Consider the following 115343-nt stretch of genomic DNA (forward strand, 5'->3'; position numbering starts at 1 on the left):
CTGAGCCTTGCGGGATCTTTGTGGATCTTCCCGCATTTGTTTTGGGAGCGGGTGTCATAGCAATAGCCTTCAAGTGAAGGCTGGCAATAATGAGCTTGCAGCATGTAACAAGGAATGGATTCAGGCACGGACCTATTGCGCTAATCTAATGGGCGAGCCGGGAAGGAAAGGGCCCGCGCGAAACGTTTGGGGTGGAGATTTCAATAGATGTGTCCGAGGACAGGTTTCACAAAAGTGCGGAGGAAACAGTGTCAATTGAGAGGTGCCAGTGACCCATGAATTAAAGAGCTCTATCGCAGTAGCGCAGGCAATGGCCAGTGCTGATAACACGGAGGGAGCTATGACTCTCACCGAAACACTGATGAAGCGATACCCTGAAGATATGGAAGTCTGGCTTCTTCGGAGCTACCTTCATGAGCTAAATGTAAACTACAGCGAGGCCAAGGGTGACCTTAGCCGCGCTATCGAACTTAACGGATTCGAACCTCACTTGTTTTACAGCCGTGGGAGGTGTTCATATCACTTAGGCGAACTAAAAGAGGCAATTCAGGACTTCAGTAAAGCACTCGAATTGTGTGACTTCTACAAGAATGACTATTACCGACAAGAGTTGCATTTCTGGCGTGCCGAGACACTTGTGAAGCTTGGGAGCAAGGATGAAGCTCTACGGGACTTGAGCCAAGTTGAGGCAGACTTTAGTTCTTGGAAGTTCTTGGACAGATCATCTTCAAACTAAACAAGAGCTGCTCGGAGCTTGCGAGTGATCTGTGGCGTTTACCGCATCATTTCTGGATCTTTCCGCCTGTCATTGTCGATAAATGCTCTTTAAGCGCTATGGTATTTCCGAAATGATAAAAATCATTAAGGTGCAGTCGTGAAGAAGGCAGAAGAATGCTTCATGTAGCGCTCAGTTTGTGGGACGTGGCCTTAGTGAATCGCCCGTTCTGAGTAGAGCTTGCGTACGAATACAGATGACAGCCCAGGGGTGTTTCAACTACTGATGATCGCAAATAAAGAACTCGCAAAAGAGTTGACTTGTTCTTCAGGGAGTTTTCCTCGCCCTGGATCAATCGGCGGTCCTTGTCAGGGAACAATCCGAAGCGGAGGCATATGCGACCGCCGTGGGGACCATTTTCATGTGCATCTATTAGTCCCAGATTCCACAGCTACGTCAGCGCTCATAGATTCAAGATGTCCCGGACACACAAGCTGCCCAACTCTTGGAGATCCGCGAGCCTGATTCTTACGGCGAACTTCCCTGGGCGAGGATGGCCGTATTTTGCGGCAAGGATGGATGCAAACCGGTTTCAGAGGGCTACACGTGCGCGTTGAGAAAGCCTCGCCGATGGTCTAAAAAATATGAAATGGTTACAGTGACGAAAAAGAAGGCCAGCCGGTGAGGGCTGGCCTTCTTGTAAGTGCTTGATTCTTTAGATTGGTGCGGAGGAGGGGACTTGAACCCCTATGCCTTGCGGCGCTAGCACCTCAAGCTAGTGCGTCTGCCAATTTCGCCACCTCCGCATATCTGCATCGCACACTGTGCTTTGCAGGGTGACATAAAACCTTCAATCCGTAGAGAAGTATAGCATTGCCAACGCCATCTTCCTTAGTCGCGATCCACAGCATCCTAGATGCGTTGCAATACCGCAGACCTCACCGCAGCCTCGACCTCGTCTAGATTCCCGTCGCCAATCGTGACCACTCGCGCTTTCTCGCGATACCCGATCGCGGTATAAACGGCGTGAATCCTTCCATAAAAACCGTCTCCCTCTGTCTCGAAGCGGTTCTCATCCGTGCCGACCGCAGCGATGTGCCTGTCGTTCCGGCGTCGCGCACGTTTCAGGGAAGCCTGCAGATCCGGAAGCAACAGGATCGTAAGAGCGGGCCAAAGGTCGCCGCAGACGGCATGGTGCATCTCCAGCACCTTTTCGGCGCCAAGACCGCGTCCGCCACCCTGGTAGGCCTCGGTGGAGTCCGTCCACCGGTCGCAGAGTACAATCTTGCCCGCTTCCAGGGCAGGAAGGATGACCTCAGCGATCGCCTGTGCCCGATCCGCGAACATCAGCGCCATTTCTGTCATGGGAGCGATTTTGCCTACTGCTGCCTCGGTCTTTGAATCCAGCACAACGGCACGAATCCGGTCGCCCAACGCCGTGCCTCCTGGCTGCCTCAAGCTCACCACCTCGCGCCCCCGTCCGATAAGGAAGGTTTCCAGCCTGCGAAGCTGCGTTGTCTTTCCGCTCCCGTCCAAGCCCTCAAAGCTAATAAAAAATCCCGCCATCCCGTTCAATCCTTAGGGCCGCACACTGGTTTTGAACTGCGCCACGCCTGCACTCTTGAACACCACCTCAAGCTGCCCTTGCTGGCCCTCCAGCATTTCGGGCCCTACCTGTGCGTGTTCCGCCCGCGCGGCATCCACCCAGCTCAGTTTCACCGGCCCACTTCCAAGGAGTTTGAAGCGATAGTGAAACGAAGCGCCGGGAAGCAACTGCTGCGTTCCAAAGCTCGCGCTCGGATACTCCACGGTAACGAGATGGAGCGTTTCGCCCGTCCGATTCTCCAGCGTCGCTTCAATGTACTTGGATCTGCACCCCACAGAACCAAGCGCGGCTACCAACATCAAACAAACGACCAATACTCTTCGCATGAGAAACAGCCTACCGCATCGTGGTCATGGAATAGTGTTTGCTTCCACTTACTGCCCGAAGATGCCCGGTTGCTCCAAAACTCTGGACGTCAAAACCACGCCGGTTCGCTGATCGTGAAGAGAGATCGGAAACGCCAGAACGCTCCAGGTCGATCCTCTCTCTGTTTCACGTGGAACGGCCATCAGACCGCGTCGCGTCCGGTCGATATAGGTCTCCCGCGTGGTCGCAACGGCATGCAGAACGTCGCGCCAGTCCCGCATCGCCGGAAACTCCTGGAAGAGATTGCGCCCGAAGAACCACTCCTTCGGCTGTTCTAGGTAATCCGCTGCCGCTTCGTTGACGTATTGCCAATTTGCATCGGCATCGACGATCTGCACCAGGACATCCGCCCCGATCGCCATGGCAATGCGCGAATAGAAGAACTCACGCGCATCGACCACCACAGGCTCGCCGCGCCGCTTTGCCTCCAGACCCCGCAAAGCGCTCAGAAGGTCCTCGACACTGCTGTACCCCTTCAGCAGGTGCATGTCCTCCACCCCACCAAAGCGCCGCTCCAGTGTCGCGGACAGAATAATGATTGGAACCTCTGGCCGTTTCTGCCGTAACTTTGCAGCTACCTCGGTCCCAAACTTCCCATGTCCCAAGTGATAGTCCAGAACGGCGACATCAATATTGTCCAGCTCCGCATTTGCCTCTTCGACGGTTCCGGCCATCACGCAGTCATATCCGTGCTGACGTAGGATCGCAGCCCGCAGGAAAACGTTCGCGGGATCATCATCCAGCAGTAACACTCGGACAACAGCCGGTTTCGGCGGTGCAGGCATCTCCATCAAATTTTCGTGTATTTCGTCAGCCATTGAGAGTTCAGATGCCGGGGACGGGAAGGCAGTCACCCTAAAAAGCTCATTCCCTGTAAATATCTGAAAAAAAGCGACTTAAAATTCTGAGGCAGACGGGCCAAATTGGACGACGCGGATCAGCCAGTAACAAAAAGACCAGGACTGATGGCAGTCCTGGTCTTGAAGAAGAAGATAGGTCTTTACTGAACGGCTGAGCCAATAAGGATGGGTAGGAATGCCGATGGAGGACCAACAGGGAGCAAATTGAAGTGCGTGGAATCGACGACATAACCCACGAACTGTACCTGTGTAGCCGATCCTCCATCCGGAGTGAAGTTGAACGTGAAAAGAAACCGGCCCGTCTGGTCCGGAGTTGTCAGGGTCGCTTGCAAGGCCACAGGCGGAATGACAAACGCTGTATCGTGGCCAGCATCACCAACGAAGAAACTGACGATTCCTTGCGCCAGGCCTTGGCTGATATCGACGGTCCCGCCTACCGCAACCGCATTCGGGGTTCCACTGGTCTCGAAAGTCTCACCGGTCAGACGAAAGTTAAAGCTGCCTTCCGGCCCCCCGGAAACTGTCTGCCTCACCAGCGATCCGCTGGCGCCAGCTTTACTATCGGATTCCAGCAGTGTCGCACTCTTCACCTTGCCTCCCTCTTGCGAGACAAAGAGTGTGAAGGTTTCAACATTGCTTGAAGTAATATTCAGTGTCACGGTGCCTGTACCATCTGCGTTCAGAGTGTACGAGCCTGTGACAGGAGTCTCGCCGGCCATGCCCGCACTATTTGAATCCAATACGCCAGAGGTGATATGGCCTCGTCCGTCAGCAACGATGCTTCCCACTGCCGTCGTCTCGCGAGATGGAGATGTCCCCCCGACAGAAGCTCCGCGCAGTGAGAGAGCATACTGCCCCTTCAACGCAGAGGCCTGGGATCCCGCTCCGGGCTTGGCGGAAGCAGCAAGGGCGACGACGCCTGGTTTAGCTTGTGGGAGATTAAAGGGAAGAGGTTTAGGGTTTTGAGCGGTTAATACCGGCGTTGCGGTAACAATCAATGCTGCAAGAGTCAGATATTTTGAAGAAGGTGTATGCATCTCGGAGTACTCCTCATAAGTATGTTGCTGCTGATAGGGGACTAAGTCGGCGCATTGGCTAATCCGCACGCCGGCCACGGTCGTACAACGTGCTCGTAGATCCACAATCCAGAATGAATTGGACTAGCAGAGGATCTGTTACAAGAAAAACAAATGATAAGAAGAATTATTCCCTGGGATAAATTGCTATAACTTCTTTCTCGGGATGCAACAGTCCGGAAAGTCCTTTTCTTTATGGCTTCCTAAAAAGTTTCCCATGAGTATGGGCTATAGATTTTATCGATATAAGTAAGTCAAATGATCATATGTTTGATAGAGATATCGATATCTACATGGACAGAATTTGTAAGTTTTGCGCAAGCCGATTTGGAAATCTAGCTGCCAGCAAATGAGCAAAAGATATAAGCGCAAAGAATACGTAAACTCACTTTTTTTCAACATTTGCGAATATTCAAAAATTTAATGCTGGCAACATAACCAAATTACTTCTTTAAATTTCCTGCGCTTTGTACTTCCGATAACTCGATGGGCGTCGCTTTCAGAAAGGTGACATGCTCGCGCCAAAGCATTCATTTCTGTGCCGCACTCCGCGTGAATTTGAGCGTGGACAGTCTCCGAGAGCGAAGTGCCCCGGAAGTGGCTCCGACACGTTAAAGATTTTTCCACATGAATTGAACTTTATGGACGGTCACGTCGTAGAGACCTGAGAAAGCCTTTGTCAGATTGTCGGAGGACATCTCATGCAGGACATCCGCGCCGCTTTGCGTCAGCTTCTAAAATCGCCCAGCTTCTCCATTACGGTCATCCTGACGATGGCCCTGGGAATCGGAGCCAATACCGCGATCTTCACGCTGGTGCACTCGGTCCTGCTGAAATCCTTGCCCGTAGCCGATCCGAAGACGCTTTACCGTGTCGGCGACCTGGACGATTGCTGCGTCAACGGTGGATTCATCAACGATAACGGTGACTTCGACCTCTTCTCCTACGACCTCTATAAACATCTTCAGGCGACGACGCCAGAGTTCCAAGAACTTGCGGCCATGCAGTCGGGCGGCAACAGCATGAATACGCGGTGGGGTACAGAACTCGCCAAGTCTGAACGCACACAGTACGTCTCCGGTAACTTCTTCAAGACATTCGGAATTGGACCGTTCGCGGGACGCGTCTTCACCAGCGACGACGACCACACGGGAGCGGCCCCTACAGCAGTCATGAGCTATCAGGCCTGGCAGTCGGACTATGGCAGCAATCCGAAGCTGATCGGAGCCACGCTCTATCTTCAGGGACAGCCGGTTACGCTCGTCGGCATCGCTCCGCCTGGATTTTTCGGAGACCGTATCCGAAGCAGCCCTCCCGCCCTTTGGATTCCGCTGTCTGTGGAACCGGCCATTGAAGGAAAGAACACCATCCTTCGTGTCGCCGAAAGCAACTGGCTCTATGTTCTGGGGCGAACCAAGCCTGGTTTGGCTGTCGCTCCATTGCAGGGAAAAATTTCCAACACCTTGCGGCAGTGGCTCGGAACGCAGCCCGGTTATCTGAGAAACGGCGGAGCAACGCTCATCCCCCGCCAGCATGTCGTGCTCGTTCCCGGTGGAGCGGGGATTCAGAACATGCAGCAGGAGCAGAGTAAGGGGCTTTATCTGCTCATGGCGATCTCAGGGCTTGTCCTTCTCGTCGCCTGCGCGAATGTGGCCAACCTTCTGCTGGCCCGCGGTATGACGCGCTCCGCAGAAACTTCTATCCGCATGGCACTCGGAGCAGCACGAAGCAGATTGATTCGACAGATGTTGACCGAGAGCGTCCTTCTGGGATGCATTGGCGGTCTGGCTGGACTCGCAGTCGCCTATGCAGGAACACGAATGATCCTCGCGCTGGCTTTTCCCGAGTCGCCAAGCCTACCGATTGCCGCTAGCCCTTCCATTCCCGTGCTGGCGTTTACTTTTTTGCTCTCGCTGATGACCGGTGTCGTCTTTGGCATCGTGCCAGCGTGGATTACCTCCCACTCCGATCCGGCCGAAGCCCTCCGAGGCGCGAATCGTTCCACACGCGATCGGGCATCGTTGCCACAGAAATCGCTCATCGTCTTCCAGGCCGCACTCTCGCTGGTACTTCTGGTGGGCGCAGGCCTGATGACCAAGAGCCTGCGCAACATGGAGCACCAGAACTTCGGCATCCAGACGGCGGATCGATACGTAGTTCATCTGTCTCCTGCGGGCGCGGGCTATACGCCCGAGAAGCTGAATCCCTTATATCTAGAGCTGGAGCGACAACTCGGAGCGCTCCCCGGTGTCCAGAGCGTAGGTCTGGCTCTTTACAGCACTCTGGAAGGGAACAACTGGGGGGAAGGTATCTTCGTGGATGGACGCCCTGCACCGGGGCCGAACGATCACAACGGATCCTCATGGGACCGAGTCAGCCCAAAGTTTTTTGACACCGTCGGTCAGCCAATCGTGCGCGGACGTGGATTTACGGACGGCGATACGGCCACATCGCAAAAGGTAGCCGTCGTCAATCAGGCTTTCGTAAAGAAGTTCTTCCCGAAGGAAGACCCCATTGGCCGACACTTCGGAGTCTTCGATCAGAAGTACTCCAAGAGCTTCGAGATCGTCGGTATCGTCGCGGATGCTAAGTACAGTAACCCGCGCAGCGAAGTGCGCACCATGTACTTTCGTCCCCTGACGCAGGAGTTGACGGGACTTACAGGCGCGAACGAGATCATGGCGGAAGGTCGGTCTCTCTACATCAACTCGGCCACGCTGCACTTTCAAAGCCCACCGCAAAATGTTGATGCGATGGTGCGCCGCGTCCTGGCCAATATCAACCCCAATCTCACTATCCAGGATCTTCATCCGCTGGATGCCCAGGTGGCCGATAACTTCACACAGGAACGGCTCATCGCCCGCTTGACCGCAGCCTTCGGCCTGCTGGCGTTAGTGCTGGCTTCCGTTGGCCTCTATGGCATTACGTCGTATCAGGTCGCACGCAGAACCAGCGAGATCGGCTTACGCATGGCGCTTGGCGCGAATCGTACGAACGTGGTGCAGATGGTTTTGCGTCAGGCTATCTTCCAGGCAGGTCTTGGGCTTGTCATCGGAGTTCCTATCGCAATCCTGGGAGCACGCGCTCTAGCCGATCAACTCTACCAGGTTCGCTCCTATGATCCCGCAAGCATGGGAATCGCAATCGTGGTCCTGATTGTCTCAGCAGCCGTCGCTGGATTCATTCCTGCGCGCCGTGCCGCAAAGATTGAACCCATGGTGGCATTACGTACCGAATAGTGAAAATTTATTCCCATTCCATCAAACGGTAGCAAGAAGATGACGGCGCGTTGACAACTGCGTGATAAGTCGTCCGTCTCCAACTCGTATGTTTAGCCAGTCGCGCACGTTCGGCAGAACTTACGAGGAGAGAGTCTTCCCAATGTTCTCGTTCAAGAACTTACCTATTCCTTAGACGAAGCGACTTTAGCTGGTAAAGGTAGTTGACTGCCCTGCGCCCGGGACTTCATCGTCCGGCCAGGAGTGGAAACTGCGCCTCAATTTCAGGAAAACAAATTTTTCACTGGGTCCATAGGAGGTTTGCGTGATTTCTATCTCGAAACTGTTCAGAGTGTGTTCCGGTCTGCTTCTTTGCCAGGTACTGATGTCGTGTAGTGGCAGCAGTTCCCCAGTCGTTGCGCCTCCCACTACTCCGACGCCGCCCTCTACTCCACTGACCGTCGCACCGGACGTCACGACTTACCACTTCGATCTTTCGCGAGATGGACTAAATGCGCAGGAAACTATTCTCACCCAGGCCAATGTAAACTCCGCCACCTTCGGTAAAATCGGCAACGATCCAGTCGACGGCAAAGTGGATGCAGAGCCTCTCTTTCTCGCTAACCTGACCGTCGGCGGACAGATGCGGAATGTGCTCTACGTCGCAACCGAGCACGGCAGCGTCTACGCCTTCGATTCCGACACGAACGCCCAGCTCTGGAAAAGCTCTGTGATCCCTACCGGCGAAACGACCAGTGACGACCGCGGTTGCTCGCAGATCACCACCGAAATCGGCATCACCTCGACTCCTACGATCGATCGCAAGTTGGGCACGAACGGCACGATCTTCATCGTCGGTATGAGCAAAGACGCAGCAGGGAAGTACCACCAACGGCTCCATGCGCTCGACATCACGACGGGTGCCGAAGTCACTGGCAGCCCATCCGAAATCGCAGCCACCTTCCCCGGAGTCGGTGATAACTCGCAGAACGGGAACGTGGTCTTCGATCCCTCTCAGTATGCGGAACGCTCCGCGCTCACGCTTCTCAATGGCAACGTCTACCTGGCCTTCACCTCCCATTGTGACATTGGCCTCTACACTGGTTGGCTTATGGCCTACAGCGAGACTACCCTCCAGCAGACCCAGGTTCTCAACCTCACACCGAATGGCAATCGTGGCTCTATCTGGATGAGCGGCAACGGAGCCGCTGTAGACAGTAATAACAATCTGTATCTGCTCGATGCCAACGGCACCTTTGACACAACCATGGACTCCAACGGTATGCCAAGCAAGGGTGACTTTGGCAACGCCATGCTCAAGATCACCGGCAGCGGTCAACTCGCCGTGACCGATTACTTTGAAACCTTCAACACCACGACCGAATCCACCAATGACGCCGACCTCGGATCGGGTGGCCCACTTCTTCTACCCGATATGACCGATGCAACCGGCAAGGTTCGTCATCTCATCGTCGGCGCAGGCAAGGACAAAAACATCTTCCTCGCCGACCGCGATAATCTCGGGAAGTACAACCCAGCCACAAGCCCCATGGACAGCAACATTTACCAGAAGATCACAGGTCAGCTTGCGGGTCTCAATTACACCACCCCCGCCTACTTCAACAACGTCCTCTACTTCGCCTCCGACGGAGACACCCTCAAGGCCTTTCCTCTAACGAACGCGCGGCTGGCGACCACACCTTCTAGCGTGTCGACCGCCACCTTCGCCCATCCCGGCTCTACACCCGCAGTCTCGGCTAACGGCACCCAGAACGGAATTGTCTGGGCTGTCCAGTCGGCACTGACCGCTCCGGGTGTTCTGCATGCCTACGATCCCACCAACCTTCAGCACGAGTTTTACAACAGCAATCAGGCCGCCAGTGGCCGAGATGCCTTTGGCAATGGAAACAAGTTCATCACTCCGCTCGTTGTAAATGGAAAGGTTTACATCGGTACGCAGAACAGCGTGGCGATCTTTGGCCTGCTCCCCCACTGATGGAATCGAAGAATCTTCGATTTTCCGTAAAAGGCGCTGCTTAGAGCAGCGCCTTTTACTTTGAACCTGAGCTCAATGCTTCTGACGCAACCCGAATCCTAGTTTTCGGTCGGCTTTTCTTCCACGTGGTCGATGACCAGCACAGGCACAGGACGTTTCTGCTTCTCCAGTTTCAGTCCAAGCTGTTTATTCACTGCGTCGAAGAACGACAGAGCTCCATTAGGGTCTGATGCTCCGCCACTCGCGCCCGGAGCGCCCGTACCCTTGACCAGATCCGCAGAACTGAAACTCAAGGTGAAGTCCCACGCGCCCTTGATCCCGGTCGCGTCCAAAACCGGGCTGTAGATGAATCCCGCGGCCACGCGTTGAAACTCCTCTCCGATCTGCGCCATGTTCATGTTCTGGCAGGTCACCAACCGATTGAGGATAGGGCTGGCGATTCGAGGGTCTTTTCCATCGGGTCCGGGCCCTTCGGTGCATCGTGTGCGGCTCGAAGGATCTGCCTTCTTCAGCTTAGGCGATACGGCGATAAGGGTATAGGCAGAGACAGGCCGATCTTCCTTGTGCACTTTCATCTGGAAGCGTTCGATCAGAAGTCCCTTCAACATATTGCGGAGGTCCTCGATGTCGATCGGAGGCCGGGTTGGACCCGCATTCGAGAGCGCATCGTTCGATACCTTCGCGAGGATGTCGAATTTATCTACGTCCAACCACTTCGCCGCACCAACGATCGCCTCGTCATCGTTGGGATTCAACTCCCACGCGATGTCGAGTAGGGTTTTCAAAGTGATGGACTGTAAATCGATCTGTCCTCCATTGATTCGTCCACTGGTATTGCCGCCAGCCTTACCCGGTTTGATCGTTGCAACATCGAACTGGGCGGGAGGTGGTGTAGGTAAAGCACTCTCGATTCCCGGTGGATTCGGCGTGGGCTTTTCGTTGACGCTATCGACGATCAACACTGCTCGCGGTGCTGTCTTGAGCTCCAGATTCAATCCCAATTGTTTCTGCAACGCGTCGAAGATCGAGATGCCATCGGCTCCCGCCTTTTGTAGCTGGCCCTTTCCCGTCCAGGTCAGGTCGAAGTCCCAGGAGCCCTTCAGACCGGTCGCGTCGACGACGGGATTCGCCAGATATCCGCCCGCCATCATATGCACCATCTCGGCAAACGTCTCCATCGTCATGTTGTGGCACGTCACCACGATGTTCGATACCACCCCGGGTGCCTCATTCTGTGGGGGAGGATGCGGAACACATCCCGTCTGGGCCGTTCCATCCGATTCCGTCATCTTTGGCTTGCCGCCCGGAATCACTCCGAGAGCATATGCCGGCATGGGGGCCGTTCCGTTGTGCGCTATGAGCGCAAATCTGTTTGCCAGCAGAGACTTGAGCATTAACTTCAGATCAGCTTGATTCGACTTTGCAGGTGCCTTCGCAACAATATCGAAGCGGTCCATCTCAAGCCACGAAGGTCCACCCTGCACATTGTTGGGATCCAGACCATAAGCGGTGGAAATCAGATTCAACATCGTTGCCTGCCGGTAGGCATAGCGATCGCCGTGAAGACTTCCGCCATCCGCGAAAGGAAATGCACGCGGTGGACTCGGATGCACATCTGCAATCTCGAAGGCAGGAGCGGCGGAAGATGTGTTTTCACCAGAACCGGAGGCGGTCTGAGCAAACACTGAGCTTACCAAAAGACAAAAAAAGACCCCGCCAGAAAGAAGTCGTAACGTCATCGTCACCTCGATTTAAGGCAGGGTAAATCAATTTATCGTTCCTTCGAACAAACTTAATTTCCGGTCCACGGTCAGAACTGCATAGCCCCATCGTGGTTTTCACTTTGAAGATGGTGGAAATTGCAACAGAATGTTCTTCAAATTTTCAACTGGCCGTAATCTTCAGCCGCATACTCGCCACTAATCTCTACCTGTCCACCTTAAAGCGATGTCATCTATATTTCGCAGCTTTATTAAAGTGCGACAAACCATTTCCTAGCCAGGAAATATTGGGGCCAGAGACAGAATTCGTCCCGCATCACAATCGATGCCTCAAAAACCTGAAAACGAAAAAAATTGTAGTGGAGAGACCGTGAGCCAAAGATTGATTTCCGCCTTCGTCGCGATGGGTATGCTCTATGGAGCAAGCATTCACGCACAACAAGACCAAACAGCAACACAGACTGCTCCGGGTTCGCAGGTTGCTCAGGCTACGCCTGATCCTCAGGCCATCCCTAAGCCAACCGCCAAAGACGAGGTCACTGTGACGGCGTCTGGTGAGATCCGTAGTGAGCAATCGATCGGTTCCAAGGCGCTGCTCGAAGCTGCACCCGGCACAAGCCCGATTGCCGTGCTCGCACGCCTGCCCAGCGTGAGCGTGACCTCCGCCGATCCGTACGGTGCCTATGAGTGGGCTCTGCGTATCTCGGTGCGTGGATTTAATCAGAACCAGTTAGGTTTCACTCTCGATGATGTGCCACTGGGAGATATGTCCTACGGGAATTTGAACGGCCTGCATATCAGCCGCGCGATCATCGACGAAAACATGGGACGCGTCACGCTTTCGCAGGGGACCGGTGCCCTGGATACAGCTTCGACCAGCAATCTCGGCGGTGCGATCCAGTTCTTTTCGACCGATCCTCTGGATCAGACGCACGTCTCCGCAACGCAAACCTTTGGCAGCTTCCGTGGCCATCGCACGTTTGCCCGGTATGACAGCGGTCTACTGCGTACCCATACGAAATTCTTTGTCGATGGTGTCTATCAGCTCTCCGATAAGTGGAAGGGTGCGGGACAGATCAATCAAAAATACTTCCAGATCAATACGAAGCTGGTGCAGTTCATCGGCAACAAAGGTGTCTTCACCTTCTATGCCGACTACTCCGATCGTCGCGAAGTCGACTATCAGGATCTCAACAAGATATGGACGCAGAAGCTGGGCTATAACTGGGACAACTTTGGCGACTGGGGTAAGTCCATCCAGGCAGCAAACGCCTGCAACGGTGTAGGGAACTATCCTTCGCCAGTCAATGTTCTTGCCGCGAGTGAAGACCCATGCGATGCCGGATATTACGGCGGCTCCGGTCTGCGTAAGGACTTCCTGACCTACATCAACTACAAGATGGCTTTGACCAGCAAGTTGACCTGGAAAACCACGGCCTATGGACATCACAACGACGGCCGCGGACTTTGGTTCACGCCGTATCAGCCGACCTTGGTCTCCCCCACTGTCTCCGTGTCTCCTATCTCACTCCGCACAACGGAGTATGGAATCCAACGAGGCGGCTTTCTGACTGCGCTTTCTTATGAGAGCGGTCGTCATACGTTGGAAGGTGGCGTCTGGTTCGAGAAGGAGAGCTTCGATATCGCGCGGCGCTTTTATGCGACCAGCCTAGCCGGTCCGGAGCATTCGCTCTATTCTTTCCCGTCGAATCCATTTGCGACCCAATGGGCTTATAACTTCCCGACCACCGTGTATCAGATCCACCTCCAGGATCTCTATAAAATTACGCCTTCCGTCAGCGTTTCGGCGGGATTCAAAACCTCTGAGACAAATGCAACAGGCAATCTGACGGCATTCAACACTGGCATCCCACTGAGTGCGACGATTCAGGCTTCCAACTATGCTCAGGGAAGTTTGCAATCCGGTAAGGCCTTTCTGCCGCAGTTTGGTGTGAATTGGAAGCTGAATAAGAGCAACGAAATCTTCGCAGATGTCGCGGAGAACGTACGCGCGTATCAGATGGGTGGCAACGGGATTGCTTCGTCGCCCTGGGGCACCTCGCAGGCTGGATTCGATGCTCTGAAAAATACGTTGAAGCCCGAAAGCTCCTGGAGCGAAGAGGTAGGTTATCGCTACACCGGCGCTAGAGTGACGGCGCAAGCCAACTACTTTCACGTGAACTTCTCCAACCGCCTGCTGGCGATTCAGCAAGGTCCTGCCATCGCTGGCGGAGCCTCGTTGCTCTCCAACGTAGGTGGCGTAACCACGAACGGTGTGGACGCCGCCGCTTCGGTCCGCATCGCATCGGACTGGACGTTCTACAACGCCATCACGCTAAACAAATCCACCTACGATTCGGATGTGACGACGGGCGCGGGCACGATTGCCACCAGCGGCAAAGTCACAGTCGATGCGCCTCAGTTCCTCTATAAAGACGAACTCTCCTACCACCGGAAGGGTTTCGACGCGCACATCGGTGCGGACTTCATGTCGAAGCGCTACTTCACGTACACCAATGACAGCAGCGTCGACGGTCGTTTCCTTTCGGACTTCGGCACCAGCTATCACGTCGACGAAGCGGGCCTCTTCAGTGAAGTCAAACTGCAGTTCAACATCTACAACCTCGCCAACGCAAAGTATTATTCCTCCATCGGAACGAATGGCTTTATCGCCGCCGATCCTTCGCAGGTAGCCAATAACACTCTCCAGGTGGGCGCTCCACGAGCATTTACCGGTACCTTATCGGTGAAGTTCTAAGCCACAGACCAGAACGTCAGACACAGGCCCCTTCGCAGATATAGCGCGTGGGGGCCTGTGCCTTGTGCGAGGTACAGCACCGGTTCTCCTGAGACAATCAAGGGACGGAGAACCTCATGACAGCGGACCAGAAGAAAGACACAAAGCCGCGTTGCAGATGGGCCGAGAATGACTCATTGATGCGCGAGTACCACGACCAGGAGTGGGGCGTCCCCGAGTACGACAGTCGCGCTCTCTGGGAGTTGCTCATGCTGGAGGGCTTTCAGGCAGGTCTTTCATGGCTCGTCGTGCTCAGAAAGCGTGAGGCCTTTCAGGCTTCCTTTCGCCAGTTCGATCCGGCCAAAGTTGCACGCTTCACCGAAGCTGACATCCAGAGACTTCTGGAAGAACCGCGCATCATCCGGTCTCGCGCCAAGATCGAAGCGACCATCAAGGGCGCTCAGATCTTTATCGACATGAAGAAATCCGGAGAGGACTTCGCGACCTTCGTCTGGGGTATGGCGGGAAACAAGCCGATACAAAACAGCGGTCCCGTGCTGGCGGAGACGGATCTCTCGGCTGAGATGTCCAAACAACTTAAAAAGCGTGGCTTCAAGTTCGTTGGTCCCGTCATCGTCTACGCCTTCATGCAGGCGGCCGGAATCGTGAATGATCACAGCGAGCTATGCTTTCGCCGTAAAGCAGTAACCCGTCTGAAGCACGGCAAACTGTAAAGCCTGACCATGAAGAATGCTTCATGGTCAAAGCCCGTTTTCGACCATCACCACCAAGCGTTCCGTGAGCGCCTGAATGTGCTTCGCAGGCACAACGCTCAGCGGTCCTTCAATGACCAGAAACGCAAAGCCATGTACTGCAGACCAGGCAAGATACTCTGCCCCCTGCCTGCGTTCCGAGGGAAATACACCCGCCTTCACCATCATGTCTAGCGCGGAGCTGAGTAACTGAAAGGGATTGAGGCCACTGCGGCCTGCCTTAGCTGCATCGACATCGCCCTCAACTTTTCCGGGAGCCGAAAATGCCGTGCGGAAAAGTCCTGGTTCCGCCAGGGCAAATTTGATGTATCCCGTTCCAACGGCCCGTAAGGTAGCTCGTGCGACCTCAGCCGCATGCTTAACCGGCTTGACCTTGGCAATCTCTTCCTCGATCGCGATGGCGAGAGAGGATAATGCAGAAGCCCGCACCGCCTGGAGAAGATCTTCGTGGCTTGCGAAGTGCCGATAGGCGGCATTCGGAGCGACTCCCGCCTGTCGCGTGGCTTCTCTTAGGACGATCGCCCTCGGGCCGCCCTCGCGGGCTAGTTCAATCCCTGCCTCAAGCAGAACTCGTCGTAAATCCCCATGACGAAAGGTCTTTCTCTGTGGTACCTGGCCCGCACTTGATTTTTTTATCACGGTTGTGGACAGTGTACATTTTCCTCTGATATGTTTCTGTGGACGCTGTACACATCTGTGTTAGAGGTGGTACTTAGCGTCAGAAATATCGCTGCCTTGCAAGAAAGGTTCAGTCCATGGGTGCTCTGACAAGCTTTCCTCGCATCACGCCTTTTCTATGGTTCGATAACAATGCGGAGGAGGCGGTAGAGTTTTATCTCTCCGTCTTCAAGAACTCCCGTCAGCTTACGGTGCTGCGGAATTCCGAAGGCGGTCCCGCTCCGGCGGGAACTGTGCTCACGATCGCGTTTGAACTGGACGGCCAGCCCTTCACGGCGCTCAATGGTGGTCCACACTTCAAGTTCACAGAAGCCGTTTCCTTCGTCGTGCGTTGTGACTCTCAGCAGGAGATCGACGAATATTGGGCGAAGCTCTCCGCTGGAGGAAGTGAAGTGCAGTGCGGCTGGCTCAAGGATAAGTTCGGCCTCTCCTGGCAGATTGTTCCCGCAAATCTATCCGATCTCGTCAAAAACCCAAAGGCCATGCAGGCCTTAATGAAGATGACGAAGCTCAACATCGACGAACTTGAACGCGCAGCACAATAGATCCGAACGGAGGGACTGTTCATGAGTCAGGTAAGACTTCTTGTAGGTACGCGAAAGGGCGCGTTCGTTCTCACAGCAGACGGCACAAGAAAGAACTGGTCGATCTCCGGCCCGCACTTTGCCGGATGGGAGATCTACCATCTCAAAGGTTCGCCGGTTGATCCTAACCGCATCTACGCCTCGCAGACGTCGGGTTGGTTCGGGCAGGTTGTGCAGCGTTCGGACGACGGCGGGCTTACGTGGAACGCAGTCGGCAACAAGTTCCTCTATGACGGGGTCGCCGGGACGCACCAGTGGTACGACGGTACGCCCCATCCCTGGGAGTTCAAGCGCATCTGGCATCTGGAGCCGTCGCTCACCTGTGCAGACACACTTTACGCCGGGGCAGAAGACGCCGCTTTGTTTCACTCCAGCGACGGCGGCAATACATGGAGCGAGTTCGCTGGTCTGCGCAACCACGGGACCGGCCCCGCCTGGCAACCGGGCGCGGGCGGCATGTGCCTCCACTCCATCCTGATCGACCCTGCGAACCCACAGCGTATCTTTATCGCTATCTCCGCCGCCGGGGCCTTTCGCACGGACGACGGAGGACAAACCTGGAAGCCGATCAACCGCGGCCTGCACTCAAAGTACATTCCGGATCCAACCGCGGAAGTCGGCCACTGCGTCCACCATATTGCCATGCACCCGTCACGTTCAGACACGCTCTTCATGCAGAAACACTGGGACGTAATGCGCTCCGACGATGCGGGCGAGTCATGGCGCGAGATCAGCGGAAACCTGCCCACCGATTTCGGCTTTGTCATCGACGTTCATGCGCATGAACCGGAAACTCTCTACGTCGTTCCGATCAAGAGCGACTCCGAACATTTTCCCATCGACGGAAAGCTACAGGTCCACCGAAGTCGCAGCGGCGGCAACGAATGGGAGCCACTTACCAAGGGGCTTCCACAAAATAACTGCTATGTGAACGTTCTGCGCGACGCCATGGCTGTCGACACGCTGGACTCCTGTGGCGTCTACTTCGGCACCACAGGCGGACAGGTCTATGTCTCACCCGACTCCGGCGACACATGGGAACCCATCGTGCACGATCTTCCTGGGGTGCTCTCCATCGAAGTGCAGACGCTCCCATGAAGTCCGTCGTCCACGTAGAGCTACCAGCGAATCTCTGCCTGCTCGCCAAAGTGAGCCATCTCGTAGAGGTCTCCATCGAAGGCTCCGTCACGCAACGAGCCATTCTCAACGCACTCGAGGCAGAGTACCCGATGCTGCAAGGCACCATGCGTGACCACACCAGCAAACTCCGTCGCCCCTTCATCCGCTTCTTCGCCTGCGATCAGGAGCTCTCCCACCTCTCTCCGGATGACCCGCTCCCCGAAGCCGTGGCACAGGGTTCCGAACCCTTTCTTGTCGTCGGTGCGATTGCTGGGGGCTAGGTCAATCATTCGCTACCGCATTTCGGAGAATTTCTCCTTGTAGCTTTTTGCGGATTCGCTTAGTCTTTCCCGATCCGCGCTTCATCTTTCCACGGCGTCACATGCCGATGTTGTTTTCCGGCATAACGAACGTGGCAGACCGTTCCGCAGAAGGGCCCAAATCCATGATTGGAGTCTTCTATGCGCCGAGCAAAGTTCTGCATCCAGTTATTTCTGCTATTTCTTGTCGTCTCGTTTTTCCCGGCGCAGTTTTCCGGCCAGGGAACGCAGACAGCGCCGTCGCCTCTGTGGAGCGCGAACCATCCCGTCGACTGGTGGTTTGCCTTCAAGTTCAACGCCGAAACCTTTCCTCGTCCCACCACTTCGGTTCCTGCCTGCATGTTTGGCGGCACCCCGGGTGGCACGAGAAAATACACCAGGATCGGGCAGAGCTACGTTGCGGCCAGCAGTGAACATGCGGCTCTTGCAAAGGGGCCGGGATACTTGGGCGATAGCCTCGCCGATCCCGTGGGCGCGACCTTCGACGAGGTTTACAACGGGGACCTCTCCTACATCGTCTGGAACGACCAGTTCTATCGCAGTCCTGTACTCGCCTGCGAAGGCTCCTCCGCCGTGGAGTGTGGCGCGAAGTGGGGTCATTCCAAAGGCATGCTCGCGTGGAATGACGATGGAAATGGCTTCATCCTGCAAGTCACGACGCCCTCCTGGCCGGGCGCAGGCAACAGCGCCAATCCCAGAGCCGGAGACGGCAATTCGCTTGGCTGCGTCAACGATGACGATGTCGATCTCAGCCAGGGTTTCTTCGCGCTTAAGCTGACCAAGGATGACCTGCTGAAAGTGCTCGCAGCCCTGCAGACCGAAGGGGCAGTGACCGATCCCAGTAATCCGCAAATTGCAAAAATTGGAGGACCGCAGGAGGCGAAGGACGCCGCCGCAAAGCTGGGCAGTCCCAATACGACCTCCACCTTCACGCAGGCGACTCTCTCCTCCGGTGTCCAGGTGATCGCCAAAGCGGGCGGTCTGGCCGCACCTCCGTGGCAGTTTGTGTCAGCGGTTCTTGGTAAAGTGCCGCTGCGTGTCGCCACGTTCTGGCAGGGAGCCCTGATCTACTCCACGCCCGGCCGCACGAAGCCCGACTGCTGGCCGACGGCGCTTCAATCCCTCAGCCCTGGAACGGTGCAGATCGTAAAGACGGGCATCTGGGATGGCACAACGATCGGCCTCACCGGCACGTCGCAGAAGGACGCATCCGGAAACTCGCTGGGAGCGAACCACGCCAAGATAGGGGTATCCACCGGCAGTGGTAGTCCGCTCACTATCTTCGCCGATATGAATCAGGACGGAGCTATCTCTCCGGTTGGAAAACTCACCTGCTCAAGCTCACAGAATGCCCGAGGTGGCCTTTTCTTCGTCGTGGAAAATGAAGATCTGCATAAGAGCGTGACCGCTCTCCTGACCGGAAAGTATGCTCCTTCCAAGGCTCCTGCCGCGACACGTACCGCTGGAACAACCAGCGCTGCCACGCATTAATAAGTCCTTTTTCATCCCTGGAGGGATCTTTCGATACGCGCTAGAAGCGCCCAAGAACGATTCTCACGGCCATAGGACCACGGCGCGCAGAGGCAGGCGGCACCGGATCTCCGGATGTAGCCTGATCTGCTGCGGCACTTGTACGAGCACTGGGATCAGGAAAGCGGATGCCGCGATCGGTTTCGTCGCCGTTGAGAATCCGGGTCATATGCCAAACCTCCGCGGCTCCGGGCGTCGTTCCTGGCGTGTAATAGCCCTCTTCGGCGGTGAGGATCTGCATGCGGATTCCGGTAAGCAGGCCGGGACGATGAAAGAAGACTGCGCCGCCGATTCCAGTGAGCAGGTACTCATCCGGTCCCAATTGAGCGACCATGATTCGTCCTTCCTTGTTCGAGGAGCCCGGTGCAGCTTCGCCGTCCTTCTGAGGGAAGCCGAAGCGTACCTCTGCTACCCACGCACCTGCAGCGTCTGCGATCTGCGTGGTCACTGTACCTGCCTGCTCTATAGGCACCATAGCGTTCGCCAGACGAACCTGGCCGATCAGAGCATTCTTGCTATTTGCGTCCGCTCCGCGCTTCGAAGCACCCTCGTTGGCCGCGAACAACTTCTCCTGATCGACGCCGCCTGCGGATTCAATAAACGTCTTCACCTTGCCTGCATAGTTCAGCTTGGCGACAGTCCGCTGCATCGGCCCCAGCAGGGCAAAGTTCTCCGCGTGAGCACGAGGAACGGAACCCGTTTGCAGGAAACCCGTCCAATCAACGCCAAACGGAGAAAACCCGAGCGCGCCCTGTCCCAGAGCGGCGAAGAAGAACGGAGCGTAGTTGTTTCCTTGCCCGACCTCCGGAATCCAGAGCGGGTTATCAGGCCGTGAATACGTGTTGAACATGTCCAGAACGAAGTCGACGTTGTTCGAGTAGATGTCCGGCCCGATCATATCGATTGAGGGCGCCGCAGCCTTCCAGAGCGAAAGCATCCCCTGGTTCGGGCCGCCCGACGGATAGCCGATACCCGCCGTGGGGATGTGGCGCTCCGGTAGCTCGCCGGGAGGATAGGCAAGCCAGACGTTGCAGTAGAAAGGAATATTCAACTCCCGCTTACCGGCTTCAGCAACGGCGTTGATGTACCGTGCCTGATGCCAGGCCTGAAAAGCCTCGTCCGCATTGCCGGCAAAGATCTCCGTCCAGGTTCCCGGCTTCTTGCCCAAGGCCTTCACCAGCTCCGTGGGAACCTGTCCAGCAAACTCCCGGTTCGATGACGGCGAAAAGTCCCGCGCTGAGCCGATTCCGCCGGATTCGTTCTCCACCTGCATCATGAGCACCGTGTGCTCGGTTCCGTCTTTTTCCGCGATGTGGTGCATCAGTGCTGCGAAGGCCTTGCGATCCGCCTCCATGTTTGCGGGAGCATTGGCTGAGAGGTCATCGATCGGTGCGCCTGCAAGGTTGATCATGCGAGGGAAGTGCTCCGGATCGCGCTTCACCCACTGCGGGACGTAGTGGTCGTTCCCGTTCTTCCACGTTCCGAACCAGAGCAGCACCAGATGCAGGTTATGCTCACGCGCACCGTCGATCAGGGCGTCGACGTTCGTCCAGTCGAAGCGCCCTGGCTGTGGCTCGATCTGTTCCCAGTAGACCGGAGCCTCGCCTGTGTTGACGTGCATGGCTTCAAGAGCAGGCCAGACCTTTGGAAGCATCTCCGGCCACGCACTGGAGTTACCAATCTGTGCACCGAGCACAAGGTACGGCGATCCATCCACCAGTAAGGCGTATCGCCCATTCTCGGTTACCAACTTTGGTGCGGAGTTCTGCGCCGACAGAAGTAAGGAAGATGCGCCCAACGAGATAGCTACAGCGAATCGTAAGAGAGTGTAAGGAAAAAGCATTGCGAGTTCTCCCGGTATGGCGTGGCGGACAGCCAACTGCATTATGCACATTTGAAGTCCGACCCCGCTACCCACAGAAGGAGACACCATTCACTCGCATCCATTCCAACGAGCTTCAATTCGTATGGGCATCTGGAAGACAAAAACGGCCGACTCACATTCCACAATCAGCACTACTCTTCGTTGCGCAATTCCTTGATCGCCGTGCGCAACTCCTTCACGATCTCCGGCAGCTTATTCACCACGACCACCTGTCGCAGCCACTGTTTGTTCTCGACGGCGGGGTAGCCACTTACTACGCTCCCGGCAGCTACATCGTTGGGAATCCCCGTTTGTGCCGTGGCGATTGCGCCATCACCCACGGTCAGATGTCCGGCAACGCCGACCTGTCCGGCAAGGATCACATCTTTTCCAATCACCGTGGAACCCGCCAGCCCTACCTGAGCGCAGAGCAGCGTTCGTTCGCCCACGGTAGAGCCGTGTCCCACCTGCACCAGGTTGTCGACCTTCGCCCCGTCCTTGACGACCGTCTCTCCAACGCTGGCACGGTCGACACACGCGTTCGCCTGTACCTCGACGTCGTTGCCCAGAACGGCTCTTCCGGCCTGCACGATCTTGCGCCAGTTCTTGCCATCCTTGGCGAAGCCGAAGCCATCGGCTCCAATGACAGCTCCGTTCTGCAGCACGACATCGTCTCCCAGAACGCAATGCTCCCGCACCACCGCATGCGCATGGGCAAAGAAGCGATCGCCGATGCGCGCGCCATCATAGATCACCACGTGTGGCAGCAGAACAGCGTCGCGGCCGATTGCCACGTCATCACCGATCACGACGTAGGCCCCGACATGAGCTCCTTCACCAATCGTCGTAGAGTTCGGCACGACCGCCGTCGGATGGATTCCCGGTTTGTGATGAGGTGCATTGTAAAACAACTCGATGGCACGGGCGAAGGCCAGATACGGGTTCTTAATCCGCAGCGTAGACGTTCGTTCCAAAGCAGGGAAGTCGGGCTCCACCAGAATTGCCCCTGCCGAAGTCGTCTTCGCCAGCGCGGCATATTTGGGATTGGCTACGAAGGTCAGGCGGTCGGCGCCAGCCTCTTCAATCCCCGCCACACCGGAGATCTCGATCTCGCCATCACCCACCAGTTCACAACCAAGCCGTTCCGCAATCTTGCGCAGTTTCATGGATGCGATTCTACGATTTTCGATCAATGTAAAGGTGAGTCCGGCCCCAGATCGGCAAAGAGATCGGGCTGGTCGTCAGCCGTTGCAGCGAGAGTGACGGTCTTCTTCCGCGATGGAGTCGTCACGACCGCAAGGATCTCCATCGACTTCATCGCCGCGCTTGGAACAAACAACCGTAGTACGTTGCCACGCACATCCGGCGGAGCCATCTGGATGCCCTTGTCCTCGGTAAACCCCTCGGCCAGAGAAAGGTCGAGCGGGGCAAGCCCCTCCAGCACTTCGTCGTCCTGCAAAACGCAACGTATCCAAAGTCCTTCTGCCCGTGGCCGGGCAGGAAAGGTCTTCCGAGCGAACCGCTCCGGGTTGACGCCGTCCGCCGTATTGAAGTCCCGGACGAAGCTCACCATTTTGACCTCGTTCAGGGGAATATGGACCACGCGTCCCCCAAGGTCGAGCAGCTCCAGTGTGTCGGCGCGCACGAAACCGCCAGTCGGTAGATACCCCATGAGCAAGCCTGGAGCGAACCGTCGAATGATGACCTTTTTCCTGCTCATGGCTTCCAGTTTCAGCCGCTTTACCTTCTCACTGCGCGGGCTAAATGCATTCTCGCTATCTCTCTGAAAGGACGCAACAAAAACCCTCCAAGCCGTAGCCGAATCGCTAACGGTATGCTACTCTTAGGTGTTGTACTTAGGTTCTGTAAGGCACATAAGTACTTGGTATTCAATCGTTTAGCACTACAGCGCAAGCGCGCTTGGAGTCCGACCGCCCACCATGGCTGATTACATCTACCTTCTCGAAAATCGCCTTTCACAGGCTCAGCAATACGCCCTCACGACACTCCGCGATCTCGTTCGCCCCAAAGGATTGACCCTCTTTCTTACAGGTGGAGCGGTACGCGACCTCACCGGCGGTGCACCTGTCCGTGATCTGGATGTAACAGTTCAGGGAAACGCTCTATCTCTAAGAAAAGAAATAGAAAAATTCGCTTCCATCGATGGCGAGTATGACCTTGCCCAGTCTCTCTACGTCACATTTCCCGGCGGCGTACGGGTAGAAGTGTCCTCTGCATCGACGCTCACGTTCCCCAAGCCAGGCAAGCCCGTTTATGCGCCGGCCTCCATTCTGGATGACTTGAGAAGGCGCGATTTCACTGCGAACTCCATGGCGATTTCGTTGAATGACGGCTCGTATGGCCTCCTGATGGATCCGTTGAACGGCGTCGCTGACATCGAGAACAGGGAATTGCGCCTGGTTTCGAACTACGGTTTCATTGAGGATCCCATCCGTCTTCTGCGCGCCATCCGTCTCGGTGCACGCCTCGGCTGGCACATGGAAGAGCGTACTCAGGCTCGCTATAACACTGCAAAAGAAGAGGGTTACATCTCCGCTCTTTCGCCTTGGGAACGCGGCTACGAGCTGGAAGAGATTGCCCACGAGGAAGATCCGATCCGCGCGATGCGTATGCTCGAGGCCGAAGGCTGGATGAAGGAACTCGCTCCGAACTGGGGTTCTGCAAAAGCGAATCAGGCCGCGCTCAGCGAGTTGCAGGCAAAGAACGGTGAACTTCAGCAGCAGGGCATCCTCGCCTATTCGGCAACCATTGCCTTCCCCCTAATCACTGCCAAGATGTCGCCCAAGGAAGTCGAAGCTCTGCAGAAGTTGTTTCCCCGTCAGGGCTTCGTAGCGCAGATCGCGGCAGTAGAAGGTCACGTCAAGGAGTTCCAGAACAAGCTGACTGGCAAGGAAGCGGCTGCACCTTCTGCTGCCTGGAAGCTGTTTCACTCCTCCGACCCCGAAACCGTTCTCGCCCTTTATTTCCTGGGTAAGAGCGCTGCTGTGCAGAACAAGTACAAGGCTTTTCTGACCGAATGGCCCACTGCAAAACAGCGTTTGCCTTATCAGGTCATGACGGAGATGCGCATCACTCCCGACTTGCCCGTGTATCACGAGCTTTTGGACGAGTTGTTCTTCGAACTGATGGACAACAAGCTGGGAACGATCGAAGAGTTGAAGGCCTATCTTGAGCCCTACTCTCCTCCGGCACCCCCACCTGTGGTCAATCTTCGACGCGCACGCGCCAAGAAGGAAGCCAAGGCGCCGCGTGGCAAATCGAAGAAAGCACTTGCCGCCGCAGAGGCAGCAGCAGCGGCAGAGGCTGCGGAGCCGATGAGCTTGCCCAACGAAGTCGGAGACGTCCCCGTAGGCAGTGCTCCGGAGCGCGATGGCGGTGAACCTGGCCCCGCGAAGAAGAGCATCGCGAAGGAGAAGGTCGCTCCGGTTAAGGTAGCGACGAAGGCTGCTGCTCCCGTGGTCGTGGCGGCGAAGAAGGCTGCACCGGCCAAGTCTGCTCCAGTCAAGGCCACCCCTGCAAAGCCAAAGCAAGCTGCTCCTGCGAAAAAAGCTGCACCGGCTAAGAAGGTTATTGTCGTCAAGGCGCCGCCGGTGAAGAAAGCAGTGGCTAAGAAGGTCGTTGCCAAGGCTCCGGCAAAAAAAGCCCCAGCGAAGAAGAGCACAAAGCGGTAGTTGTTCTTACTTACGAGAGACGCGTCCTTTGGGGCGCGTTTTCTTGCTTCTAAAGATGTTCAACGCTAAAGATGTTCAACGCTAAAGATGTTCAACGCTAAAGATGTTCAACGCCAAAGATGTTTTAGTCTGTGGGCATGCGACTTGCTCTCCGGCTCCTGATCCTTGCGGTGGTTCTGTGTCTGATCTACCCCGTGGTCCTTTTTGGACTGTACTTCGGTGCGTCGCATCAGAATGTCAAACTGGGTAAGGTGGACGCGATTATCGTGCTCGGCTGCCCCACCAAGCCGGATGGTTCGCCGACACCGGAGCAACGCGAGCGCGTTCTGGAAGGAGTTCGAGAGTTCAGGAAGGGTGTGAGCGACCACATCATCATGACGGGGGCCGCCGCGCACAACCAGTTCGTCGAAGCTCATTCCATGGCTCTGCTGGCCGAGGCCAACGGCGTGCCTGCGTCTGCCGTCATTGAAGAAGACCAGGCTCAGAACACCGTACAGAACATCTATTACTCCGAAAAAATCATGGAGAAGAGCGGCTGGCATACGACCGAGGTGATCAGTTCGCCTTCTCACCTCCCACGAACGGCGCTGATTCTGCACCACTGGCCGCAGCTGCAGTGGGAGACGCATCCGGCGCAGTGGCCCGTAGAGTACGGCCTCAAGAAGAAGTGGGAGCTCTATTGGGGTGAGGCGACGGGCTGTCTGCGGATTCGGCATGAGGGATTTCGGTCTACGAAGTTTTTGCCAAACTAGCCAGAGTCATATGGATTTCAGACGTGATTTCCTCGTCCCCCTGGAAGCATAAAATTGCTGCATGGCTGCTGAATTTACCCACCTCCATCTTCATACCGATTACTCTCTGCTCGACGGCGCTTGCGATGTAGATAAACTCGCGGCGCACCTAAAGAAGACGGGCCAAACCGCTGCGGCGATGACCGATCACGGCAACATTTACGGTGCTGTGCACTTCTTCGATGCGATGGAAAAGAAGGGGGTAAAGCCCATTCTCGGCTGTGAACTTTACCTTTCCAAGACGGCGGATCACCGCGAGATGGCGGATGGGTACAACCACTTTCTGGTGCTGGCCGAGAACGAGGAGGGCTATAAGAACCTTGTTCGCCTGACCAGCGAAGCTTCTCTGAATGGCTTCTACCGCAAACCGCGTGTGAGCAAGGAGTTCCTGTCGAAGCACACTGAGGGGCTGATTGGCTTTTCTGGCTGCCTGGCCGGTGAAGTGAATCAGCATCTGATGGGCGACCGATACGAAGAGGCGAAGAAGTCGGCGGGAATGTTCTCCGAGATGTTCGGGAAGAACAACTTCTTCCTGGAGATCCAGGATCACGGCCTGGAGCCGGACAAGAAGGTCTGCGATGCCCTCTTCAAAATGGAGAAGGAACTCGGCATCCCGCTCATTGCGACCAACGACTCGCACTATGTCGAGGCCGACGATTCCCGCGCCCACGAGATTCTGCTGTGCGTGCAGACGGCTGGATCGATGAACGATCCCAACCGCTTCCGCTTTGACACGCAGGAGTTCTACATCAAGACGGCGGAGGAGATGCACCGCACCTTTGCGCACGCTCCAGAGGTCTGCACGCGGACGATGCAGTTTATCGATCGCTGCAACCTGAAGATGCAGAAGGTGAAGGATCCGTTCCCGGCGTTCCCGGTGCCAGAGGGGATGACGCTTGAGAGCTACTTCGAGGAGATCTGCCGCAAAGGTCTAAAGAAGCGCCTCGAAACCTCCGTTGCCCATCTGCGGGAGCGCGGGCTTCTACGCAAGACGATCAGCGAGTATGAAGAGCGGCTGAACACTGAGCTTGCCTGCATCAAGCAGATGAAGTTCCCGGGCTACTTCATGATTGTGTGGGACTTCATTCGCTACGCTCGCGAGCAAAATATCCCAGTTGGTCCCGGTCGTGGATCTGCGGCGGGCTCGCTCGTTGCCTACGTGATGGAGATTACGGACATCGATCCTCTGCAGCATGAGTTGCTCTTCGAGCGCTTCCTGAATCCTGAGCGCGTGAGCATGCCCGATATCGATATCGATTTCTGCATGAACCGCCGCGAAGAGGTCATCGAGTACGTCAAGCGCAAGTACGGCAACGACCAGGTCGCCCAGATCATCACGTTCAACACCATGGCTGCGAAGGCGGCGATCAAGGACGTTGGACGCGCATTAGATATGCCGTATGGTGAAGTCGATCGCATCGCGAAGATGATTCCCGCGACCATCGGCATCTCGATCGAACAGGCGATGAAGGACTCAACCGCGCTAGGGCAGGCTTATGACTCCGATCCTCGAATCAAGGAACTGATTGACGCGGCGCAGAGGCTTGAAGGTCTCGTTCGCGGAGCGGGCGTACACGCCGCCGGTGTCGTGATTGCGCCGCAGCCTCTAACGGAGCTCGTTCCGGTGACGCGTGCCAAGGGCGAAGGCATCGTTACTGCGTATGACATGAAGGCCATCGACAAGATGGGCCTTCTAAAGATGGACTTCCTGGGCCTGACGACGCTGACCGTCATCGACGATTGCCTCAAACTGATCAAGCTCAATCGCGGCGTGGAAGTTGATATGGCCACGATTCCGCTGGACGATGCTGTCACCTTTGAGAAGGTCTTTCATCGGGCGCTGACTTCCGGTGTCTTCCAGTTTGAATCCGGCGGTATGCGCGACGTGCTGCGTCGCTACAAGCCCACCAGTATTGAAGACCTTACCGCTTTGAATGCGCTCTATCGGCCTGGCCCAATCCAGGGCGGCATGATCGATGATTTTATCGAACGCAAGTGGGGAAGGCGCGCTGTTGAATACATTCTGCCGGATCTCGAAGGCCTGCTCCGTGAAACGCTCGGCGTTATCGTGTATCAGGAACAGGTCATGCAGATCTCCAGTGTGATCGCGGGCTATTCACTCGGCGGGGCCGATCTTCTGCGCCGTGCGATGGGTAAAAAGAACGCCGAAGAGATGGCGAAGCAGCGCGATTTGTTCATGTCGGGCGCGGCCGCAAAGAAGCATCCCAAGGACAAGGCCGGGCAACTCTTCGATCTGATGGAGCAGTTCGCAGGGTACGGTTTCAATAAATCGCATTCCGCTGCATACGCCTTGCTGGCCTATCATACGGCCTACCTGAAGACGCACTATCCCGTGGAGTTCATGGCGGCGCTGCTGACGAGTGAAACCTCGAAGCCGGAAAACGTGGTGAAGTACATCAGCGAGTGCCGCGAGCTTGGCATTACGGTACAGCCACCCGACGTGCAGATCTCCGACGCCAACTTTACGCCTGCGGGGGACGTGATCCGCTTCGGCCTGACCGCGATCAAGAACGTCGGCGGAAACGCGATCGAGTGCATCATCAAGGCTCGCCGGGAACTGCAGGCGGAAGGGAAGACCGGGTTCACCTCGCTCTGGGACTTCTGTGAAAAGGTAGAGCTCAAACTTCTCAACAAGCGCGTCTTCGAATCTCTGATCAAGGCCGGAGCTATGGATTCGTTCGGGCCTCGCGCGCGTGTCTTTGTCGCCGTCGACGGAGCCATGGAGCGAGCGCAGAAATCGCAGCGGGATGCTGCGGCAGGACAGCATGGCCTCTTTGGCATCTTCGACTCCGGGCCAACGGACGTCTCTCCTCAGGACGATCTCCCGCAAGTGGCCGAGTGGGATGAACATACGCGCCTGCAGAACGAGAAAGAAGTACTTGGCTTCTTCGTCTCCGGACATCCGATGGATAAGTACCGCGAAAAGCTGCGGAATATGAAGGTGATCGCGGCGTCGGTGGCGTGTGAAATGAAGCCGGAGCCACAGATCTTCCGTCGCGGCGGACAGCAGGAACCGCAGAACGAGATCCAGATTGCCGGTGTCATTACTGGCCTGAAGGTAGCGAAGTCCAAGCGCTCCGGCGAGATGTACGCACAGGCATGCCTGGAAGACACGACAGGGAAGATCGATCTCATCGCATTTCCCCGTGATTACGAAAAGCTTGCCGAGAAGCTGAAGATCGACGTTCCTGTACTGGTGAAGGGTCAACTTCGTGGGGACGAAGACGCCGCTCCTAAGCTTTCCATCTCCAACATTACGGCGCTTGAGGATGTGAAGATCAAGACGCCGGACGCGCTCCGGATTCGCGTTCCTCTCCATCATCCGGACGCAGCCCTGCTGGAAAAGCTTCTGGAAATCTGCCTCTCCACGCCAGGTGATGGGAAGGTCCTTCTGGATCTGGAAGAGCCGGGCGAGTTCTGCGCTGTGTTGGAGCCAAGCGGAATGAAGGTCTGCGCCGATCGTCTGTTTATCGATCGGGTAGAGGATCTGGTGGGTGCCGGAGGGGTGAAGATCATCGACTAAGCCGGCAGCCTGCGCCCAGAACCATGGGGCTTGGATTCGCATACAATCGAACGTAGTATGGCAGAGATACAAGAACCCAAACAGGCGCAGCAGCCAGTGGTCGTACCTGAGGCCTGGCGGAAGACGGAGCTAGCGCGGCACCCGCAGCGCCCTTACCCCATGGATGTGATCGAAGCTCTCTTTACGGACTTCAGTGAGATTCATGGCGACCGTGCCTTTGCGGATGATCCTGCAATGGCGTGCGGCATGGCGGACTTTCACGGACAGCAGGTGATGGTGATCTGCAACCTGAAGGGCCGGACGACCAAAGAGCGTATGCTTCGAAAATTTGGAAGCCCTGACCCGGAAGGCTATCGCAAAGCACTTCGGGCGATGAAGATCGCCGAAAAGTTTGGCCGACCTATCTTCACTTTCCTCGATCTCGTCGGTGCCAATCCCGGTCTAGGAGCGGAAGAACGCGGACAGGGCGAGGCGATTGCCCGCAATCTTCTGGAGATGAGCCGCTTGCGCGTTCCGACCATCGCGACCATCACAGGCGAAGGTGGAAGCGGAGGCGCCTTGGCGTTGGCTGTTGCGGACCGAGTCTTGATTCTCGAAAACGCGATCTATTCCGTAATTTCACCTGAGGGTTGCGCTTCGATCATGTGGAAGGATTCGAACAAACGGCAAGAGGCTGCGGCCGCTTTGAAGTACACGGCTCAAGATGCGAAGACCTTGGGCTGCGTGGATGACATCATCCCTGAACCTGAGGGTGGAACTCAGGCCGATCCCGCGTGTGCCATGCAGATGATTAATGACAAGCTGCAGTGGCATCTGGATGAGCTGAAGTCGTTGTCGATGGACGAGATGCTGGAGCGCCGTTTCCAGAAGTTCCGCAACATGGCGCAGTTCTATACAACGTAAGCGGAGAGGCAAAGCAATGACGGACTCCGCATCTCGAACGGGAAAACCGGATACCAGATTTTCGTCGGCCTTACAGTTTGTCCTTGGCGCTGCATGGATGCTGGTGGCCTTCAACGTCGCCCCCGGCGTGGCCCAGAGATTTCCTGTCTCCTACGCCCCTCTGGTGCAGGAGGCGGTGGTTCTGCTTCTGCTCCTGGTGGGGTTTGGAATGTTGGCGAGCCGCTTTCGGGGCGGAACGCCTGCATCTCAGACGATGGGATTAGTTCGTCGCAAGACAGCGAAGCAGGAGTGGGCACTAGGTTTGGCGCTGGGCTGGGGTATGGTCGCGATGCTTGTCTTGCCGATGATGCTGGCTGACCGGCTGCACCCTGTCTTTGACTGGAGTCCAGCGGCCTGGAATTCGCTGGTCATGAGCGTTCTGGTGCTTGCCGTGGCCGCTCTGGCGGAAGAGATTGGGTTTCGTGGCTATCCTTTCCAGCGCTTGATTGAGGCAATCGGAGAAGCCTGGGCCACCGTGGCGATGGCACTCATCTTCGGTCTTGTCCATCTGCAGAATCCGCATGCGACGCTCGCATCTACACTCGGAACGGTTCTGGCGGGGATTCTGTTTGCAGTGGCCTACCTGCGGACGAGGGCACTTTGGCTCTCATGGGGGCTTCACCTGGGATGGAATGCCAGCATGGCCGTGCTCTTCGGTCTTCCGGTAAGTGGTGTGACCGAATTTAGCTCCGTAGTACAGACCGGACCAGATCTTCCGATCTGGCTGACCGGTGGTATTTATGGGCCAGAGGGTTCCTTACTGGCTTCGGTGGTGATCCTGATTGGGATGGCTGTCCTGGTACGAACGACGCGCGATTATGCGTGGGAGTACAACTACCAGCCAATCGTCGGGGCCGGATACGCGATGGACGTTGCGCCGCCTGCGGAACATAGCAAGATGGAGGCGGCCGCCGCAGCTCGGCCCGCGCCGTTAGTCCAGATTTTGTCATCCACTCCACAAGGTTTTACCAAGACGGACGATATCCCAAAATAGCGCACCTTCGGTGTATTGCCAGAATCCCGATTCAGGGGGTAGAGTGCAGACACCGAGGTCCGCTGCGATGAGACCCTTTCGCACACTTCTGAACGCCACACTTCTTGCGACCTGTCTTGCGGGTGCGTCCTGCATGGTGGGACAGCAGGGAAGCGCCTTTGTGGTCGGACGCGAGACGGCCACCGATGGCCTGATCCGTCCCTTTGAAAAGACACATCTGGAGCTTCCTAAAGATCCTCTCAACGAGATGGATCGTCGGCAGCTGGTTCGCATGATGTATGCGGAGCTGGGCTTTGCCCGACGCCCGCTGCCCGTCGGAGCGCCAGGCGTGATTCTGTTTGCTAACGGGTCTCTAAAGCCGGAAGCTTCCGAGATGCGCAAACGGCTCTACGAGAAAGGCATTTCCTCGAATCAGGGGGATCGTATTCAGATCACGGATGTGCAAGTGCGTCCGGACCACATCATCTTTGACATTAATGGCGGACCGTATGTGAAACATCGTTTCCTCCGTCACTTCGAGATCAACGGCGTGAGCATGGGGCTGGACCCTTACGAGAAAGCAACCGGGTCCCGTATCATCCTGCAATTTGAGGGTCCGGTGCCTGACCTGTCGGCTGCGGAGGTGAAACTCCTTCTGGAGCCGATCCTGGACTTTGGTGTGAAATCGAGTACGGAGGCCTTTGCGGAGACGCTGCCGCCCTTGATTCGTGCTGCGGTTGAGACGCATGAGGTACTGGTGGGAATGACACGGCGGATGGTGATCGCGTCGCTCGGACAGCCGGAGATCAAGATGCGCGAGCGTCCGGCCGGTGGAGTGGACGGGGAGGTTAGCGAGGAGTGGATCTACGGCAAGGTACCGCAGACTATGCGCTTTGTCCGTTTTGAAGGCGACCGCGTTGTCCTGCTGAAGATCGCAGCATTGGGGAAGCCGCTCGACATTCACGATAAGGATGAGATGGCAGGGTATCGACCGCCCAAGCAAGAGCACGTCGTTGCCTTAGGGGACACGCATCCAACGCTGGGCCAGGATACGGAAGCTCCTCGGGCTCCTTCCTTACAGACGGATGCGGAACAGAAATCCTCGAATGGAGTGGGTCTGGGAAAAGTGGATCTGCCTACGAACAAGTCTGGCGATGCAAAGGTACCTGCCTCAGCTCCTGAAGATGCCGCAAAGCACCTGATCATGTAAACTAGTGGAGCACCGCCTTGCAGCCGTGAGAGCCGTGCCTCGACCCCCCGCACATCCGTTGGATTGAACAGGGCATAAGGGCACTTCCGCGCAAAAGAGAGCGGCAGAGATTGTCCGCGAGAGCGGAGATACGAAGGAGATTTTCAGATGGCTAAGATTGCGAAAACAGGCGATCGCAAGAAGGTAATGGATACGTCCAAGAGCACAGACTGCCCGAAGTGCAGCAAGCCGACGCGCATTGTAAAGCGCGTCAAGGACCGCGAACGCGGAACCCCCGGCGGCGTGTACATTTCGTGCTCCGCATGCGATTTCTACGAACGCCTCTAAGAGAGTTTGTACGAGAAAAGCCCAGGCTTCGGCCTGGGCTTTTCTGTGTCATTTTCTGCAATGGAATTCCGTTGAATAAATCGCTGGATCGGGTGTTTCACCTATGAAGTGAAATCTAATATTGGGTGGAATCCGTGATTCCGAACTTATTGACGAAGTCTGAATTTGAACGGAAAATTGGCAATTACAACCCTTTTGCGCGACCATGGAAATCCGTAAGCGATATTGCTCACGCTCTCGGCCAAGCTCATGAGATTACAGGAAATCCGGGCCGGTTCATCGCCCTCTTGGGGGTACTTAAGCTGTGCTATGACTGGAAAGTTGAATACAAAGGTAAGAAAAGTCGTTCCTGGACTCTTTCACGCCGCGGGCCCGGCATTCGTCTCTTGGAAGCTAAAATTTCTGATTTATTTCATGGTGCGTTGAGTACCGAATATTCCTCCTTCAAGATGAGAAGCAATATAAGACGAAACCGCGCTGGTGCCAGATTTACCGCCCTTACTGGTATCGGAAGCCCAGATCGCCCCGCTCTTAGGCTTCCTAAAGCGATGCGAATGCTTTCAGAGACTCACTATATCCATGAATTTCTGGAGCCACGCCACCGGGCGTATGCATCGACATTAACATTATTCAATATGTGGCAGGCAGATACCATAGAAGGCGTAAGCTTTGCTGACTTCGTTGAGTCGTTAGATCGAGACTTCTTGAACCGTCTCGATTTTGAGAACAGTTCGGCTGAGGGCCAGATGTTGTGGGTCCGATATCTTTCTGATTCTGACCGAGATCTAGTGGAACTTAAGCAGGTTGAACCTGGTACGAATCGTTTCGCCCGCGATGCCGACGACGGTGATCCTTTTGACACAACTGAGCATTCTTTTCAGGAAGAAGGGTATGGCCGGGCAATCTTTGTTATGGATGAATTCAATCGCATCTATGCACATAGCAAAACGGTAGATCAGTTTCATCACTCAAGTTTTTTGGGCGGAAGACCCACCAAGTCAGCAGGCAATATAAGAGTCATCGACGGCACCATCATCGAGATCATGATGCATAGTGGGCATTACAAACCCGGCCCCGCGCAAGCGTTAGCGATTTGTCGGGCATTGCTGGTCAAGTTTTCAGGAAATTCAGGCACACGTTATGACACAGAGAGCTTCAAAGACAGCGCTCCGAATAGCGTTCGCGCACAGTCACTGCTATCTCAAATTCGAATTTCTGCTGAGTACGGCAGTGCTGTTTTCTACAATGCCCTCGAGTTCCTCAAAGCTGGTGGAGACACAAGCACACTGCAGCCAGCTCGAGACCGCTTGAGACGTCGATAAGAGACGCCAGTCCGGTACGCTTTATCTTACCAAGATTAAGTAAGTAAAGCTCTCATGGTCGAATCTTTTGCAGAATCTGGGCGGCAGCTTCGGCGGGATCGGCTGCGGTCGTAATGGGGCGGCCCACGACCAGCATGGAGGCCCCAGAGGCGATGGCTTCTGCTGGGGATGCTGTCCGGCTCTGATCTCCCTTGGCGTCCGTTGCGGACCGGATGCCTGGAACAACGAGGAGCGGCGATGTGCCAAGCGCGCCGCGAAGGGAAGCCGTCTCCAAAGGAGAGCAAACCAACCCTGCGACTCCAGCCTTCATCGCCATGGCTCCAAGCTGGAGCACGCGGTCGCCAGGTGAGGCGGAGATTCCTGTGGCCAGCAGTTCCTGCTCGTTCATGCTGGTGAGGACCGTCACGGCGAGCAGACGGGGTGCGTCCTGGATTGTTGAGGCGGCCTCAGCGGCTGCGGAGAGCATAGCAGGACCTCCAGAGGCGTGCAGCGTGAGGAGGGAAGCTCCGCTTGAGGCAACTGAACGGACTGCGCCTGCGACGGTATTGGGAATGTCATGGAGCTTCAGGTCAAGAAAGATGTCGAAACCGAGGTGTTTGAGGTCGTCCACGATCTTCTGGCCGGCAGCGAGATAGAGCTCCAGGCCGACTTTCATCCACGTGCAGGAGCCTTGCAGACGCGCGGCCATCGCCAATGCCTCTGTGCCGCTGGGGAAATCCAGTGCAACGATGAGACGTTGCTTCGCAGCTTCTTCGGCTGAGAGGCGCGGCCGGGTGGGTTCACCGGCCGCTGGATTTGGGAGTAGATTCTCGGTCGAGGTCATCTCGAAGAGTGTATCGGATGCTACTTCTTGAGGAACGGAAAAGCCGCCGCAGGATTGTTCTTTGCGATGAGGGTCTGCTGCGCGACCAAGTCACGAGCTTCCTGATGGTTTCTGAAGAAGACGCGCTCGATGCGGACGCGGGCTAGGCCACCGAGTCCGATACGCTGTGCTGCCGCGCGGGATAGATCCAGAAGACGATCCTCAGGAACGGGACCGCGGTCGTTGACACGAACCAGAACTGCTCTGTGATTGCGAAGGTTGGTCACGCGTAGCAGGCTACCCAGGGGAAGCGTGCGGTGTGCGCAGGTGAGAGTGTTCATATCGAAGCGCTCGCCGTTCGCGGTGAGATGCCCTTGAAGCTCCTCGCCGTACCAGGAAGCCTTTCCGACTTCTGCAGGTCCCACTTTTACTTCTGCCACCGGCTTGAGCACGACAGGAACAGGCGTAATACGCGCGATCGTTTTAGTGGACTGTGACGTGGGAGTGAGTGCATGGACATGAACCGCCCTCACACTTGCTCCAACAGCCCCGACTCCTGCGAGTGCCAACACGACCGTAACGTAGCGTTTGCCCGCAGGTGTAAAGAATCGTTGCATTCCTTATCCTCCGAGTGCTATTGTCTCGATATCCGAACAGTCAAGTCAATCAATCGACGGGCTTTAGCGTCGGCTCAGGTTTGACATTTCCTGAATTTTCCGCTAAAGAAGGCCGAGATTGCAGAGCTGCTGCATGGCCAAAAGTACATGGAATTCTGGTCAGATTGCTGCCTTTTGGAGGCATTCGCGACGCCTGAACTTTTTTTGAAATAAGCTCAAATTATGCCCGTTCGGAAGTTTGAAAACGCCTTGCGACGTTGCCACGGGGGATTTGCGTCGTGAAGCAGAGGAACGACAAAGAGGGCGAAAGCCGGGTGCTCCTGTCCATCGCTGGGCATGATCCGGGGTCTGGCGCAGGCGTTACCGCCGACCTAGCGACCTTTGCAGCGCACGGATTTTTTGGAACGAGCTGCATCAGCGCGCTGACAGTTCAATCGACAATCGGTGTTCAGCGAGTACAGGCCATGGACGCCAGCTTTCTGCGTGAGGCTTTGCTTTGTCTGCAAGACGATCTGCCTCCGGCGGGAGTCAAGATCGGCATGCTGGGCAATAGCGAGATCGTCGGGATCGTAGCGGAGTACCTGCGGCAATTGGATCCGGAGATTCCGGTGGTCGTCGATCCGGTTCTGCGCTCCAGCTCGGGTGCCGGCCTTTTGCACTCCGATGCCATGGCTCGTCTGCGTACCGAATTGCTTCCTCGCGCAAGCTGGATCACTCCTAATATGGCCGAGTTCGCCGTCCTGCTCGGACGGGAGATTCGTGGCAAGACCGAGATTGAAGATGCTGCGAAAGATCTGGGCACGGAGTTTGGGCTACGCGGGATGGTGGTCACGAATGGCGAAGGTCTGCCTCCCGAGGATTTCGTCTGGCAGACTTCTGGCGCGCAAAGCTGGCTGCCGGGGGAGCATATTGCAACGCGTGCGACCCATGGAACTGGCTGTGCGTTCTCCAGCGCTTTGCTTTGCGGTCTTGTTGCGGGGTTGGATGGTACTGCGGCGGCTAAGGCGGCGAAGATCTACGTCGCGGAAGCGATGCGTCGTGCCGTACCACGCGGGGCTGGCAGGGGACCCATGCATCTCCTTTGGCGGCTCGAACCCTAGAGGAGGCTGCAGTCCTGCTAGGCTTAAGCTTGTGAGCAGCCTGAATCTAATCCTTAATGGACAGCAGCGAAGTTTTGCCGCGCTTGCTCCCGAATCATCCTTGACCAGCCTTGTAACCGAACTAGGACTGAAAGTCGATCGGGTGGCGATTGAGCGTAACGGCGAGATCGTGCCGCGCAGTGAATGGGACGTGGTCTTTCTCCAGAACGGCGACCGCTTGGAGATGGTTCACTTTGTTGGTGGCGGCAGTTTGTAGAAATAGGACGCCGGAGATCGACTATACAGAATATGTGTTATCGGACATTTAAGGCTACATCAAAAATTGCCTTCGTGCCGCAGAGAGGTTTAAGGTTCTCCTCTTGGAGCTTATGGCCTAGCTGAGACCGCAGTGACTCTTAATCCTGATTCCCATAATGGCTCTGGCTTCGAATTACTTGTTACTCGGGTTTAACCTTTTCGCTAAGCCCAAAGAGGAGACCGGTAGGTCTCCTCTTTGGGCTCATTCTTGCAACTCTTATTAAAATTGATAGTGGGCGGAAAATTCGATGCGGCGTTCCTGCGAACGCGTGCTCGTGATTCTACCGAAAGTATCAGGACCGTCCGATATTCCGTTATCCGGATTGCCCAGACTGGGAGAATTCAGGAGATTGTAAGCGTTTGCCCGAAATCCGAGACTGTGACGTTCCGTAATGTGAAAGTCCTTTGACGCTGACATAGCCAGGTCATGATATCCCGGTGCCCTTTCCGTGTTGACGGCTGCTGTTCCGAAGGTATTTGCCGCCGGAACTCCATAAGCGCAGATTCCGTCATCAATCCCGGAACCACAAGGTGTAGCTGAGGGATCCGTACCCCACCAGTTGCTCACGGTGCGATTAACGATCTTGAGGTGCCGGTACTGGTTTGCTCGTGCCGTTCCGAGGCTGTTGACCGAAATCTGGCTGGGAGCGTTCATCGTGATCGGAAATCCGGTATAGAGGAGGCCGGTAGCGCTGATCTTCCAACCTCCAGCGAGCAGGTCGAGATAGCGATTCATCCCGCTTCCAAAGGCCTGGCCCCGACCAAACGGAAGGGCATAAACGAGCAGACCGTTCAGGCTGTGACGGATGTCCTGACCAGCTGGACCGTAATCCGCGTGTCCGTTATAGCCGTCCTGGAAGGCGCCATCCGACCCACTGACACCAGGCGTGCCGTAGTTTCCAGAGCTGTTGGTCATGGCTCGAGCGTAGGTGTAGCTCACCATACCTTCCAGGCCGTGGCTTACGCGCTGCCTGAGCGCTGCCTGACCAGCGTTGTAGTTCATCGTACCGTTGGATTCCGTCAGGAGGAGCCGCTGCCCTGCACCGACGAGCGCGTCGTACGGACCCGCCGTAGCGGTGGGAGAGGTTAGTTGGTTTGCGTTGCGGTAGGTGATGAGATGTTGTCCCGATTCACCGACGTATCCGACAGAAAGCGAAGTCTTGTTTGTTAGAGCGTATTCCGTGGTGAGCGAATACTCACTGATATACGCGGCGCGCATGTTCTGCGGCCATGCACCGAAGCCACTGAGGGCTCCAAAAGAGCCAGAAAGGCCCTGTTCCACGGAGAACGGCGTTCCCGAGATACCGGCTTTCGGCTGCACCGCAACGAGGTTGCTGGACTGAACAAAAGGCGGGCTCGAGGTCAGACGCTGGTTCCCTGCGTTGCCCTCGAAGAAACTCGTCGCACCGTATCCGCCACGGATAACGAAGCGAGGAGCCGCCTGATAGGCAAAGCCCAGACGAGGCATGATCTGGGTGTAGGTAGGGTTATAGCAGGCGTGCGTGGGGCAGAGTTGGGCGTTTGCCGGTGCACCGCTGGGGATGGAACCAGCGTAGATAGGTGTACCGGTATCCAGGAGGACGTTGGCGGTCTTGTTGTGGACTTCGTACCAGGGCTGGTCATACTGGTAACGTAGACCGATGTTGATGGTCAGTTTATCAGTTGCCTTCCAGTCATCCTGGATATATCCCGCAGCACGCCATTGACGGTTACCCACGAGGCCTATGGCGGAATCAAGCTGTGTATTGCTCACCCGATCCAGCACAAAATCCGCCGGCCCATATCCGCCTGCAACCGATCCCAGTGAGGGATTGCTCGTGAAACTACCGTTATAGGAAAACTGCCCCAGCAGGCCAAAGTTTGCTGTGTTGATGTAATTCTGCTGATAGCGCGTGGCCTGCACTCCCATAGAGAAGAGTTGACGACCGTGTTGCCATGTGAGGTTGTCATAGTAGTTAAAGGTATTGTCGCGGATGACCTGAACATTAGCGCTCGTGCCGAGGAAGCTGGCATTGTTACTGATGCTTTGACCAGAAAATCCGACATACGGCTGCGCACCAAATGGGATGCCAACGATCTGATTGCCGTTAAGACCAAAGACGCCGGAAGGATCGGTTGGAATGCCGTTATCCCAGCGGACACGTGTGAAGCCGAATCGCGCCTCATTGACCACTGCGGAGGAGAAAGTATGGATCCAGCTGCCGCCACCCAATTTCGTTGGATAGAGATTCTGCGAAGGAAAGAAGATCGGGATAACAGCGGTTTGAGTATCGCCTGCGTTGGACTGTGAGTAAAACGCCGTAAACCTGTTCGTCGCAGTCGCACTCCAGTCTATTTTGACATCGGCTTGATTGTTGTGAACAAAAGTACGCTGCGGTCCCTGGAAGTTGTTTTGCAGTAGGTTATCAATGGGTACCGCATTGGGAAGAGGATAGAGCTCTGGATGAGCGAAGAGATATTTCGCGACGGGATTGACTACCGGTACGACATTGTTTGCGAAGGGGGCAAAGTTGTTTTGCGTATCGTAAAGCTGCTTCCCTGGCTGCGTCGCTGATAGAAGGGCGGAAAAATCGCCCTGCCGCATGGGTGCTGTTAGTACACTCGCACTCTGCAATCCACCGGTATGAGACCGGGCACCTTCGTAGTCAGCGAAAAAAAACAGTCTGTTATGAAAAATCGGTCCGCCGATCGTGCCCCCAAAGATGGACTGGGTGTAGGGATTGCGCGCAATCGGCGTAGCGCTGTTCTTGTTATTCCAGGAATTGGCGTTCAGGTTTTCATTCTGCAGGTAGCCATAGGCCGATCCGTGGAACTCGTTCGATCCCGATTTAAGGATGGAAGCAATGGCACCGCCGTTGGCGTTACCGTATTGTGCCGGTGCGTTCGATGTGACCACACGCACTTCAGCCAGCGAGTCAGGTGCCGGATTGTACGCAATCAGGTTGTTCTGAGGCTCGTTCTGATCCGCGCCATCCAGAGTGTAGTTGTTTGCCTGATTACGGTTACCGTTGATCGAAGCAATGCCATTATTGAATGTGTTGCGCTCAATCGCATTGTTACCGGTCATACCCACGGGATCCGTGTTGATCGCGCCGGGCTGAAAGAGCGTTACGCTCGAAAAGTTACGGCCATTCAGCGGGATGTTCTGGATCTCATTCGCGGAAAGCGTCATACCCAAAGAAGCATCGTTGGTATTCAAAATTGGAGCAACGTCGGCGTTGACGTTCGCCACGACACTTACATCACCCACCGTAAGCTTTGCATCAAACTTCGCGACTTGGTTTTGCTCGAGCGTGAAAACGGGAAACTTCTGCGCCCCAAAGCCGGTTGCAGTCACCGAGACTTCATACTGCCCAATGGAAAGAAAGCGAATTGCATACGCGCCGGACTGGTTCGTCACAGCGGGAGTGTCGACTCCAGTCGCGATATTGTGTGCTGAGACTGTTGCACCGGCAACGACAGCACCGCTGGCGTCCGTCACGGTTCCCGTAATATTTCCTGTTGTATTCTGTGTCATGGCCGCTTTGGTAAAAGCGCACATCATCAAAAGCCACATCGCGGCCCTAAGAAACTTGTACATCTGGTGCCTCCAAAAAAAATCTCTGCAAAAAACCTGGAGCGCTCTTTGACTGCAAGCGTCATCCAGTAAACGTGTATGGGTACTGAGTTAAACACCGATGAAGCTCGTTTATTCCCGCAGCGGAATAGTAGTACTACGGGAGTCCACGTTCAATCTGTACAGACGTCACAGGGGCATAGGAAGACGCACTTGCTGTGGTAATCTCATTAGGTTGTCTGCGGAGCGAGTCGCGCGGTTTTGCGAGGCTTCCGCACGTGCGGAGAGATGGCAGAGTGGCCGAATGCGCACGCTTGGAAAGCGTGTATACCGCAAGGTATCCAGGGTTCGAATCCCTGTCTCTCCGCCATTAGCCTTTCGAAGCAAAACTGCCAGGTGAGCGTTTTGTGGATGTAAAACCAGCTGGCTATGTTCCTTCTTCTGAGCACCTACTGGCCAGCTAGAACCATCTCAGTGTTATGGGCTTTTCGGTATGTTCATGGAAACAGCTTCCAATAAGCGGCGGTTGATGATGCCGCGCAGCCTTTTGGCAAGGCCGGCACGCGATCGGCGAGAGTTTGGTTCATCAGGGCGCTTTACGGCAATGACGCCTCTTGAGTTGTTTGAAAGGATTCGATGAACGAACCTGTTGAGCATGGCACCAACACTTCTCTTCCAGAACAATTATTTTTACCTGATCAACAGATCGCATTTGTCCAGGACAACTTCGTCCAGGCTGGCGGTGGAGAACGTGTTGCAGAAGAGATCGCGCGTGCGTTGCCCACGGCGGATGTCTATACAAGCGTCCTTGTGGAGCAACGTCTTTCGAAGTACTTGAAAACGCGTTCGATCCATACCTCGTGGATGCAGGGTCTCCCGAATCTGAAAAAATACTATCGGCACTATCTTCTGCTGTATCCGTTGGCGATGCGTGGGATCAAGCTGCAGAAGTACGACCTGGTTGTGTCGAGTTGCTACGGCTTTGCGAAGATGCTGCGGAAGCGACCCGATGCTTTACATGTCTGCTATTGCCACTCCCCTTCGCGCTGGATTTGGCGCTATGAGGATTATGCGCGTCGCGAAAACTTCAATGTGTTCGTGAACTTTTTTCTGCGCAATCTGACAAGGCTTTTGCGCAATCTGGATAAGCAATCGGCGGATCGCGTGGATGTCTTCATCGCGAATTCGACCGTGATTGCAGAGCGTATTCGGCTGTACTACGGACGGGATTCAGAGATTATGTTTCCGCCGATCGACGTGCAGAGATTTTCGATCTCCGCGGACATTGGCGACTACTACTTGATCGTTTCTCGGCTGGTCGGTTATAAGCGCGTCGATCTTGCGATCGAGGCGTGCAAGCTGCTGGGGGAAAAGTTGATCATTGTAGGAGAGGGGCCAGACCGGCCTCGCCTGGAATCTCTTGCTGGCTCCGGTATCAAGTTTGCCGGGCGTCTGCCAGATGAAGAGGTGACGCACCTGCTCTCCCACTGTAAGGCGTTCCTGTTCCCTGGCGAAGAGGACTTCGGTTTGACTCCGCTGGAAGCAGCGGCCTCTGGAAGGCCGTGCATTGCGTATGGTGTGGGTGGCGTTCTGGATACCATCGTCAACGGTGAGACGGGCGTTCTCTTCCCAGAGCCAACGCCGGTCTCCATGGCGGAAGCCCTTGTCCACTCCGAAACGATTGCATGGGATCCGCAAAAGCTGCGCCAGCATGCGGAAAAGTTCGACAGAACGCTCTTCGCGCAGAGACTCGTGCAAAGGCTGACGACGCTGCTGCAACAGCGCGAAGCGAAGATGAATGTCCGCCTCTAACTGCGTTGAAAAGCGGGCGAGATGGATCTATCGGATCATCGTGTCATAGACCGCTTCGACTCTGCGCGTGATGGATGCTTCCGCGAAATTTTCGATCGCGAACTGTTGTCCGCGCAGCGCCATCTGCTCTGCTTTTTCAGGGTCACGTAGCAGCGAGAGAATGGCTTCGGCTAGAGCGATGTGATCTTTTGCAGGGACAAGCAGACCTGTGACTCCATCTTGAACGATCTCTGATGCTCCGCCGCCTCGCGTTGCGACGACTGGCTTCCCTGCCGCCATGCCTTGCGCGATGACCTGCCCCAAGGGTTCGGGAATCACCGAAGCGTGGATGAGCATATGCAAGTGTCCGATGGCTGACGCGACGTCGTGCTGGAAGCCTTTGAATTGAATGACGTCGTTGAGCCCCAGGTCGCGCACGAGGTCACGCAATTTAACTTCAAATTCCTGCTCTCCAAAGAGCGCTGCGCCGATGATAGGAGCTTTGACACCAGGAAATTCTTTCCGGACTAGGGAAATAGCTTCGGCAAAAACTTCCTGGCCCTTCCAGGGACTGATGCGTCCCACGATGCCGATGTTCAGCGTCCCACCGTCGCGCATTGTGTCGCGTAGAGAGGCCTGCTGGCTACCGAGGGCACGAAATCGTTCCACGTCGAAGCCGGAGGAGATGACGCTGAAGGGCTTGCCTGGAGGGAGGAAAAGCGTCTCCAGAGTCGACTGCGAGTTTGCGATGATGTAGTTCGGGAAGATGCGGCACAGACTCCGAAAGACCTTGACGGTTCGCGACGGCAGATAATCGTCCGCAATACGATCTCGGACGTGCCAGATCAATGGAATCCGAAGCAACTTTGCAGCGAGGCCTCCAAGAAGATCGGCTTTGAGCGAATTGGTATGAATGATATCCGGACGCAGACGGCGGATCGTGCGGACGAGACCGACGACGTAGGCGAGTGAGATTTTAAGCTTCTCAAAGCTCAGTATGGAACGGATGCCGATCGCATCTTTCCGAAACTCCTGGACGCTGGCATCCAGAAGGACTACACGCACTTCACAGATCCCCTGCAGCTTTTCAACGAAGGGGCCGTCCTGGAACAGGATCACGATGGGTTCAAAACGGGTGCGGTCAAGTTGCTTGATGAGAGAGAGTAACGCCAGTTCCCCTCCCCCTAAAGCTGCAGTCTGATCGACATAGAGGATGCGCTGTTTTCGATTTTGAGTTGGCACAGTCTCTCTAATGGATAATGAGGTAGGTAGCGGCGTTCAAGTAGAGGCCAAAGGTCGCAGCAAGCTGCGCCACATCCTGCGCCCTGCTCACCTTGGTGCGTGGCACAAACACGATGTCTCCGGAACTGAGAGCCATATCGTGCTCAAAGATGGTGTCTTTTCCAACGTCTTTCAGGTTGAGAACACGCACCTGGGGTGTATCTCCATCCATGTCGTGAAACACGACCACCTGCTTCTCTTTACCCGTCTTCGTGATGCCACCCGCCATCATAATGGCGCGTAGAGCTGTTGTTGGTTCGCGCATGTCATAGCGCATCGGAGTCTGTACCTGCCCGGAGACAACAATGTACGGCTTCTGGAAGTCTGTCAAAACGAGAGAAACAACCGGATCTTTCAGGCGTGTTGAAGCGGCCTGCTGGATGATCGCCGTTGCCTGGTCTACTGTCTTGCCGCCGATCAGCACAGGGCCGGTGGGATTCAGAACGATGTAACCATCTGGCTGAATGGTGACAGGCTGGTTCAGGTCGGGAGTATAGGTGAACTGTACCGTGAGTTGATCGCCTGGATGCAGCTTGTAGGTGCTGCGACGCTGCAACTGAGGTTGCTGTGCACCTGCGGCTGAGACCAAAATGATAAGTAAGGTGGCGAGCCAGAGGTACTTTGATCGCAAACGGTTGAGCATTCATTCCTCTTCTACGAAAGTGTTCGCCATGCCGGATGGCAGACGAATCAGAAAGTTGGCGTGCGGACTGAAGATCCATTCTACGTCCGCACGCACAGGACAAACTACATTGCTCCGCTACCTTTGAGCACCGCTGGAATCGTTTTGAGCAGAATGCTCATGTCGAGGTAAAGAGACCAGCCATCGATGTATGCGAGATCCTGCATCATCCAGCTATGGAAGGTCGTATTGCTACGACCGCTGATCTGCCAGAGGCAGGTCAAGCCTGGCTTCACGCTGAAGCGGCGAAGCAGCCAGCCTTCCTGGAACAGATTGACGTCGCGGATGGGGAGGGGACGCGGACCGACAAGCGACATATTTCCCAGAAGCACGTTGAAGAGTTGTGGTAACTCATCCAAAGACGTACGACGGAGAAAGCGGCCAATGGGGGTGACACGCGGATCATGCTTCATCTTGAAGGTGGGCCCAGACATTTCGTTCTTGGCTTCCAGTTCCTTCATCTTCGCTTCGGCATCTACAACCATGGTCCGGAACTTGTACATGGGGAAGTGTTTCCGGTTTTTGCCGTAGCGCTTCTGCACGAAGAAGATCGGACCTTCGCTTGTCAACCGTACCGCAAGAGCGATCAGAAGCATGATAGGGCTGAACGCGATAAGAGCGATCGACGTGACAATGAGATCAATGGCGCGCTTGATGTATTCACGCACATCCCAATGTTTGGCATGCAGCATGGTGCCGCGGGCGAGTACAGAGGAGGCGCTCGATTGGCTCACGATGGATGTAGTGAAGAAGGTTGTGGAGTGATGTACGTCCACTCCAGCGTTTTCAGCGATGCTGATGGCGCGCTGAATCTGATCGTACTGTGAACGCGCTGGCAGAGTGACGACGATGGCTTCAATCGGATGATGCTTCAACAAGGAAGGAAGTTCATCGAGCGTACCGAGATACATCTCCTTCAAGGTGGGGTCGTCGATGAAGGTGTCGTCTACACAGCCGAGGACAGAGTACGGAGAGCGCGCAGATTCCATAATTGCGTTTCCCGCCTTAGATCCAGATCCGACGATCAGAACCAGCGGCTTTTCAGGATTCTGCAGTTGACCGAAATGACGTGCGCAAGCATCGATCAGAAGAAAAATGAGACTGCTGCCAAGCAGCGCCGTCATCGCAAATGCAAGGGGGAGAAGCTTGTCTTCGCTCCGAAACCTTGAACCTACGCACAGGATGACAAGGAACGCGCAGGCGGCACTGGCAACAGCTAGTGTGCTTGCTTCACGAAGATAAACTGACTCGTTCCGATTGCTCTTCGGACGGAGACTAATCAACAGATTCCAAACCGCAAAGGCAGCGACAAGAACGAGGAGACGAGACAGGGAGAACTGAAAGTCCCACTTATGTGCGAGATCGTGCAGGGACATCCGATGGGTTACGCAAACCCAGGCGATTCCGGCCAAAGGGATGGGGAAAATTCCACGAGCGATCTTATATTTGGATGAAACCTGCTCAACGGGAGTAAGGATATCTACGGAAGGAAGTCCCCCGGTGAAATTTTTAGCGCTTGGCGAGTGGACAGGGCTCTTATTCGAGGTATACAATGGGCTCCTCCAAAGTACTGGCATTTTCCTCCAGCGAAAAAAATAATTCGCTTTCGGGTGCGTCATCTGTTTCCTTGTCGAACCGAAATTGGTCGACGATAGCAGCGACGTTCAGCATTAGGACATTCCGCTTCGTATAGCTGGGCCCAATGGTGTTGTATGTCATCCGACCGTACCTCCCTCCTCATAAACAAGAGGCGAAATCCGGACGACTACTACTTTCAATGTTGATATATGCAATCGTCATGCCAAACGCTAGTGGTCCCACGCTAGGGCGGCATATGATTTAACGGGCCTGCATGCGCAAAATTTTGCACTTTTAGTGACCTGTGGATTGCTGATCGCCTAAAAAGGGTATCTCTCTTCCACTTTAGGGAAAAGAAGGATATGACCACGCTTGTTGGGGAATCACGAATGACAATAAGAGTAGTTGTCTCTGCCGCGAATGAAGCTTGGTTTTTACGAATACAAAGGGTGAGAGCGCCCCTCGATCTGGCGCGTAGGCTTGCGATGGAGTCTTCCGTACTACATTCAGCTCGTGGCAAGTGTCAGCGTGAACGGAGTTGTTGTGGCGACACAGCTACTTGCGGTGCTTACGATCGAGGTGACGGCGATAGTCGAAGCGTCTGCCGCGAAGGTTCCATTCAAAAGCACCTGGTTCTGATTGTTGTCAACCATCACCAACTGTACGGTCTTACCAATTACGCTGCTCCGGGTGACATTGATCGTAGCGCTTGTTAAGCAGCTATAACCGCTGAAACCTACGGTTCCGCTTTCGGGGAAATAGCCAAGGCCATTTGGAACAGTGCTTTGATTTAGAGCAAAGCGCATCGACCCCGTAGCAGTGGTTGAGCCCGTGTACGTACCGGTTAGGACGGCGTATTTTATCCCTGTAAAAGTCCCCGCTGCTCCTCCTGCGCAACCACCACGTACGGTGTATGTTCCTGTCAAATGGGTTGCGGTGGCATCCTTGATGGCGTTGAAGGTAACGTATTGTCCATTTACGGAAAAACCGTTCAGCGCGAGGGCAGTTCCAGTGAGCGTTCCCTCCGAGGGCACAGTCTCTGCACCGAGGAAGCAGGTGCTTGCATCTGGAGTTACCTGAAAAACGCTTGTAACGGTATGCGTGGTGGCGCCGTCGTTCTGTTCATTGATGTCACCTGCCATTGCAGAAAACGGAGACGTACCAGCAGTCGCTGTCGCCTGCATCTGCCAGTTCCCTGTCAGGTAGAGATACCCTGGGGCAGAGGTACCACCCGTAAGTGGATAACCCGTGTAGCCACAACCACTCACACCCAATAACATGAGCGCCCCGGTGAAGATAGAGCCGGCAACACGACACAAGTTACTTTTGCTCAATGCACTTACATTTTTCACGATGGTTCAAGGACCCTTCCGACGCTTACATCAAAACACTACAACGGCTTATAAGCCGTTATTTTGATAGTGTTACCGCACCTAAATTTCCAGCACAGCTACCGCCGGTAACCTGAGCGCTTGTGAAGCTGATTTTGCTAGCTGCTACATCAAACGTACCGGTCATTACGATATTTTCTTTATCGTTTGTTACAAGATTTAGGACAACTGTATTCCCAGAAACTGCGCCATTTTGCGACGCAAGTGTTGCGGTCGTAAAGCAGGAGAAACCCCCGAGCCTGGCTGAACCACTTACGAGGAAGATGCCATCCCCAGTCCCCAACGTAAACTGCGTGACAACAAGCGAAATAGTCTGAGCCCCCGTAAAAGTACCGGTGTAGGTGCCTGTAAGTGCGGTGTACTGAGTTCCGGTAACCGTTCCAGTCGCGCCATCCGCACAACCTCCAGTTACGGTGTAACTGCCAGTAAATTGTGTCGAGGTATCATTCTTCGCACCACTAATATCCAGAGTCTGGTTTTCTAGCGGAAAAGACACGAGATGAAGGCGGAGTCCCTGAACAACGCCCTGCATGGGGATGTTTGCGATGTTTGAATAACATCCGGAAGACTGCACCATGAAGGTGCCAGTGGTCGGGTGGGCGCTGGCAGTCGCCTGCTCATTGATGAATCCGCCAAGCGAGTTGAAAGGGACGGTGCCCTTTGTAGCGACTGCCGTCATCTCCCAGTTTCCGGTGGAGTTTGGATACGTGGTCGTCGTTCCACCACCCGTGGAACCTGAACCGCTTCCGGTCGGATTGACTGTACATCCCGTGATGCCCGTGATGAGGCATGCCCCAAAGATGAGAAAGCACATCACATTCCATGTGCTCCGCGACCGTTCCTTCATGTCCTTATCCAATCTTGTCAGATCTATCTAGGAGTACGCAATTGCCCCGCACTCGGATTGATACAAGCGTTCTCAAATGCCTGGCAAGCGAGGAGAAAGAAGATGCGATACATACTGTGTACGGATGAGATGCCCGAATACCGGGAGCGGGATGGCTTTTATCCGCTTGACGCATTCTGACGTCCTTTGTGCCACTCCGTCCTGGACTACGGAATCCGATAGAGCTCCTGGCAGCGTGTTGCGTGAATCGTATAGCGGAAACCGAGGAGCCAGGGCTCATGTTCACTGCATTTACTGAGCAGCTTCTGCATACCGTGCACTTTGGCGAATCCCATGTCTTCAATCCCGGAGTCGGGCAGGATGACATACTGTGCATGCTGCAGACGCAGGTAAGTGGGCACCTTTCCTTCTGCGAGGAAGTGGTAGTAAGAAGGATCGACCAGGCCACCGAGATCGATGATTTGACCATGCCAGTCATAGCTGATCCGCCCGATGTCAAATGCGGCTACACGCGCGTCTGGAGGCAGGTTTGCGTTCATCCATGCAGCGATCTCGCCATGGACCTGATTGATATGGCCAATGCCGTCTACTGTGACCCGATACCAGGTGCGGAGTGAGGCGATTCCGCTAACCAACATGATGATCGCGACCAGGCCGATAGACCACTGCCGGGGGAGGCGGATACCGTGGCGAAAGATGCCGTAGACGCCAACAAAGAGCAGAGGGAAAAACAGCAGGAGGGTGAGAGGCTGATAGCGCCCGCCGTGTCCGCTGGCTGGGAAGGTAAACATGTACGTCAGAAAGTGGATCGCTGCCCAGAGAAGAAGAAAACTGAATCGGGCCGGTAGAGGACGGTGACGAAGAAGAAAGTACGCTCCGGTCAAGCATAGGAGAAGAAGAACGATGCCAATGAACGCAAAGACGCTCTTGATCTGGTGAAGAGTCGCGAGTTGCTCAGTGAAATGCGTACTGAATTGACGCGGAAGACGCTGCACCCACGCGCCGCAGTATCGCGCGATGGAATGCAACGAGTGAGGTCCACCCGTGGTGTGAAAGTAGAGCCAGGAGCGCCCTTTGAGCGTGGCAGGCATGAGAGAACCTGAGGTCCAGATATTGGCCGCGAGCTCGATCAGCACCATAAACGCCCAGATGCTGCCAGCGATCAGCATGTCTTTTCTGCGTCTGCCGGTTTTGTAAAAGTAGCTGCTGAGCAGGAGCAGAGGTGCGAGGACGATAGCTTCAGGCCTGGTGAGCGCTGCCAGCCCTGTGAAAATGCCTGTCCAGATCGCAGTCCCCGATCTGCTGGGAGGATCCTGAAACCAGCATTCGATCGCAAGGAGGGAAAGCGCAACGAACAGGAGATGCTCCATCCCGATGAGGCCGAGCCACATGAAATTCCCAGTCAACGCAGGAGCGACGGCAAGGATGCCCGCAAGCCTCCAGGACATGCCATCTTGGCGTGCGATCAGATAAAGAACGCTGCCGATAATCGAGAAGAAGAGGAAGCTGAGCGCGAGATTGTAAGGCACGGGGTGCGCAACCCCACCAAAAAGCTTGTAATCGCTGGCCTGCAGAATCTCCCACAGAAGACTTGTTGCACCCGAGGATCGCTGGCCGATCACGAAACCGAGGGTGTGATGCAGCGCGAAGTTGCGCGCTACTGTCTGATGAATATAGGAATCATCAAGAGGAAAGCCATATTGGACGCGAAGAGCGCTGATGAGAATGCTGAAGGTCGTCGCGTAAAGAAGGACGACAAGAAGCATTCCTTTCCACGAGTTGGAGAGGCCCGCTTTGCGCTTTCCTTCAGCAGGTACGATTGAAACTTTCGTCGTGATGCTTGACATCTTGGCCCAATCATCGGCTGAAACTGCTCTGTGTCAGCGTGGAATGCGAAATGTATGTCCCTCATTTTAGCTGCGATCCAGAAATTCGCAGTTAGAAACTCAATGAGAAGATAAATTTAGTTTACCGCCTTACGGCAGGCAGATACAGCGAAAATAGGCTTTCGCTTCACCGCTTTTGAGATCAAAAGTGCCCGCTCCGTAAAAGTGCGAGTTCGGACGGAGTTGACACAACAAAATGACCCTCATACTACCTACGTGTGCTCCGCGCGCGCTAGTACACTCGCAGAAGGTCTGTACTGTGGGCGGGCGGGCTGAAGGTTCGGGAGAAACAGCAACGAACGGCGCCCAGCTGCCCCTCAGATGTAGGGACGTGAAAGGAAATGTGCATGGATCACGATTCCCTCAATCTTGTTTTTTATGACGTACACGATCCGGAAGACAAACAGTTCTGGGCCGGATCGGCGGCACATATCATCTCTGGTCTACGCAAGGCTGGCCAGAAGGTCACGTCCGTGGGAGATCTGGTTCCTCGACTTCGCAGAGTCCTTCGCGCCTCCCTGTTTCACGCCTACCGCATCTTTCGCAATCTGCACTACCATCCTGACCGCCATGATCTTGTAACGCGCTTCTATACGGCCATTGGAAACAGAAGACTTCGCCAGCATCGCGATGCCGACGCAATCCTTACCGTATCGGCGGCTTTTGCGGCCTACCTGGAGGTCCCGCAGCCGATCTTTGTGCTGCTGGATGCCACGTGGGGACAAATTGTGGAGATGTATCCATACTTTGCTGCGGACCGTCAGCCAGAACACATTGTCCGCGCCGGATACCAGTTGGACCGAAAAGCATTTTCGAAACCCAATCTGCATTTGGTCATGACCTCGGCCTGGGCCGCAGATCGCGCGATTGCGGAAGGCGGTATGGATCCTCGCCGCGTTCACATTCTTCCGTTCGGCGCCAATTTTGTAGAAGAGCCACGACGGGATTTTGTGATGCAGGCTGCAGCTACACGCACGGGTAAACACTGCAATCTTCTCTTCGTAGGCCGCGAGTTTGTCCGGAAGGGTGGTCCGATCGCGGTAGAGATTGCGCGCGCACTTAAGGAATTAGGCGTTCCGACGACTCTGCATGTCGTGGGGTCTTCGCCAGAGAATATGCCTGGGTTTGTGAAGGTGCACGGGATGCTGAAGAAAGAGATTCCGGAGCAGATGGCGCAACTGCAAAACCTATACGCGACGAGCGATTTCTTTGTCATGCCCACCCGCGCAGAGGCCCAGGGTATCGTATTCAATGAGGCGGCTGCATACGCTCTGCCCGTAGCGGCAACCGATGTGGGCGGTGTAAGTACGGTGGTGCAAAAGGATTGGGGTTTCCTGTTGCCTCTGGAAGCAAATGAGAACGAATATGCCGTGTGGCTGCGCGATGCCTTTCAGGACCGTGCACGCTATAAGGTGCTCTCCGAAAATGCACGCAATGACTTTGAAGCGCGCTTGAGTAACAAGGTGTACGTCCAAAAGTTGATCGCAATTATCCGGACTACCTTGGAATCAAGCGCTGCAGCGTAAGGCAATTCGTTCTACGTACCCGAACCACTGGACCTTGCACGGTAGAGGTCTTTGTACGCTGAAGCGACGGCCTGTTGGGTGTACCAGAAGCGCTGCCACGAGATGTTGCCAAGCGATTTTGAAAATCGCAGCGCTTGGACCAGGCCTGGACGGACGCGTGTGCCTACAAAGAATTGCCATGCGATGAAGACCAGGTGACGGAAGAGTGAGAATTCATCCCAAATTGTGACGACCCAGTTGTAGGTAACTTCTCCAAAGGCCTTCGGATCTTTGACTGGAAGCATTGCGGCATAGTGCCGCTGTTCCTCCCTTGCGCCCTCGTAGTGGTCGACAAGGACTTCTGGATCATAGGCAAGCTTCCAGCCTGCGCGACGGACGCGCAGAGAAATGGAAAGATCTTCGCAAGGCTGCGAACCTGTACCTGACAATCGTGAGTCAAAGCCCACTTGGCGAATAGCTTCCGAACGGAAGCTCATATTTGCGCCTTTGAGGAGATCGACGGGGCGTGCGGGTCCGATGCCGGAGTGGTGGTTACCGATATGTTTACCGTAATAGAGCAAGATGCCGACGACCGGCTGACGGGCGACCTCTTTGACGTGATCGCCAGCCGGGCGATCACGACCACCCAGGCCACCAAGTTGTGAGTCTGCTTCGAAGTGGGCACAAACGCTTTCAAGCCAGTTGACTGCAGGATAGGTGTCATCGTCGATCATGGCGACAATATCGGTCTTGAGGGCGGCGATACCCGCGTTGCGTGCGGCGACGAGCCCCGGAATCTGTACGGGAACCATGCGAAGTGGCAAGCTATAAGTCGAGGAGGAAAGGAAGTCCAGCGTGATGTTGTCCGTGTCCCGCACGGTCAGTAGGATTTCTTCAGGCTGGCGGGTCTGAAGTTCCAAAGCGCTCAGGCAGCGGGCAAGATCATCTTTCCGTTGGTAGGTGCAAAGGAGGACGGTCGCCGTAAGCGGTTGGCTGGATAGACTATCTTGATGCGGCATTATTCTCCTTCTAACCTGGATGCGTTTTGCGTACGGATGGCGTGAAAGTCCGCATCCTTTGCCCATGTTGCGTTATGCGAAACATGTGATTCAAGGGTACTTTACCCACGGCTGCATGACGAGTCAGCTTGCGCCTAGAGAGAATTCCAACGAAGCTATTACATAGTCGCGACGAGCTACAGCCTTCCGCTGGCGAACCGCATCTTAGGGGATAGGATGGAGCGCTCAATCGTGTGACGGCCAAAGTTGCACACTAGCTTCATAGACCGGGAATGGGGATGGATGAAAGTACAGAAAATAGGATGGGCCCTGGCTTTGCTGGTCTTCTGCGCACGAGGCGGTCAGTATGCGGATGGGCAAGCAGAAGCCGCAGGCGTTCGAAAGATCCCAGTCTCGGCTTTTGTGGGTGGAACTGGTAATTGGACAGGCTTATACGGCGGTAAGAATCTGGGCATAAATGCTGGGCTGGATGTCGGCCTGCATAGCCTCTGGGTTCTGCAGCCCTCTTTCGAGATTCGCGCCATGTATCCGGTACACGATGGCCATATCGACAGCCAGAAGAACATTCTTGTTGGGTTTCGCTTCGACAAAAATTTCAATCGCCTTACACCCTATGTGGATGTGCTGTATGGCCTGGGAAAGATTGTCTACGATCCTGCGCGGCCAAATCCTACACAAACCTTCGCCTACACCAGTTCCTCCAGCAATGTGTTTTCCCCCGGAGTCGGTCTGGAGTATCGAGTGGTCGGACCGTTTTCCTTTAAGGCGGACGCGCAGATCCAGCGCTACTCCACGCCAGTGACTGAGACCGGCCACATCTATGCGAAACCTGTGACCGTGGGCATCACGTATCAACTCTTTACCGGACGCAGGCATTAAAAACGACTGGACCCTGTAATACAGGGTCCAGTCCATGCCTCGCTCTTGAGTAAACCTGCGTGCGATCTCAATCCGCAGTGTTCGCCCCGTTCCCCTATTTGGTCACCGCTAAGAATTGCACCAGCGAGTAGCTGTGAACGCTGTCGCCTGCACTTGTGACCAGATATTTGAAAGGCTTTGGCACGGTGGCGTTGAGGATCCACGTAGCTTTGCCGGTAAATCTTACCGAACCTACTGAAGCCGTCACATATGTAGCGCAACCTGAGGCGTTGTGGGAGTTGTAGGTGCCCCCGTCGATGACGACGCCTGTAGCAGTGCCTTCGACGGTGAGGCTGCATCCCCAAACGTCCGTGATCGAATTGTTCGAATACACCGCACCATCTCCCCCAGCTCCGTCGATGCCGTTGTACAGGCTTCCATCCGTGCTCTTTCCAAGATGGGCGATCGTATTGCTCGAGACCACGCCGTTGGTGTGAACCTGGATTCCGAATCCGCGGCTGTTCAAAATGATGTTAGAGACAACCTGATCGCCTGGGCTCTGCGCGGTGATGTTGCCTTCATTGTTAGACAGCCAGTTGTACATAAACTTGTTGACGGAGCAGCAGTTTGCCATTCCGTACGGACGTTCCTGAATACCCATTGACGTAACCGTCTGGACAATGTTGGTGTCGACCATCGCGCCGGTGACGCCGCGAAGCAGAATGCCGCCAATGTTGTAGTTCAAGCCGACGGGAGAATCCATACGGCCGATGACGTTGTGGGTGATCGTCCAGCCTGTGAGTCCCAGCGAAGTGGAGGATGCGTTTCCGCGCACAAGAATCGCGCCATCGAAGCCGTAGGGTAAGGCCGCTGTAGAGCCAGAGTTGTAGATGGTGAGTCGGTTGAGGATGTTGTCCTGGTTGCCGGAGGTAGCTGAGACATTCGGTGACTGCGAAATGAAAGCCACCCCGGAGTTCGTTGGGCGAACGATCCAGAGATTTTGAACCGTCACGTGAGAGCGGTCGAGAGAGAGAATTCCGTTCACGTGACTGCTACCGCTAACTTCGATGACGTGGCTCGAAGGATTAGAGCCGTCGGCAAGATGAACATAAAGTGTGTCCGCATCTGCGTAGAAAGATCCGGCCGTATTGATAGTTGCGGAGAGGCTGCTCACGAGCGTGAGAGGCGTTGAAGTGCCGTAGGCCGAATCCACGAAGACCTTATAGGTAGAGTCTGTGCGGCGGACCTGATAGGTACCGGCACTGATGAGACTGAAGCCGGAGACTGCATCCGCGCCGTCGATGACGGGCGCATCGCCCGCGCCATAGGCATCGATGGTCAGACGGCTGGTCGTCGAGGTTCCGCTTCCAGGGATGTAAAACTGCTCATGCCAGGTATCACCGCGGCGCAGGTAAATTGCGTCTCCACCTTTTAGGCCGGTGAGGGTCGATACGCGGGCCAGGGTCTTGAAGGGCTTCAGCGTGGTGGTACCGATGTTGGTGTCGCTCCCAGCGGACTGGGAAACATAATAAGTGGTGGCGGAAGCAGTGCACGTTACCAAAGCGAGAGCGAGAAGAACAGGTGCCAGAAAGTTTTTCAATATATGTCTCCACGTCGTGCATAGCTGCGCAGTTTCTCGACGTAAGAGTTTTATACGTTCACCTAAATGGCAATTCAATACAACTTTAGCGAAAATTACATGCCTTTATCTGCAATTTATTGCACATGCTGGTTATTACTATTGTGCAGAAAAGATGCAGGCAAAACGATACTTACAGGCCGGATCCTGAGTAAGAGTTTGACTGGCATAAATGAGCTGGTCGTAAGGCAGAGCTTAGGATGGAATGAATTGGGTTACAGAGTAGGTCGAACAGACCGTCGACACCTCGGAAACGAAGCATCTTCTTCTGTTTGTTTTATTTATGTCCGGCCTTATCGAGCACCGCTGGGCGCATCGAGTCTTGATCGAATAATGGCGATGAGACTTTGCGCATACACGGCGCCGCTCAATCTGGTTTCGTAGTCTGCGCGAGCCGCGCGTGCGAGTTGCTGGTAGCGCGCTCGATCGCGAAAGGCTGTAGCAATCCAATCAGCGTAGACCGTCGCTGGTGCCGTCTCGTTGAAGAGTCCGCTCCAACTCGGATCCAGCACGGCCGAAACTCCGCCTACATCTCGCGCCAGTGCTGGCAGGCCGTAACCCGCAGCTTCGTTGAAAACGACACCCTGTGCCTCCGCCAGGGAGGGCATGAAGAAAAAGTCGGATTCCGCATAGAGGGCGGAGAGGCGCGCCTTTTGCTCAGGGACGGTTTTTCTAAGAAGCCCCGTGAAATGTATATGCTCCCCTGCTTGCTGTGGGGGGCAACCGACAACAGTCAGTTCTGTAGGCAAGCCTTGAGCATTGAGAAGCGCACAAACCTCCGCGGCGAAGGGTCCTCCCTTGCGCTCCCAATCGCGACCTACAAAGAGAAGCCGGCATGGCCCCTGGCCGCGGCGCGCGATTGCCTCCTCCACCAGGTTGCCGTCTGGCTCTTCATCGAAGTTTGCGCCAAAGGGCAGAAAGGAGATTCGCTGTGGGTCGAGGTCATATTCCGCAATGAGTCTGTCGCCAACCCAGTGCGACGTAAGAACGGGATAAACATTTTTCTTGGTATAGGCGCGCCGTTCCAGATCGAAGCCGGAACGCACGATGCGCGGAACCTGACGGCTGGGAGCGAGGTGCGGATAGGTTTCCAGCAGCTGGCTCCAACTCGCATCGTGAATCAGGAAGATGGGTAGAGAGGTCTCCAGATGCGCGACGGAAGTAGGAGAGAAGGCAATGCAAGCATCTGCACCCTGAATACGCGAGACCGCTCGACTACCAACGAACCCACCCAATCTGGTTTGGAAGGCATCCCTCTCAGCGTGGAAGTATTGCTTATGAAGGCGATTGTAGTAGTTGTATTGCAAGGATTTACTTATTCTGCGGAGCTTGGAAGCGTGTCGTCCGGAGACGACAACATCCATTCCTGCTGTCCGCAGGTTATGCACAATATGCGCCGCGATACCTGCCCATAGGGCCTGATCACACGGATCATCAAGGTCATACGCTATGAGTCTGAGGGATCGAGTCGACATGGGTTGCCTTGGATACTACACGCTGCAACCGGTTGTCGCGAAATGACATCTATTAGGGGTTCTATAACCTTTAGTAACTCACTGATGGTGTAAAGGTTTATTACCTATGACTTACGCTTTCGAATCTCTTGTGAGACCATTCTCCGAAAATAGAGTCAATATCTGCATAGCCGAAGTGCCCTCGCCTGGGCCATGCCTGGGACCACGTGGTCCTAAATTGCCCAGGACAAGGTGCCAGGTGCTGTAGACTGAGGGTAGTCCGTCCCTGCGTTGAACCTGACGTCTATGCCCTGTCGATCGTCGGACACGAAGCGATGTCGTCGTGGTCCTAGATCGAACAGTAAAGAGAGAGAGATCATGGCCAACATGCTACCCGGCGGGCAGACAGCGATTCAACGCCTGCCCCCTAAGCCCAAACCGATTGAGACCTTGCGCCAGCACAAGTTGCTATTCGGTTCGATCTTGTGCGCTGGCCTTCTGCTTACCGCGGCGTATGTGGGATTAAGCCATAAGAAATATGAATCCGACATGAGTCTGATGGTCCAGAACTCCCGTAAGAACATGGTGATTTCTTCCGATCCGACGGCAGCCTCTCAGCCCATCCCGACGCAGGTTGCAGAGGAAGACGTCAATTCGGCGGTTGAGGTCCTGGGCAGCTCGGACGTTCTGGATGACGTGGTGGATCCGGGGTGGACACAGTCGAATACACATTCCAAGCAAGCTGAGATGGATCACGAAGGTAAAGTTTCAACCTTCCGCAAGCGCCTGGTTGTGAGTCCTGTACGGAAGTCGCATGTAATCGATGTAAGTTATGTCACGACCGACCCCCATCAAGCGACACTTCAGTTGAACCGCCTGCTGGACGTTTTCATGACCAAACAAAAAGCATTGAGCCAGCCCACAGGCGTTGCAAAGTTTTTTGAGGATGAAGCAGAGCGTTACAAGTCTCAATGGAGCGAAGCACAGCAGAAGCTTGCGGACTTTCAAGAGAAGCACAAGTTCGTAACCGTCACAGATAAAGAAACGGACATCTCCAAGGCTCTGGCCGATGCGATGACGCTGCAGCGCTCCGCCGACGCGGAGATTAGCGAAGTGCAGCATCGTCTAGGCGTGGTGAACGCGCAGCTTCGTTCCGTTCCGCAGCGTCAGAACACCACGGAGCGGATCGTTCCTGCCTCGGGTTCACTCGATCAGGTGAACATTTTGCTTGCGCAGTTGAATCTAAGGCGCGCGCAACTGTTGACGCAGTATCAGCCCACCGACCGCATGGTCCAGCAAGTGGATACACAGATCGCAGAGGCCCAGGCCGAACTTACACGCTTGCAGACGAACACTACGACGGAACACACCTCGAGTGTGAATCCAACCTGGCAGGTCGTCGACCAGAACTACGCGAGCGAGACAGCGCATCTTCGGGCCGTAACAGGACGCCGCGATGCTCTTGTCGCGCAGATCAACGATCTGCAGAATCAGTTGAATTCCCTGGTGCAGGATGAGCTTGAGTTCAAGACACTGCAACAGAATGCAAGCACACTTAATACGAACTATCAGCTGTATATCCAAAAACGCGATTCTGCTCGTATGTCCGCAGCCATGGATAACAGCGGTTTGTTGAACTTCGGTGTGGTGCAGTATCCGACGTTTTCGCTTTCCCCGGTACGCCCGCGTCCTTTGATCGACTCGCTTCTTGGCATCATGACTTCCCTCTTCCTCGCCTCGATGGCTGTGTACTTCGTGAGTTCACGCAAGCATGAGGCCGCGTTGGAAGCTGCCGCAGCCTCTGAGCCGGATTTCCCCTACCTGGAAGCCGTGGCGAAGATGGGAGCTCTGGATACCGAGTTCCAAAGATACAGGGCCTACTAGAGCTCTGTTCGTTCTGAAAACATGGAGTATTCATCGGGGTGGAGAACAAGATCACACTCCATCCCGATGCCGTTCATCGGTTCTCAATAAACCAAAGTCGGAATCATCCTGAACAGCCCTCAAGTGGAGAAATACAACGAAATGTCTGCCGCGACTGAGAAGGATGTCCCGATCGATCCCATACCTATAGCGAAGGCTGTGAAGCCCGCTGCCCGTGGTGTGCGGATCATCAGTCAGACGATTGGTTCTCGCGTCTTCATCCAGGGTCTGAACATTCTGACCGGGATCATGACGGCGCGTATTCTGGCACCCGCTGGTCGAGGGCAACTTGCCGCAATCACCTTGTGGTCTCAACTGCTGGCCGGAATGACCACATTTGGTCTGCCGAGCGCTCTGATCTACTACATTCGCAACCGGCCTAAACAGACGGCGACCTTGATGGTGAACAGTCTGTTCATGAGTACGGTGCTCTCCGTCCTTGTAGCCATTGTGGGTGCGATCTGCATGCCCATGTGGCTGCATCAGTATCCCCTCTGGGCTATCCGTGCGGCGCAATGGTTCCTCATCGTTACGCCGCTCTGCAGCACGACCCTGATCTTTCGTGGCGGCATCGAAGCGACGGGATCCTTCTCGACTTCCAATTTCGCCCAGATTTTGAATCCAGCGATGATTCTGGCCTCGCTGCTGATTCTGCTCGCCACACATCAGTTCAACACGCTGAACGCTTCGGGCGCCTACATTCTGGCTGCAGCCCCCCCATTTTTTCTGCTGGCGTGGCGCTCTCGTAAGCTCTTTGGTAGCGACCGCAAGATCAGCTTTACAACACAGAAACTGCTTCTCAGTTATGGCATTCGCTCTTATGGGATCGATCTGATTGGCGCACTCGCGCTTCAAGTGGATCAAGTGCTTGTAGTGAGCTTCCTGCGGCCCGCCGACCTGGGCGTATACGTTGTGATGTTGAGCCTCTCCCGCATTCTGAATATCTTCCAGAATTCGGTGGTAACGGTTCTCTTCCCGAAGGCGACCGGACTGTCGATCGAACAGGCCGTTGCCATGACAGCACGGGCTGCGCGTGTCAGCACCGCGATTACAAGTGTCTGCGCTCTCTGCATTGCTCTTTTGGGACCTCTGCTGCTGCGCATTTTCTACGGTGCCGAGTATGCCAAATCATCGTTTACGCTCCGTGTGCTCCTGGTCGAGGTCACGATTGCCGGATGCGCCTTCGTTTTGGCTCAGGCCTTCATGGCGCTGGGTAAGCCAGGGCTTGTAACCTTTCTGCAGGGCGTCGGCCTGGCAGTGAGTGTGCCCATGATGTTTCTGTTGATTCCGCGGTGGGGAACGCTGGGCGCTGCGACGGCTCTTCTGGTTTCGACTCTTCTGAGACTTGCTTTGATCTATGGCAGCTTTATCTTTGTTCTGAAGGTCAGGCCGCCAAGCCTCCTCATTAACCGCGACGACATCAATCTACTTCTAGTGGCGCTGCGAAAAAAAGGCGTGAGAGTGTAACCGTATGCCACTTACCCTATTGGAAGTGAAGCAGAACAAGAAGTATCGCAATATGCTGATTGGGTTTCTCTTCGGCAGCATTTTGCTTTCTTTCACGCCTCTTGCTCAAGGACTCATCTATCTCATTCCCGCTGCGGGATTCATGGTGGCCTGGTATCTCAAGAGACGTTCGCGGGTCCACTACATCACCTTCGTGCTCTGGCTCTTCTTCCTCGCACCGATGGTTCGTCGCATGATCGAATATCACATTCAGGCCCAGACGGCTGCCATGGTGATCGCGACACCTATCTTGGCGTGCGTTGCTGGCATGCCGACATTACGGCGCATTTCGATCATCCTCTCGTCGGTACGGCTCCGCTCCATCGTGCTGATCATCGCGACGATCGCGTACGCCGCTGTAGTTGGCTTCCTCACCCACTCCCCTGTTGGCATGGTGCAGGAGCTTGTAACGTGGATAGGACCGCTTGCGTTCGCGCTCTACCTATTTGACCAGCGGGAGTACCTGGACGAGATTCTCTCCCTTATTCGTAACAACTTCCTCTTCGGCATTCTCGCGATGGGATTTTATGGCGTGTACCAGTACCTCGTTTTGGCACCGTGGGACGCGTACTGGATGGAGAACTCCAGCCTGTCGACGATCGGCTCTCCTGAACGCATGCAGGTGCGTGTTTTTTCGACGATGAATGCGCCGCAGACACTGGCGGACTTTCTCATCTTCGGACTGTTGCTTTGTGTCTCTTCCACCCGCAGGCTTCGATATGCTGCAATGCCGTTCGCTTTGATGGCGCTCGCCCTCACGTCGAGCCGTTCTGCGTGGGTGGGCGGTGCAGCGGGGCTGCTGTTTGCAATCTTCTCTCTCCCTGCCAAGCGACGCATCCAGATTGTGTTTGCCCTCTTCGGCTGTGTGGCCGTGCTTGGAGTCCTGACCCAGATCCCGGAGGTGGACGAGTTGCTGTCTGCGCGCCTCGCGAGCTTCACTAATCTGAAAGAAGACAGCAGTGTGAACCAACGACTGGCGAGCCAACAGCAGGCAGTCACGATGTTTATCGCCAAGCCTTTCGGCAACGGATTTGGTGGCAACCAGGCCAGCGAGAGTAGCGGACCATCCTACGGAGTCGCGACGATTCAAGGCGTATACCAAAATGACAACGGCATTGAACAGGTAACGCTAACCTATGGATGGGTCGGCTCGCTAGTCTTTATCTTTGGCTTTGCCGCAGCCGTCATCGCCGCGCTTCGCGTCACAAGAACGCCGGAGCTGATGGCACTGAAAGCTGGACTGATTAGCCTGGTGGTGCAGGTACCGACGATGGGCATCTTCCCCTCGGCGACCGGGATGCTGCTCTGGATGAGCATCATGCTCTGCCTCGCATCTCAGGAACTGCAGGCATCACCCCTCGTCTCTGCGGTTGCTGTTCGATTCAGCCGCGCCGAACCTCAGGAAGCCTCATGAAGGAACCTGGAGCGCTTCGAGTTCTACACCTCTCTAATAGTGTTTCCAGTCTCGGCAACGGCATCGTAAACGTAGCGGTTGACCTGGCAATTGAGCAGGTGCAGCGCGGCATCACGGTCGGGTTTATGTCCGGAGGTGGAGGGTGGATATCACTCCTTGAAGCTTCCGGGGTTAAGACCTTTACGTTTCCGCATGGAGGCTGGCGCAATAAGATCACGACCTCGTGGAAGCTCTTCCGCCTGCTTCGTACATTTCGTCCGGATGTCGTGCACGCCCATATGCGAACGGGGCTTGTGTTGGCATGGCCTTTGACCACCTTGTTGCGGATTCCGCTGGTGATGCATCTCCACAACATCCATGACGAAAAGCTGGGAACGGCGAAGTTGGCAAATCGTGTGATTGCAGTGAGTCGCGCGGTTGCAAACGATCTGCAGCAGGTTGGCCTGCCTGCCGATCATATTCGCGTTGTGTTGAATGGGATGCTGGGCAGCAAACGGCTGAGTCCCGATGTGCCATCGAAAGAACTCACGCGACCGGCGATCGTTTGTGTTGCAGGAATGACCGTGCGCAAGGGAATCCTCGAGTTAATTGAGGCCTTCGGTTCCATCGCAGACGAATTTCCCGGTGCCTCCCTTTATCTGGTCGGAGGAGGTAGCGCCGAATCAGCGATGATCCGCGAAGTCGCCGCCAATTCGCCTGTGAGTGACCGCATTCACTTTGAAGACTTTCAGGCGGATCCCAGGGCGTATCTTGCTTCGTCGGACGTCTTCGTTCTCGCTTCGAGGCGGGAGGCGTTCGGGCTTGCGCTGGTCGAGGCGCGTGCAGCGGGTTGCGCGATCGTTGCGACCAATGTGGATGGCATTCCCGAAATCATTGAGGATGGCAAGACCGGCCTGCTGATCGGCGTGAATGATCCCGCAGACCTGGCTGCAAAGATACGACTCTTACTGACCGACGACGCTCTGCGTACTAAATTGAAGGCCCAGGCGCGCGAGCATCTAGAACTTTACAGCGTCGAACGGATGACCACCGAGACGACGGCCGTCTACAGCGAGTTATTGTAGAAACGTCGTATCCAACGAAGAATGTCGTAGATCCTTGTCTCAATCGATTCTTGTGATGTGCCTATTCAGGGCTGCCAATTGTCGCGAGGTGCTGTGCTCATGAAGCGCCGTACAGCCGGTACCGCAGTAAATCCTTCTGTCGGAAGCGAGTAAGGAGCCGTGCTGGCAAAGGAACAGCGTCGATCGTCTTTCCCTGCTACGCACTGCAGTGCGCTCGTCTCTACGTTCTGCTTCCACCAATCAAAATCATGGAAAGGGCGCGATCCGGGTACACCCGCGCCGTAATTAAACTGCTGCTTCGTTCCCGAGTTGAGGCGGTAAATATTGTTTTCAAACTTGAGCCCCGGAATGGAGTCCTGGCGGATGTAGAAAGTCAGACCGCCGCCCTTCACGTTGTTGCTCGAATCGAAGACGTTGTCGTGAATACTCCAGCGACTACAACCGACTTCGAATGTAGCTTCCGCGCCCCAAACCGCGGCAATGGAGTTGTAGGCCAGCGTCCCGTCCGGCGCGCCTCCGTTGCAATCCAGACCGTTGTAAGCGTTCTCGTTCCCAATCCGTGCGATGTGATGGATGGTATTGTGCGTGATCGTGGCGCTGGAGCTGTTGCCTCCAATCTGCACACCATATCCGTAGGAGTAGGTGATGGTGTTGCTGTCGATGACGGGCTTAATGCAGCCGGAAACGCGAATATTGCCGTCGTTCATCGTCAGGAAATTGCCTTGGATTGTAGGGGTAGTGCATTGAGGGCCGTGAATAGTAAAGACAGAGATTCCGAGGGAGTTGAGGGTGGAGACATAGTTCTGCTTAAGCACGAGGTCTGCGGTGCCCGTGATCGAGAGACCATTGCGCTCGTAGTTCAGAAAGCGGTCACTGTCGATCTCGCCGACGGCGTTGTCCTGGATGGTCCATCCGCGCAGGGCCGGGTTCGTGGGAGCAGCTGTACCAGCCGCAACAAAAACTGCGCCCTCACCTGACATGCTGATCGAGGGAATCCAGTCCGTCGTGCCGTCTCCGAGGTTCCAGAAGACAGAGTTGCGAACCGTGTTGTATTCATTTCCTACTGCCCCACCGCCTGGGTTGACCGCCGCGAGAATGCCGGACTTTGCCGCGTGGATGATGCGCACACCGTCGATAACCACGTGGCTGCAGCCCTGCAGAAAGACTCCATAAGTGCGATGCACGATCTGCATGGAGTGGGAGGAGGGATCTCCGCCGTCCGCAAGATGAACAAAAAGCGCTTGCTGACGTGCGTCGTAAAACCAGCTGCCTGGCACCCTGGATACATTCTCCAAGCCCGACACCATCTGCTCCGGTGGAAGAGATCCGATACGATACCACTCCGATGGAAGGATCCGGTTCGTCGTCGTAATGTCCTGCATGGCGAGAAACGTCTTGCCTTGGTTTTGAATGAAGTCCCACATCCTGTAGGTACTGCCCGGAGCCCATCCACCGGCAAAGTTGAGCTGCGAAGTCAGAGCATGCGTGGGATGGTCGTCCCCATCCACAAAAACCTTGAAGACAGGGTCCTTCATCGGGATCTGATAGACCCCCTTGCCTGCACTTTTCCAACCGCTCGCAGAATCCGCCCCGTCAATCGTAGGAAGTTCTCCCGTACCGTAGCTTCCGATGCGAAGAGGATGCTGGTCGCTTCCACCGTTCATTCCCGGCGCCCCGGTAAGCTCCATCTGCTCACGCCAGCGTTCTCCGGACTTCAAAAGGATCTCGTCTCCTGGACGAAAGCCGCGACTGTGCGCGAATCGATTGACGCTGGAGAGATGCTGCCATGCTGCATTGGGAGAAAGCCCGGTACCGCGATCCGAACCATGGGTTGCATCGACAAAATATTGCGCCGCATTGCAGGGTGCTACTGCGAAACCCGCCACGAGAAGAATGCCCAGCACGATTTGTTTGGCGCGAGACTGCGTTGTGGTCGGGACCTTCGGCATCATTTGCACTGCTGCGCTTCCTGTCTTCAGCATCGAGAGATTACCCCAGGGTCAAACAAGTTCGTTGTAGACAGCGACAGTGCGCTCAGCCATAAGAGGCGCGGCGAAGTGCTTCTCTGCGTAACTACGGCACGCCTCGGGACTGGGCATGGGGACTTCACCGGAGAGGAAACGCTTGAGACCGGCGGCAATATCTTCCGCAGACGTCGACTCGAAGACGAGGTCGCTCGAAAAGTCTCCAACGACTTCAGGAAGACCGCCGACCGGTGTCACCAGCGCTGGCGTTCCCGCTGCCAGCGACTCTGCCGCGATCAGGCCGAAGCCTTCCAATGCAAGCGTAGGCACGATATTCATGTCGGCCGCTTGATACGCATTCACGAGGAGTTCATCCGGGACGAAGCCAAGGAGAACGACGTGCTGTTCCAGGCCGAGCGACACGATCTGTTCCTGTAGCTGCTTTTGCAGAGGCCCCTTGCCGACCATATACAGAAGTACCTCAGGATGCTGCTTGCGAATCAGGCTGATGGCCTGGATGAGATTGCCGAGGCCCATGCGCGGCACGAGACGGCGCACGGAGACGAGGATCTTTCGATCTTCGGGCCAGCCGAGAGCGGCGCGTGCTGTCTGCTTGCTTGGCGGCAGGATGAAACGCTCCAGATCTACAGAACCTGGAATGATGCGAATGCGGTCCGCCTTGATGCTGTAATCGCGAACAAGCACATCAGCAAAAGCTTTGGAGAGCGTAATGACGCGATCACCGCGGCGATAGACGGCGCGTTCCACCTGTAGCATGGCCGCGATGGCGAGCTTACCGCTGCCCTGCACGCGGGCCTCCTCTGCCCAAGGTCCATGAAAGTGGACGACGAAGGGTTGAGCCTTCAATTTGTCGATAGCAGGCAGCGAGAGCAGAGCGAAGTGTGACGCGAGGATGTCCGGCTTTGCGGTCTTCAGCGCGTGAAGAATCATCTCGCGGCTGGCCACGAGACGCTTCAAGCCGCCTGTACCTGAAGGTGCCAGAAGCTGCAATCTACCGTCCGTACGCTCTGCTACGTCTGCAGGAGCGAGCACTGCACCTTTGACTTCGACACCCAGGCGTGGAAGGTAGTCCGTCAGTGTCTCCACCACTCTGCCCGATCCCCCTGCACCACTTGTCGACCAAGAGAGCGCTATATGGAAGCTTTGCATCGACCGTCCTTCCGAAGGTATCCCGCCATTTGGCACAGAATTTCACGCAAAAGATGAAATAAGTTGAGTGCTTGCCGAAATCGAACTTCGAAGCCTCAACACATTTGATTATCTCAGAGAGATGTCCCCGGTCGGCCCCGGACCGCTTCCACTCCGCGACGTCGCAAAGTCTGAGAAGACCTGGCTGCTACCTCGCTCAAACTGTACTGGCGGTGCTTCGCGGCTATGTAAGTTAGAGCTTGATCGGACTCGCGAGCGAAATCTGGTCGACAATCTCTATCCCGAAGCCCTGTAGCGCTGGTACGTGCGTCGGACGGTTGGTAAGCAGACGGATGCGCTTGAGACCCAGATCCGAAAGGATCTGCGCACCCACGCCGGAGTCGCGGAGTGTGCGCTGAGAACTGTCGTCGGTATGGGCGGTCGTGATTCCTGCAGCATGCAGGTGGATGCGCGGCGGTGTTACATTGCGATCCAAATGGAAGCCGGGACCAGTATCGTGTAAGTAAAGAAGCGCTCCACAGCCCGCTTCCGCAATAGCACGAAGAGCGTCATCGATCGTCAGGCGATGATCGGACGGGGTCGAATTGAAGACATCGTCGGCCAGATTGTGGGTGTGAACGCGAACGAGGACGGGTTCGTTGCTCTCCGCACAAAGATCTCCCCGCACAAGAGCAAGGTGCGAGATCTGTCCGTCTGAGCTGCTCTCATAAGCAATAAGCTCGAAGTCTCCGTAGCGCGTCGGAAGGGTGGTCGAGGCCACGCGATGGACGCTGCGTTCATGCTGCAGGCGATGGCGGATGAGGTCGGCCACGGTCAGCATGAGCATGTTGTGCTGCTTGCAGAACTCGATGAGATCCGGAACGCGGGCCATGGTGCCGTCCGGGTTCATGATCTCGCAGATAACACCGGCAGGAATCAGACCAGCCATGCGTGCAAGATCCACGGAGGCCTCGGTCTGACCGGCGCGCACAAGAACGCCTCCCTTTCTTGCCCGAAGGGGGAAGACGTGTCCGGGACGGGCGAGATCGTTGGCGGTGGCGGTCGATGCGATGGCGGTGCGGATGGTGTGAGCGCGATCCGCTGCGGAGATTCCTGTCGTTACACCTTCGCGGGCTTCAATGCTTTCGGTGAAAGCGGTGCCGAAGCGCGAGGTGTTCTCGCTCGCCATGGGTGGAAGGCGGAGGTAGTCTGCGCGATCTTCGGTGAGGGTGAGGCAGATGAGGCCGCGTCCGTGGGTGGCCATGAAATTAATGGCTTCCGGGGTCACAAATTCGGCGGCGAGGGTCAGGTCGCCCTCATTTTCGCGATCTTCGTCGTCAATGACAACGATCATGCGGCCCGTGGCAAACTCACGAAGGGCGGTGGGGACGTCAGTAAAGGGAGACTCAGCCATGATGATTTGATCCTAAGGATACGCTGCCTGGTGCAGAAAAACGCCGCCCCGGGGTGTGGGACGGCGTCAGGGTACTGCGTAAGTTACAGACTGGACTCGATTTCGAAGCCCCAGGCCTCGAGGAGAGCCTCTGGAATGTACTTGGAGTTCTTGTTGCGGCGCGCCCACTCACGAAGACGTGTGGAGCGGATGTACTGGTCTGGCGTCAGTTTGTACTCTTTTACGACCAGTTCGAATGATGTGACAGTGGGGACGACCGGGCCGATCGGCTCAGGCTTGCCCCAGTTCGGATTTCCACGACGCTTTGCCATTTTGGTTCTGTTCCTTCCGTGCTCGGCGGCGCTGGGCCGCAAACATCTTATTTTACTGCGATTTTTACCCAAACGCAAGCAGATTCAGGTATAGAGGACGTGCCGAATTGGCGGGACATCTCGCAGAACGGAACCAAGCGTCCAATCTCGTTTGTGCAAAAGGCTCAAACTAGCAAATAAGAACCATAAGAAATTTAGGAGTGGCTGCCATGAGTTCGTCCATAGTGTCTGATGAAATTCAGGGATTCGCATGCGCTGTTGAAGAAGCTCCTCTGGATGCAAGCGCGGAGTGGGTAGTTTCGCGCCGTGACTTTCTGCGTTCCGCGACGGTGGTGGGTGCGGTCGCCGCGACAGGCCTAAGCCAAAGCGCGGATGCCGAAGCGGTACAGGCGGCCAAAATGTCCGCCGCACAGACCATGCCGGTGAGCCTGAAGATCAACGGGGAGATCCACAATCTCACGTTCGATACCCGGGTCACTCTACTGGATGCGCTACGCGAGCATCTAGGTCTGACGGGCAGCAAAAAGGGTTGCGACCATGGCCAGTGCGGCGCCTGCACGGTGATCGTGGATGGGCGGCGCGTCAATAGCTGCCTGATGCTGGCGGCAACGGTCGATGGTTTGGACGTAACAACAATCGAAGGCCTGTCTCATGGCGACGAACTGCACGCGGTACAGGCGGCGTTCCTGCAGCATGACGCGTTTCAATGCGGTTATTGCACACCTGGGCAGATCTGCTCGGCCGTTGCATTGCTGGATGAAGTAAAGAAGGGCGATGCCAGCGTCGTGAGCTTTGAGGCAAAGACGGCCAACGGTCGACCTCCGCTCACGGACGATGAGATTCGCGAGCGCATGAGCGGCAATATCTGCCGTTGCGGGGCCTATCCAAACATCGTTTCAGCAGTGCGCGCTGTAGCCAAGGGGGTGACAGCGTGAATCCATTTGCCTATCAAAGAGTGACGGAAGAGTCAGCAGCCGTTCATGCCATCGCAGGAAACGCGAACGCCAAGCTGCTGGGCGGCGGAACGAACCTCATCGACCTGATGAAGGACGATGTCGAGCACCCGACGACTCTGGTGGACATTACCCGTGTGCCTTTAAACAGGATCGAAGATGCAGGAAATGGTGGAGCGAAGATCGGGGCCTTGGTGCGGAATAGCGATCTGGCAAACGATGGCCTGATCCGCGCACGGTTTCCTCTCTTGAGCATGGCGCTGCTCTCGGGCGCGAGCGCGCAACTGCGCAATCTCGCCACGACGGGCGGCAACCTGATGCAGAGAACCCGCTGCTACTACTTCATGGACACGGCATTCCCCGAGTGCAACAAGCGCAAGCCTGGAAGCGGATGTGGAGCGTTAAGGGGATTCAATCGTATCCACGCCATCCTTGGGCAGAGCGAGGAGTGCATTGCGACCAATCCTTCGGACATGAACGTCGCGATGGCTGCGCTTGGAGCCGAGGTGCATGTCGAGGGCCCGAAGGGCAAACGTATGATTCCCTTCCATGAGTTTCACCGGTTGCCTGGAAAGACTCCCCAGGTAGATACCAATCTTGCGCACAACGAGATGATTACGGGTGTGACTCTGCCTGCGGGCGCGGATGCGTTTGCGCCACACAGCTACTACCTGAAGGTGCGCGATCGCCAGAGCTACGCCTTTGCTCTGGTATCGGTTGCAGCTGGCTTGGTGATGGATGGAAACAACGTCAAGCGCGCTACGGTTGCGCTGGGCGGTGTGGCTCATAAGCCTTGGCGGATGCAGGAGGCCGAGGATGCGCTTGTCGGCAAGCCTGCAACTCCGCAGAGCTTTGCGGCAGCCGCAGAGATCTTGCTGCGCGGCGCGAAGGGTTATGAACACAATCAGTTCAAGGTCGAACTGGCGAAGCGCAGCATTGTGAAGACACTCACGATGGCGGCGCAAGGGGGTGTGGCATGAGCGGTATGGGACAGGAAGCAACACCCGTAGTGCGGAAAGATATTCCGGAGCGGTATGACGGACGATTGAAGGTGATGGGCAAGGCGACGTATGCCGCTGAGTTTCCCGTGAAGGACTTGCTCTACGCGGTGATCGTGCAGAGCACGATTGCGACGGGAATCATTGCGAGTGCGGATACACGGGCTGCCGAAAATGCAAGCGGCGTAGTGAAGGTGTTGACGGCTTTCAACGCTCCGAAGCTGCCCATGCCGAAGCCACAGCCGCCCGCGACTCGTTCCACTTCCCTTTTGCAGACACCGGATGTTCATTACAACGGCGAGCCGATTGGCGTGGTTGTGGCAAAAAGCCTAGCCGAGGCTCAGCATGCTGCGAACCTGATCAAGTACAGGTACAAACCAGGAATTTCGCAGCTCGACTTCATGGGGCATCTCGATACAGCTCGTCTCCCGAAGCGTGCGGGAAATGCTCCCGCAAAGCAGGATCATGGAGAGAAAGACCGTGCCTGGGCGAAGGCGACGACGGTCCTGGAGGAGACGTACTCCACGCCGCTGCAAAACCACAATCCCATGGAGCCCCACGCGACGATTGCGGAGTGGGACGGTGAAAAGCTGACGGTGCATGATGCAACGCAATACATCTCTGGCGTCCGTCAGTCGCTGGCGAAGACCTTTGCCTTACCGCTGGACAATATTCACGTCATCGACCCGTATGTTGGCGGCGGCTTCGGATCCAAAGGTTCCATGTGGTCGCACGTCGCGCTCTGCGCGATGGCGTCGAAGGTCGTGGGACGTCCGGTGAAGCTGGTACTCGACCGGACACAGATGTTTGGACCTGTGGGCCAGCGTCCACGCACCCTGCAGAAGATCAAACTCGGTGTGGATGCGAACGGCAAGTTCGTAGGTATTCAGCACGACGTGCTGATGTCGACTTCGAAGATGGAAGACTTCATCGAGCCAAGCGCAAAACAGACGACGATGCTCTACCAGTGCGATAACATCTCGATCAGTCACAAGCTGGTAGAGATGGACATCGGCGTGGGCACCTTCCAGCGCGCTCCGGGTGAGGCAACCGGCACGCCTGCACTGGAGAGTGCAATCGATGAGCTTTGCTACAAACTGAAGATGGATCCAGTCGAGTTCCGTCTGAAAAACTACGCGGAGATGGATCCAGGCGAGCAGAAGCCGTTTACGAGCAAGCATCTGCGCGAGTGCTATCAACAGGCGGGCGACCGTTTTGGATGGTCGAAGCGCAATCCTGAGCCCCGGTCGATGAAGGAGTCCGGTAGAGACGGCGAAAAGCTGATTGGCTGGGGTATTGCCACAGCCACTTACGGCGCAAATCGATCTTCCGCGCAGGCGGTCATCCGACTCATGCCGAATGGACATATCTTCATCGGCAGCGGAACGCAGGATCTCGGCACGGGCATGTACACCGTGATGGCGCAGACCGTGGTGGAGGAGCTTGGGGTCGACTGGAAGACGGTCGATGTGAGGCTCGGCGACAGCATGCTTCCCAAGGCCCCGGTTTCGGGCGGTTCACAGTCGACTGCCAGCGTTGGACCGGCGGTGAAAGAGGCCTGCAACCAACTGAAGTTGAAACTGGCAGCGGCGGCAGTGCTGGATCCGGCTTCTCCTCTGCATGGAACTGAGACCGGAGATCTCGACATTCAGGATGGCGCTCTCTTCTCAAAGAAGGACGTTTCGAAGCGCGAGACATTGGTTTCTATTGCCTCTCGCAGCGGACAAGCCATTGAGGCTATGGGATCTGCAGAACCGGGCGAAGATGCCAAGTCGCAGTCTTCGCACTCCTGGGGAGCAGTTTTTGCGGAGGTCGAGGTAGACGAGGCGATCAAAACCGTCAAAGTACGTCGCATTGTGGCCACCTATGACATCGGTCGCATTATGAATCGAAGGACAGGCCTGAACCAGTTGCAGGGCGGATTGGTCTGGGGCATCGGCACGGCACTTCTCGAAGTGACAGAACTCGACAAGCATCATGGCAAGGCCGTCAATGCGAATCTCGGAGAATACCACGTCGCAGTGAATCGAGACGTTCCTGACATCGACGTGACGGTGCTGGATATTCCTGATGCGAAATTTTCCCCGCAGGGTGCACGCGGCATCGGGGAGATCGGAATCACCGGTGTTTCCGGTGCGATTGCGAACGCGATCTTCCATGCGACGGGCAAGCGCGTTCGGGACTTTCCCATCACCTTGGACAAGATCATGAGTGCCTGAACCCGGCGAGGTTCCGGGTGTTTTGAGAGGGCGAAGGTTGTGCGAAGATTAAGAAGACGCAGCAGCGTTCTGAAGTCATCCGCACAGGACCTTTGCCCTCTTTTAATTGCATGACCAAGCCCACCGAACTCGCTTCCCTCCTCCATCAGACCTTTGGGTTCGCCGAGTTTCGTGCGAACCAGGAGGCCGTCTGCGTTGCGGCGGTGGAGGGAAAGGATGTTCTCCTGGTCATGCCGACGGGCGCAGGCAAGAGCCTTTGCTATCAGCTTCCGGCGATTGCGCGTGGTGGGACGGCGCTGGTCATCAGTCCGTTGATTGCACTGATCGACGATCAGGCAGCGAAGATGTCTGCCTTGGGATTGAAGGTCGGTAGGATTCACTCCGGACTGAGCCGGGAGGAGTCGAGGCAGGTTTGCCGCGACTACCTCGATGGGACACTGCAGTTTCTCTTTATTGCGCCCGAACGCATGCGCGTGCCGGGATTTGCGGCGATGCTGGCCAAGAGAAAGCTGAGCCTAATCGCCATCGACGAGGCCCACTGCATCTCGCAGTGGGGCCATGATTTCCGGCCAGATTACCGTACGCTCGGGCAGCACTTGCAGGCGCTGAGGCCTACGCCTGTCATGGCTCTGACTGCCACGGCGACGACGGAAGTGCAGCGAGACATCGTGCTGCAACTTGGGCTGCAAGGTGTAGCCAAGTTCATTCACGGGTTCCGGCGAACCAACCTCGCCGTAGAAGTGATCGAGCTTTCCAAGCCCGAACGTCACGCAAAAGTGCGCGAGATGTTGTTGAACCCCGAGCGCAGGCCCGCGATTGTTTACGCGCCTTCACGCAAAGATGCTGACGCTATGGCCAGTGCGCTGGCAGTCGAATTCCCTGCCGCGGCATATCACGCGGGTCTCGATGCCGGGACGCGTGAGCGTGTGCAGAAGGAGTTTCTCGCTGGACGGATCGAAGTAGTTGTAGCCACCGTCGCGTTCGGCATGGGTATCGACAAGGCAGATGTGCGCACGGTCATTCACACCGCCGCACCTTCGAGTGTGGAGAGCTTTTATCAGGAGATCGGTCGTGCGGGACGTGACGGAAAGCCAAGCCGGTCAATCTTGATGTACTCCTTCCTGGATCGGAAGACGCATGAGTTTTTTCTGGAGCGCGATTATCCGCCGCTCGATACGCTGTCGAAGATTGAACGCGGCCTGAGCCGTGAGAACGAGATCCACGCGGACGATCTTCGCGTGAAGCTGAAGATGAGCATGGATGAGTTTGCTCCCGCAATGGACCGGCTCGTAGCCCAGGGCGTGGCAAGCCTGGATTACAGCGGTAATGTCGCGTTGATTGGTGAGGATTCCAGCTGGCGCAAAGGCTATGAGGCGCAGGTCAACTTCCGTCGCTCGCAGATGGATCGCATGATGCAGTTTGCCGCCGGAAGTACCTGCAGAATGACTTCACTGATCCTCCACTTCGGCGATGCGGCGGACGGTGCGCGGGCGTGCGGAGTCTGCGATGTTTGCGCTCCGGAAGCCGCGCTGGCACAGGGATTCCGCGCCCCCGATGAAGCGGAAGAACGCGAGATGGGACGCCTGCTGCGTTGCGTCGGCGAACGCGGCATGTCGATGCGCAAGCTGCAGGAAGCGGTCGATCCAAGGATGCAGATGGATCGCCGCGACTTCGAGGCCATGGTCGATGCGCTGGCCCGCGCGGGATACGTCAGCGTGGACGAGGCCGAGTTTCGCGGCGCGGACGGAAAGGACATCCGCTACCGCAAGGTAACGCTGACGCACGAAGGTCGCGAGTGGGAGGGCGAAGACCTGGTCGGTGTGGTGCTTCGATCGGTCGTGTCAAAGGCGTCCAAGTCCGGCAAGGCTTCTCCCAAGAAGAAAGCGAGCGTCAAGCCAGACGCGGTGGCTCTTTCTCCGTCGGAAGAGAAAGTAGCGGACAGACTCAGAGAATGGCGAAAAGGCGTGGCAAAGGAACTCTCGCAGCCAGCTTTCTGCGTCTTTCCGGACCGAGTCTTGGCCGAGATCGTGCGCGACATGCCTGCAACGAATGCCGATTTGCTCCAAGTGAAAGGCATGGGCGTGGCAAAGGTAGAGCGCTGGGGGGCAGCAATCTGCGGCGTGATCAATAACGGCGCTGCTCCTTCCGTCGAGCGCAAGGTGATGCCGCGCGTCGTTGTGGCTCAGGCACCTCGTCCCCTGGCAGCCACGGCACCAGTGGACAATCTGGAGAAGGAGCTGAAGATCTGGCGGATGCGCCGGGCCAAGGAAGAAGGCGTGGCTCCTTTCCTGCTTCTTACAGAAGACGCCGTACGGAGAATTGTCATGGAAAAGCCATCGAACGTAGACGCGTTGGGTGAGATTGACGGTATCGGAAAACCGCGCGCGGAGAAGTACGGGGCGGCGATCTGCGAGATCGTGACAGGCCACATATAGCCGTTCTATGCGGTAATCGATGAATCGCAAACGGCCCTGCTCGATGGCTGATAAACTTGATTTCCACCATAAATTCGATTTATGAGCGCCAGAGCGCTACGACAGGAGTTTGCAATGGGACAGGAAACAAGTGGTACAAGCCTTCGTCTGAAGACGGGCCTGGCAGAGATGTTGAAGGGCGGCGTCATCATGGATGTGATGAACGTCGAGCAGGCGCGTATTGCGGAAGAGGCTGGAGCCATCTCCGTCATGGCGCTGGAGCGCGTTCCCGCGATGATTCGCGCTGAGGGTGGCGTGGCCCGCATGGCGAACCCCAAGCTCATCAAGGAAATCATCTCCGCCGTTTCTATCCCCGTCATGGCGAAGGCCCGCATCGGGCATATTGCCGAAGCGCAGGTCCTACAGACGCTCGGCGTCGACTTCATCGACGAGAGCGAGGTGCTCACGCCAGCCGATGAGGTGTACCACATCGACAAGCACGCGTTTACAACGCCGTTTGTCTGTGGCGCGCGCAACCTGGGTGAAGCACTACGACGCATTGCCGAAGGTGCGGCGATGATTCGTACCAAGGGCGAGCCCGGGACGGGCGACGTCGTCCACGCCGTGCAGCACATGCGCATGATCGTACGCGAGATGCGCATCCTCAAGGCCCTGGGCGAAGAAGAGCTCTACAACGAAGCCAAGCTGCTGGCCGCTCCCTACGAGCTGGTGCGCATGGTGGCGAAGACGGGTAAACTTCCGGTTCCGAACTTCTCCGCAGGTGGCATCGCTACCCCGGCGGATGCGGCCCTGATGATGCAGCTTGGCGCTGAGGCTGTGTTTGTCGGTTCAGGCATCTTCATGAAAGATGGAGCGACTCCGCTGGACGTGCAGAACAACGCAGCCGAGCGCGCCGAGGCTGTTTCGCGCGCGAAGGCCATCGTGATTGCTACGACGCACTACGACGACGCGAAGATCGTAGCCGAAGCTGCGGAAGCGGTCACGGGTTCGATGAAGGGTCTTGCCGCAGCCGCCCTCGACGAGTCACAGCTGATGCAGATGCGCGGACGGTAACTTGTTCAGATTTGACGAAGCCGCTGGCCCATTGGCTGGCGGTTTTTGTTTGCCCTTTAGAATGGGAGTGTATGACTGACACAATGACGGGCACAGGGAAAAAGACGATTGGTGTTCTGGCCCTGCAGGGCGCATTCGATGCGCACGCGCAGGTGCTGCGGGAACTAGGCGCGGACGTGGTGATGGTACGCAAGCCGGAGCAGTTGGAAGGTCTGGATGGACTCGTGATTCCGGGTGGAGAGTCAACGACGTTTCTCTGGCATCTCGAGCATCGTGGATTCTTCGAGGCTTTGAAGAAGTTCGCTGCGGAGAAGCCCGCGTTCGGTACGTGCGCCGGCGCGATTCTGATGGCGAAGGACGTTCGCAATCCTTCGCAGAAGTCTCTCGCGGTCATGGATATCGCCATCGAGCGCAACGCCTATGGTCGGCAGAATGATTCGCGCATCCTAAAGGCAGAGACGACGCTGGCGGGGGGACCAATGGAGATGGTCTACATTCGCGCTCCGCGGATTGCCTTTGTCGGCAACGACGTCGAGGTACTGGCGAACCGTGACGGCGATCCCGTACTGGTGCGGCAGGGCGACATGCTGGCCGCTACGTTTCATCCTGAGCTCTCCGAAGACCGCCGCGTACATGAAGAATTTTTGAAGATAGTGGACGAGGCCAAAGCGCGTTGACCCAGACGCCAATCTTCGCCATGCGCTGGTGGCTTCCGCAGGATGCCGCTCTGCATGGCGCGGCGCTGGACCGCGAGATGTATTTCGCACTCTGGATCATGACCGGGCTTCTGGCTGCGGCACACCTGGTAATGCTGATGGGGCTCTGCGTAGGTCGTCGCGAGGGGCAACACAGCATATGGCGTCTGGAGATTACACCTCTTTTATTGCTGACGATTTTGTTTGGATGGATGACGATGCGCGCCGAGCGGCTATGGGCGGCGATGCGCTATGCAGGAGCAGATCCCGCAGCGATGCAGGTGGAGGTCGTGGGCGCACAGTTCGTCTGGTACTTTCGCTATCCCGGAACAGATGCGCGTTTTGGCAAGACAAAGTCAGAGCTGGTGAAACCGGGTGAAGGCAATCCTCTCGGAATCGACCCCAAGGATGAAGACGGGCGGGACGATCGCGTGAGCAGTGAGCTTGTCCTGCCGATGGGGCGCGAGGTAGATCTTCGGGTTCGGTCGCTAGATGTGATCCACGGCTTCAGCGTCCCGGAGATGCGTGTGAAGCAGAACGCCGTGCCGGGACAGGTCTTTCATATTCACTTCACCCCTGTGCATGAAGGCAGATACGCCGTGTTGTGTACACAGGTCTGCGGCCTCGGACATTATCGCATGCAGGCTACCGTACGCGTGGTGAGTGCTGCAGAGTTCGTGCGATGGAGTGCGCGATGAAGATCTTCTCGACACACCATCGCACGATCGGCATTGGATATTTGCTCCTCGCCGGAACGTCGGTTGCCATCGGAACACTGCTTTCGCTGCTGATGCGCGTACATCGTGTATGGCCCGATTTGAACTGGCCGCTATGGGGCATCATGAAGCCGGAAGACTACCTGGCGACCGTGACGATGCACGGAACGCTGATGGTCTTCTTTGTTCTGACCACCGCGCCACAATCGGGATTTTCCAATCTCGTATTGCCTGAGCAGATCGGTTCCCGGACGATGGCCCTCCCGTGGCTGAACGCAGCGAGCTTCTGGACAACCGTGGCTTCCCTGCTGGTTCTGTTGAGCGCCTTCTTTGTGCGCGGCGGCGGGCCAATCTCGGGATGGACAAGCTATCCACCGTTCTCTGCACTGGCGGATACCGGGCCTGGACAGGCCACGGGGATGGACCTGTGGTTGGTAAGCATCGGATTGTTCTGCATCGCATCGACGATGAGCGGAGCGAACACGCTGGTGACGGTGGTGCGTTGCCGCTGCAAGGGAATGACTTGGGGGCGCATGCCTCTGACGGTATGGGCCTGGTTTACCGCCGCACTGCTAACGGTAATCGTCTTCAGCGTCCTATTCGCGGCAGCGCTTTTACTGCTCTGTGACCGCCATGCTGGCACGAGCTTCTTTGTCCCAGCGGGCGGTGTGATCAACGGTGTGGTGGACACGCAGCACGGAGACGGATCTCCGCTGCTCTGGCTGCATCTCTTCTGGTTCTTCGGGCACCCCGAGGTCTATATTGCGATACTTCCGGGCATGGGCATGACCTCAATGCTGCTGGCGAACTTCTGCAGGCGCGGTGTTCCTGCCTATCGATGGATGATTACCACCACGCTGCTGATCGGGCTGCTTGGGCTGTCGGTCTGGGGCCATCATATGTTCGTGGCCGGGCTGAATCCGTGGGCGGGAACGGTCTTTCAGTTGACGACGATTGCAATCGCCATCCCCAGCACAGCCAAGGTGCTGAACTGGCTAGTGACGCTCTGGGGTTCTCGGCCGACCTACACGACGCCGATGCTCTGGTCTCTCGGATTTGTATCGCTGTTTGTTGCAGGAGGTGTGACCGGGCCGGTGCTGGCACAGCCCGCTCTGGACGCCTATCTGCACAACACTTTCTTCGTCGTCGCGCACTTTCACCTCGTCATGGCGATGGCTGGCGTCTTCAGCATCTTCGCCGGACTGACCTACTGGTTTCCACTCATTGCAGGCCGGCGTCTGGATGAACGTCTAGGCAAGATCCATTTCTGGTGGACACTGCTCTTTGCCTACTGCACCTTTCTGCCAATGCATATCTCCGGACTGATGGGAGAGCCACGACACGGCGCTCAGTTGACCGGCGTAGCGGCGGGCCCTGCGGGCGAACTTCTGCACCGCGTCTGGGGTGTGGAGCGTCACATTACTTACAACGCGATCATGCTGGCGCTGGGGCAGATCTTCTTTTTCTGGAACCTGCAGAAATCGCTTCGCAAACCTCGATCCATGGAAGAAAATCCCTGGGAGGCGACGACGATGGAATGGGCTCCGATGACGGACGAGGAGCAGATTTGCCATCGTGCGCCCTGCGTCTATATTGATGGAGTCTCCGTGCCCCAATGGGTTGCGGCTGTGGAGTAAGCTGGAAATATGCTGGTGACGACGACCAAGCCCGTAGAAATTGAACACGATCCTCGCGATCCTGCGGACCGTGGGCCCGGAAAAACGGGCGGCGGCGATGCGGGCGAGGGTGGACGGCGACCTCCTGAAATTCCTAAGTACACGGGCGGCGGTGGTGATGGGGATGACTGGAGCAAGCGCCCTGCAGGCCATCGTGGGCCGCGTGAAAGTCTTCAGCGACACAGGTTTGGGCTCTTCTCCGCTCTGATTGGCGACCTGATGTTCTTCGTCGCCATCGTGGGCGCGTTCCTGGTGCGACGGTCCAGCTTCCACATCGATGCCTACAACAGTGTGGTGACAGACTGGCGCGCGATCCAGGTACCTTCGATTCTCTGGCTCAATACCATCGTTCTGGCCTTGAGTTCCGTCACTGTGGAGATGGCGCGTCGCGGCATGTTTGTGGAGCGCGGCGTCATGGAAGAGTGGCTGGGCATCGGTCGTCCCGTCACAAGGCGCGTCATGCCCTGGTTGCTGGCTACGCTGGTTCTTGGAAGTGGCTTTGTTGCGGGACAGGTCGTCGCATGGCGACAACTCGCGGCACAGCATATCTTCTACGCCACCAGCCCGGCAATGCACTTCTTCTACCTGATCACCGGCGTTCACGCCCTGCATCTGGCGGTCGGCCTGGCGGCCCTGATCGTCGCTGTCGTCGGGATGCGGTTTATCCCGAAGTTCGGTGCGCGGCAGGTCCTGGTGGACTGCACGGCATGGTACTGGCATGCCATGGGCGTGCTTTGGATCTTCCTGTTTGTGCTCCTGGAGTATTGCCAGTGAGGGTCTGGCTCTTGGCCGGAGTTCTGCTCTTCGGTGGAACCTCGCTGTATGGGCAGGGATGCAGCCAGTGCCGTGACAACGTCCAGCAGACTCCGGCGCGGGTGCGGGCGGCGTATCGGCAGGCAATCACGCTGATGGTTGGAACGGCTCTAGTCTTATTTGTCGGGGTGTTGGTGGTGGCTCGGCGGGTGCGGTAGACCTCCGTCGATAACAGGTTTGTGCGCTCTGCGCGACCCCACCCTTTCGCAAAGAGCGCGAAAGAATGGGGCACGAAAGTCTCCCTATCCAGCTAGATTGCCAGCCAGATTGCAATAGAGATCGACCGCTTCGAGGAGTTCTTTCTTTGCGATCTTCTCGAAGGGGGTATGTGCTACGTGGATCGAACCAGGTCCAAGAAGGAAGGGTTCTCCCCAGGCAGTGAGCGAGGGGATGTCCGTGGTGAACTTGGCCACCATAGTTTCAAGCCCTTCGACCTTACGCATACGAACCATGGGGAGTTCCAGCGAGTATTCGACGTCGGCGCGGTCTCCCACGACCTTTTCAATGGCGTCTTTGACTTCCTGCGCGGGACCTACGAGCCGCACGAGAAGATGCGCTTCGGCGGCGTCTGGGATCACGTTAGGAGCACGGCCGCCGGAGATGATGCCGATGTTTACCGTGGAGGGGCCGATCTCCGGCTCGATCGGAAGCGGGATGGCGAGGACGTCGTGCAGGGCCTCGATGAGTTTGTCGATGGCGGACTCGCCAAGCTCCGGATAAGCGGAGTGACCCATCTTTCCCTTCGCTCGGATCTCAACGCGGAGAGCTCCCTTGGAGGCGATGGCGAGACGATTGTCCGTCGGTTCCCCGTTGATGAGAAACTTCGATCCCTTGGAAAACTGGTTGGCGACCTTCGCGCCCGCGGAGTCGCGCTCTTCGCCGACAACAAAGAGCAGGCCTACCTTCACGCCACTGGCGATGAGACGCTCCGCCGCTGCGACTTGCGCGGCGATGATTCCCTTGGCATCGCAGGTGCCGCGGCCATAGAGAAACTCATCGTCTTCACGAAAACCAACGTAAGGCGGAACGGTATCCATGTGCGTGGAGAAGACCACATCCGGTGTAACGCCCGGGATCGAGGCGTAGACGTTGAAGCGCTCCCCAGTGCCGCCGCCAGGAGTGCGAGCGGGGTCGGGTTGTTCGACCTTCATCTTTTCTACGGTGTAACCGAGGCCGCCGAGGTATTCATAGAGAAAATGGCCAGCGGGGGCTTCGTGATAGGTGGTGGATTCGATTTCAACTAACTGCCGCGTAAGTTCGAGTGGATTGATGGGCATGAGAGTTCAAGGATAACCGAGGGCCTGCGAATTCAGGAAAAGTACACTAAAGACATGGCGATTGAAGCAGTAGAAGATCTTCTGGGACCTGCGGGACGGCTTGAGGCTTTGCTGAATACTGGTTTGCCGGATGCCCGGTTTGCGGCTGTGGTCTGTCATCCGCATCCGCCAAGCGGTGGAACGATGCATACCAAGGTGGTATTTCACACTGCGAAAGCACTGAACAGCTTTGGCTTCCCTGTTCTGCGGTTCAACTTTCGTTCGGTCGGGAAAAGCGAGGGAGAATACTCCAAGGGGACGGGTGAGGTGGAAGACGTACGTGCCGCCATGGATTGGGCGTCGGCGAAGTATGGCCTACCGCTGATCATGGCCGGATTTTCTTTCGGAGCCAACATGGCGCTGCGCGCTGGATGCGGCGATTCCCGCGTGAAGGGACTCATCGGCTTGGGAACTCCTGTAGAGGCCGGTGGACGAAATTACACCTATGAATTTCTGCAGAATTGCACCCAGCCGAAGTTATTCGTAACAGGCGCTGAAGACCCGTTTGCTCCGCGCGCGGTCATGGAACGGACGTTCGCCGACGCGCCTCCGCCGATTACTTCGATCTGGATCGAAGGTGCAGAGCATTTCTTCGCAGGGACGCCTGCGTCTCCCCTGCCGAAGTTGAACGAGATGCGGGCAGCTATTGAAGGTTGGGTAGGATCAACTTTCCTCGTTAAATAGCTGAAGGGACGAGTTCAAACTCGTCCCTTCAAACCAAACCCTTCGCTAAGCAGACAAAGTTGCTGGAGCCGGGGCTGCGCTCTGTTTGGCAGCATCCTGCAGGAGCTTAGCCAAGATATTTACCGTAGTGTCGACCTGTTCTCGTGTGAGGAGGAACGGCGGCAGGAAGCGGATTACATTTCCCTGCACGACGTTCAGCATAAGCCCCTGTGCGAGAGCAGCCTCTACGATAGGACGAGCGGGGATCGTAAGCTCAATCCCCTGAATCAAACCGCGACCGCGTGCTTCTACGACGATTTCAGAGTTGTTGGCGATCTCTACGAGCTTCTCACGAAGATAGGATCCGGTGTCCGCGACCTTGGCCAGGAGACCCTCGTCTTCCACAACGGAGAGATACTCCAGGCCGAGACGGCAGGCTATCGGGCTTCCACCGAGCGTACTGCCGTGCTTGGCAACGCCAAGGGTATGCACTAGATCTTCATGCACAACAAGCGCAGAGAGCGGGAGGCCACCACCGAGCGGCTTACCCAGAATGAGGGCATCCGGCAGAACGCCCGACGCCAGATAAGCGAACCACTCTCCGGTACGGCCAAGACCGCACTGGATTTCGTCGAAGATCAGGAGTGCCGAGTGACGGTCGGCAAGAGCGCGGGCATGCGCCATGTAGGTAGGCGAAAGTTCGTACACGCCACCTTCGCCGAGGATCGGCTCCAGCAGAATGCAGCAGGTATCTCCTGTGACTGCAGCTTCAAGTTGGGCAAAATCTTCACGATCGACGAAGTCTACGCCGGGAAGACCGGGATCGAAGTCATCACGGTACTTGGCCTGCCCGGTGACCGAGAGCGAACCGTATGTGCGGCCATGGTAAGAACCGTTGAGCGAGACGATGCGCGTCTTGTGTGCGCCGAAGTTCTTGTGGCCGTAGGCGCGGGCGAGTTTGAGCGCGCCTTCCACGGCCTCGGATCCACCGGTGGAGTAGAAGACGCTGGCAAGGCCGGAGAGCTGGCAGAGGCGCTCCGCAAGATTTACCGAGGCGACAGAGGTGAACTGGGGCGAGAGATGCACCATGTGCTCGGCCTGGTCCGCCATCGCCGCGAGCATGCGGGGGTGGGCGTGACCCAGCGCATTGACTCCGAGGCCACCCATGAGATCGAGGTAGCGGTTACCGGAGGTGTCGAACATATGAGCGCCCTCTCCGCGATCCATCACGACTGGGTAGCGGGAGTAGACGGGCAGAAGGAACTCATTGTCGCGAAGGAGCGTTCGAGAGGCTTCAGAATCCTGATTGAAACGTGACATATCTCTTCTAGTTCACCCTAGCAACGCGTCAGGGTCAAGCGTAGCGGAAAGATTGGAACCAGAAAGGATTCCATCTGCTCACTCCTGCGTCCATCTGAATACAGGTTTTATACGCATGGAGACCTATGTAAAGCTGGATGGCGATTCAGTTTTCGGTATGGTTTACCATGATGGTTCTGGGAAATTACTGAATTAATTGGGGATCTGAAGTCTTTTACTTGGCACCGAACGTGCTACGTATGGGCTATAGACCGAATTCCCAGGAAAATTCAGGGGAAACGAGACAGATGGAGAAGTCCTACCAAACGCGGATTCTTGCCGTTGCGCTGGCCCTGGCGACGTTGGCAGTCTGCATTCTGGCTGGACTGAACTTTTCGCGCGAAGGCGATTTCGACATGCCGACGGACGGCGTGTTATGGTCCGAGACGGCCAACGGCCTCGTCGCTCTTCATGTTCCTGCGGATTCTCCGGCACAACGCGCTGGTATCCGCGAAGATGATGTCCTGGTTGCTGCGAATGACCACCCGACGCCTCGGCTAGCACAGCTCGAACGCCAGATCTTTCACACGGGATCCTGGGGCCATGCGACCTACAGCATTGTGCGCCGCGTCAGAGGTTCGGCAGTCCCTGCACGGCTGGATGCGCAGGTCATTCTGGAACCGACGGACCGGTCGATCAACCAGGGACTTCGCCTGATCGCTCTGGTGTACCTGCTCATCGGGCTTTATGTCCTCTTCCGGCGATGGACGGCACCGAAGGCGACTCACTTTTATATCTTCTGCCTGACCTCCTGCGTTCTGTACGCCTGTAAATCGTCGGGGCAATTCGACGGGCTTGACTGGACTTTTTACTGGGGCAATATCGTTGCAGGCGCATTGCAGCCTGCTCTCTTCCTGCACTTCGCCGTGACCTTTGGTGAAGGCATTAGCAAATTGCGTCGTACCGTGGTTTCTACGGCGCTGTATCTCCCCGGACTGCTAATCGCTGCCTTGCAGGTCGTCGCGATCGAGGTGTTCTCCGCCACGGAGAACCTGCGCCATCGGTTGGACGAGATCGGGATTGGTTACCTCGCGCTTTATTACGTGATCGCGGCGGTGGTCTTCTACATGCGGTATCGCAGAAGCGACCAGCCGCTGGAACGCCAGCAGCTCAAGTGGCTCTCCCGCGGCACCTTACTATCGGTGATCCCATTCACCCTCTTCTACGTCATCCCTTATCTGAGCGAACTGCCGGTTCCCTCTCCGGTCCTGAAGGCAGCGGGACTGACGCTGGTGTTCCTGCCGCTGACGTTTGCCTGGGCGATTGTGCGCTATCGCCTGATGGATACGGACCTGATCTTCAAACGCGGCGTGACGTATACCCTGGCCACGGCGGCTCTGGTGGGAGTGTACTTTGCCGTTGTTGGTCTCTCTGCAGAGATAGCGCATACTAGGCTGCCAAGTCTAAAAATTTGGGGCCTGGTCGCCGTGATCGTGGCGACTGCGCTGATCTTTGACCCCATTAAGACCGCGATCCAAGGACGTCTCGATCGGGTATTTGATCGAAAGCGCTATGACTATCGCGAAACGCTGATCGAGTTCAGCCGCGGTCTGAGTTCAGAGACGGATCTGGCGGCACTGGCCCAATCCATTGTTGAGCGCCTCTCGCAGACGCTCCTGGTGGCACGTGTAGCGGTCTTTCTGGCTCCTGTGGGCGAGGATTCTCAAGGACCGCAGCTCGCAGCTGCCCATGGACTCACGCCCGGTGAGATCGCGCGCATTCTTGAAAACGCCCCGAATGCGGGATTTCTTCGTTTTGACGCCGAGCATCACCATGAAGAAAACGGCCATATTTTCCTGGAAAAACCAGAAGATGCACGCACTCTTGTAGAGAAGGACCGAAGTCTGGCCGCAACGCTGGATATGCACTACTTCCTTCCCTGCCGCGTCGCAGATCGCAGAACGGGACGAGCACGAGCCATCGCAGTGATTGGCCTTGGAAGAACCCAGGACGACGATTTTTTGTCGAGCGAAGACATGGAGTTTCTCGAATCGCTGGCGGGCTACATCGGCATTGCCATCCAGAACGCGCAACTCTTCCGTTCGCTCGAAACGAAGATCACCGAGTTTGAACGGCTCAAGGAGTTCAACGAGAACATCGTCGAGTCGATCAAGGTCGGCATCTTTACGCTCGATCTTGAAGATCGGATCGAGAGCTGGAATGCCGAGATGGAAGTAATGTATGCCCTCTCGCGCGGCGAAGCCCTGGGACGCTCTATTACAGAGGTTTTCCCTGCCAGTTTTGTCGAGGCGTTTGAGCGGTCGAAGACCGAGAGCGGGACCCACCACCTCTCAAAAGTCAGGCTCCAGATGCTGGCGGGCGAAACGCGGACCGCAAACATCGCGATCGCTCCCCTGCTGACGCGCGACTTCGTCTCGGTGGGGCGCATCGTCCTGGTTGACGATATTACGGGACGGGTCGAACTCGAGGCACAGCTCACCCAGGCTGAGAAGCTTTCCTCCATCGGTCTTTTGGCAGCAGGCGTGGCGCATGAGGTGAATACTCCCCTCGCAGTGATTTCTTCGTACACGCAGATGTTGCGTAAACAGACCTCCGACGATCCTCGTCTCAGTATGGTGTTGGATAAGATCACGCAGCAGACATTCCGCGCCTCCGAGATTGTGAATGGACTTCTGAATTTTTCACGCAAGACGTCTTCCGAGTTTGTCCCGGTGGATATGAACGCGGTACTGAAAGAGACCGTGGCACTGCTGGAGCATCAGTTCCGTACGGCGAAGGTCACGGTGCAGGCGGATCTGGCCGCCACTCTTCCTTGTGTCGACGGTTCCCAGGGCAAGCTGCAACAGGTCGTGTTGAACCTGATGTTGAACGCCAAGGATGCGATGGCAGACTCCACAACACCTCACTTGACGGTAGCGACACGCGCAACGGACACGCATGTGCTCCTGTCGATTTCGGATAAAGGAAGCGGCATCGATCCGGCGCATCTGCACAAGATCTACGACCCTTTCTTTACCACCAAGAATGCGCCCCGCGAGGGACAACATAAAGGCACTGGATTGGGACTGGCCGTCAGCTATGGCATCGTGCAGGAGCACGGCGGAAAGATTCGCGTCGACAGTGCGGTAGGCCAGGGAACAACATTCCATCTGGAGTTCCCTATTTCGGGGCTGCAGCAGACCGTGGACGCATCGTCACGCGGTTATGCGGGCGAACAACAGACGGAGAAGATAGCACATGCCTGAGGCCTTAATGGATTTTGCCGGAGCAGTTCCCGCGGTTACGGGTGGACGCATTCTGATCATCGACGATGAGTCAGGTATACGCGATTCGCTTGAGTTGCTCTTAACCCTGGAGGGCTTCACGGTAAGTCTTGCTCAGGAAGGGATCAGTGGGATGGACACGCTCTCCCACGAAGAGTTTGATCTGCTCCTGCTGGATCTCTCCATGCCCGGGGAGAACGGAATCGATCTGCTGCCGAAGATCAAGGCGCTGCGTCCGGAGATGCCCGTCATCATGATCACGGCGTACGGCACGGTCAGCAACGTCGTGGACGCCCTGCGCGCTGGCGCCGAGAACTTCATTCAGAAGCCGTGGGACAACGAAAAGCTGCTCGCCGACATTCGCATGGCGGTCGCGCGAAACCGGTCTGAGACCGAGGTCATTCAGCTCAAGAAGACGCTGAAACAGCGCTACTCTTTCGACAATATTGTGGGCAAGAGCGAACCGATGTTGAAGCTGCTCGACGTCGTCGCGCAGGTCGCACCCAGCCGATCCACCGTTCTGATTCAGGGCGAGAGCGGCACTGGCAAGGAGCTAATCGCAAAAGCTCTCCACATGCACTCGCAGCGGAAAGACAAGCCCTTCGTGGCGATCAATACAGGAGCAGTTCCCTCCGATCTTCTGGAGTCCACGCTCTTTGGACATGTAAAGGGAGCTTTCACTTCAGCGATCGCCGCGAAAAAAGGACTCTTTGAAGTCGCCGATGGGGGAACGCTCTTTCTCGACGAAATCGGCACGATGCCGATGGAGACCCAAGCCAAGATCCTTCGTGCGCTGCAGGAACGAAAGTTCATGCAGGTAGGTGGCGTGCACGAAATCTCCGTGGATGTCCGCGTTGTCGCTGCGGCGAATGTAAACCTTCTACAGGCAGTGAAAGAAGGGCGATTCCGCGAGGATCTCTACTATCGCCTATCGGTAATCACGCTGGAGCTTCCGCCACTGCGCACGCGCAAGCAGGACATCCCGTTGCTGGCTGACTTCTTCCTTAAGCGCTATTCGGATGAGAACGGTTTGCCCCTGAGAAAGCTGTCTCTGGAAGCACTCCGTGCCATGATGGACTATGAGTGGCCGGGCAATGTGCGCGAGCTGGAAAATTCGATGGAGCGTGGCGTGGTGCTTTCGACGGAAGTGGTCATTCCTCCGGAGCTTTTGCCGCAGCAGGTCATCGGCAACTCGTATTCCGCGAACCTGCTGGATCACAAGTTAGACGCTTCCCTCTTCGACATTATGGAAGAGATCGAGCGTCGAATTCTCACGGATCGTTTGGAGCGCTGCAACTGGAACCAGACGGAGACGGCGGAGTTCTTCAAGGTGCCGCTCTCTACGCTGAACCAGAAGATCAAGCGCTTGAATATCGAGATCCGGAAGCGCGTGCGCGACTAGGCTTCCAAAGCAAACTTATGGCTGGATCACGATCTTCATCGAGTCCGGCTGCGGATTCGATGCGAGATGAATTCCCTCGACTGCCTCTGCTAACGAGAAGCGATGCGAGATGAGCTTAGTCAGATCAAAGCTGCCATCGCGATATCCGCTAAACACAGCCTCGATCGCTTCATCCTGAATTGCTACGGAAGAACTATACGAACCCATCAGCGTTTTCTCGTCCATGCAGACCGCCGCTGGATCGATGGATGCCGTTCCATGCTGGGTTGAAGCGAAGAGGCAGACGCGGCCTCCGGGGCGGATGGCGTCCATTGCAGTGGCAATCAGCGCATCTGCTCCAACTGCGACCAATGCCACATCGGCACCGCGTCCCTCTGTGGCGGCCTTGCAAGCCGCTACAACGTCGCCGCGTGCGTCCAGCGGATGGTTCAGTCCAAACTCTGCCGCAACGGCGTGCCGCTCCGGGTAAAGATCAGAAGTCAGGACGGCTGCTCCGGTCCTCTTTGCGAGCGCGGCGAGCATGATGCCGATCGGTCCCTGACCAATGACGAGCACTGTGTCATCGGGCTCGAGATGGAGCAGGTCGATGGCCTTGTAGGTCGTGTTGACCGGTTCGATAAATGAGGCCTGCTCGAAGGGAATGTCGTCGGGGATCCTGATGAGCCCCTTCGCTACAATCCAGTCCATCACGCGGATGTACTCTGCGAAGCCCCCACCGGATGGCTCGAAGGCTGCGGTGCAACCGACTTTCTTGTAGGTCTCGCATTGGGCGTAGGTCTTCTTGCGGCAGAAGAAGCAGGCACCACAAGGAATGTGATGGAAGGCCATGACGCGGTCGCCAACTTTGTACTCCGACACGGATTCGCCCACGGCAACGATGGTCCCCGCCATCTCGTGGCCGAAGATACGCGGCGCGGTGTGGGAGCCGGTGTGGATCTTCTTGAGGTCGGTTCCGCATATGCCGCAGGTGTGAATCTTCACGATCACTTCGCCGGATCCGACGGAAGGAACGGGGACGGTTTCGATGCGGACGTCGTCGATGCCGCGATAGACGGCGGCCTGCATTTCGGTAGGAATGTTCAGAGACATGTCGCTTTCCAGTTTAATGCACTTCGTTGATGGCTGCGTTCAAGGCCACGGTCAGTGCAGCGAGGGCGCGGTTGGAGTTTCGGCCGAGGTGCATGGTCTTTCGCCAGGTGTGCGGACGAAGAGCGGTATGAAAAGCGAAGGCCCCTGTGCGGAAGTGTCCATGTTGCGTGGCGAAGTGCGAGAGCGAAGCGAGTTCAAAGTCATGCGCGTCTGAGACGGCTTTGATGGCGCGGAAACGGAGGCCATGCGCAGCGGCCAGGCGAGCGACGGTGGCTGCTTCCATATCCACGAGATCAGCCTTGTAAGTTGCAGCCAGACGAATTTTTTCCTGGACGCTGGCGATGGCGTGGGTGGTGATCAGTGTGGTGCCCTCTGCGGCTGCCGTGTGACGTTCACCGGATTGCGCGTCAATGATCATGCCAGCTTCCGTGACGGTGCCCGGTGTGAGGCGCCCCGTGCAGGCTCCAGCGAGACCTGCGCTGATGAGCGTAGTAATCCCGGGAGAGGTTTTGAGAGCACTTTCGAGCGCAAGCGTGACCCGGCGTGATCCCATGCCGGCAGCCACCACGATGCATCCGGGGAGGCGGTGAAGATGAATCCCCTGCCGAAGGAGATCTGCGTCGGGCCGGGTGCCACGAACGACGGCAGCGATTTCACGGGGCAGAGCGGCGAGGATGGCGAGATTTGGCACGTGTCTTTCCATGATAGTGCGATACGACCTGTGTCCCAACCCGCGTCTCAGACAGAAGGAGGTTCTGCCATGGCTGTTGCAAAGAAATCCCCAATAAAGAAGATCTCGACTAAGAAGTCTGCGGCGAAGAAGTCGACTTCGCACGCGAGCTCCGGCGGTACGCGGAAGTGGTCTGCCAAAGTCACTACCGATTCAACCCATCCGGACGAGGGCCTCTTCAAAAAGGGAGCGGCAACGATCGCACGGGAACTTGCGTCGAAGGAAGTTTCGCCAAAGGGGCCGGGAAGCGGCATGAGGATGCTGACGTTTTACATCAACCGTGCCGGGCACAATCTGCCAGAGAACAGGAAGAAGGTGTTGGAGCGGGCGAAGGTGCTGTTGAAAGATCGGATGGAACAAGAAAAATAGCGCGTTTGTGCTATGGCGCGCGGTGTTCAAAGGGCGGAGCGTAGCCGTGGGCAACGAACCAATCCATTGCGGCACGGAGCGCCTTGTACACGGGCACCACGTGGAACCCAAGTTCTCGTTCTGCCTTAGCGGAGGACGCATACATCTTCTTGCGACCCATCCGGACCGCCTCTACAGTAGCGCGAGGCTCGCGTCCACGTAGTCTGCCTGTCCAGTTCTCATCGAAGAAGGCGAAGGCCATGGCGACGGCGTGAGGCACCTTCATGCTCGGCGAAGGCAGGCCGGAGATGGCGGACATCTTATCGAGAATCTGCTTGAGGGTGAGATTCTCTCCGCCAAGGATGTAACGTTCGCCGGACCGGCCGTGGTCGAGCGCGGCCACATGCATCCGTGCGATCTCGCTCACATCGACGAGGTTCAGGCCGGTGTCCACGTAGGCAGGAAACTTCTTATTGAGGAAATCAACGACAATGCGGCCAGTCGGCGTCGGTTTGAGATCGCCGGGACCGATGGGAGTGGTGGGATTCAGAATGACGACGTGCTGTCCAAAGCGCGCCGCGGCGATGGCTTCCTGCTCCGCCATGTACTTGGAACGCTTGTAGTGCCCGATCATCGCGTCTTCCGTGACGGGAGTGTTCTCGTCAACGATCGTGCCGTCGGTTTTGAAGCCCATGGTGGCGACGGATGAGGTGTAGACAGCCTTCGGCACGCCCTCCTCACGCGCGAAGCGCAGAAGGTCGCGTGTGCCTTCGACGTTCGCCTTGTACATCTCGTCCGGGTCGGGTACCCAGAGGCGGTAGTCCGCAGCGACGTGCACGATGGCATCGCAGCCAGCGAGAGCTGAGCGAAAGGTCGCAGGATTGCGCAGGTCGCCCAGGATGAGGTCCGCAGGGATGCCCTCAATCGAGGTGAGATTCGAAGTCTTACGGGCGAGAAGACGGAGTTGCGCTCCCTGCGCAGCGTAGGCGCGGGCCACATGCGAACCTACGAATCCGGTGGAACCTGTAAGAAAGACTTTCATTGCGACTCTGAGGATAACGCGCGAAGGCATGTTGCGTTGTGATGGGAACTTTGGGATGAGGAAGAATTTCAGTTAGGATTTCAGAGTGAGGCAAAGGGGAGATTTCTATGAGTTCTGCGATCGATACGCGCCGGTGGTTTGACAAGTACTGGCAGATTTTTCTGGTTGCCTTTGGAATTGGCTTCGCGCTGCTTCTGGCCCTGTACAAGCCATAAACGCGTGGGGACTGAATTCAGCTTGCGGACTGCTTAGGCGTAGCATAGTTTCCTTGTCCTTCCCAGCATCGAAGGACAAGGGTGCGAATTTTCAATTTAGATTGCTAGTGATAGATCGGCGCTCCCAAGGGGCTACTTGTCACGCCACCGTCGACGACAATCTCCGTTCCTTGAATAAAGGACGACTCGTCTGAGGCAAGAAACAATGCGGTGTTCGCAATCTCAACGGGAAGCCCCATACGGCCCAATGGAACTGTTTTCGCCAGCTTTTGATGCAGCCCACTCATCTCTTCCGGAGTAGACGCAAGAATAGACCAGACCTGCGTATCTATAGGACCGGTCGTAATTACATTGACACGAATTTTACGGGGAGATAATTCCGCACCCATCACGCGTGCCATACCGCGTAATGCTGCTTTACATGCGACATACGAGGAGGTGCCTGGAAGTCCGCCTAGAGTGAGATAAGAACTATTGAAGATGATGGAAGCTCCTTCGCGCAGATGTGGCAAGGCAGCCTGTATCAGGAAAAATACCGAAGTAAGATTTACCCTGAGAACTTCTTCAAAGGCCACCACAGAGGTTGCTCCGAGAGGTGTGATACTCGCAATACCTGCATTCGCGAAGATCACGTCTAAGCGGCCAAACCTCTCCACAGTCGCTTGAATCATCTTCTCCATCGCCGGGTAATCCGTGACGTCCACTTGCGTCGCGAGATGATCCGGCCCCAGTTCGACACTTGCCGTATCCAGCGCCTTCTGGTCTCTGCCGGTAATCGACACCTTGGCCCCTTCAGAAACAAACCGCTTGGCGGTCGCTAGCCCGATGCCGTTATTTCCGCCCGTGATCAGGGCCACTTTGTTCCTTAATCTCATGAATACGTTCCTTCTCAAAATCTGCCGATTTACGCCAAGCAGTGTTAACTAGACATTGAATCGGCATAATTATTCCCGAAGAGAAATATGTATTTTCGGATCTGGGCACAAGGCATTTCAAGAGCTGAAGGGGACCACCACAAGCCTCAAACTGCTTGTCTCGTCACATTGAAGAAAACCTTCGCATGCGTCTGCTTTTTACCCTGTTCCATTCGGCACAGGCAAGATATCGAGTACAAACTCTCCACTTCAAGGACAATCTGAGCGCCCGAAGAGATCCACTCCAACTTGCTCTGATGCAAGCGCGGGTCTTGGAAACTTTTCAGGCATCTGGAGAAAGCCCTCTTCTCCTGAGAAGAAGACTTACCGCCATCGCGATCTTCTGAATTAATCGAGCTTTTCGGGCTCGATCTGGATGTTCTTTTCGCCAGCGGCTTTCTTCTCAAAGTATTTCTTGACCCAGGCTTCAAAGGTACGGCCAGCAGCGGTGTCGCGGCCGGTGAAGGCAAGCGCGGCGATTTCTGCGTAGGCTACGTTCGTCTTACCCTGTGCTCCCTTGGTGGCGATGATGCGCACATAGGAGTCGGCCAGCGATGAGCCGTTGCGACGGTCGAAGATATAACCCTCGATCACATTGCCGGATTTAAGGGTGATGGTGACGTCACCGCGGTAGTCGAAAGCTTTTTCTAGAGCTTCGCGGATTTCGGCATCAGTGGCAAGAGCGGGGATCCAGCCTTCGAGGTTCTCGCGCTCGCGGCCTGCCGCTACTTCTTGTTCGTCGGGGTTCTGCTGCTCAAGCTGCTCGATTTTGAGGTGCTCTTGCTGGTCGGTAGCCATCTTGATCTTTTCCCTCAGAGCTTCGCGCCCCGGTGCTTGTGAAATGAAACGGCGCGGCATTCACCGCGCCCCTTCGAAACAGTTCTGGAGCTAGTCCCCTGCTACCAGGTTGCTTTCATGATTGACGGTCGCGGATTCCGCCGAGACAACCGGAGTGCCGATCTGGACAAGCGGGTTATGTGTCGGCTTCCACTCGTTGAGCAGCTTGGTGGCGTGATCGTCCTTGTAGCTGTCGAAGAAGATGGCCTTCGCCGTCTGCATCAGGCCCTTGAAGGAGCCGAAGGTGTAATTCACGCCCGAAGCTTCGTAGCCAGAGTGGACCATGCAGTTGGCGCAGCGCGGATTGCCACTCTCGGTGCCGTAGTTCGCCCACTCGACCTCTTCCATCAGCTGCTTGAAGGAGTCGGCGTAGCCGTCTTGCAGGAGATAGCAGGGCTTCTGCCAACCGAAGATGGAGAAAGTAGGCATACCCCAAGGAGTGCAGGTCAGCTCTTTCTTTCCCATCAGGAATTCCATGAACATGGGCGAAGCGTTGAAGCGCCAGGTCTTCTTGCGGTTCGACAGGATGGAGCGGAAGAGTTTGCGCGAACGGGCGCGACCGAGGAAGTGCTTTTGGTCGGGAGCCTTGTCGTAGGTGTAACCGGGCGAGACCATCATCGACTCAACGCCCGCATCCATCATCTGGTCGAAGTGGCGACGAACCGAGTTGGGATCCGCACCGTCGAAGAGCGTGGTGTTGGTGGTCACGCGGAAACCAGCCTTCACGGCGGCGTGAACGCCTTCCATCGCGATGTCGTATCCGCCTTCACGGCAGACGCCAAAGTCGTGATGCTCACGCTCACCATCCACGTGGACGGAAAAGGAGAGGTACTTTGACGGCGTGAAGAGGTGCAGCTTGTCCTTGAGGAGTAGAGCGTTGGTGCACATGTAAACGTACTTCTTACGCGCGACCAAGCCAGCGACGATCTCCGGCATCTGCGGGTGAAGAAGGGGTTCTCCGCCAGGGATGGCGACCATGGGCGTATTGCACTCTTCAGCAGCACGGAAGCACTCCTCGGGCGTCAGTTCCGCCTTGAGAATATGAGCGGGATACTGAATCTTGCCGCAGCCAGCACAGGCCAGGTTGCAGCGGAAGAGTGGCTCCAGCATCATGACGAGCGGATACTTCTTGCGGCCCATGAACTTCTGCTTCAGGACGTAACTTGCTACGGTCCAGGCTTGCGAGACGGGTACTGCCATAGGTGCGACCTCCGGAGCCGAAGCTCCTCTTGTTACAAACTTTCGATGTATGACGTCGAACCCATACATCTTAGAACCAGGTCTTACTTGAGCTTCAGAACAATCAAACCACTCGGTTGAGCGTAATTCCTGTGCTTTCGATAAGCGACCCAGAGCAGGACGAAATTAAGTACCGTAACGAACCAGTTGAGCCAATGAACTCGGTGCATGGTTCTCTCCGCTATGCAACTTTTTCTGCCGCCTCTTTCTCCATCGCCTTTTTGTAGGTCGTGAGAGCTAGAAGCGGGAAGTACTGCTTATAGAGGTGATAGCCAAGGTAAAAGACTCTTGGAAATCCCGTTCCGGTGTAATAACTTTCGCCGTTGCGTCCGGGAACCAGTTCGTCCCAGCTTCCGTCTTCGTGCTGGCGTTCAATCAGCCAGCGAATTCCCTTGGCCACGGAGTCCGACCGGGTATCTCCGCCAGCAAGCAGGGCAAGTACAGCCCATGCGGTCTGAGAAGGAGTCGAGGGGCCAATGCCCTTCTGAATGGCGTCATCGTACGTGCCGCAGGTCTCGCCCCAGCCGCCGTCGGGGTTCTGCACCATGCGAACCCATTCGGTGGCCTGAAGGATGGGCGTCTCCTGGTGCCACATACCCATGGCTTCGAGGCCGCGGAGGACGAGGAAGGTGCCGTAGAGATAGTTGACACCCCAGCGACCGAACCAGCTTCCATCGGTCTCCTGCTCCCGCAGGATGAACTGAATAGCGGATTCCACACGCTTATCGCGGCGGGTATAGCCGTAGGCGGCAAGCATCTCCAGGATGCGACCCGTGATGTCGACCGTTGGCGGATCGAGCATCGCGTTGTGATCGGCGAACGGAATGTATTGGAAGATCGATTTGGTGTTGTCCTTGTCGAACGCCGCCCAACCGCCATTTTTGCACTGCATCGCGAAGATCCAGTTGATCGCCCGCTCGGTGGCATCGTGCTGATAGCGCTCGCGAGGGTTATCCACAGCCTTGAGGGCAAGCAGAACCTCTCCGGTATCATCGACATCCGGGTAAAATTCATTGTTAAACTCGAAGTACCAGCCACCGGGTTCTACGTTTCGAACCTTCTCTGCCCAGTCACCCTTGTGGCGGACTTCCTTGGAAAGAAGCCAGTCGGCAGCCTTGATCATGAGCGGGTCGGTGCGGGAGATGCCAGCCTCGCCCAGCGTAGAGAGAACCTGTGCCGTGTCCCATACCGGGGAGAAGCAAGGCTGCATACGGAAGGTCGGGGTCGGATAGTCCGGTGTGCCTTCCGGACAGTCAATTCCCAGCTTTTCGAACTCATCCATGGCGCGGATAAACTGCGGGTCGTCCACCGAGTAACCAAGGCAACGCAGAGCGACGATCGCGTTCAACATAGCCGGATAGATGGCACCAAGACCGTCTGTCTTTTCGAAACGCGCGAGCATCCACTTCTCCGCGGCTTTGATGGCCTTGGCGCGGAGTGGGCGGATGTGGACACGTTCGGCCCAATGCATCAGGCGGTCCCAGAAAAGGAAGAAATTTCGCCATCCGAAAAAGCGCTTATCCCAGCGAAGATGCAGGTTGGCATTTTCGCGCCCACCAACAAAGAGCTCGTCGATGCTCTGCTCCGGCGGAAGCTTCTTGAAAGGCTTCTTCGCGTAAATGATCGACAGAGGGACAAGAATCCCACGAGACCAGGAGCTGATCTCGTAGATATTGAAGTAAAACCAGTTGGGAAAGAGAACAATCTCGGGCGGAATAGCAGGCACCGCATCGTAGTCGTACTGGCCCAGAGAGCAGAGATAGATCTTAGTGAAGGTGTTGCACTCTACAACGCCGCCGTGGGCGAGGATCCAATTGCGGGCCTTCTCCATGTAGGGTTCTTCGGTGGAGTGTCCCATCAGCTTGAGAGCGAAGTAGCTCTTCACGCCATAGTTGATGTTCGAGGGACCACCAGGGTAGAGACTCCATCCGCCGTCTTCATTCTGATGACGCAGGATCTCGTTGATGGCGCGCCGCATCTTGCCCTGATCGCCGGTGCCGAGCAAGGTATGGACGTAGATGTAATCGGCCTCGAGCATGACGTCTGCTTCGAGTTCGCCACACCAGTAACCTTCGGCGTCCTGCTGCCCCAGAAGCCAATCGATGGAGGATCTGATGCCTTTTCCGATGGCATCCAGGCCGAGGTCCATACGACCGAAACGCGGCTGAGCTGGGGCCTGTGCCGCTGGCGGAGCGGACGCAGCACGAGCGGCTCTCGCTGCTCTCTGCGCTTCGCTGATGTGATTACCGCCGGGTGTGTCCATTCAATCTCTCTGGTCTGCTTCTGATTCGAATTACGCGCGCGGCTGAGTGATGGCGCCGGGTGCAGAGGCAATGGCCTGGACGATCTCCGGGGGAAGTCCGAAGCGTACATTTTCTGGCATGACTTCGACTTCATCCACGGAGCCGAATCCACGGGATTGTAAATAAGCAACCACTTCTTTTACAAGAACTTCTGGCGCCGAAGCACCCGCCGTCACGGCCACGTTGCCGACACCTTCCAGCCATTCGGGCTGGATATCTTCCGCCTTGTCGATCAGGAAGGAGTTAGTGCCAATGTTTTGCGAGACTTCCACGAGGCGGTTGGAGTTGGAACTGTTCCGCGAACCCACGACCAGAACCAAATCCGCGCCGGGAGCTACCTTTTTTACAGCAGTCTGGCGGTTCTCGGTGGCGTAGCAGATGTCCTGCGCGTGGGGACCGACGATATTCGGAAACTTCTTCTTGAGCGCCTCAATCATGTACTTCGCTTCGTCGAGAGAAAGCGTGGTCTGTGTGAGGTAAGCGACCTTATCGGGATCCGGAACGACCAGAGCGGCTACTTCTTCCACCGTGGAAACGACCTGGGTCACATCGGGCGCTTCGCCCTGGGTGCCTTCGACCTCTTCGTGGTCGCGGTGGCCTACAAGGACAAGAGAGTATCCCTGCTTGGCAAATTTGATGGCTTCTACATGAACCTTTGTGACCAGAGGGCAGGTGGCGTCGATGACTTTCAGGCCGCGGCCTTTGGCGGCTTCGCGGACGGCGGGAGATACACCATGGGCAGAGTAGATCACGCGTGCGCCCGAAGGAACTTCGTCGAGTTCATTGACGAAGATCGCGCCTTTTTTGGCAAGATCGTCGACCACGTAAGAGTTGTGGACGATCTCTTTGCGAACGTAAATGGGAGCGCCAAAGGTATCGAGGGCAATCTGAACAATGTCGATCGCGCGTACGACCCCGGCACAAAAGCCACGAGGCTTAAGCAGAAGGACGTGCTTGTCGACGTTAGCGCCCGGGTTATTGCCGGAAGAGTTAACGTCGGAGGGATCAATCGCAGTAGTCACGCCTTCCAGTATACCGCGTCCTATCCCGAAGAGGGCAGATTCTGAACCATTACTGGTGCAGAACTACACCTCATCCGAGACAAAGGGTATCGGGTTCGTCAGGCCTAGCTGTGGCCGGTGCAGCCAGTGTGCGGACAGTCACAGGCCAGCGTGGTTATATCTTTGACGTCTTCGCAAAACTGCGAGCAGAATTTAGAACCTTCGCGCGCCGTACAGCTACATCCCTCGTGAGCGCATTTTGTCGTATTTGCCATTCAATTCCTCCCAGGCCGCGTGGCGCAGCACATATCGGTGTGATGCAGAATGCGCGACTTCAGGAACCTGAAGCAACGAGGAGCATCTGCTCGGCATGGGCGAGGCTAGTGTCCGTCAGGGTGGCTCCTGAGAGCATCCGGGCGATTTCGGAGACACGTTCAGGCTGCTCCATCTGGCGCACCTGGGTACGCGTCCTGCCCTGCTGCTCTGCTTTTTCGATCAGGAAATGTTGATCTCCGAAGGCGGCAATTTGGGGAAGATGAGTCACGCACAGGACTTGTTGATGCTTGGCCAAGGCCTTGAGCTTCCGACCTACGGCCTCGGCGGCACGGCCGCCAATGCCGATGTCGATTTCATCGAAGACGAGCGTGCGAGGAAGCGCAATCTTGCGCTTCCTCCCTGCACCGTCCTCGACCGATACCTTGAGCGCCAGCATGACGCGGGACATCTCGCCGCCGGAGGCAATCTCGGTAAGTGGCTTCAGCGGCTCGCCCGTGTTGGTCGCAATGAGGCATTCAATCTGGTCCCAACCCGCTGCGGTCCAATGTGACGTCTCCTTTTCCGCGTGGACCTTTACGGCGAACCGGACTTTCATGGCGAGGTCGTTGATCTGCTCTTCGGCGAGCTGCTGCAGCTTGATGGCCGCTGCTTTACGGAGCTCGGTAAGATCTTCGGCGCAGGCGCGGTATATGCCCTCTGCCTCGGCAAGCGCCGCCTGCGCGGACGCCAGCGAGGTCGCATGCTGGCGAATGTCCTCTAACTTTGTGGAAACATCTTCGGCATATGCGATGACATCCGCAACGGTTTTTCCATACTTCCGCTTCAATTTGTCGAGTTGGGCGAGCCGATCTTCGATCTCTTCAAGGCGGGCTGGGGACGCGTTGATATTTTCCGCGTAGTCGCGGACCGTCGCGGAGACGTCTTCTACGGCCGCTTTGGCCGAGGCGATCTGCGAGACGGCATCGGCAAATTTGCTGTCGAAGCGGGCAAGCTCTTCGAGATGCTTCTGGGCCGCAGTCAAAGTGGTCTCCGCGGACTTTTCGTCCTCGTAGAGGAGTTCGTTCGCGCTCATGGCTGCGGTAAAGAGCTTTTCCGCATTGGCGAGAATGCGCTTTTCGGTCTCCAGCACTTCGTCTTCGTCGGCGGACTTGATTGCAGCGTCAGTAATCTCCGCGAGTTGAAAGCTCCAGACATCGGCCATGCGCAGGCGTTCCTGCTCGTCGGACGAGAGGCGGTCGAGTTCCGTGCGGGCACTGCGCCAAAGCGTGTATGCGGCATGGGTATTTTCGCCCGCGTCTTCGAGCGACAGCCCCTTCTTAGCCTTCAACTTTTCCTTGAGCGCGGTGGCGGCAATTTTGGAGGTGGGTGGAGCAGAGTTGATGCCAGCGAAACGATCCAGCAGGCCACGCTGCTGCGCCTGGTCGAAGGACGAGAGGGTCTCCGATTGCGCATGAACGAGCGCCAGTTCCGGGGCGAGTTGCTTGAGAACCGTGACCGTCGCGGGCTGGTTATTGACGAAGACGCGTCCTTTACCAGCAGACGAGACTTCCCTGCGAAGGAGGATCTCCGTACCTTCTACATCGATACCGTTGGCTTCGAGAATGAGCTCTGCGCCCGCAGTGGTGTCAAAGACACAGGAGACGACGGCCTTTTCCGCTCCATGGCGCACCACGTCGGACGACGCCTTGCCTCCCAGAAGAAGGGCAAGAGCGTCTACAAGGATCGATTTACCCGCACCGGTTTCGCCGGTAAGCAGGTTGAGACCTGGGCCAAAACTGGCGACGGCGTGGTCGATAACAGCGTAATTTTCTGCGCGAAGCTCGAGCAGCATGCGGAATCCCTTTGTTGGGTGCAGGATAGCAGAGCGAAAGGCAGGCGAACATTGCCGCCTGATGTTCGCCTTTTGCAAAGCCGCCTCTCTAGGACGTTTGGGCGCATCTGCCAAGGTTCATACGCGGCCCTTCGATCATTAGCGTTCAAATTTTCCGACGGGCAAACGGTACACTGAGCGCACGATGGTGGTTTCCCTTTTAGCTTTAGCGCTTCTTCTGCAGGACGACCTGGCGGCCGTTCCGGTCACGGCTGCACCGCAAAACTCCTCCGCATTGTTGGAGATGGTGCACAACAGCGGACCAACGGCACTCACAGTGCTGGTGCTTCTGCTGGTCTGCAGCATCTTTTCGTGGACGATCATGATCACGAAGTGGCAGACCTTCCGCAAGGCGCAGGTTCAGAGCCAGCGATTTCTTCGGGCCTTTCGTAAATCCACTCGTCTGGGTGAAATTGCAACAGTCGCGGACCAGTTCAAACCTAGCCCGTTGGTCGCCGTCTTTACGGAGATCGCGGATGAGTATCAGCGGCAGACGGGCGGACGCGGTTTGCCGAGAAATCCGCAAGGGCTGGAGCGCGCGGCTCAGACAGCTGCCAGCGAAGCGCTTTCCGGCATGGAAAGCCGTCTGACCTGGTTGGCGACCATCGCCGCAGCGGCCCCGTTTATCGGTCTCTTCGGAACGGTGATGGGCATCATCGATGCGTTTCACGGCCTCGGCACGGCAGGTGCAGCAACGCTGCGGGCGGTGGCTCCCGGTATCTCTGAGGCGTTGATTACGACTGCGGCGGGTCTCGTCGTCGCAGTTCCTGCGCTGGTGGGCTACAACCAGTTCGCTGCGCGGTTACGGGATATGGGCGGACGTATGGACGATTTTGCGCGCGAACTTTTGAACGCGATTGAAAACGCCGCTGCTGCTCCTCCAGCCGCGCCCCCTGCAGCAGAAGAACAGCGTCGCCGCACCACAACGTTCTAGGCCGACAGAGTTACGGAGAGTTTCCATGGCATTTTCAAGCGGCGGTCGAACGCACTCCTCGCTGGCGGACATCAACATCACGCCGCTGGTCGACGTGGTGCTGGTGCTTCTGCTGATCTTCATGCTGACGGCGCCAGTGCTGCAGAGCGGAATCGATGTAGCGGTTCCCAAGACCCGGACTGTGAATCAGCTCACCGAAGAGCGCACCGTTGTGTCGATCGATAAAGAACAGAGAGTCTTTCTGCAGGACAAGCCGGTCAATGTCCACGATCTCCCTTCCCTTCTTCGCTCAGGAAATCCTGCGAAGAAGGTCATCTACCTGCGGGCGGATGAGAAGGTTCCCTTTGGAGCGTTTGCCAGTGTGATGGACGCGGTGAAGCAGGCAGGCATTACCAACATCAGCATCGTGACCCGCCCACTAACGGAGTAGCAGCCCTTGCCGACGATGACCGAAAAGAAACGCGAGGACAAAACCGGAGCCAGTCTGGTGACGGCGCTTGTGCTGCACGGCGTTGCGTTCGGTGTGATTGTGGGTGCGGGAGCTTTCTTTCATAAAAAGGGCGATAGTTGGGGCGACCGGTCCGAACAGGCGACCGCCATCCAGGCCACCATGGTGAGTGCTCTCCCTCTTCCACCGAAGCAGCCAGTCAAGGATGACAGTGTGCTGGCCTCGGAGACTCCGTCCCCCGCGCCGATCACAGCGAAAGAGAAGGTCGAACCGCCGCCCTCTCCGAAAGATGTTCCCATCGTCGTGAAGAAGCCGGTCAAGATACCCCCCAAAGTCGCCGAAAAGCCGACACCTGTGGTGCAGAGGCCGCAACCGACGAAGCCCGTTCCAGACCGCGCCCAGACGGGCGAAACAGGCGGTGTCAAAGTCGCCATGAGCGCTGTGGATACTAAAGTCGGTACGGCTTCAACGAATGTGACGGACTCTGCATTTGGACAGCGGTATGCGTATTACGTGAAGCAGCTCACACAAAAAGTAGCGCAGCAGTGGTATACCGCAACACTGGACAAAAGTGCGCCAGGACACCGTGTGTACATTACTTTTCGTGTAGAGCGGGATGGCACGCCCTCGCAGATCCAGATCGCCAAACCAAGCGGGGATGCTTCGCTGGATCAGAGCGCGATCCGCGCCTTGCAGCATATCGATACCTTCGGGCCCCTTCCGGATGGGTATTCGGGAAGCTACATCAACGTGCAGTACTACTTCGATCCTAAGTAACAGTGAGCCCAGGAACGACTATCATGAGAGGTGTATGAGTTCTCGCCTAAGCAAGTATGTGATGTGGATGGTCGTCGCCTTTGCCGCGTTCTCGCGGTACGGGTCTGCGCAGGATAATGTTTTTACAGGCACGGAAAAGGGCGTGGATCGCATCCGCGTTGCGGCAGCTGACTTCAAACCCTTCAGCGCTGATTCCGCGGCACTGAAGGCGACCTTCGATTCGGTTCTCTACGCCGATCTGGCGCAGGCAGGAATCTTTGATCTCGTATCGAAGAGCCTGTTGCCGCAACTGACGCCGGGTGCTCCCAGCGAGATGAACGTCACACAGTGGAGTGCTAATCCCACGAACGCCGCGATGGTGGCCTTCGGCTCGCTCGGCATCAAGAGCGGACGCCTGATCGTCAATGGCTGGCTTTTCGATGCCAAGAACACGCAGTATCCGCAGGTGCTGGGAAAGCAGTACGCCGAAGACGCCAACGACAACAGCGCCCGTGAGATCGCCCACAAATTTGCGGATGAGATCATCCTTCGCCTGGGCGGTGGAATCCCCGGCATCGCCGAAACCAAGATCGTTTATGTCCATGGCGGATCGGGCAGTAAAGAGATCTGGATGATGGACTACGACGGTGCGAATCCTCATCCGGTCACGCATCTCGGAACGGTGTCTCTCTCTCCACGCATCTCTCCGGACAACTCTCGAATCGCATTTTCGTCGCTCGGACGCGAAGGGTTTCAGATTCGGGTGTTCTCGCTGCTGTTGAACCGCATGATTGCGTTCCCTGCAGCCGCTGGCACGAACCTTTCCCCCGCATGGAGCGCGAACGGGGCGCAGATTGCCTATTCGTCGTCTCGCTCAGGTGATCCCGAGATCTGGATTGCGGATTCGAATGGCAGCGGACCTCGCCGCGTCACGAGCTTCCGCGGACCGGATGTTTCTCCAGTCTGGAACCCGAAGACGGGTTCACAGATTGCGTGGATCAGCGGACGAACCGGTTTGCCCCAGCTTTATACGATGGATGCAGACGGTGCAGGCGTCACGCGCATGACGGACGGCGGCTACGCTACTTCCCCGTCGTGGTCACCGAATGGCCAGTTTTTGACCTTCGCCTGGGACCGCAAATATGGCCCCGGCGCCCCTGGTGGGCAGGACATCTACGTCATGGAGATCGCAAGCAAACGCTGGATCCAGTTAACGCACGATACGGGCCGGTGCGACTTCCCGTCGTGGTCGCCCGATGGACGGCACATCGTCTATGCGAGTAATGCTGGTGGTCGCTGGGAGATTTGGACCATGCTGGCGGATGGAACGCAGCGCCACAAACTCAGCACCAACGGTGCGAACGATATGCCGAACTGGAGCTGGAAGTAAGTAAGATTGAATACGAACGCGGCTTGCCGCCACACAAATCTCGCTTCTGCGGAGGAAAGACAAAGATGACCGAAACAAAGATGATGGCAACAGGGGTACGACGGAATGCACTGATGGCTCTTGCCCTTGGAGCAATGGTTCTCAGCGGATGCCACAAAAAGGCCAGCGCTCCCCCACCAGCGCCGTTGCCCAGCACCGCATCGACCGACAGTGTTCCGACGGCGACGCTCACTGCGGATCCCGCGTCCATCGATCTCGGCCAATCAGCAGTTTTGAACTGGCGCACACAGGGTGCGACCACTGTCTCCATCGACGGAATCGGCAATGTGAACCTCAATGGCACGCAGACGGTCACACCTTCTGCTTCCACAAACTTTCATCTAGTGGCCAAGAACGATGCTGGCGGAGTCACCGAGGCGAATGTTCGCGTCACCGTTCGTGTTCCAGTGGCACCGACGGCGGACACCAGCAACCAGGGTGACATGGGACCCGAAGCTGAGTTCCATCAGAACGTACAGGATGTCTTCTTCGACTACGACAGCTACGACCTGCGCCTGGATGCCGGCGCGTTGGCCCAGCGTGCTGCGTCTTATCTGGCTGCGCATCCGGCGATCAAGGTCGTCATCGGCGGTTATTGCGATGAGCGCGGATCGGCGGAGTACAACCTGGCGCTCGGTGAGAATCGTGCCAATGCTGCGAAGACCGCTCTGGTTACCGCAGGCGTAAGCCCGAACCGGTTGCGCGTGATCTCGTACGGCAAGGAAAAGCAGTTCTGTACGGAGCAGAATGAAACCTGCTACCAGCAGAACCGGCGCGCTCAGTTCTCGCTCGATCGCTAAAAGCATCATGGTGGCGTGAACCTTTACGGTTCGCGCCACCCGTAAAGAACACTGAGGCATGGCCATGAAGAAGAGGATCTATCTTGTCCCGGCGCTGGCACTGGCGCTGCTGTGTGTACGACCGATGCATGCCGTCAATCGCGACATGGTGCAGTTGCAGACGCAGATCCAGCAGTTACAGGATTCTGTTGCCCGCCTGCAGCAATCCAACGACGAACGTATGGGAGTTCTGAAGGATCTCGTACAACAGACCGCCGACAGCGTGAATCGCATGGCCTCCACCGTGGACGCGCTGCAGAAGCACGTCAGCGCGCAGCAGGATGCGGAAGGCGCGAAGGTGGACACGGTTTCCGGACAGGTCCAGAGCCTGAATGATTCTGTTGACGAACTCAAAGCGCGCCTTGGACGGATCGAGAAAGCACTCGCCGACATCCAGAGCACGCAGCAGAGCGTGAACGCGAAGCTGGACTCCGCCGCTCCTGCGGCTGGAACGCCCGCTCCGGCATCTCCCTCAGATTTCTCTGCGCCTCCCCCAAGCGGAAAGAAAGGCGCCACGCGAGTTGATCCCGTCGCGGCCGCACCGGTTGAACAGCAACCTGCGCAGCCTGCAGCCCCCCCGCTCCGCGACCTGTACCAGACCGCTTATGGTGATTTCGTGGGTGCCAAGTACACGCTCGCTTCCGCCGAGTTTGGTGATGTAGTGAAGTTTTATCCGGACGATCCCCTCGCCGGGAACGCCTATTTTTACCTTGGTGAAATTGATTACAAGGCAGGCAAGTTCAACTCTGCAGCAAAGAACTACGATCACGTCCTGGAGCAGTATCCTGGCAATGCAAAGATTCCGGTATCGCATCTGCGCAAGGGCCAGTCTCTGATCGCCCTGAAGCAGAATGAAGCGGGCATCCGTGAACTGCGATCGCTCATTCAGCGCTTCCCTAACTCGCCGGAAGCAACGCAGGCGCGCAGCAAACTCAGTGCCATGGGAGTTCCGAGCACGGCAAGGCGTTAGACATTCGTGTGAGTCGTTTCCTGTGAGGGCAATATGGCAGAAGGCGTAGAGATTCGTGGAAACAAATCTTTGCCCGATCTGGGCCGGGAAGCTCTTTCGTTTACGTTCCATACCCTCTTTGCGGTGCTGGCCCTGGTTCTTGTTGTCGGGACGTTCGCTCTTTTTCATGCTCCGGACGATTCGTCCGCTCCAAAACTGCTCTGCACCGGACTAGCGTTTCTTGTTCCTATGTTGACCGGTTTTCTGATGATGAAGGTTCGTCCAAACCCCGTCGCATCCTATGTATGGATCTCGGGCATGATCATATTCTCGCTGGTCTGCGTCTGGGTGCTCGATCTGCCCACGGGGAACGGCCTCTGCAACGACTGCGGGGCCTTTGACAAGCTTTGGCGCACCTTCTTCTCCATCGATCACAACAGCGGCCTGATGGCGGGCGATGGGCTGCTGATCGGCACGTGGACGCCACTGGCGATGATCGGATATGCCGTGGGAGCCAAGTTCGGTTTTACCGAAGAAGAAGCAATCTAGACTTACTCTGCAAACAGAAAAGCCCGGCATGCCGCCGGGCTTTTCTGTTTGTGATATGAGGTTGTTATGCAGGCAGCAGGTGTTCCGCGTGGAGCGCCTGGAGTGCCACTACGCGCGTCTGTTGCCGTTGCAGGGACTCAATGCCGTCGGCGGCTGCGCGGCCCGCTGCAATCGTCGTAATGGTGGGAATACGTCCCAGCACAGCCGCGCGGCGGATAGCCTTCTCGTCGAAGATGGCATCCTGGCCCTGCGGCGTGTTGATGATGAGCTGAATGCGATCGCCCTTGATGAGATCGACCACGTTCGGTCGGCCTTCCATCACCTTATGCACACGCTCGACCTGCAGACCTGCGTTTTCCAGCCTGTCCGCCGTGCCGTGCGTTGCCACAATGTGGAAACCCATTTCGACGAACTGCTTCGCCAGGGGGACGATGGCATTTTTATCGCGCTGGTTGATGCTGAGGAAGACCGTACCCTTCGTCGGAAGGTTCTGACCCGCGGCGATCTGCGCCTTGGCGAAGGCTTCGCCAAAGTTGTCGGCTACACCCATCACCTCTCCCGTAGACTTCATCTCCGGTCCGAGAACCGTGTCGACGCCCGGGAATTTGGCCCATGGGAAGACAGGAGACTTCACGAAGAAGTACGAGCCGGTGGAGAGGTCTTCTCCCGACTTTACGTTGTCCGGTAGGAACTCTGTGAGCTTGCGACCCGTCATCAGACGCGATGCAATCTTCGCCAGTGGCACACCGGTCGCTTTGGAGACGTAAGGCACCGTGCGGGACGCGCGGGGATTGACTTCGATCACGAAGACCTTCCCACGCTGAATGGCGAACTGAATGTTCACCAGGCCGATCACGCTCAGAGCCATCGCCAGCTTGCGTGTGTAGACTCGGATCTGGTCGAGGACTTCCTTGCTGAGATCGACCGCCGGGAGAACGCACGAGGAGTCACCGGAGTGAATACCGGCCTCTTCAATGTGTTGCATGATGCCTGCGATGACGACATCCGTACCGTCACAGAGCGCGTCGACGTCGACTTCAGTCGCATCTTCGAGGAAGTGGTCGATCAGTACCGGACGCTCCTGCGAATATTCGATGGCGGTGGACATGTAGTTGCGCACGCCTGCTTCGTCGTACACAATCACCATGGCGCGCCCACCGAGAACGTACGAGGGACGCACGAGCACAGGGTAGGTAACGCGATCCGCACCCGCAATGGCTTCTTCGATGCTGGTCGCCATTGCGCCCTGAGGCTGCGGGATGCCAAGCTCTTCAATTAGTTTGCCGAAGCGCTTGCGATCTTCTGCGAGGTCGATGGACTCCGGCGAGGTGCCGATGATGGGAACGCCAGCGGCCTTGAGAGGCAGGGAGAGGTTGAGCGGCGTCTGTCCGCCGAACTGCACGATCATACCGATCTCTGCGCCCGAGCTTGCCTCATGGTGATAGACCGCGAGGACATCTTCCAGCGTGAGCGGCTCGAAGTAAAGGCGGTCCGAGGTGTCGTAGTCAGTGGAGACCGTCTCGGGATTGCAGTTGACCATGATGGTCTCGTAACCGTCTTCGCGGAGAGCGAAGGCAGCGTGGCAGCAGCAGTAATCGAACTCAATGCCCTGGCCGATACGATTCGGGCCGCTTCCGAGGATAATGATCTTCTTGCGGTTCGTCGGCGTTGCCTCATCTTCCTCGTCGTAGCAGGAGTAGAGGTAAGGAGTGAACGATTCGAACTCCGCAGCGCAGGTATCGACGAGCTTGAAGACCGGCATGACGCCAAGCTTTTTCCGCAGGTCGCGGATCTTGCCCGTGGCATCTTTGCCTTCAATCTGCAGTGAACTTGCGATGCGCTCGTCGCTGATGCCCATACGCTTCGCAGAGCGCATATCGTCATATGTCAGCGTCTCCAGCGTCTTGCCCGCAAGGCCGCCGATCTCGTCGGAGATCTGCTTCACCTGGTACAGGAACCATGGGTCCATTCCTGTGAGGCGAGCGACCTCGCGCACAGACATGCCCCGTTCGAAGGCATAACGAACGTAAGTCAAACGATCAGGATGCGGTGTGACCAGACGCTGGGTGAGGCGGCGGGGGTCAACGTCCGCAGCAGTGGCTTTCTTTCCTGTCTCGAGCGAGCGGACGGCCTTCATCATCGCTTCTTTGAAGGTGCGGCCAATGGCCATCACTTCGCCGACGGACTTCATCTGCGGGCCGAGATCCTCGTTGGCTCCTGGGAACTTTTCAAACTGCCACTTCGGAATCTTGACGACGACATAATCGATCGTCGGTTCAAAGCAGGCCGGTGTGGCCTTGGTGATGTCGTTCTGCAACTCATCGAGCGTGTAACCGACGGCGAGGCGCGCGGCGATCTTCGCAATGGGAAAGCCAGTCGCTTTCGATGCAAGCGCGGATGAGCGCGAGACGCGCGGGTTCATCTCGATGACCGTCATGCGTCCATTCGCAGGGTTCACCGCAAACTGCACGTTGGATCCGCCGGTTTCCACGCCGATCTCACGGATGACGCGGATGGCGGCATCACGCATGCACTGGTACTCACGATCGGTAAGCGTCTGCGCCGGAGCAACGGTGATGGAGTCGCCCGTATGGACACCCATGGGATCGAAGTTTTCAATCGAGCAGATGATGATGACGTTGTCCGCAAGATCGCGCACCACCTCGAGCTCGTACTCTTTCCAACCGAGGACGGACTCTTCCAGGAGACACTCGCCTACGGGCGAGAGATCCAGACCACGCGCGAGAATCTCGGTGAGTTCTTCGCGGTTGTAGGCGATGCCGCCGCCCGATCCGCCCAGCGTAAACGAGGGGCGAATGACTGCGGGGAAACCGATCTTCTGCGTGAAGTCGAGACCGTCGCGCAGGTTGTTCACCAGTACGGAGCGCGGCATGTCGAGACCGATCTTATTCATCGCGTCTTTGAAGAGGAGACGGTCTTCCGCCTTCTTGATCGCGTCCAGCTTCGCACCGATGAGTTCGACATTGTACTTTTCGAGGATGCCGGTGTCGGCGAGATCTACGGCGAGGTTGAGCGCAGTCTGTCCGCCAACGGTGGGCAGCACAGCAAAGACGCCGGGTTTGCCGCTCTCGACGAGCATCTCACTCTCCACGCGAAGAATCTCTTCGACATAGCGAGGCGTTAGCGGTTCGATATAGGTACGGTCGGCGACCTCAGGGTCGGTCATGATCGAGGCGGGGTTCGAGTTGACGAGGACGACCTCGTAACCTTCAGCCTTCAGGGCCTTGCAGGCCTGCGTACCAGAGTAGTCAAACTCGGCGGACTGGCCGATAACGATGGGGCCGGAGCCGATGACGAGGATCTTCGCGATGTCATTTCTGCGTGGCATTCTTTTTTTACTTACTCCAGGATTCTTTTGCTCGTGCAGGATGGAAGCTCAGAAAAAGGGGCATCCTTGGATGCCCTACTTCTTCCACTCTTCCATCATCTTGCGGAAGTCCTTGAACAGATAATGCGAGTCGTGCGGTCCCGGCGACGCCTCCGGATGATACTGCACGCTGAACATTGGGTGCTCGTTGTGCTTCAACCCGGCGCACGTCTGGTCGTTCAGGTTGACGTGCGTCACCGAAACATCAGAGCCAAGAGATTCAGGATCGACCGCATAGTTGTGGTTCTGCGAGGTGATCTCGACCTTGCCTGTCTCCAGATTTTTGATCGGATGATTCGCGCCATGATGGCCGAACTTGAGCTTGTAGGTATTCCCACCCAGGGCGAGACCGAAGAGCTGGTGTCCAAGGCAGATGCCGAACATCGGTGCCTTGCCTGCAAGGTCGCGAATGTTCTGCTGCGCGTAGTCCAGCGGTTCAGGATCGCCCGGACCGTTCGAGAAGAAGATCCCGTCCGGATTCATGGCGAGCACGTCCGCTGCAGAAGTCTTCGCAGGAACTACGGTCACGGTGCAGTTTTCGCGCGCCAGCATGCGCAGAATGTTCTGCTTGATGCCGAAGTCGTACGCGACCACATGCATCTTCTTGCCGTCGGTGCTGATGGAATCCGGAAGAAACTTGTCCCCGGTTTCGTTCTTCGCATCGTTGCTGTCGAAGGTGTACTTCTCCTTCGTCGAAACGATCGAGGCGAGATCGGTTCCATCCATCTTGCGAATGGATTTTGCCTTGGCAACAAGTGCCGCTTCGTCCGTCGAAATCGTGGAGAGTACGCCACGCATGACGCCGAAGTTGCGGAGATGCCGCACCAGAGCGCGTGTGTCGATGTCTGTAATGACAGGAACACCGGTGCGCTCTAGATATTCATCGGCAACTTCGGTAGAGCGCCAGTTCGAGGAGATGGGCGAAAATTCGCGCGTGACCAGGCCTTCAATATAGGGACGCACACTCTCGCTATCCAAGGGTGACGTTCCGTAGTTGCCTATCTGTGGGTTTGTGAGAACGACTATCTGTCCGGCGTATGAGGGATCCGTGAAGATCTCCTGATAGCCAGTGAGGGCAGTATTGAAAACGACTTCGCCGGAACGTTCGGCAGGCGCGCCGAAACCTTTTCCGCGAAATATGCGCCCGTCTTCGAGCGCCAAAATGGCTAGCATTGCCTCTCCAGAGGAGTGGATTCAATCGATTCTAACAGGCTATTCCGGGAGATCGAAACCGCCGACCACAATCTGCACAACTTCGCCTTCGATACGGACGGGATAAACATCCACCGAGGCCTTCTCTGGCGGGTCTGCGATACCGGTTTTCAGGTTAAAGGCCCAAGCGTGCCAAGGGCAGACGATGGCCTCTCCCTCAATCCATCCCTGCCCCAGCGGGCCCTGGCGATGTGGGCAGATATTGTTCACGGCAGCAAGCGTCCCGTTCACATTGGCAAGGCAAATATCGATGCCTTCCTCATGCAGATTGCACTCGATCGCTGCACCGGGCTTGGGGGCCTCGCTGATCGAGCAAAGCGTCTTCCACTGCGACATGTCTTTCTCCACCTTCAAGCTTACCGCTGCGGATGGGATACTACGAGGAACGAGGTGCAGCTTGGCGAAAGAAGATCGTTCACGGGTGAAGGAAGGTGCAGGTGCGGCTCCGGAGCTGATCGACCCACTCTGGCTACTCAAGATGGTGGGGATCGTGATCGGCCTGGCGCTGGTCTGCGGCTATCTGACCATGGCGGGCCTTTTCTGGCAGGGAGCATGGCAGCTTGTGCTGCATCCTGTCCGCAATACCGCACAGCTGCAGATCCCAGGCATCAAGACAGAAGAAATTCGCTTCGCAGCCGACGAGGCAGGACGTCCGCAACTTCAGGGCTGGTGGTTGTCTTCCAGCCCAGTCTCCGCGTACGCCGTACTCTATCTCCGTGGAGGAGAAAGTTCTCTTGCGATCAACGACGAGGACAAGCGCAATCTTCTGCGTTTGCATGCAGCGGGTCTGGGCGTCTTCGCCTTCGACTATCGAGGATATGGCGACAGCGCCATCCTCAAGCCGAGCGAGGAGCATATGCAACAGGATGCCGCTGCTGCCTTCGATTTCCTGACACAGCAGCGTGGCTTTCTGCCGGATCACGTCCTCTTGTTCGGCACGGGCATCGGGGCGTCGTTGGCTGCCACAAGTTCACTGATTCACACCTCCGTTGCAGGCTTAATTTTGGATCAGCCGGATACGACGCTCCTCCGTAGAGTGCAGGAGGATGGCAGAGCCCGCGTCCTGCCAGTCAGCCTTCTCTTTCGTGACCGCTTTGAAGTAGCCGCTCCTCTGCACCGCAGCCTTCCGCCGAAGCTGCTCATCACAACGGAAGCTACGCAGGGGAACGCGCAGACGGCGAATGACAAAGCAACTCACGCCGCCTTTGATACTGCCGCTTCGCCCAAGAACATCGTCATCATGATGCCGGGCGCGGGGCTGCAGGCACAAAAAGACGAAGCGCTGCGTAGATTCCTCGATACGTATGTTCCCTCCGCACGCTCTAGCCCACTCTTGCGATAAACGAAGGCGATTGGCAAAGTGGCTTCCTTACTTTGAAAAGTGTCTGCCTGCGATCTTATGCAGCCTTAAACTTGCAGGCGAGGTAACGGAATGCGCAGATGGTTGGACAATATGCAGCCTTGGGGAGCGTTTCTGCTCCGCATCGTACTTGGCGTCACGATGGTGTATCACGGCTGGAATAAGGTCGTTCCGACAGGCGGCTTTCACGGTGGCAATACCTTCTCGGCGATTGATCGCTGGGGCCACACCGTCGCAGGCATGGGACTTCCCTATTGGCTTGGCTATATCTCCGCTCTCACGGAGTTCCTCGGCGGCCTTCTCTTGATCTTCGGGCTGCTGACGCGCTTCGCCGCCTTCATGGTTGCGTGCAACATGCTCGTCGCCCTGGTGAAGGTGGATGTACGGCACGGCTATGCAGGCTCCCAATACCCACTCGCTCTTCTCGTCATCGCGCTCATGCTGCTCTTCTACGGTGCAGGCGCAGCGGCGGTGGACCGCAAGGTAGGTTTTGCATAACCGGTGTGCCTGACTTAAAGAAGAGAAGGCCTCCGATATTATGGAGGCCTTTCATAAAGGTAGGAATGGTTAGTGCGGATAGGTGAAGCCAGGGCTGTAGATGGGCGACCCCGGCCTTACTTCTTGGTACAACTACTATGACGCGGTGTAATCGAAAAAGTTGTCCACAAAATGGAACTAAACAATGTTTAAAAAACCATTTTTTGTAAGTTTCGCATTTGGGAATACAAGGTCGAGGTTTTGTGAGCCCAGGGTACGGTAAGCCGCCTCTCCAAGAACCTGCCGAAAGTCCGTCGTGACAGTAAGATCCCTGCCCTCGTTTAGCTGCTCATTTTCCAGACCAGGCCATTTGCCATAGACTTTTCCACCCCTAACGGTGCCGCCTAGAACAAACATCACATTGCCGTGACCATGGTCAGTACCACCCGTCCCGTTTTGGCGGGCCGTCCGCCCGAATTCGCTCATGGAAACAAGCGTGATGTTCTCAGCGCCTTGGCCCATATCTTTCCAGAAAGCTGCGATCGTTTCGGAGAACTCCTTCAAACGATTCGCGAGGCGACCATTGGTGCTGCCCTGCGCCTGATGAGTATCCCAGTCGCCGATATCGGCGAAAGCCGCTTCTACGCCCAGATTCGCCTTGAGAAGCTGAGCAATCTGCTTGAGGCTGTTTCCGAAACTCGTATTTGGGTAGACCACACCATTCGCTGGTTGGTAGTGTGCGGGGTCGGCGGACTTGAGCATCTTGACGGCCTCGAATGTCTCCTGCCCTGTGCCGTGAAGCATCGTATCCGCCGTCTGTGCATACATCTGCTGAAAGGCGGATGAGACTCCAGTATTAGGATTTGCTGCGCGACCGCCGACGGAGAAGTCCTGCACGTTATTGATTGCGATCGCTGGCAGAGTCCCCTGCAGAGTTCGCGGAACCTGAGTACCCAGCGCAACCGCGCGAAACGCCGTCGCCAGCTTTGGATCCATGCGTTCGGCTTGGAGAGCGCGGTTCAACCATCCATCCTGCGTCGATTTGAGACCGGGTGTACCGGATTCCATATAGTCTTGCGCATCGAAGTGCGAGCGCGTCGTATCTGGAGAGCCACAGGCGTGCACTATGGCGAGATGTCCCTGATCGTAAAGAGGTTTGAAGGCTGCAAGCGACGGATGCAGACCGAACTGGCCGTCCAGATCGAGGACTTCATTCGGCTTGATGGCGATCGTCGGCCTCATGGCGTAGTAGTTCTTCTCGCGATACGGAACGACGATGTTGAGACCATCGGCAGCACCGCGCTGAAAGAGAACCACGAGCTTCTTATGATTTGTCGCAGCCGTCGTTGCCTCTGCCAGAACGCTTCGCGTCAGGAAACTCGGGATCGCCGAAGTTCCTACCAGGGCAAGAGCTCCGCCCTTCATAAATCCGCGCCGTGTAACCGCCATTTCGCATCTCCTGAACTGCTTCCGTGCAGACACTACCTAGTGAAGACGCGAATCCGGGAAATATGTTGCCCGTTGCGCCCGTCTCTACATTACTTGCGCGTTATCTCCCTGAAACTCAGGGGAACCCAGAAAGGCACTCGCCACCACAGTAGTTTCCGATATCAGGAATCAGATGGAAAAGCTCAGAACATCGCCAGTTCGGCAACAGCGTTGAAGAGGTCGTCCGGCTGCGGCAAGATCGCGTCTTCCAGAATGGGCTGGTAGGCCACGAAGGTGTCCATCGAAGCCACGCGGCGCACCGGGGCGTCGAGGTCGTAGAAGAGTTCGTCGGCGATCCTGGCGGCGATCTCCGCGCCATATCCCCAACTCATCATGTCTTCATGGGCCACGATGACGCGGTTGGTCTTGCGCACGCTCTCGGCAATCGCCTCGAAATCGTATGGCGCGAGCGAGCGCAGGTCGATTAGCTCCACGCTGATTCCCTTTTCGCGCTCGAGCCGCTGCGCCGCCTGCAAAGCACGAGGCACGACGGCACCGTAGGTCACGATCGTGACGTCCTTGCCTTCGCGGACAGTGTGCGCCTTGCCAAAGGGGATGGCGTACTCCGGTCCGGGATACTGAGCCCGTCCGTAGGTTTCGCGATAAAGGCGCTTGTGTTCGAGGAAAAGCACAGGATCGTCGCAGCGAATTGCAGTACGTAGAAGCCCCGCCGCATCCAACGCGTTGCAAGGCATCACGATGCGTACACCAGGCGTATGCGCAAAGATACTCTCGCCCGACTGTGAGTGATAAATGGATCCACCGGTGAGGTATCCACCAATAGGAACACGCATGACGAGCGGGCAGGAATAGTTGCCGTTGGAACGCCAACGCATCACGCTCATCTCGTTACGCATCTGGTGCATCGCGGGCCAGATGTAGTCGAAGAACTGAATCTCCACGACAGGCTTCATGCCGCGCACGGCCATGCCAATGGCCCGTCCCACGATGTTTGCCTCGGCCAGCGGCGAGTTGAAGACGCGGTCGGAACCGAACTCGGCCTGAAGGCCGGAGGTGAGCTTGAAGACACCGCCCTTCCCCTTCAGTTTGCCGCTCTTCAGATGCTGGTCACGGCTGACATCGGCAACGTCTTCGCCGAAGATGACGATCCGGGAATCCCGCCGCATCTCATCCCGCAACGTGGAATTGATGAGGTCAGCCATCGTCCGCTCGGTCACATCCAGGTTTTCTGCGGGTGCCGTCGCAAACACTGAAGATATCGGCTTGAGCGCTTCGGAGTAGACATGCTTCTCAATGTTCTCAATCGTAGGAAGCGGCGCGAGAAGAGCGTTATCCGCAGCCTGCTGCACCTCGGCAGTAACGTCGCGCTCCAGCGTATGCAGTTCGTCTTCTGTCAGAATCCCGTTTTGCAGGAGATGTACCTGCATCCGCGAGATGGGGTCGCGCAGCGCGTCGGCTTCCAGCTCCTCCGCCACGCGGTAGAGCCGTTCATCATCCGAGAGCGAATGCGAATACGGGCGGATGACGTGTCCATGCACCAAGGCAGGCCCTTTGCGCGCACGGCAGTATGCCACCGCCCTCTGCATCGCCTCATAGCTGGCAATAGCGTCGGTACCGTCGACTTCTTCGAAATGGAAGTTCGGGAAGTTCGCAACCAAACGAGAAATGTTTCCGCCGGGAGTGTTCGTCTCAACCGGCGTAGAGATCGCATAGCCGTTATCTTCCACCACAAAGATGATGGGCAGCTTGGCGTTGGACGCAGTATTCAAAGCCTCCCAGAACTCTCCCTGGGAAGTCGATCCCTCGCCGACAGAGGCATAGACGACCTCGTCGCTATGAAAAGTAACGTTCTTGAACTTCCTGTAGTCGCCGTCGCCAAACTCCCCTGCTGCGGCTGCCTCCGGGTGCTTCGTAAAATAGACGCCTGCTTCGGCGCATCCGACACCATGCAGAAGCTGGGTCGCGGTCGAAGAGGAGGGGCTGACAATGTGGAGCCGCGTATTCGTCCAATGCGAAGGCATCTGGCGTCCGCCGCTGGCCGGATCGTCCGCGCCAACGGCCTGCAGAAGCTGGTCTTCCACGGTATTTCCCAGAGCCAGGCAGATGGCGCGGTCGCGATAGTACGGAAAGAACCAGTCATATCCGGGCTTCATCGCCATGCCGGCCGCGACCAGCAGAGCTTCGTGGCCCGCGCAGGAGATCTGAAAATAGATCTTCTGCTGGCGTTTGAGCAGGATCTCGCGATCGTCCGTCTTGCGAGACAGGTACATCAGTCGATAGAACGCCACCAACTGCTGCCGCGTAAGCGGAGCAGCCGTCTCTTCTGGTGCGCTCACCTCAGCGCTCGGGTTCGTCTTGGTCGCCATAAATGCCCTTACAGATTGTAAGACGAAACTCTTCCCCGAGAAGGCCCAGGATCTATCGCGCCGGCTGTTGGGTCCGCAAAGCCCTCGCCAGGCTTTCAATTTGGGCGGCTTCCTGGACAACCGGAATCGACAGCTCAAACCGCTGAGTTTTTTGCACATTTCCCTGCAACTGCAGCGAAAGCAGGAGAAGCCGGTGAACTTCTGTATGGAGTGCCAGTTCGGAAGCCGTTCTTATGGGCGGCTGATCCGTCTGCCCTAAGGCAAGGGAAGAAGCGAAACCGAAGAAGAGGAGGAAACGCATAACCCTATTCATTGCCTCATCCTGTCCTTGACATTTCGGGCTAGCTTTTCGATTTCCTGCAGGGTGCGAAGATCGTCCGCATTAGGAACTGCGTGGCCCTTCAAATTATCTTCCAGCTGCCTGCAGAGGAGAACCAGCCGGTTCGTGTCCGAAATCATTTTCTGGTGCAGCTCCATTTCGCGTGCGCGTACTTGTGTGGCTCGCATACGCTCTCCGGCCAGATCGGGTTCTGGGCCACGGATCGGAACGCTGGGGCTTTGCTGGTTGTACCCAGGCTGTTGCGGCGATTGCGCCGATATGCGGAGGCCAGACGAAGCAAGATACGCTACCAGAAGGATGCATGGCCATCTCGATATCGTCACTTCATCCTCCATTCCCGAACATGAATGGCGCTTGCAACGTGGAGCCCCGTACTTCATCCTTGGATACGGGCCTCGCGCTGGAGCAAATTTTACCGCAAAGAAGATTTGATGATCCTTTTGCTTGAT

The 115343-nt window shown here is 56.5% G+C and carries 92 protein-coding genes and 2 tRNA genes (1 of these 94 only partly in view); 51 read left to right on the top strand and 43 right to left on the bottom strand.

Annotated features, from left to right (window positions below; all coding sequences use genetic code 11):
- Positions 1-268: 268 nt before the first annotated feature.
- On the top strand, positions 269-736 hold the full coding sequence (locus ACIPR4_RS09545; protein WP_041586023.1) for a tetratricopeptide repeat protein: 468 nt from the start codon (positions 269-271) through the stop codon (positions 734-736).
- A gap of 700 nt (positions 737-1436) precedes the next feature.
- On the opposite strand, the gene ACIPR4_RS09550 is transcribed toward ACIPR4_RS09545, so the two are convergent.
- The 5 genes from ACIPR4_RS09550 to ACIPR4_RS09570 all read right to left on the bottom strand — a co-directional run bounded on the left by ACIPR4_RS09550 (position 1437) and on the right by ACIPR4_RS09570 (position 4584).
- Positions 1437-1521: transfer RNA gene (locus ACIPR4_RS09550), tRNA-Leu, on the bottom strand.
- Between the two features lie 106 nt (positions 1522-1627).
- Complete coding sequence (gene tmk / locus ACIPR4_RS09555) at positions 1628-2281, bottom strand: dTMP kinase (RefSeq protein WP_013568456.1); 654 nt, start codon at positions 2279-2281, stop codon at positions 1628-1630.
- Positions 2282-2293: 12 nt separating this feature from the next.
- Entirely contained in the window at positions 2294-2647 is a 354-nt protein-coding gene (locus tag ACIPR4_RS09560) for a hypothetical protein (RefSeq protein WP_013568457.1), read from the bottom strand.
- Between the two features lie 48 nt (positions 2648-2695).
- Positions 2696-3505 (bottom strand): response regulator, encoded by an 810-nt coding sequence (locus tag ACIPR4_RS09565; protein ID WP_041586024.1) that lies wholly within the window; start codon positions 3503-3505, stop codon positions 2696-2698.
- A gap of 182 nt (positions 3506-3687) precedes the next feature.
- On the bottom strand, positions 3688-4584 hold the full coding sequence (locus ACIPR4_RS09570) for a hypothetical protein (RefSeq protein WP_013568459.1): 897 nt from the start codon (positions 4582-4584) through the stop codon (positions 3688-3690).
- A gap of 740 nt (positions 4585-5324) precedes the next feature.
- On the opposite strand from ACIPR4_RS09570, the gene ACIPR4_RS09575 reads away from it, so the two are divergent.
- A complete protein-coding gene (locus ACIPR4_RS09575; RefSeq protein ID WP_013568460.1) occupies positions 5325-7862 on the top strand; it encodes an ABC transporter permease in 2538 nt (845 codons plus the stop codon).
- Between the two features lie 304 nt (positions 7863-8166).
- A complete protein-coding gene (locus tag ACIPR4_RS09580) occupies positions 8167-9837 on the top strand; it encodes a PQQ-binding-like beta-propeller repeat protein (protein ID WP_013568461.1) in 1671 nt (556 codons plus the stop codon).
- A gap of 98 nt (positions 9838-9935) precedes the next feature.
- On the opposite strand, the gene ACIPR4_RS09585 is transcribed toward ACIPR4_RS09580, so the two are convergent.
- Entirely contained in the window at positions 9936-11522 is a 1587-nt protein-coding gene (locus ACIPR4_RS09585; protein WP_245536502.1) for a TIGR03435 family protein, read from the bottom strand.
- 406 nt (positions 11523-11928) lie between these two features.
- Here ACIPR4_RS09585 and ACIPR4_RS09590 point away from each other — a divergent pair, with 406 nt between their 5' ends.
- Both ACIPR4_RS09590 and ACIPR4_RS09595 read left to right on the top strand, forming a co-directional pair.
- Positions 11929-14316: a TonB-dependent receptor gene (locus ACIPR4_RS09590; RefSeq protein ID WP_013568463.1), complete on the top strand. Its 2388-nt coding sequence runs from the start codon at positions 11929-11931 to the stop codon at positions 14314-14316.
- A 116-nt stretch (positions 14317-14432) separates the two neighbouring features.
- Positions 14433-15029 carry a DNA-3-methyladenine glycosylase I gene (locus ACIPR4_RS09595; RefSeq protein ID WP_013568464.1) on the top strand — a complete coding sequence of 199 codons (597 nt, stop codon included), beginning with the start codon at positions 14433-14435 and terminating at the stop codon, positions 15027-15029.
- A 27-nt stretch (positions 15030-15056) separates the two neighbouring features.
- Here the strand turns inward: ACIPR4_RS09595 and ACIPR4_RS09600 are convergent, their stop codons facing one another.
- Positions 15057-15707, bottom strand: coding sequence for a TetR/AcrR family transcriptional regulator (locus ACIPR4_RS09600; protein WP_013568465.1), 651 nt, complete (start codon positions 15705-15707; stop codon positions 15057-15059).
- Between the two features lie 116 nt (positions 15708-15823).
- Here ACIPR4_RS09600 and ACIPR4_RS09605 point away from each other — a divergent pair, with 116 nt between their 5' ends.
- The 4 genes from ACIPR4_RS09605 to ACIPR4_RS09620 all read left to right on the top strand — a co-directional run bounded on the left by ACIPR4_RS09605 (position 15824) and on the right by ACIPR4_RS09620 (position 19260).
- Entirely contained in the window at positions 15824-16291 is a 468-nt protein-coding gene (locus ACIPR4_RS09605; protein ID WP_013568466.1) for a VOC family protein, read from the top strand.
- 21 nt (positions 16292-16312) lie between these two features.
- Positions 16313-17428, top strand: coding sequence for a WD40/YVTN/BNR-like repeat-containing protein (locus ACIPR4_RS09610; protein ID WP_013568467.1), 1116 nt, complete (start codon positions 16313-16315; stop codon positions 17426-17428).
- Positions 17425-17730: a MoaD/ThiS family protein gene (locus tag ACIPR4_RS09615; RefSeq protein ID WP_013568468.1), complete on the top strand. Its 306-nt coding sequence runs from the start codon at positions 17425-17427 to the stop codon at positions 17728-17730. Before ACIPR4_RS09610 ends, ACIPR4_RS09615 begins: the two co-directional genes overlap by 4 nt.
- Before the next feature lie 180 nt (positions 17731-17910).
- Positions 17911-19260, top strand: a complete 1350-nt coding sequence (locus ACIPR4_RS09620; RefSeq protein ID WP_013568469.1) for a deoxyribonuclease II family protein — start codon at positions 17911-17913, stop codon at positions 19258-19260.
- Positions 19261-19300: 40 nt separating this feature from the next.
- On the opposite strand, the gene ACIPR4_RS09625 is transcribed toward ACIPR4_RS09620, so the two are convergent.
- From ACIPR4_RS09625 to ACIPR4_RS09635, 3 genes are all read right to left on the bottom strand, one after another.
- Positions 19301-21142 (bottom strand): DUF5597 domain-containing protein, encoded by a 1842-nt coding sequence (locus ACIPR4_RS09625; protein ID WP_013568470.1) that lies wholly within the window; start codon positions 21140-21142, stop codon positions 19301-19303.
- Between the two features lie 173 nt (positions 21143-21315).
- Positions 21316-22329 (bottom strand): UDP-3-O-(3-hydroxymyristoyl)glucosamine N-acyltransferase, encoded by a 1014-nt coding sequence (gene lpxD / locus ACIPR4_RS09630; protein WP_013568471.1) that lies wholly within the window; start codon positions 22327-22329, stop codon positions 21316-21318.
- A 23-nt stretch (positions 22330-22352) separates the two neighbouring features.
- On the bottom strand, positions 22353-22883 hold the full coding sequence (locus ACIPR4_RS09635) for a DUF6982 domain-containing protein (protein WP_041586025.1): 531 nt from the start codon (positions 22881-22883) through the stop codon (positions 22353-22355).
- Positions 22884-23103: 220 nt separating this feature from the next.
- Between ACIPR4_RS09635 and ACIPR4_RS21600 the strand changes: the two genes are divergently transcribed.
- From ACIPR4_RS21600 to ACIPR4_RS09675, 8 genes are all read left to right on the top strand, one after another.
- Complete coding sequence (locus ACIPR4_RS21600; RefSeq protein WP_013568473.1) at positions 23104-24855, top strand: tRNA nucleotidyltransferase/poly(A) polymerase family protein; 1752 nt, start codon at positions 23104-23106, stop codon at positions 24853-24855.
- Positions 24856-24992: 137 nt separating this feature from the next.
- Positions 24993-25607, top strand: a complete 615-nt coding sequence (locus tag ACIPR4_RS09645) for a YdcF family protein (RefSeq protein WP_013568474.1) — start codon at positions 24993-24995, stop codon at positions 25605-25607.
- A gap of 61 nt (positions 25608-25668) precedes the next feature.
- Positions 25669-29190, top strand: coding sequence for a DNA polymerase III subunit alpha (gene dnaE, locus ACIPR4_RS09650; RefSeq protein WP_013568475.1), 3522 nt, complete (start codon positions 25669-25671; stop codon positions 29188-29190).
- Between the two features lie 57 nt (positions 29191-29247).
- Positions 29248-30093, top strand: a complete 846-nt coding sequence (locus tag ACIPR4_RS09655; protein WP_013568476.1) for an acetyl-CoA carboxylase carboxyltransferase subunit alpha — start codon at positions 29248-29250, stop codon at positions 30091-30093.
- 16 nt (positions 30094-30109) lie between these two features.
- Positions 30110-31126, top strand: coding sequence for a CPBP family intramembrane glutamic endopeptidase (locus ACIPR4_RS21605; protein WP_013568477.1), 1017 nt, complete (start codon positions 30110-30112; stop codon positions 31124-31126).
- Positions 31127-31193: 67 nt separating this feature from the next.
- A complete protein-coding gene (locus tag ACIPR4_RS09665) occupies positions 31194-32315 on the top strand; it encodes a hypothetical protein (RefSeq protein WP_013568478.1) in 1122 nt (373 codons plus the stop codon).
- 147 nt (positions 32316-32462) lie between these two features.
- Positions 32463-32642 carry an Rcat domain-containing protein gene (locus tag ACIPR4_RS09670; RefSeq protein WP_013568479.1) on the top strand — a complete coding sequence of 60 codons (180 nt, stop codon included), beginning with the start codon at positions 32463-32465 and terminating at the stop codon, positions 32640-32642.
- Positions 32643-32776: 134 nt separating this feature from the next.
- Complete coding sequence (locus ACIPR4_RS09675; protein ID WP_013568480.1) at positions 32777-33964, top strand: hypothetical protein; 1188 nt, start codon at positions 32777-32779, stop codon at positions 33962-33964.
- Positions 33965-34016: 52 nt separating this feature from the next.
- Here the strand turns inward: ACIPR4_RS09675 and pyrF are convergent, their stop codons facing one another.
- Both pyrF and ACIPR4_RS09685 read right to left on the bottom strand, forming a co-directional pair.
- Positions 34017-34787 (bottom strand): orotidine-5'-phosphate decarboxylase, encoded by a 771-nt coding sequence (pyrF, locus tag ACIPR4_RS09680; RefSeq protein WP_013568481.1) that lies wholly within the window; start codon positions 34785-34787, stop codon positions 34017-34019.
- Between the two features lie 20 nt (positions 34788-34807).
- Positions 34808-35383 (bottom strand): septal ring lytic transglycosylase RlpA family protein, encoded by a 576-nt coding sequence (locus ACIPR4_RS09685; protein ID WP_013568482.1) that lies wholly within the window; start codon positions 35381-35383, stop codon positions 34808-34810.
- 278 nt (positions 35384-35661) lie between these two features.
- Between ACIPR4_RS09685 and thiD the strand changes: the two genes are divergently transcribed.
- Together thiD and thiS are read left to right on the top strand one after the other, a co-directional pair.
- A complete protein-coding gene (gene thiD / locus ACIPR4_RS09690) occupies positions 35662-36483 on the top strand; it encodes a bifunctional hydroxymethylpyrimidine kinase/phosphomethylpyrimidine kinase (RefSeq protein WP_013568483.1) in 822 nt (273 codons plus the stop codon).
- A 31-nt stretch (positions 36484-36514) separates the two neighbouring features.
- On the top strand, positions 36515-36739 hold the full coding sequence (thiS, locus tag ACIPR4_RS23070) for a sulfur carrier protein ThiS (RefSeq protein WP_013568484.1): 225 nt from the start codon (positions 36515-36517) through the stop codon (positions 36737-36739).
- Between the two features lie 261 nt (positions 36740-37000).
- Here thiS and ACIPR4_RS09700 read toward each other — a convergent pair whose 3' ends face one another.
- Positions 37001-40360, bottom strand: a complete 3360-nt coding sequence (locus ACIPR4_RS09700) for a TonB-dependent receptor (RefSeq protein WP_013568485.1) — start codon at positions 40358-40360, stop codon at positions 37001-37003.
- Between the two features lie 258 nt (positions 40361-40618).
- On the opposite strand from ACIPR4_RS09700, the gene ACIPR4_RS09705 reads away from it, so the two are divergent.
- Positions 40619-40706, top strand: a tRNA-Ser gene (locus ACIPR4_RS09705).
- Positions 40707-40972: 266 nt separating this feature from the next.
- The gene (locus ACIPR4_RS09710; RefSeq protein ID WP_013568486.1) at positions 40973-42148 is read left to right on the top strand and encodes a glycosyltransferase; all 1176 of its coding nucleotides are present in this window, start codon (positions 40973-40975) and stop codon (positions 42146-42148) included.
- A 27-nt stretch (positions 42149-42175) separates the two neighbouring features.
- Here the strand turns inward: ACIPR4_RS09710 and ACIPR4_RS09715 are convergent, their stop codons facing one another.
- From ACIPR4_RS09715 to ACIPR4_RS09745, 6 genes are all read right to left on the bottom strand, one after another.
- Entirely contained in the window at positions 42176-43369 is a 1194-nt protein-coding gene (locus ACIPR4_RS09715) for a glycosyltransferase family 4 protein (protein WP_013568487.1), read from the bottom strand.
- 7 nt (positions 43370-43376) lie between these two features.
- Entirely contained in the window at positions 43377-44051 is a 675-nt protein-coding gene (locus ACIPR4_RS09720) for a polysaccharide biosynthesis/export family protein (protein ID WP_013568488.1), read from the bottom strand.
- Between the two features lie 104 nt (positions 44052-44155).
- Entirely contained in the window at positions 44156-45709 is a 1554-nt protein-coding gene (locus ACIPR4_RS09725; RefSeq protein ID WP_144312383.1) for an exopolysaccharide biosynthesis polyprenyl glycosylphosphotransferase, read from the bottom strand.
- Between the two features lie 465 nt (positions 45710-46174).
- Positions 46175-46987 carry a hypothetical protein gene (locus tag ACIPR4_RS09735; RefSeq protein ID WP_013568491.1) on the bottom strand — a complete coding sequence of 271 codons (813 nt, stop codon included), beginning with the start codon at positions 46985-46987 and terminating at the stop codon, positions 46175-46177.
- A 91-nt stretch (positions 46988-47078) separates the two neighbouring features.
- Positions 47079-47906 (bottom strand): hypothetical protein, encoded by an 828-nt coding sequence (locus ACIPR4_RS09740; protein WP_013568492.1) that lies wholly within the window; start codon positions 47904-47906, stop codon positions 47079-47081.
- Positions 47907-48112: 206 nt separating this feature from the next.
- Entirely contained in the window at positions 48113-49672 is a 1560-nt protein-coding gene (locus ACIPR4_RS09745) for a hypothetical protein (protein ID WP_013568493.1), read from the bottom strand.
- A gap of 467 nt (positions 49673-50139) precedes the next feature.
- Here ACIPR4_RS09745 and ACIPR4_RS09750 point away from each other — a divergent pair, with 467 nt between their 5' ends.
- Positions 50140-51318, top strand: coding sequence for a glycosyltransferase family 4 protein (locus ACIPR4_RS09750; RefSeq protein WP_013568494.1), 1179 nt, complete (start codon positions 50140-50142; stop codon positions 51316-51318).
- An 11-nt stretch (positions 51319-51329) separates the two neighbouring features.
- On the opposite strand, the gene ACIPR4_RS09755 is transcribed toward ACIPR4_RS09750, so the two are convergent.
- Positions 51330-52316, bottom strand: coding sequence for a glycosyltransferase family 2 protein (locus ACIPR4_RS09755; RefSeq protein ID WP_013568495.1), 987 nt, complete (start codon positions 52314-52316; stop codon positions 51330-51332).
- A gap of 282 nt (positions 52317-52598) precedes the next feature.
- On the opposite strand from ACIPR4_RS09755, the gene ACIPR4_RS09760 reads away from it, so the two are divergent.
- Positions 52599-53195 carry a hypothetical protein gene (locus ACIPR4_RS09760; RefSeq protein ID WP_013568496.1) on the top strand — a complete coding sequence of 199 codons (597 nt, stop codon included), beginning with the start codon at positions 52599-52601 and terminating at the stop codon, positions 53193-53195.
- A gap of 94 nt (positions 53196-53289) precedes the next feature.
- Here the strand turns inward: ACIPR4_RS09760 and ACIPR4_RS09765 are convergent, their stop codons facing one another.
- A complete protein-coding gene (locus ACIPR4_RS09765) occupies positions 53290-54774 on the bottom strand; it encodes a hypothetical protein (RefSeq protein WP_013568497.1) in 1485 nt (494 codons plus the stop codon).
- Between the two features lie 332 nt (positions 54775-55106).
- The gene (locus ACIPR4_RS09770; RefSeq protein WP_013568498.1) at positions 55107-56288 is read right to left on the bottom strand and encodes a glycosyltransferase family 4 protein; all 1182 of its coding nucleotides are present in this window, start codon (positions 56286-56288) and stop codon (positions 55107-55109) included.
- Between the two features lie 357 nt (positions 56289-56645).
- Here ACIPR4_RS09770 and ACIPR4_RS09775 point away from each other — a divergent pair, with 357 nt between their 5' ends.
- From ACIPR4_RS09775 to ACIPR4_RS09790, 4 genes are all read left to right on the top strand, one after another.
- Entirely contained in the window at positions 56646-58151 is a 1506-nt protein-coding gene (locus tag ACIPR4_RS09775) for a GumC family protein (protein ID WP_013568499.1), read from the top strand.
- A 141-nt stretch (positions 58152-58292) separates the two neighbouring features.
- Positions 58293-59657 carry an oligosaccharide flippase family protein gene (locus ACIPR4_RS09780; protein WP_013568500.1) on the top strand — a complete coding sequence of 455 codons (1365 nt, stop codon included), beginning with the start codon at positions 58293-58295 and terminating at the stop codon, positions 59655-59657.
- A gap of 4 nt (positions 59658-59661) precedes the next feature.
- Positions 59662-61110 carry an O-antigen ligase family protein gene (locus ACIPR4_RS09785; protein WP_013568501.1) on the top strand — a complete coding sequence of 483 codons (1449 nt, stop codon included), beginning with the start codon at positions 59662-59664 and terminating at the stop codon, positions 61108-61110.
- Entirely contained in the window at positions 61107-62174 is a 1068-nt protein-coding gene (locus ACIPR4_RS09790; protein ID WP_013568502.1) for a glycosyltransferase family 4 protein, read from the top strand. Before ACIPR4_RS09785 ends, ACIPR4_RS09790 begins: the two co-directional genes overlap by 4 nt.
- A 65-nt stretch (positions 62175-62239) precedes the next feature.
- Here the strand turns inward: ACIPR4_RS09790 and ACIPR4_RS09795 are convergent, their stop codons facing one another.
- From ACIPR4_RS09795 to ACIPR4_RS09810, 4 genes are all read right to left on the bottom strand, one after another.
- On the bottom strand, positions 62240-64126 hold the full coding sequence (locus ACIPR4_RS09795) for a right-handed parallel beta-helix repeat-containing protein (protein WP_013568503.1): 1887 nt from the start codon (positions 64124-64126) through the stop codon (positions 62240-62242).
- A gap of 48 nt (positions 64127-64174) precedes the next feature.
- On the bottom strand, positions 64175-65308 hold the full coding sequence (locus ACIPR4_RS09800) for a glycosyltransferase family 4 protein (RefSeq protein ID WP_013568504.1): 1134 nt from the start codon (positions 65306-65308) through the stop codon (positions 64175-64177).
- Positions 65309-65540: 232 nt separating this feature from the next.
- Positions 65541-66701: a 3,4-dihydroxy-2-butanone-4-phosphate synthase gene (gene ribB, locus ACIPR4_RS09805; protein ID WP_013568505.1), complete on the bottom strand. Its 1161-nt coding sequence runs from the start codon at positions 66699-66701 to the stop codon at positions 65541-65543.
- A gap of 83 nt (positions 66702-66784) precedes the next feature.
- Positions 66785-67012, bottom strand: coding sequence for a hypothetical protein (locus ACIPR4_RS09810; RefSeq protein ID WP_013568506.1), 228 nt, complete (start codon positions 67010-67012; stop codon positions 66785-66787).
- 209 nt (positions 67013-67221) lie between these two features.
- Here ACIPR4_RS09810 and ACIPR4_RS09815 point away from each other — a divergent pair, with 209 nt between their 5' ends.
- The 10 genes from ACIPR4_RS09815 (at position 67222) to ACIPR4_RS09860 (ending at position 78728) form a co-directional block, all read left to right on the top strand.
- The gene (locus tag ACIPR4_RS09815; RefSeq protein WP_013568507.1) at positions 67222-67947 is read left to right on the top strand and encodes a 2Fe-2S iron-sulfur cluster-binding protein; all 726 of its coding nucleotides are present in this window, start codon (positions 67222-67224) and stop codon (positions 67945-67947) included.
- A complete protein-coding gene (locus tag ACIPR4_RS09820) occupies positions 67944-68945 on the top strand; it encodes an FAD binding domain-containing protein (RefSeq protein ID WP_013568508.1) in 1002 nt (333 codons plus the stop codon). The genes ACIPR4_RS09815 and ACIPR4_RS09820 overlap by 4 nt, the downstream gene beginning before the upstream one ends.
- Positions 68946-68950: 5 nt before the next feature.
- Positions 68951-71182: a xanthine dehydrogenase family protein molybdopterin-binding subunit gene (locus ACIPR4_RS09825; protein WP_222829272.1), complete on the top strand. Its 2232-nt coding sequence runs from the start codon at positions 68951-68953 to the stop codon at positions 71180-71182.
- Positions 71183-71292: 110 nt separating this feature from the next.
- Entirely contained in the window at positions 71293-73617 is a 2325-nt protein-coding gene (locus tag ACIPR4_RS09830) for a RecQ family ATP-dependent DNA helicase (RefSeq protein WP_013568510.1), read from the top strand.
- Positions 73618-73731: 114 nt separating this feature from the next.
- Positions 73732-74670, top strand: a complete 939-nt coding sequence (pdxS, locus tag ACIPR4_RS09835; protein ID WP_013568511.1) for a pyridoxal 5'-phosphate synthase lyase subunit PdxS — start codon at positions 73732-73734, stop codon at positions 74668-74670.
- 71 nt (positions 74671-74741) lie between these two features.
- Positions 74742-75347, top strand: a complete 606-nt coding sequence (pdxT, locus tag ACIPR4_RS09840) for a pyridoxal 5'-phosphate synthase glutaminase subunit PdxT (RefSeq protein WP_049780831.1) — start codon at positions 74742-74744, stop codon at positions 75345-75347.
- Positions 75344-76063: a cupredoxin domain-containing protein gene (locus tag ACIPR4_RS09845; protein WP_013568513.1), complete on the top strand. Its 720-nt coding sequence runs from the start codon at positions 75344-75346 to the stop codon at positions 76061-76063. The genes pdxT and ACIPR4_RS09845 overlap by 4 nt, the downstream gene beginning before the upstream one ends.
- Positions 76060-77718 (top strand): cytochrome c oxidase subunit I, encoded by a 1659-nt coding sequence (locus ACIPR4_RS09850; protein ID WP_013568514.1) that lies wholly within the window; start codon positions 76060-76062, stop codon positions 77716-77718. Before ACIPR4_RS09845 ends, ACIPR4_RS09850 begins: the two co-directional genes overlap by 4 nt.
- A 9-nt stretch (positions 77719-77727) precedes the next feature.
- Entirely contained in the window at positions 77728-78531 is an 804-nt protein-coding gene (locus ACIPR4_RS09855; RefSeq protein WP_013568515.1) for a cytochrome c oxidase subunit 3, read from the top strand.
- Entirely contained in the window at positions 78528-78728 is a 201-nt protein-coding gene (locus ACIPR4_RS09860) for a hypothetical protein (RefSeq protein ID WP_013568516.1), read from the top strand. Before ACIPR4_RS09855 ends, ACIPR4_RS09860 begins: the two co-directional genes overlap by 4 nt.
- Positions 78729-78812: 84 nt before the next feature.
- Here the strand turns inward: ACIPR4_RS09860 and ACIPR4_RS09865 are convergent, their stop codons facing one another.
- Positions 78813-79847: a M20/M25/M40 family metallo-hydrolase gene (locus tag ACIPR4_RS09865; RefSeq protein ID WP_013568517.1), complete on the bottom strand. Its 1035-nt coding sequence runs from the start codon at positions 79845-79847 to the stop codon at positions 78813-78815.
- A gap of 54 nt (positions 79848-79901) precedes the next feature.
- On the opposite strand from ACIPR4_RS09865, the gene ACIPR4_RS09870 reads away from it, so the two are divergent.
- Positions 79902-80570 carry an alpha/beta hydrolase gene (locus ACIPR4_RS09870; protein ID WP_013568518.1) on the top strand — a complete coding sequence of 223 codons (669 nt, stop codon included), beginning with the start codon at positions 79902-79904 and terminating at the stop codon, positions 80568-80570.
- 45 nt (positions 80571-80615) lie between these two features.
- Here the strand turns inward: ACIPR4_RS09870 and ACIPR4_RS09875 are convergent, their stop codons facing one another.
- Entirely contained in the window at positions 80616-81869 is a 1254-nt protein-coding gene (locus ACIPR4_RS09875; protein WP_013568519.1) for an aspartate aminotransferase family protein, read from the bottom strand.
- 287 nt (positions 81870-82156) lie between these two features.
- Between ACIPR4_RS09875 and ACIPR4_RS09880 the strand changes: the two genes are divergently transcribed.
- Both ACIPR4_RS09880 and ACIPR4_RS09885 read left to right on the top strand, forming a co-directional pair.
- A complete protein-coding gene (locus ACIPR4_RS09880) occupies positions 82157-85114 on the top strand; it encodes a GAF domain-containing sensor histidine kinase (protein WP_013568520.1) in 2958 nt (985 codons plus the stop codon).
- A complete protein-coding gene (locus tag ACIPR4_RS09885) occupies positions 85107-86534 on the top strand; it encodes a sigma-54-dependent transcriptional regulator (RefSeq protein WP_013568521.1) in 1428 nt (475 codons plus the stop codon). Before ACIPR4_RS09880 ends, ACIPR4_RS09885 begins: the two co-directional genes overlap by 8 nt.
- 15 nt (positions 86535-86549) lie before the next feature.
- On the opposite strand, the gene ACIPR4_RS09890 is transcribed toward ACIPR4_RS09885, so the two are convergent.
- Positions 86550-87623, bottom strand: coding sequence for a zinc-dependent dehydrogenase (locus tag ACIPR4_RS09890; RefSeq protein ID WP_013568522.1), 1074 nt, complete (start codon positions 87621-87623; stop codon positions 86550-86552).
- 13 nt (positions 87624-87636) lie between these two features.
- Positions 87637-88314 (bottom strand): phosphorylase family protein, encoded by a 678-nt coding sequence (locus ACIPR4_RS09895; RefSeq protein WP_245536504.1) that lies wholly within the window; start codon positions 88312-88314, stop codon positions 87637-87639.
- Between the two features lie 69 nt (positions 88315-88383).
- Here ACIPR4_RS09895 and ACIPR4_RS09900 point away from each other — a divergent pair, with 69 nt between their 5' ends.
- Entirely contained in the window at positions 88384-88722 is a 339-nt protein-coding gene (locus ACIPR4_RS09900) for a DUF3175 domain-containing protein (protein WP_013568524.1), read from the top strand.
- Between the two features lie 10 nt (positions 88723-88732).
- Here the strand turns inward: ACIPR4_RS09900 and hpnA are convergent, their stop codons facing one another.
- From hpnA to ACIPR4_RS09940, 8 genes are all read right to left on the bottom strand, one after another.
- Positions 88733-89743, bottom strand: coding sequence for a hopanoid-associated sugar epimerase (gene hpnA, locus ACIPR4_RS09905; RefSeq protein WP_013568525.1), 1011 nt, complete (start codon positions 89741-89743; stop codon positions 88733-88735).
- Between the two features lie 319 nt (positions 89744-90062).
- Positions 90063-90833 carry an SDR family NAD(P)-dependent oxidoreductase gene (locus ACIPR4_RS09910; RefSeq protein WP_013568527.1) on the bottom strand — a complete coding sequence of 257 codons (771 nt, stop codon included), beginning with the start codon at positions 90831-90833 and terminating at the stop codon, positions 90063-90065.
- A 387-nt stretch (positions 90834-91220) separates the two neighbouring features.
- Positions 91221-91670, bottom strand: coding sequence for a hypothetical protein (locus ACIPR4_RS09920; RefSeq protein WP_041586616.1), 450 nt, complete (start codon positions 91668-91670; stop codon positions 91221-91223).
- A 90-nt stretch (positions 91671-91760) separates the two neighbouring features.
- Entirely contained in the window at positions 91761-92909 is a 1149-nt protein-coding gene (gene hpnH, locus ACIPR4_RS09925) for an adenosyl-hopene transferase HpnH (RefSeq protein WP_013568529.1), read from the bottom strand.
- An 83-nt stretch (positions 92910-92992) separates the two neighbouring features.
- Positions 92993-93118 (bottom strand): hypothetical protein, encoded by a 126-nt coding sequence (locus ACIPR4_RS23310; protein WP_013568530.1) that lies wholly within the window; start codon positions 93116-93118, stop codon positions 92993-92995.
- An 11-nt stretch (positions 93119-93129) separates the two neighbouring features.
- On the bottom strand, positions 93130-95211 hold the full coding sequence (gene shc / locus ACIPR4_RS09930; protein ID WP_013568531.1) for a squalene--hopene cyclase: 2082 nt from the start codon (positions 95209-95211) through the stop codon (positions 93130-93132).
- Positions 95212-95241: 30 nt separating this feature from the next.
- Positions 95242-96261 (bottom strand): 4-hydroxy-3-methylbut-2-enyl diphosphate reductase, encoded by a 1020-nt coding sequence (locus ACIPR4_RS09935; RefSeq protein ID WP_049781121.1) that lies wholly within the window; start codon positions 96259-96261, stop codon positions 95242-95244.
- 325 nt (positions 96262-96586) lie between these two features.
- Entirely contained in the window at positions 96587-98359 is a 1773-nt protein-coding gene (locus ACIPR4_RS09940; protein WP_013568533.1) for a DNA repair protein RecN, read from the bottom strand.
- 184 nt (positions 98360-98543) lie between these two features.
- Here ACIPR4_RS09940 and ACIPR4_RS09945 point away from each other — a divergent pair, with 184 nt between their 5' ends.
- The 7 genes from ACIPR4_RS09945 to ACIPR4_RS09975 all read left to right on the top strand — a co-directional run bounded on the left by ACIPR4_RS09945 (position 98544) and on the right by ACIPR4_RS09975 (position 104302).
- Entirely contained in the window at positions 98544-99332 is a 789-nt protein-coding gene (locus ACIPR4_RS09945) for a MotA/TolQ/ExbB proton channel family protein (RefSeq protein WP_013568534.1), read from the top strand.
- A 25-nt stretch (positions 99333-99357) separates the two neighbouring features.
- On the top strand, positions 99358-99762 hold the full coding sequence (locus ACIPR4_RS09950) for an ExbD/TolR family protein (RefSeq protein ID WP_013568535.1): 405 nt from the start codon (positions 99358-99360) through the stop codon (positions 99760-99762).
- A 15-nt stretch (positions 99763-99777) separates the two neighbouring features.
- The gene (locus ACIPR4_RS09955) at positions 99778-100557 is read left to right on the top strand and encodes a TonB family protein (protein WP_144312641.1); all 780 of its coding nucleotides are present in this window, start codon (positions 99778-99780) and stop codon (positions 100555-100557) included.
- 34 nt (positions 100558-100591) lie between these two features.
- Positions 100592-101926 carry a Tol-Pal system beta propeller repeat protein TolB gene (gene tolB, locus ACIPR4_RS09960; protein ID WP_013568537.1) on the top strand — a complete coding sequence of 445 codons (1335 nt, stop codon included), beginning with the start codon at positions 100592-100594 and terminating at the stop codon, positions 101924-101926.
- A gap of 65 nt (positions 101927-101991) precedes the next feature.
- Positions 101992-102765: an OmpA family protein gene (locus ACIPR4_RS09965; RefSeq protein WP_013568538.1), complete on the top strand. Its 774-nt coding sequence runs from the start codon at positions 101992-101994 to the stop codon at positions 102763-102765.
- Positions 102766-102829: 64 nt separating this feature from the next.
- On the top strand, positions 102830-103774 hold the full coding sequence (locus ACIPR4_RS09970; RefSeq protein ID WP_013568539.1) for a tetratricopeptide repeat protein: 945 nt from the start codon (positions 102830-102832) through the stop codon (positions 103772-103774).
- A 33-nt stretch (positions 103775-103807) separates the two neighbouring features.
- Complete coding sequence (locus tag ACIPR4_RS09975; RefSeq protein WP_013568540.1) at positions 103808-104302, top strand: hypothetical protein; 495 nt, start codon at positions 103808-103810, stop codon at positions 104300-104302.
- A gap of 64 nt (positions 104303-104366) precedes the next feature.
- On the opposite strand, the gene carB is transcribed toward ACIPR4_RS09975, so the two are convergent.
- From carB to ACIPR4_RS09990, 3 genes are all read right to left on the bottom strand, one after another.
- Positions 104367-107651, bottom strand: a complete 3285-nt coding sequence (gene carB / locus ACIPR4_RS09980; RefSeq protein WP_013568541.1) for a carbamoyl-phosphate synthase large subunit — start codon at positions 107649-107651, stop codon at positions 104367-104369.
- Between the two features lie 75 nt (positions 107652-107726).
- Positions 107727-108863 (bottom strand): glutamine-hydrolyzing carbamoyl-phosphate synthase small subunit, encoded by a 1137-nt coding sequence (gene carA / locus ACIPR4_RS09985; RefSeq protein ID WP_013568542.1) that lies wholly within the window; start codon positions 108861-108863, stop codon positions 107727-107729.
- 39 nt (positions 108864-108902) lie between these two features.
- Entirely contained in the window at positions 108903-109238 is a 336-nt protein-coding gene (locus ACIPR4_RS09990) for a Rieske (2Fe-2S) protein (protein ID WP_013568543.1), read from the bottom strand.
- 61 nt (positions 109239-109299) lie between these two features.
- Between ACIPR4_RS09990 and ACIPR4_RS09995 the strand changes: the two genes are divergently transcribed.
- Complete coding sequence (locus ACIPR4_RS09995) at positions 109300-110244, top strand: alpha/beta hydrolase (RefSeq protein WP_013568544.1); 945 nt, start codon at positions 109300-109302, stop codon at positions 110242-110244.
- A 90-nt stretch (positions 110245-110334) separates the two neighbouring features.
- Positions 110335-110760, top strand: a complete 426-nt coding sequence (locus ACIPR4_RS10000; RefSeq protein WP_013568545.1) for a DoxX family protein — start codon at positions 110335-110337, stop codon at positions 110758-110760.
- A gap of 177 nt (positions 110761-110937) precedes the next feature.
- Here ACIPR4_RS10000 and ACIPR4_RS10005 read toward each other — a convergent pair whose 3' ends face one another.
- Both ACIPR4_RS10005 and ACIPR4_RS10010 read right to left on the bottom strand, forming a co-directional pair.
- Positions 110938-112188 carry a DUF1501 domain-containing protein gene (locus ACIPR4_RS10005; protein WP_013568546.1) on the bottom strand — a complete coding sequence of 417 codons (1251 nt, stop codon included), beginning with the start codon at positions 112186-112188 and terminating at the stop codon, positions 110938-110940.
- A gap of 182 nt (positions 112189-112370) precedes the next feature.
- Positions 112371-114554 (bottom strand): alpha-ketoacid dehydrogenase subunit alpha/beta, encoded by a 2184-nt coding sequence (locus ACIPR4_RS10010; protein ID WP_013568547.1) that lies wholly within the window; start codon positions 114552-114554, stop codon positions 112371-112373.
- Positions 114555-115325: 771 nt separating this feature from the next.
- On the opposite strand from ACIPR4_RS10010, the gene ACIPR4_RS10025 reads away from it, so the two are divergent.
- On the top strand, positions 115326-115343 hold the 5' end (the start) of the coding sequence (locus ACIPR4_RS10025; RefSeq protein WP_013568550.1) for a mechanosensitive ion channel family protein. Its footprint extends 930 nt past the window's final position; the window shows 18 of its 948 coding nt (coding positions 1-18); it begins with the start codon at positions 115326-115328; its stop codon lies off the right edge, out of view.

This window comes from Terriglobus saanensis SP1PR4 (assembly GCF_000179915.2).
Taxonomy (GTDB): Bacteria; Acidobacteriota; Terriglobia; order Terriglobales; family Acidobacteriaceae; genus Terriglobus; species Terriglobus saanensis.

Excerpts from the sequence above, each read along its gene's own strand:
- ACIPR4_RS09575 (WP_013568460.1), top strand. The coding sequence starts at position 5,325 with ATGCAGGACATCCGCGCCGCTTTGCGTCAGCTTCTAAAATCGCCCAGC.
- ribB (WP_013568505.1), bottom strand. The coding sequence starts at position 66,701 with ATGGCTGAGTCTCCCTTTACTGACGTCCCCACCGCCCTTCGTGAGTTT.
- ACIPR4_RS09710 (WP_013568486.1), top strand. The coding sequence starts at position 40,973 with ATGAACGAACCTGTTGAGCATGGCACCAACACTTCTCTTCCAGAACAA.
- ACIPR4_RS09940 (WP_013568533.1), bottom strand. The coding sequence starts at position 98,359 with ATGCTGCTCGAGCTTCGCGCAGAAAATTACGCTGTTATCGACCACGCC.
- ACIPR4_RS09775 (WP_013568499.1), top strand. The coding sequence starts at position 56,646 with ATGGCCAACATGCTACCCGGCGGGCAGACAGCGATTCAACGCCTGCCC.
- ACIPR4_RS09740 (WP_013568492.1), bottom strand. The coding sequence starts at position 47,906 with ATGAAGGAACGGTCGCGGAGCACATGGAATGTGATGTGCTTTCTCATC.
- ACIPR4_RS10010 (WP_013568547.1), bottom strand. The coding sequence starts at position 114,554 with ATGGCGACCAAGACGAACCCGAGCGCTGAGGTGAGCGCACCAGAAGAG.
- ACIPR4_RS09975 (WP_013568540.1), top strand. The coding sequence starts at position 103,808 with ATGGCAGAAGGCGTAGAGATTCGTGGAAACAAATCTTTGCCCGATCTG.
- ACIPR4_RS09720 (WP_013568488.1), bottom strand. The coding sequence starts at position 44,051 with ATGCTCAACCGTTTGCGATCAAAGTACCTCTGGCTCGCCACCTTACTT.
- ACIPR4_RS09645 (WP_013568474.1), top strand. The coding sequence starts at position 24,993 with ATGCGACTTGCTCTCCGGCTCCTGATCCTTGCGGTGGTTCTGTGTCTG.
- ACIPR4_RS09605 (WP_013568466.1), top strand. The coding sequence starts at position 15,824 with ATGGGTGCTCTGACAAGCTTTCCTCGCATCACGCCTTTTCTATGGTTC.
- ACIPR4_RS09615 (WP_013568468.1), top strand. The coding sequence starts at position 17,425 with ATGAAGTCCGTCGTCCACGTAGAGCTACCAGCGAATCTCTGCCTGCTC.
- ACIPR4_RS09610 (WP_013568467.1), top strand. The coding sequence starts at position 16,313 with ATGAGTCAGGTAAGACTTCTTGTAGGTACGCGAAAGGGCGCGTTCGTT.
- ACIPR4_RS09970 (WP_013568539.1), top strand. The coding sequence starts at position 102,830 with ATGAAGAAGAGGATCTATCTTGTCCCGGCGCTGGCACTGGCGCTGCTG.
- ACIPR4_RS21605 (WP_013568477.1), top strand. The coding sequence starts at position 30,110 with ATGACGGACTCCGCATCTCGAACGGGAAAACCGGATACCAGATTTTCG.
- ACIPR4_RS09945 (WP_013568534.1), top strand. The coding sequence starts at position 98,544 with ATGGTGGTTTCCCTTTTAGCTTTAGCGCTTCTTCTGCAGGACGACCTG.
- ACIPR4_RS09825 (WP_222829272.1), top strand. The coding sequence starts at position 68,951 with ATGGGACAGGAAGCAACACCCGTAGTGCGGAAAGATATTCCGGAGCGG.
- ACIPR4_RS09625 (WP_013568470.1), bottom strand. The coding sequence starts at position 21,142 with ATGCTTTTTCCTTACACTCTCTTACGATTCGCTGTAGCTATCTCGTTG.
- ACIPR4_RS09880 (WP_013568520.1), top strand. The coding sequence starts at position 82,157 with ATGGAGAAGTCCTACCAAACGCGGATTCTTGCCGTTGCGCTGGCCCTG.
- hpnA (WP_013568525.1), bottom strand. The coding sequence starts at position 89,743 with ATGAAAGTCTTTCTTACAGGTTCCACCGGATTCGTAGGTTCGCATGTG.
- ACIPR4_RS09655 (WP_013568476.1), top strand. The coding sequence starts at position 29,248 with ATGGCAGAGATACAAGAACCCAAACAGGCGCAGCAGCCAGTGGTCGTA.
- ACIPR4_RS09665 (WP_013568478.1), top strand. The coding sequence starts at position 31,194 with ATGAGACCCTTTCGCACACTTCTGAACGCCACACTTCTTGCGACCTGT.
- ACIPR4_RS09830 (WP_013568510.1), top strand. The coding sequence starts at position 71,293 with ATGACCAAGCCCACCGAACTCGCTTCCCTCCTCCATCAGACCTTTGGG.
- ACIPR4_RS09955 (WP_144312641.1), top strand. The coding sequence starts at position 99,778 with ATGACCGAAAAGAAACGCGAGGACAAAACCGGAGCCAGTCTGGTGACG.
- hpnH (WP_013568529.1), bottom strand. The coding sequence starts at position 92,909 with ATGGCAGTACCCGTCTCGCAAGCCTGGACCGTAGCAAGTTACGTCCTG.
- shc (WP_013568531.1), bottom strand. The coding sequence starts at position 95,211 with ATGGACACACCCGGCGGTAATCACATCAGCGAAGCGCAGAGAGCAGCG.
- ACIPR4_RS09760 (WP_013568496.1), top strand. The coding sequence starts at position 52,599 with ATGAAAGTACAGAAAATAGGATGGGCCCTGGCTTTGCTGGTCTTCTGC.
- carA (WP_013568542.1), bottom strand. The coding sequence starts at position 108,863 with ATGCTAGCCATTTTGGCGCTCGAAGACGGGCGCATATTTCGCGGAAAA.
- ACIPR4_RS09965 (WP_013568538.1), top strand. The coding sequence starts at position 101,992 with ATGACCGAAACAAAGATGATGGCAACAGGGGTACGACGGAATGCACTG.
- lpxD (WP_013568471.1), bottom strand. The coding sequence starts at position 22,329 with ATGAAACTGCGCAAGATTGCGGAACGGCTTGGTTGTGAACTGGTGGGT.
- ACIPR4_RS09815 (WP_013568507.1), top strand. The coding sequence starts at position 67,222 with ATGAGTTCGTCCATAGTGTCTGATGAAATTCAGGGATTCGCATGCGCT.
- dnaE (WP_013568475.1), top strand. The coding sequence starts at position 25,669 with ATGGCTGCTGAATTTACCCACCTCCATCTTCATACCGATTACTCTCTG.
- ACIPR4_RS09990 (WP_013568543.1), bottom strand. The coding sequence starts at position 109,238 with ATGTCGCAGTGGAAGACGCTTTGCTCGATCAGCGAGGCCCCCAAGCCC.
- ACIPR4_RS09595 (WP_013568464.1), top strand. The coding sequence starts at position 14,433 with ATGACAGCGGACCAGAAGAAAGACACAAAGCCGCGTTGCAGATGGGCC.
- ACIPR4_RS09920 (WP_041586616.1), bottom strand. The coding sequence starts at position 91,670 with ATGGCTACCGACCAGCAAGAGCACCTCAAAATCGAGCAGCTTGAGCAG.
- ACIPR4_RS09890 (WP_013568522.1), bottom strand. The coding sequence starts at position 87,623 with ATGTCTCTGAACATTCCTACCGAAATGCAGGCCGCCGTCTATCGCGGC.
- ACIPR4_RS09850 (WP_013568514.1), top strand. The coding sequence starts at position 76,060 with ATGAAGATCTTCTCGACACACCATCGCACGATCGGCATTGGATATTTG.
- tolB (WP_013568537.1), top strand. The coding sequence starts at position 100,592 with ATGAGTTCTCGCCTAAGCAAGTATGTGATGTGGATGGTCGTCGCCTTT.
- ACIPR4_RS09790 (WP_013568502.1), top strand. The coding sequence starts at position 61,107 with ATGAAGGAACCTGGAGCGCTTCGAGTTCTACACCTCTCTAATAGTGTT.
- ACIPR4_RS10005 (WP_013568546.1), bottom strand. The coding sequence starts at position 112,188 with ATGGCGGTTACACGGCGCGGATTTATGAAGGGCGGAGCTCTTGCCCTG.
- tmk (WP_013568456.1), bottom strand. The coding sequence starts at position 2,281 with ATGGCGGGATTTTTTATTAGCTTTGAGGGCTTGGACGGGAGCGGAAAG.
- ACIPR4_RS09570 (WP_013568459.1), bottom strand. The coding sequence starts at position 4,584 with ATGCATACACCTTCTTCAAAATATCTGACTCTTGCAGCATTGATTGTT.
- ACIPR4_RS09745 (WP_013568493.1), bottom strand. The coding sequence starts at position 49,672 with ATGCTTCTTGTCGTCCTTCTTTACGCGACGACCTTCAGCATTCTCATC.
- ACIPR4_RS09770 (WP_013568498.1), bottom strand. The coding sequence starts at position 56,288 with ATGTCGACTCGATCCCTCAGACTCATAGCGTATGACCTTGATGATCCG.
- ACIPR4_RS09725 (WP_144312383.1), bottom strand. The coding sequence starts at position 45,709 with ATGACGCACCCGAAAGCGAATTATTTTTTTCGCTGGAGGAAAATGCCA.
- ACIPR4_RS09900 (WP_013568524.1), top strand. The coding sequence starts at position 88,384 with ATGGCTGTTGCAAAGAAATCCCCAATAAAGAAGATCTCGACTAAGAAG.
- ACIPR4_RS09950 (WP_013568535.1), top strand. The coding sequence starts at position 99,358 with ATGGCATTTTCAAGCGGCGGTCGAACGCACTCCTCGCTGGCGGACATC.
- ACIPR4_RS09800 (WP_013568504.1), bottom strand. The coding sequence starts at position 65,308 with ATGCAAAGCTTCCATATAGCGCTCTCTTGGTCGACAAGTGGTGCAGGG.
- ACIPR4_RS09565 (WP_041586024.1), bottom strand. The coding sequence starts at position 3,505 with ATGGCTGACGAAATACACGAAAATTTGATGGAGATGCCTGCACCGCCG.
- ACIPR4_RS21600 (WP_013568473.1), top strand. The coding sequence starts at position 23,104 with ATGGCTGATTACATCTACCTTCTCGAAAATCGCCTTTCACAGGCTCAG.
- ACIPR4_RS09865 (WP_013568517.1), bottom strand. The coding sequence starts at position 79,847 with ATGCCCATCAATCCACTCGAACTTACGCGGCAGTTAGTTGAAATCGAA.
- ACIPR4_RS09750 (WP_013568494.1), top strand. The coding sequence starts at position 50,140 with ATGGATCACGATTCCCTCAATCTTGTTTTTTATGACGTACACGATCCG.
- ACIPR4_RS09560 (WP_013568457.1), bottom strand. The coding sequence starts at position 2,647 with ATGCGAAGAGTATTGGTCGTTTGTTTGATGTTGGTAGCCGCGCTTGGT.
- ACIPR4_RS09885 (WP_013568521.1), top strand. The coding sequence starts at position 85,107 with ATGCCTGAGGCCTTAATGGATTTTGCCGGAGCAGTTCCCGCGGTTACG.
- ACIPR4_RS09755 (WP_013568495.1), bottom strand. The coding sequence starts at position 52,316 with ATGCCGCATCAAGATAGTCTATCCAGCCAACCGCTTACGGCGACCGTC.
- ACIPR4_RS09870 (WP_013568518.1), top strand. The coding sequence starts at position 79,902 with ATGGCGATTGAAGCAGTAGAAGATCTTCTGGGACCTGCGGGACGGCTT.
- ACIPR4_RS09670 (WP_013568479.1), top strand. The coding sequence starts at position 32,463 with ATGGCTAAGATTGCGAAAACAGGCGATCGCAAGAAGGTAATGGATACG.
- ACIPR4_RS09620 (WP_013568469.1), top strand. The coding sequence starts at position 17,911 with ATGCGCCGAGCAAAGTTCTGCATCCAGTTATTTCTGCTATTTCTTGTC.
- ACIPR4_RS09685 (WP_013568482.1), bottom strand. The coding sequence starts at position 35,383 with ATGCAACGATTCTTTACACCTGCGGGCAAACGCTACGTTACGGTCGTG.
- ACIPR4_RS09780 (WP_013568500.1), top strand. The coding sequence starts at position 58,293 with ATGTCTGCCGCGACTGAGAAGGATGTCCCGATCGATCCCATACCTATA.
- ACIPR4_RS09795 (WP_013568503.1), bottom strand. The coding sequence starts at position 64,126 with ATGATGCCGAAGGTCCCGACCACAACGCAGTCTCGCGCCAAACAAATC.
- pdxS (WP_013568511.1), top strand. The coding sequence starts at position 73,732 with ATGGGACAGGAAACAAGTGGTACAAGCCTTCGTCTGAAGACGGGCCTG.
- ACIPR4_RS09855 (WP_013568515.1), top strand. The coding sequence starts at position 77,728 with ATGCTGGTGACGACGACCAAGCCCGTAGAAATTGAACACGATCCTCGC.
- ACIPR4_RS09910 (WP_013568527.1), bottom strand. The coding sequence starts at position 90,833 with ATGAGATTAAGGAACAAAGTGGCCCTGATCACGGGCGGAAATAACGGC.
- ACIPR4_RS09700 (WP_013568485.1), bottom strand. The coding sequence starts at position 40,360 with ATGTACAAGTTTCTTAGGGCCGCGATGTGGCTTTTGATGATGTGCGCT.
- ACIPR4_RS09635 (WP_041586025.1), bottom strand. The coding sequence starts at position 22,883 with ATGAGCAGGAAAAAGGTCATCATTCGACGGTTCGCTCCAGGCTTGCTC.
- ACIPR4_RS23310 (WP_013568530.1), bottom strand. The coding sequence starts at position 93,118 with ATGCACCGAGTTCATTGGCTCAACTGGTTCGTTACGGTACTTAATTTC.
- ACIPR4_RS09785 (WP_013568501.1), top strand. The coding sequence starts at position 59,662 with ATGCCACTTACCCTATTGGAAGTGAAGCAGAACAAGAAGTATCGCAAT.
- ACIPR4_RS09875 (WP_013568519.1), bottom strand. The coding sequence starts at position 81,869 with ATGTCACGTTTCAATCAGGATTCTGAAGCCTCTCGAACGCTCCTTCGC.
- pdxT (WP_049780831.1), top strand. The coding sequence starts at position 74,742 with ATGACTGACACAATGACGGGCACAGGGAAAAAGACGATTGGTGTTCTG.
- carB (WP_013568541.1), bottom strand. The coding sequence starts at position 107,651 with ATGCCACGCAGAAATGACATCGCGAAGATCCTCGTCATCGGCTCCGGC.
- ACIPR4_RS09810 (WP_013568506.1), bottom strand. The coding sequence starts at position 67,012 with ATGGCAAAGCGTCGTGGAAATCCGAACTGGGGCAAGCCTGAGCCGATC.
- ACIPR4_RS10000 (WP_013568545.1), top strand. The coding sequence starts at position 110,335 with ATGCGCAGATGGTTGGACAATATGCAGCCTTGGGGAGCGTTTCTGCTC.
- pyrF (WP_013568481.1), bottom strand. The coding sequence starts at position 34,787 with ATGACCTCGACCGAGAATCTACTCCCAAATCCAGCGGCCGGTGAACCC.